The sequence below is a fragment of the Zooshikella ganghwensis genome (assembly GCF_018263875.1).
Lineage (GTDB): Bacteria > Pseudomonadota > Gammaproteobacteria > Pseudomonadales > Zooshikellaceae > Zooshikella > Zooshikella ganghwensis.
In genome coordinates, this window is the sequence record NZ_JAEVHG010000007.1 from 1 (window position 1) to 115,343 (window position 115,343).

Below are 115,343 nucleotides of genomic sequence, written 5' to 3' on the forward strand. Positions count from 1 at the left end.
GATGAGAGTGTTATAAATAATATCACATTTTCTCAGTCAAATCGTTGGTATTATTGGCGAACCGATGCCTATCCCATTCCTCGTCGAGAAATAGAAACATCAAGTGCTAATATGCATATGATTCCTGTCAATGAGTTTGTTGAAGATGCGTTAAAATCAGTCAAAAAAGGGGACATTATTCAGTTAGTAGGCAGTTTGGTGAATGTAGATGCTAATGATGGTTGGCGATGGAGAAGCTCCATGACTCGAACGGATACGGGAGGAGGGTCATGTGAGTTAATTTGGGTGGAGAATTTTAGTATAGTAACGCCATAATATTTTTTAAATAAATTTATAATAAAATGGTTGACTTTATAATACACTTGTTTTACAGTGCTTATATTGATGGGTCCTTCCTACAGAATTATTACCGATCGCTACACAACCCCCCACGCTAGACGCATAAAATTTCCACCCCTATACACCGCACCAGCAGTTAACTTTTAGTCTATAAAAATAGAGTTTTTTACCCATTTCTTCTGAGGCATAAATCCGTTTTATCTGAGGTCTGGCTTAAGCTGATTATTAGCTGTAAACCTTTACTTATTTGAACATGAATTGTGTCAGGAGAGGGTAGGGTAAGTCTAAATGTACAGAAATCCAACACGTGATATCAACAGCTCAATCAACCAGTGGATATAATATTGCTGGGTTAAATGATAACTTTATTATTATGCTAGGCATCGAGTGCTCAAGGATGGAGGCCCTATGGAGTTAGGGACGTAAAATAGCCCACAGATGCGGGCTATAAAAAGCAAATTAAATTATCGTGTAAATATTTTTTCCCAGAATCGGTTCTCTATAGATATTTTAAATCGGTTTTCTATATCTCTATCTTGAGTATTAACTAATAAGTTACGATGAGCACTTAAAGGCTTTAGATAATAATCTATATCTATTTTCTGGTTAGTTGATAATTGATAGTTTATTTCACTTTTAATGCATTTAAATAAGCACTTAACTACAGATTTTCGAAGTAAAATTATTTCATTAAGAAACTCATTTATAGAGTTGTACGTTACTAGCAGTTTTGCTCCGTCCCCTATCTGGTAGCTAACATACACTCTATTGCATAAGTCACTCCAAATAAAAAAGCGGCAATCAAGCTCTTTAAACTTATCATCGCATTCAAGTAAAATTGACTCATCAGGAAATACTAAGTGTGATCCTAAATCAATGTTTTTTATTTCCTGGCATTTTTCAGTAAGCTCTCTCACATCAGCGGATTTAAGCTTCTCAGATATTTTATCATCAACTTGCAAAAATGCAGCATCTAAGAAATAAGTAGAGTACTCAATTAAAGTACAAATATTAACGTATATTTTTTTATGCTTTGGATGCATATTGCTAATCCTTGCATACCAAAAATAGAACTGTCTTGAGATAAAAACGTCGCTGTTATCCAGTTTAAATAATTGTTTCATTTAACGACCTTTACGTCTCAGTTGTAATTTTTTTACTCTAGCATTTTTTATGTCTTATTGTTGAACAGTGGTATTCAAGCCAAGCGGATCAATTGAGTTGATGGGATTCCCTTCTACATAAGCAAAGGTATTCAACCCACCATGAAGCCCAATCGGATCACTTCGATGCAGTTTTCTGTTAAAGAGCGACCACCTCGATGCACTTTGATGGCTTCGAGGTGTGTTGTTGTTAAGTGTATCAGCGGCTAAGGAAAACGCATGCCCTGTGGTCGGTTAGTAAGGGAGTGAGGGCCAGTGAAGTCGGGTAAAAAAAAGCCCGCGAGTGCAGGCTTAGCGAGCTAAAAAAATAGACTTCAATCAAGTGACATAACAAATATGGTACCTGATGTCTGTAATTATAAACAAAAAGTCACCGTCCCTAGAATCGAGATTTCTTGCAACACAAACCATATAATTAGGCAAAGCTCAGTGATTCACAAACTTCTTTAAAATCCTTTGAGCTTTCTATTTCTACACATGTATCAGGTTCCGACTTTAGTAGTTCTATAAGTTGTTTTTTGAGATCAGCAAGTTCAATCCTTCCAGATTCTTGAGTATCAAACTCTACATGTGCAATTCTATTTTTTTCTGCAACTAAAAAACTAGGCAGAAAATTTGCGTTACTAATAATGGTCGTATTAGTTATCTCATATTGATTCAAATTGCTATCAATAATTACTGCACCTGTCATTTTTCCTTGTCGTGCCCACTGCTCCCCACAAGTTGTTAGTGACTTGTAATTTGCATGTACAATTGCACCAAATTTATTTTTAAGGATAACTGGATAAATCATTTAATCATCAATCGTTTCAGCAGCAAAACCAACTAATATGCTCAATTCAGCGGCAATTAACCACTCAGGAGTACCGTATAACCACTTCTGAAAAATATTGTACTCTGCAAGTCTATTAGCTAAATCATGACCATGCATTCTTTTATGAGATGATCTAGCCATTGCTCTTAAATTCCATGGGTGGTTCTTAATCCAATCCGGAACGAACTTACCAATTCTACCATTTTAATGAATCATCCAATGATGTAGTTGTGTTCCAAGCCCTTTTTACTCTGGAGCTAAAGCTTCCCCAGTTCTTACTACTTGAAAACCAACTTTTTCCTCTCTTAGAGTGTGTAAATATACCTGAAGCCCAACCACCACCAAATGCACCAAGTGCGCCAGAAAAGCCAACATCGACCCAATCAATGCAGTCCCACTTACCACCATTAGTTGCTAATTGAATTGCAACATCAGTACTTGCACCCGTTGTAGCTCCAAATGCTGCAGCACATGCCGCCGCATTCTTTGGGTTCTGACACATTTGCAGAGTCGTGAATAAGCCTAGTGGATCGACATACCCTACAGGATTTCCTTCAACGTACGCATAGGTATTCAACCCACCTGCAAGGCCAATGGGATCACTTTCGATGTATCGTCCAGTACTTGGATCGTAATCCCGAAAATAGTTGTAAAAGAGCTACTCTCAGTATCATAGTATTGCCCAGGGAAGCGCAGATTTAATGTAACGGCTTGCCCATCACCATCGGGGTTCTCAGCTACCTTACCCACACTATACGCATCACTGTGCCAAGCCCAGCTTAAGTATTGGTGGCACGATGTGGTGTATTTGAAATTATTCAGGGAGTTATGTTCAATAGGTCTATAGAATCATGCCGCTCAATAAAAGTTATCGCAAAAGGTTAATTTCTTTGTCTGCCTCTTTCTGCAATCCTAGCTCTGTAATAGCCTTTTAAATCGGGCATTATATCCTCAATATCCCAAATTGCTTCCATTAGCTCTCCAAGAGCATTACCAATTGCCCTTCGAGCAAAGTTAACGTTTTTCCCTGAACTTACCTGTTTAATATCTTCGACACTATTATTCATTGTATGGGCTATTTCTACTATAGAGTCGATTATTTTCTTGTATGATTCTTTGCTTAACAGTGGTTGTTCACTCATTGTTATTCCTTAACAGTTGGTTAAGTTATTGATACATGAATTAACGCACTCGTTTATATAGTCACCCATCAGTTTATTAATAGAAGTTGTAGTGGCAACTATTAAAGTATCGCTAGGTAAAGAAACATCAAAGTGAGGTGGAATATTACATCACTCTGACGTATAACACCCAGCTAAAAAACTAACTAATTTATATAAATCAAGTAGTTAAATTTGTTTTTTTAATATTTAATCTAGTATTGAGTATGTGATGTGGTTAAAATATATTTAAGTATTATACGTCATAGTGACGTTTAGATTGGTTCGATTAGGAGTATTTAGAAAAGTATGGAATCAGATGCTGTAAAATGGATTGCTGGATTTTGGCGAAGGATCGGAGCACTAATAATAGATTCTCTGATACTTGGTGCCTTTGGCTTTCTGTTAAGTTTATTCTTAAAAGAGTACTTTTATAACCTAGGCGATTCTGGCGTTTTGGTTGGTTTAGTGGTAGGCCTCGTTTATTTTGGTTTGTTGAATAGCTCAGTATGCGGCGGTCAAACACTAGGTAAACGCGCAGTAAAAATTAAAGTAGTCAGCAAGTCGAACCAGCTCATTTCATTACCAAAATCATTGATTAGATATCTTGTTTTTTCGATCCCGTTTTCACTAAATGGCGTTGCATTTGGGGATGAAAACTCTCCCGCATGGATTATGTACGTCCTATCATTATTTGTTTTTGGAGGAATGCTTTCGATAATCTATTTGTACATATTTAATCGCAACACCAGGCAAAGCTTACACGATTTAGTAGTTGGCTCTTATGTAGTAAGGTGTGAAACATATTATGCGAAACCACCGAAAGTATGGGGAGTACACTTATTAGTGGTCGGGATTCTATTATTTGCTTCCTTAATGCTCCCTCTATCAACTGAAAGTATGGTTGAAAATGAGCCATTTGCAGAACTCTTAGAGGTGAAAAATTCACTTGAGAACATCGACAACATAATAAGTGTCGGCGTTAAACAAGGAACCTCTACGATCTCAGTGATGGGTGAGGAAACAAGGACAGTCAAATACATTAGCGTCCAAGCTGTTATCGCAAACAGCGAAGTCTATAATGTAGATGTGGCAAGGGATTTAGCTTTAAAGGTGGTTGGCCGTTATCCTAAAGCTATAGAAAATGATGTAATTCAAGTGACTCTAACCCATGGGTATAGCATAGGTATTTGGTCTGAATGGAGAAATCATAGTCATACTTTCAGAACTTCAGAGTTTGAGTGATTTATTAATCTAATCGGGTAAGCGCTAGAGGTTACAATGAATATCCACGGTTACGCCGATGAAGGTCAGGAACCAGACGAAATTGTACCTGCTGAATTAGCGGAAATAACTCTCGTCGCTACTCCCGAAGAGCTGCGGCGTATTGCGAAATTCCTAGAGAACTGTGCAAATGGGATGGAGGCTCGTGGCACGTCATGGGAACATGAGCATCTTTCCGATAAAGATGAATCCTTCAAGGACTCACCACATTTTGTTGTGTTCAATCCGGAATACGGGCAATGACCTCTCAAGTGGGTCAAGCACGCTCCCGTTGGTCGCTGGGACTGCCAAAAAGCGGCGGTCCCTTACCCATATCGTTAGAGCTACCGCAACATGAAGATAATCGGAGTCGTCATAGCTAGCTTGGTCTTTCTTGGTATTAGCTATTCAGTAGGCTACAGCAAAGGAGGACATGACTTTGCTTTAATGGATCATGTCTTAATGGGCAAGCTTGCTCGCATGGAAATGTTACGGTGTAAGGAGCAGGAAGACCCTGGAGCTTGCTACCAATGGAACCAAGAAAATATCACAAATCACTCTTTAGTTTTCTACAACCAGTACAGTCAGGAGTTGTCGTTTCTAGCTCCGGTTATTTTTAAAGATAACCACCAAGCCTATATTGAGGCCGTGGCATTCTTGGCTGAGGATATAAATAATAATGGCGCTGAGTCTAGTTGCATCTATTTAGCAACACTTGGCGAAAATGCGGTTAACCAATGTAAGAGCGAAGCAATTGAATTTATCAAGTTGGCAGAGTCCAGCTCTAACAAATAAAGGCACAGGAAGCCAAAACCGCCACTTCGCTTTGGTTTTGCCACCTGTGCTTTAGGCGTTATATGTCAGCCAGATCCTGAATGTTTGAGTGTTTAAATTTTAGATTAGAGCGTGTGAATGCAAGATGAAATGTCCAGTCTGTCAGTATAAGTTCAGATTAGAACCCATCTATGACTTAGATGGATATATGCTAGGGATAGATTGTCCAGAATGTGGCGTAGCCTTGCAGAGGGAAAATCCTAAGAAATACAACTGGATATTTTTTCTAAAGGCTGTGGTTCATTCTGTGTTAGTTTTTGTAGTAGCGTTTTTGTATGACCAGATGCAATCTAAGCTAGTTCTCGGAGTATTTCTGACTGCTATTGTTACTTCGATAATATTCGTTTGCTTTAGGATTATTAAAGGGAGCAAATTAAGGGTGCAAAAGAAGCCATACCAAACGTTGTGAGGCTATTCTATCACTGGTCAGAATTAGTGTGCCACTACACGACTCCTTGCCATTCACTAGTAGTTCGCCTTTAATCGTTTAAGATTGATTAAAAGGTGATCTTCCTATAGGGGACTTTCACCCCATGAACTCAATGCCCATGCCGGGCGTACACAAGTGGTTCAATTTGACGCCTGGTAGCGCAAATTAACCAGGGGTTAACTGTCAGAACAAATATGGACATCGAGAAAATAAAATTACTTAGAAAGTACATACCACGTCTTAGCTTATCTGAAGCAAAGAAAGCTTTATCTGAATCTAATGGTAATACATTAGCCGCATTGAAATCATCAATATCGCAACAAGAGCTTTCGGAATTAAAGAACAGTGTGCTTTCAAAAATCGTAGTTTCTAAAGCCGCAGGTACTGGAAGGGGCATGCCTTCGCAAGAAGAAGCAGCTGTTCTTCAATTTTTACAAGGTGGTTATAGTGCTACAAACTAGCCGCAAACAGTTAACAAGCAAAGGCAGCATCATCCTATGGGCTGGACGCGCTAACTCACGCCGCTTAGCTGAGCATTAAAAGTCACTAGGAATATGCAATGAAGGGTGTTGTTACATATCTGGAGAATCTCAGTTCAGACGAAATCCGTTTAGTCATGGATGATGTTAATTCTCACACAGATAAATCAAGTGAGTGGTTTAAGACAGTGCTCTTTACTCACAATGATTACCAAGCTAAAGAATTGTTTGAACTAAATTTAAGCCAAGAGCAATTCGCCCATATAGGCGAAAATTTGGTAATAAGGCTATTAGCTCTGAATGGAAAACTGAAATAGTGTCAACTTTTAACAAGTCGTGTAACTCGGACAATTTGAAACTTTGCTTGAGAAGCAGCAAAGCTACAAATTTCCGGTTCACTCAGCGTTATGTGTAAATAAATATGAAGAGTGCACTAACCATATTTTTAGCTCTATTATTAATTTCATGTAAAGTAGGTACAGAAGTATTTATTGACATTGCAGAAACATATACTGTTTCTATTAACGAGAGCGGAAAGCACACAAAGAAATATACAATAAATCCTGGAAGCGAAAAGCACGCGAAATTAGTAGCATGGCTTAAGCAAAATAATTCTGATTGGGACCCTACACCAGCTTCATATGTACCAGGGCTTGTTGTCGAAGGAACTGGTTTTTCTCTTAACTTTATGAGAACTGGTGTAATTTTAAATTGCAAGGAAGGTCAGTTTACTAAATCAGTGAAGTTAGAAGATTATGAATATTTACTTCAATAGACACATAACAAGCGGTTCAAGTACGACACGCGAAAAGGGACGTGCGTCTTGACCTAAAGATAACGGTATTGAGTTTACAAATGGAAAGTCTGAGCATGATCCTGTTGGAACCAGGGCTAACTTTCTTGAAGGTGGTGCTCCTCAGCCGCTTACGCTCTCAAAATGAGCAATTGAGTATATCAATGAAAACCGTCCATAGTTCAGCGCCTAACAAGGCCATTAAACTCGCTCCCTTTGGTCGCCGGACGCTAGCAAGTCCGCGCATTGTGGTGGAGTTAAGTTTTCTATGAGCTGCATACTACGAATATCAGGTGAAAATTTTGATGTTGACCTTTGTGTAGAGGGCAAAGACGTAGAATTTTCAAATATCTACAGAAAGGGAGATCCAAGATATCCCGCATCAAAACCAAATGGGCCTAAACTAGAACATTCAGGCTTAAGCGTTGAGGTTAGTTCTGCAGACTTCAGTGACATGAATCAACAGTTAGAAGATGCTATTGATTTTCTTAATAAATCTTCGGGTTTAATTCGAGAATTAGTTGAGTTTAAAGGTGTTGAATACGCATTGCTTGATTTTGGCGTAGAAACTAAGCCTCCATTTTGGGCTTCATATACATTTCCGCCAGAGTTGGCTTACTTGGCCGGCCAATTAGGTTTGGGGCTTTGTGTATCTACCTATCCAGTCGATGAAGATGAAGAAACTTAACAAGGCAAATCAATCTGACTGCATACACTCCGCTTCACTTCTGCAGCAGTTGTTTGCGGCGTTAAGTGTATGAATATGTTTACGAACGAAGAGAAAAGCTACATTGAGGGAATGGATTTATCACGCTTACCTGAACATGCTCCTCATGTGGTCATTGCATTAGGGCAGCACAATAAAGGAAATCCAGTAACAACAAGGTGCCCTTACTGTAACTCACCAATTACAATTGAACTCAAAGGCAATCCACCAACTGCGTGGGTACATGGCTGTTCTTGTGGTAAGTGTAATGGTTCTTTTAGGGGGCTTTAAAATATGTTCACTGCAAAACACTTAACAAGCTAAGTCAGCATCGGCCTAAATTTCAAGTAAAACTAAGTCTTATTCGCCCTAAATAAGATTATGGTTCACGTCGACCAAGCCAATTTTACCCATTTTTCCATTTAACACTTCAGTTTTATGAGCCACAACTAGGTAGGGGGGTGTTGCTCGTTCGTACTAATATAAGGCTGAAGTGTTATGAACCAATAGGAGATAGAGAGTATTTGAAGTGTCCACAAAGTGAGCTGATAGTTACGCCAGATGAAACAGTTTAAGGTTGAATTTTAATCAGTCTTATTAAGCTATTGCTAAAGTAATTTGTTGTGGGATGCTAAGCGCAACTGGTCAGTCATAAGCTAGGCTGACTTCTCAAGTGAATATCTAAATAGACGACAATAGACTTCTAATTTATAAGTATATAATGTTGTAACTAATTGATTTTATTGGTCGTCAAATGCAGTAATTGAACTGTCACTTTTTCCTATAAAATCTATATATTTCAATAGCTTAGTTAACTCCGCCCCTCAACATGGGGTTGTGGGGGTCGGAGGTTCGAATCCTCTCACTCTGGCCATTTTTAAGCTGGAAATTCAATGAGTTGCGGGATTCTTATCTTTAATAATTATTCTCATTTAAGTGAATTTAAGTATATAGAACGCGAATTATCCCTTCTTTTTATACACAATTGTTGTATTTAAAATTTGAGCTGATTAGTTTTTTAAGTTTGCTATTCTGTCGTGTATCATCTTTCTTAACGTAATGTCCTGTACTTAGGGGTTTGACTTAGTAAGCACGCACTTACAACAACTAGAGCGTCTCGAAAAACTGTTTTTTGTTTGTACTTTGGCATTAGCGTGATCTTTTAAATTAGGCATCTTGCAAAACAAGCTTAAGCCTCTGAAGCTAAAAAAGCATGGTCGAAAACCGAAAAGTTTATTTCGTCTAGGTCTTGATTATTTACACAGTGTATTAGTAGAAGGAAGTGCTCACCTATCAGGATTTCGGTACTCCCTGAAAGTTTTGTCCTTTACATAGCAGTTGAATATAGATCACTGTACTTTATCTCTTGGTTGGGAGAAGTGTAAAGTCAATCAGCTAGCATTCTCTAATGCTAATTGAACTTATTATCCGAAACTGCGGAATATGAATCAGTTGATGGATTGCGAAAATCCCTGAAAAAGGATTTGCATTTTTATAATGAGGAATGTCCACATTAATCATTTAATAGTGCAATGCCGAAAGAATTTTTTTCAGGCTTTAGCGGCATAGCTTTTTTTATATAAGTATATATTGATTTTGGAAAAGAATGTCTTGTTCTTGGGGCCACTTCAAGTCAAGTTTTGCGTGAATTATCAGTCAAATATACAGTTTAAGTAGGTATTCAAATATTACTTAAAGTCGTAACCTACGAAACTGAAGTATCCTGTTGAAATAAAAATAGTTTTTATATTTGGCACTTATTTAGCTACGTGAGTAGTGACTTTTTTCTTGCGCTGAATAGGTTAACTCTCATGAAAAAATTACTTCTTAAAACGGCTATTTTAACGGCTTCTCTTGCTTCGATGAACGCAGCTTTTGCTGTACCTGTCTTTTTTGGAGGAACAGGGCATTATTATGAATATATTTCAACTTCATCAACATGGGCAACAGCGCGAACTGCGGCATTAGGGATGACTCACTTGGGTATGCCTGGCTACTTAGCGACAGTTACATCGGCTCCAGAAAATATCTTTTTGACTACTTTAGCAAGAACAGGTTGGCTAGGTGGTTCAGATATGGTATCTGAAGGTGCTTGGCTGTGGATGGATGGGCCAGAAGCTGGGACACAGTTTTGGTCTGGTGGTCCAGGAGGAAGTACCACTACTTTTGCAAGCTGGGGAGGTGGTGAACCTAATAATTTAGGTAATGAAGATTTCCTTGAACTCTCTGGTGGTAGTTGGAATGATTTGCCAAGTAGAAGTAGGCTTGGATACTTTGTTGAATATGACGCTCCTATCATAACACCTCAACCGGATCCAATTCCTGTTCCTACAACTGCAGCTTTGTTTGGACTTGGTCTATTGGGTATCGCTGGTTTAAGAAAACGAAAGCAAAAATAAATAATATGTGATTTTTTTCCTCTTCCGATAACCCGTTGAGCTAACCTTGTTGCTCTTCGGGTTTTTTAATGTTCACCAAAAAATAGGTGATTAAATTGATTTGTTAGTTAGTTTATTTATTAAGCATGGAGTCCTATCCTTTATCTACAGAAATTTGTCTAACATAATATGATTTTTTTTGGCTGCTGGCTTTACTATCCAGTTATAGGTAGTGTCAATCTGTTTTAACGATGTAAAAATTGTCTTTAATGATTTCTAGGTTTTGTTATCTTCACTCCTCACCCCAATCACCTATTAATATAGGCTCATGGGGCTTCGTCACTCGATGGCCGCACCTAAAAACCATTGGTATTGGGTATATGTGCTTAATTAATTTGTGAATAATTTTTTTGAATTGTTGGATATTTTTATAACAAGTTGTTGAATTAATGTTATTAAAAAAATAACTTGTTGATATATATTGTTATAAAATGTTGGCCTGTTTTTTGTAATGCTCAGTTTGTGAGAGTTGTTATGGAAAAATTAATTATTGTTGAGGTGGACGGTCAATATGATTTCATTTAAAAAAAGCAGGAAGTTATGTTTAGCTGGGCTGATGACATTACTAACGACTAATGTGATGGCTGCGAAAGTAGACTTATCTAGTTGGGTTGTAAATAATCATCCAGGTCCGGGAGGTTCAAACTGGGTTGTTTCTGGAGCAGATAATGATACGGTACTGCAAACAACAAATGGTAATCCTACAGTATTTTTTGACCCTACAGGTAATGCACAGGGTACATCTTTAAGTGGAGAAATTACTGTTGAGACAACTGGGGATGATGACTTTATTGGATTTGTATTAGGTTATGATCCTGATGAAATAAACAGTGCAGTCAGTGACTTTATTTTAGTCGATTGGAAGCAGGGTACCCAGGGCTTTTTTGGAGGGACAGCATTTGAGGGTTTAGCAATTTCACATGTTACTATGCCTGGGGAAGAAGCGTTTTGGGGGCATGATACATTACCTCCAGGGGTAACAGAAATTGCTCGTGCTAATAATTTAGGTGCTACAGGTTGGGCCGATAATCAGACTTACAACTTTGATATTATTTTTACTTCTTTATTGATTGAAGTAAAGGTGGATGATGTGCTTGAATTCTCGATTACACCTGGAGATGCAGGTTTAGCTGAGTTTGATAATGGTGCTTTTGGTTTCTACAATTATTCTCAAGGTAATGTTCGTTATGCGGGTATTACTGAAGATGTTGTTCCCGATCCCGATCCCGATCCCACGCCGGTTCCTGTTCCTTCAAGCTTGGCTATTTTTCTTCTTGGACTACTTGGTGCAGGAGTTGCGCGTAGAAAGTAAAAGAATCATACAGTAGTTGGTTAGTAGCCCGCTGAGTTTTGTCTACGCTCAACTGGCTACTACCTGTTACTCAATATAATGATCATAAAACTGGCTATAAAATATTTTGTTAGGGTCATATTGCTCTTTGAGTGCTTTAAAGTGTTTCCAACCAGGATAAATTGAAGTAAATTGTTTTTTGGTGGGGAATCGTTGATAGGTTAGGTAATAGGTACCATGATATTTTTGGGCTAAGGTAACTAATTGCTGAGTCCATGCCTGAGCTTTTAACAATCCTTCTTCATTGGTTTCAATGTTAATAAATAGCACAATGGCAATCATATTATTATTCGCATAGTTAAGCGTCGTTTCCTGATTTTTCTTTAAATAGCGTAGTGTCATACTTAGTAAATTTACATGTTGTGATGTTAGCTCCTGTCTTATGTCATCCATAAAGTCAATAAAGTGTGTAGTAGGTATAAAGTACTCTTGTAATATATCTGAGTCATTGGGGGAGTGGTAGGCTAAGAACTTGATGGGAGGACGCATGGCATTATTTCTTGATATATGCGTTTTTTGGCTAGGAACATCAACAATTTTTTTTTGTAAATGCCAGCGTAGTTTTTTACCTGAGGAACTATGCCTGGATAAGTCAAATAAGTATTTATTTCGCGTTATATTTTTTTCATGATTAAGCTCGTTAGTCATTGGGGCATTATTTGTAAGCGCGTAATTGATGGCATAGCATTCTTTGAGAAACGTTTTACCCTTCACAAAGGAACATCGCCCATAATGAAGCGCTATATTGTTGTCATTTAACGTTTTCTGTAAGAGTGGCCAGTAGGCTGAGTAATCAATTTGGGTTACACTCTTTTCGAGAAGGGTGTTGTGTGTGAGGGATAGTTCAGCTTCCAAAACAACAGCAAGTGACCCATATCCTCCTATGATACTACTAAATAACTCCGGTGATGAATGTTTGCTAATTACCATAGTCTCACCATTAGCAAGCATGATACGTAGTTTATTGATGGTTTCAATCAATGGTCCGTAGTTTGGATCTCTGCCATGAACATTAGCACTGATTGAGCCGCCAATAGAGAAAATATTTGATGATTGCATTACTTTTACAGAAAGGCCATGAGGGTTTACTTTTTGTTGTATATCATCCCATGTTGTGCCACTTTGTACTGTAATAGTACGTTCTTTAGGAGAAAAGTCAGTGATTTGATTAAAGTGTGACATATCCAAGACTAGTGCATTTGGGTAAGTAATATGTCCACCTTGACTATGTCGAGTTCCAGATATAACTACTTTTAACTTGTGAGTATTCGCAAATTTCAAAGCTTCTGCTACATCATGCTCTGATTTAACGTGGATTATTTTCGTAACAGTTGTACGATTTAAGTGACTTATATCATCCCATGTGGCTGCCTGGTTTCCATGACAAAATGTATAGAAAATTACAAGTAATAGTGCGGAAAGTTTAATACACATAAGGATTGTTTGATATGAAGTAAGTGATCATTACCTTAAGTGTTTTATTCTGCTTATACAACTTAATAATTTACAAAGCTTCGCAGATAAAGCTAAGTAGTTATGTATGATACTGCAAGTATTACCCAGAGCGCTTTAATGATTTATCTCACTCTGGGTGCTAAACATCACATCATTTGTATTTAAAACCGCTAAAAATCAATAGTGTGGTGATGTAGTGCCAATGGCATTTGTCAGTGTAAACTCAATATCTCCTGATAAGCCTAATGACGCACGATCATAGTAGAGTTTGATACCATTAGGTATGTGGGCTTCGCAGTAATCTGGTACTTGTCGGAAGATGGTTACTTGTAGTGGATGTTGTGCATTTTTATCTTTCCTGATATCAATTTTAAAGTCACTTTTTGATGTACAACCGCCAGAAGCGACATGTAAAACAAGTGATTTAGGTTGTATATCAACCCCCATTAATACTTCTTTAACGCCCTCTGCTAATGTTGCTGTTGAAAGTGTTAACGTGGCAAGCAGAGTAGTGATAGTATGCAGCTTCATGTCTTCCTCCATGATCTTATATATTGCGTAATGTATTTAACCCAACAGTATATTTCACAAGAATGAGCTGAGTTTGCTCATAATAATTATTGCAATGTAACTCATTCCTTTTATTTAGAGAATCATTTTATTTGTTTTTCAGGTTGTTTCCTAGCTTAAATTGATTAGCTTATAACTGTCTTAGACAGTAACGACGAATGTTTTTGACGAATAATAAGTGGTAGGAAGCTAAGTAATATTAATAATGATCCTGGTTCAGATATTTTTGTTGTGCTGAACTGAATTTCACGTACTTGAAATCGATGTGGAAGTTGAGATTCTACAGGGTAAAGCCTTATCCGGTTGAAAGGACCTACTTGTTTTGAATAGGCAATGTCATGTGTTGCTACAGATGTCGGGGACGTTAATGCTTCTTCAAAAGCAACCAGTGATTTGGTATTAAAAAAAGCAAGGTTAAATTTTGTTAAGCTATCGTCATTAACTGCATAGTCATTATAGATCCGGATAAAATCACTGGAATATAAAGCATCAAACTTAAACTCAATGTAAGCATTATTAGTGTAGGGGTTAACGTATACTTGATTTCGAGTATCACCATCACTTAGCCTCGCAGCTGAACCATAGATAAAGCTCATACCACTTGTGGTTACTGTATCTGCAGTTATAACGCCAGCCTGAGCAATGTTGTTAGATAATCCAAAGATGCAAAGGGTCAACAGTGTGCGGTACAGAGAGTTCATAGATGTCCTTATTTATACCCTTCGCGAATCAATTTTAGGGTGTGTTGTCATCGCTCTTGTCCAAGGATGGTGGGAATGCAGTTTATGCATAATGACATGGATGTCATATAGTAGAGCAATGCAGGCGCTATTGCCGAGGAGCATTTAACTGCCACCCCTAAAAATCCTTCACTGTGGGTATATATGTAGGTGATGAAAGATTGAATTAGAAAGTACGACAGTAGCAAGAGGAGAGAAGTGAGTAAATTGGACTTTAGTCTTATACGAAGGGTTCAAGAGTTGTTCATTACGTGAATATTTAGGAGCCTACAATGGCTGGTTGACCCTCAGTAAAACTCAAAGAATTGACATTAAACAACTCAATGTGTCTATTGTATGTGCAGTTGCTGGAATCTTCATTTCATCTTCTGGCTGATACTTTCCTGTGCGGACTAAACAGCCTCCTAAGCCTGCATTAATTGCCCCTATAACGTCACATTCGACGTCATCACCTATCATGAGACATTCATTAGGAGAGCAAGAAGTTGAGCGAACCGCTTGAGTAAAAAAAGTATAACTTGGTTTGCCCATAATAATAGCTTGTGTGTTTGCTGCCCATTCCAAAGCATGAATAAAAGCGCCTGAATCTAACATTAAACCTTGCTTATCTTTAAAATATTTGTTTTTACCTATGCCGATCAATAGAGAGCCTTCCATACACAGTTGAAACGCTTTATTAATAGACTGATAGTTTAGCTGGTCTCGAGCATCTCCTAAAAGCACACAGTTTGGCTGATGCTGGTCAAGGTCTTGAAAATCTTCTTTTAATGCATCGTGAATAAGACAGAAGGGCCTAAGATTATTTGTTTCGATGTAGTGTTTGGCAGCCACTGGTGCAGTGAATAACTCCTGACTGTCAATGATAAATCCCATGCTGTGTAGCTTGTTAATAATCGCTTGATGATTTTGGGTGGCAGTATTAGTTACAAAGCGGAGCATTAAGCCAGCGGAACGGAGTTGTTCAAGGGTCGCAGCAGCGCCAGAAACTGGCTCATCACCTACATATAACACACCACTTAAGTCAATGAGTAAAGCTTTATAGGTGGAGTTCATGCCTATTCACCATAGGTTATATATAAGGGGAGCACACTTTTTACCTTATTATTAAGGCTAGCTGTTATTGATGAGGTGTGCAAAAAGCGATCAGGACATATGGCTACGATGCACTCAAAGTGTACTTTGCTATCTATACTATAAATATCTGGTTCGAAATGGGTATAAGAAAGGAATAGTTAACTTTTGAGTTTGCTCTGGTGGTTGACACTTTTATGGTTATGCCAAGATACATGTTTTTTCACTTGCTGTTTTCTCTATCAGCACTCCAAGCAAGTGATCAAGAGCAGGTTGTATTGGCGAATGGTGAATGGTTACCCTATTTATCTAAAAGCCTTAAGCATTATGGGGTTGGGTCGCATATTGTCACAGAATCATTTGCTGAGGAGGGAATAGCTGTAAAATATGTTTTTTTGCCTTGGAAGCGTGCTTATGAAAGTAGTAAAAAGGGAAAATATCATGGCACATTAATTTGGAGCCCTTCTGATGAGCGAAAACAACTTTTTTTATTTAGTGACTCGGTTGTTGATGGAACCTCTGTTTTGTTTAAGAGGAAAAGTCATCAGTTCAAATGGCAAACCTATGAGGATTTAACAGATTATAGAATAGGTGGTATATTGGGTTATTCATACCAATTAGAAGATAATCCAAATATAAGGATAATTCGTATTCCTAGTGAAATAGAAGCATTTAAAATGTTGGCTAAACAACATATTGATATTTTTCCGTCGGATTTAGATGTAGGTTATGCAACTCTTCATAAAAGCCTGTCTGAAGATGTTGTTAGTGTTATTGATCATCATTTAAAACCTTATAATGTGACTTCATATCACTTAATTATTAGTAAAAAGGTAAAAAATGCTCAGGCGTTAATTGATAAGTTTAATAAGGGGCTTAGTAAACTTAAGATGGATGGTCGCTATGATCGGTTTTTTCAAGATTCTCGTTTGGGAAGATATCAAATTCGTGAAGTCGAGCCTAGTAAATCAGAGTAAGTGTTACTTAGAATTAAAGATATTTTTTAATGATACTGTTCTATAGGCATGTCGATAATAAACTAATAGCTGGTTTTTAAGGCCGCTTTTCTAAAATGCTGCTTAAAGAATAATGATACAGTTTTTGATAGAATCTGGTTTTGCCTATTTTTATGACTGCTTTATTAATACGTTCAATATCATCAATGGGAACACTTGCTTTGCTGAACATGAAATGGATAGGATCATCATTTACGGAGTAATCTAGAAAAATAAACTTTCCATCGAGCCCCATTTTTTTAACTCTAGACTCAAGAAATGTTTTATCATGTAATACAGCATCAATACGACCATACTGCAGCATTCTTAGTCGTGTAGAGTCGTCCGTTGTCGTAAACAGAGTCTCTGCAAATGTGGCATCGTTTTCTTTCAACTGTTCAAACTCTTTGCCATAAAAAGCGCCTAAGTGAACAGCTACTCGCATTTGTTGTTTAGCAATATCTTTAAGACTTTTAATGCGCCATTTGTTTTTATCTTCTACCTTTATCATCAGACGCATCTGTTCAAATCGGTAGGGGACTGAGAAATTAGCAAAACTCCTGCGTTCTTCTGTAATAGATGCTAATGAAATCATATCTAGCCTACCATAACGTATTTCATGAATTGATCGCTTCCATGGCAAATAGACAAATTTATATTGACAGTGAGCTTCAGAAAATACTTTATCTATGAGTTGAATATCGAGTCCTGTAGGTACTTCAGAGATATCACCTTCCATAAAAGGTTCAAATGGCATCCAACCAATACTAATTTCATCTTTTATACACTGGTTTTTTTCTTGAGCGTATGTTCTTGAAAAAACAAATAAGAGCAAGCATAGGCAATATATAATTTGTTTATAAATTATGTGTAACGCCATGGTACTCTCTCTTTAGAACCATCTCTTAAATATTGATAACTGCTAATTTTACTTCATTTTAAGGTGACGAGTCGTCAAACTACTAGTGCAAGTTTAGAGGGTTATCTACTGCTATGCACTAGATGGTTAATCACATTGAGTGATTGATGCTATGCGTCTTTGGCATGTTGTAGTGGTTGCACCTTTGCCTGAGCTGAGAGACTGATGGTATTAAGTGCTTCAATAACAGAGTTGACACAATCTTCACGAACCTGAAAGAACGGCGATAAGTCAATGGATTGCATGAACTTAGCGCTTTGATCATGCAAAGATTTATCTTTAATGAGTGCTAAGGCTTTATTGATATAATCCGTAATAGACGAAGCTCTTAAGCAAGAAGGTGCATTAACGTGATTAAAAAAATCACTATCTGTCTTTTCAAAAAAGTCTCCTGTAGGACAATCCATGATGAGTTTAGGTACACCGACCATTGATAAGTCTATGTTGGTGTTAACACCGCCAAATGGAAAGGTACCAAGGGCGAGGTCGCAATTCGCTAAGTCTTGTAAATATTGGGCATAAGGCTTATGAGTATGAATGATAGTAGGGCCTATTTGGTCAAGTGAAAAATGGCCAAGGTTGTCGCCAAAGGCTGAACGGGTTTGAAGAATAAAATAGTGAAACTCAATTGCAATATTAGAACGCTGCTTAATTGACTGACAAGCGGCTAAAAATGAGGGAGACAGCTTAGGTAAACTACTGTTGATGGCAATGCGAAAGATACCATCATGTTGCTCTTTTTTGGGGATTTTATCGGGTAAATCAGGGCGTCGGGTAAAACCTTGTTGTGGAAAGTTAACGGGTATAACGGTTTCCTGACAATAAGGTGCAAATCCATTTTCTTGCTGATCAATACCAAGGGGTAAAATATAATCGATGTTGTCGCTGAATGAGGCATGAGGGTGCCCCAAAAACATGACTTGCACGGGGGCTAGTCTCAAATTTGCGAAAAATACAGCCCACCGACTCATTCCAAGTGATGGATAAATAATCATATCTGCCTGTAGATTGATAATTTTTTCAAGGTCACTGTTAATGGTAGGAACATCATCATCAAGGTAAATAACCTGATGACCATCCTCCTCTGCCTTGTTATCAATCATGGTTTTATTACATACTAAAATGATTTCATAATGTGTTTTAAGTTTTTGTAATATTGAATGGTAGCAACGATACATTGAGTGGTTTGACTTGTATGTTTCCATTCCCATAATAATTCGTTTGACAGGATGAGCTAATGTAGTGGGTATCTGATTTATTTTTTTTCGAACTTTTTTATTTAATTGGCTGATTACCCAACGTTCACAGAGTTTATTTAGCGCTTTTTTGAGATGATTTTTATCTGGGTGCTGTAAATATGTGCAACCCATCCAAGGATTTGGCAGTAAACCATAAACAACGGGTTCTAAGGGTACTTTTTCGAGCAAGTGGTAAGCGCTGATGAGTTCAGCTCGAGTCTGCTCAACACGGGAGCCAAAGCTACAATTTAAATTATAGAGCAATCCTAAAAAGAAAAACCCTGCTGTTTTTGCGTTGTATTCAAAGAGAAGGTTGTGGTCGATTTTGATATTGCTTTCTAGGGAAAAAAATAGCAACAACTGTTGAAAGTCATCATCGCTTTGTATATTAAGTACATACTGACTATTACAGACTCCTCGAGCGATAAGGATATGATCCATATTTCTATAGGTAGAGGCGCTAAAAATATTACTAACATGGCATTTATAAAATAAAAACGACAGCCGCAGGTCATTACCCATGGAATAGGATGGGTCGCAGGTTAATGCAGTAATAGCTGCTGCGAGCCTGTTGTATAAGGCGAGACGTTGGTTCAAAGTTTTTCGATTATCAAAGGGGATAAAACCAATAAAATAAGCCTGATTGTTAGTAATATCATTGGGGTCGACAAAAATGGTACCAAACTGATTGGAGTTGTCCATAAACCTTAGTAGCTGTATTAGCAGGTTTTCGGCCAGCTGATGGTTACGTTGATAAACCGCAAGCTCAAAATCCGCGAGTCCAAAGTCAATAGTTGGCTTGTTATTTTCTGCCATGATAATCCCCCGTTACTTGTTAACTGATCCATGTATTTTTTATATACGTCAATTTTATTTCACACAAAAATGAGGTGTTGAAACACCTCATTGAAAGCAAAATATTTAGAAGTCCCTTTAATAAATCGTTACTGTAATAACTGTAGTACCTGTTGGGGTTGAGCGTTAGCTTGAGCGAGAACAGAAATACCAGCCTGTTGTAGCACCTGGGTGCGCGACAATTCGGCTGTTTCTGCGGCAAAGTCAGCATCCTTTATGCGAGAGTTGGCGGCAGCCAGGTTTTCTCTAGCAATTTCCTGGTTAGCAATGGTTGACTCAAAACGATTTTGAATAGCCCCTAGGTTTGCACGCTGGATATTGATTGATTGGAGAGCGTTATCGACAGCATCCAATGCACGTAGTGCTCCCTCGACTGTTGAAATATCAATATCTTGCACAAACTGGCCGGTTTCAGCCCCTCCGTAAGTACCTGCCGATAAACCGTGATTAGACAGTCCGTTATTGGTATTAGAGGTTAAAGTAATAGGATTAGCAGATGCTAACCTGATGGATGATTCATATACGCCTGCTACGGCAATGCCTGTAGATGGACTGGTTAAGGTATTGAAGGCAACATCAATATTACGGCCATCTTCTGCCAGCAGTTGGACACCTGCCGTAGTGCTACCTGTATCAACTGCTGTGACCCCAGTTTGGCCAGCAATGGCATTGATGGCATTAACCACGGCAATCCGGCTTTCTTCTGCATCTGTAGATGTGGAGAAGTCAGCTGTGGCAACACCATTGATGACGACGTTGCCCGTTAAGGCTGCCGGGGTCATAGCTGCACCATTCACTAAGTTTTGATTAGCAGTGGCGGTAACACCTGTCTGCTCACTCACTTTGTTTATAGCGGCAGCTTTGGTAATGGCGCTGGTATCTTTGCTGGTTGAAGAGGCAGTATCGTCTAAGATATTGCCTGCGGGAACAGGGACGCCATTGATAACAATATTACCATCACTTAATGCATTGCCTGAGTCAGCTAAGGATGACAGAAATGCACCTGAACCACTGTACTCACCAACCGCAAGGCCGACATTTTGGTTAAGCTGTCCATCGGGTCCTTGATCAATTTTTATAGCGGTACCATCCCGAGAGATTAAGGTAAAGCCGCCTGCAACCGTACCTGCTAGTTCTTCTGCTGCAGTAGGAGTAGCACCCGCAGCAACGTTACCCGTAGGTAGTCCTGTGGCTGCTGCTGTTAGCCCACCTGCTGCGTAAACTAAAGTGATATTTCGGCCATCTTCCGCTTCTAGCGTGATACCCGACTGGTCATCACCCGTATTAACGGCGGTAACACCTGTTTGCGCTGAATTTGCATTGATGGCTGCAACTACGGCGTCACGGTTCCCTTCAGAAGAAATACTGGTATTAACGGCTAGTGGGATACGTACGCCATTGAGGAATATGTTTCCGGTTTGATCAGCCACAGTTTGTGCAGTACCTGCCACAGTATTTGTAAGTACTTCTGCAGTAACGCCAGTTTCGTCAGACTCGCCATTTATTGCGCTGACTTTAGAAATTGCGCTGGCACTCTTATTGGTCAGTGAAGCAGTATCATCGGTAGCTTTTGAGCTTGGAATACTGACGCCATTGATAATAAGATCCCCCTGTACCAGCGCATTGGCGGTCCCTCTTGCACTGACTCCAACATTCTGTGCTGCTCCCAGCTCATCGACCCGAGCACCTTCTATACTGAACGTGACACTTTCGCCTTCATTAGCCCCTATCTGGAAAGTGACTTGGGTAAATGTGCCATCGAGTAATTTAGTGCCGTTGAAGCTGGTTTGGTCTGAAATACGCGCAATTTCCTTTTTAAGCTGTTGCACCTCGGCATTTAACGCATCGCGGTCGAAGGCATTATTGGTGGCATTGGCTGATTGTAAGGCAAGGTCACGAATACGTAACAAGTTGTCTTTCATCGCGCCCAGAGCACCCTCGGCTGTCTGTGAGAGTGACACACCGTCACCCGCATTTCGAATGGCTACGGATAAGCCTTGAACTTGTGCATCAAATCGAGTTGAAATGGCAAGTCCGGCGGCATCATCTTTAGCACTGTTGATACGAAGTCCTGAAGATAAACGTTGCAGCGCAACGGCATTATCAGTTTGCGACCTATTCAAATTTCGCTGAGCATTCAGCGAAGGAATATTGGTATTAATTATTTGAGGCATGGCTTTTCTCCACCTTAATACCAGCCGGTCTGCTTCCCTTGTATCAAAAGTGCGGGTTACGCCGGCAACTTGGCAACAAGTTGAAATTTGCGTTGCCTCTGGAGGGGCAATGCTTATGCCAATATGAAAAAAAACTGTAAAAACAAAAGCATAAATATTTAACAAAAATACCATTTAAGTGTTGCTTGACAGCAAACCGGCAACCCCTCACGTAACAAGGCAAACTATTGCCGCTGGTACGATGCTTCTTGCCGATCGTTTCGTGGGATAGAAAAGGGGGGGATAGCAAAAAGTGGGAGGGAAATGCTGGTGTTTGTTTATAAAAACAAAGATGTGGGCAGTAGAGACCAAGAATGGTCTTCTACTGCCGGAGGTATAAATTAATTCATGGGTTGGCGAAAATAAATTGTTTAGTGGCCAAGTGTGGAGGTTTCAATAAAAAATACAGCACTAACTTTGTAATAAACTTAACACTTGTTGTGGTTGGGCGTTGGCTTGGGCTAATACCGATATTCCAGCCTGTTGTAACACTGTAGTTCGACTTAGCTCTGCAGTTTCTTCTGCGAAATCAGCATCTTTTATCCGAGAGTTGGCAGCACTCAAATTTTCTTGCGCAATGGCTTGGTTAGCGATGGTTGATTCAAACCGATTTTGAATAGCCCCTAATTTAGCACGCTGTAAATTAATGGCTTGTAGTGCATTATCAATAGCGTCTAACGCTGTGAGAGCGCCTTCTACTGTTGAAATATCGATATCCTCGATGAACTGTCCTGTTTCGGCACCACCAAAGGTGCCAGCAGTGAGTCCCTGGTTGGTTAAGCCATTGGTAGTATTTGAGGTTAAAGTAAAGGAGCCTGCGGATGATATTTGGATTGAGGATTCATAAGTATCAGCAGCAGCAATCCCTGTTGCCGCACTGGTCAGTGTTGAAAAGCTAATGTCAATATTTCGTCCATCTTCTGCTAAAAGTTGTACTCCACCTGTTGTACTACCAGTATCAATGGCAATAACGCCAGTCTGACCAGAAATTGCATTAATAGCTGCAATAACGGCTAGACGGCTTTCCTCTGCGTCTGCTGTGGTACTAAAAGTGGATGTAGTCACGCCATTGATTGTAATATTCCCGGTAAGGGCTGCAGGCGTCATTGCCGCTCCGTTCACTAAATTTGGATTGGCTTTGGCGGTCACTCCGGTCTGCTCGCTGACTTTATTAATAGCCGCTGCTTTGGTGATTGCACTGGTGGATTTACTGGTCGAGGAGGAAGTATCGTCTAACACATTACCTGCGGGAATTGGTACTCCATTAATCACAATATCTCCGGTATTTAAAGCATTTCCAGCATCAGCCAGCGATGATACAAAGGCTTGGCTGCCACTGTAGGTGCCGACAGCTAACCCTACATTGGCATTAAGTTGGCCATCTGTTCCTTGTTCAATTTTAATATTACTGTTATCACGGCTAATCAGGGTAAATCCACCAGAGGTGGTGCCATTTAACTCTTCTGCTGCAGTGGGCGGTGCGCCTGCTGCGACGTTTCCTGTTGGTAGCCCTGTTGCTGCAGCGGTTAAATTGTCAGTACCGCCCCTGCCAAAGACGAGGGTGATATTTCTGCCATCTTCTGCTTCTAAGGTAATACCCGATGCATCAATACCAGTATTGATGGCGGTAACACCGGTTTGTCCAGAATAGGCATTGATCGCGGCCACAACCGCATCGCGATTAGCATCTGAGGCTAAGTCATCATCGACTGCAAGGGGTATTCTTACGCCATTAAGAAAAATATTACCTGACTGATCAGCTACCACTTGGTTTGTGCCTGCTACTGTATTTGTCAGTACTTCTGCTGTTATACCTGTTTCATCAGAATGACTGTTTATCGCGGAAACTTTTGCTATGGCACTAGCACTTTTATTGGCGACAGAAGCAGTATCATCGCTGGCTTTAGAGCTGGTGATGGTGACCCCATTAATAATTAAATCACCCTGAGTAATGGCATTGGTGGTGCCTCTTGCACTCACCCCAACGGTTTGTGCTGCACCCAACTCATCGACGCGGGCGCCATCAATCCCAAAGCTAACTGTTTCCCCTTCATTGGCACCAATTTGAAATGTAACATCTTTAAATGTGCCATCAAGTAGCTTGGTACCGTTAAAATTAGTTTGGTCTGATAAGCGTTGTACTTCCGCTTTCAACTGTTGTACTTCTGCATTTAATGCTTCACGATCTAGTGCACTGTTAGAGGCATTGGCAGCTTGTAGAGCAAGGTCACGGATGCGCAGTAAATTGTCTTGCATTGCCCCAAGAGCACCTTCGGCAGTTTGTGCTAATGAAACGCCGTCACCTGCATTACGAATGGCAACGCCTAGTCCAGTAATTTGGGCATCAAAACGAGTTGCTATTGCTAGCCCTGCGGCATCATCCTTGGCACTATTAATTCTCAAGCCAGAAGATAAACGTTGTAAGGCAACGGCATATTGGCTTTGAGAGCGGTTTAAATTGCGTTGAGCATTCAACGAGGGAATATTACTATTTATAACCTGTGGCATGTTCCTTGTCTCCTGCCTTAATGGTGCCGAGTGGTAGGCTCTACAACATTGACGACATCCCTTAATTAAAAATTGAGACTGCTTTTGGGCTAATAGCCAAATAGCAACTCTTATGCCATTGGATAAAAAGCTACTGTTTTCAAAATAATACGAAGCTTGATGTGTTTTTTATCATTAGTGGCGGCAAAAAAATGCCGAGAAACAGACGAAGAAATAATTACATTAAAAATTATTGTCAGCTAAATGATGGTTATACGACAGTGAATATTAATAAAAAAAAGTAAGGAAAAAAACTAAAGAAAATCAGTGTGTGGTCGTTATTAGAAATACAACGGAACATTAGCTCTCCCCAAAGGTAGTATTTGAGGTGTGTTGGTAAAGGGAGTAACTGACTAAGTAAGGAGCGATCACATGCCTCAGGTCATTAATACCAACCTTGCCTCACTCAGTGCACAACGTTATTTAGATATTTCTCAGTCGGCTAAAGAACAAGCTATGCAGCGCTTGTCGTCTGGTTTGAGAATTAATAGTGCGAAGGATGATGCTGCAGGGTTAGCAATTTCTACTCGTTTTACCTCGCAAATACGTGGTACGACAGTTGCGATACAAAACGCAAATAATGGTATTTCCTTAGCGCAAACAGCAGAAGGAGCATTAAATTCCATCGCCAGTAACTTACAGCGTGTGAGAGAGCTTGCTTTGCAATCAGCCAACGGCAGTAATACAGATATTGACCGTGATGCATTAAATCAAGAGGTACAGCAGTTGGTTGCTGAAATTCAAAGTGTGGCAGATAAAACCAACTTTAATGGTAAAAACCTCTTGGATGGCTCTTTTTCAAATGCCTTATTTCAAACAGGGGCCAACTTAGGTGATACCATTTCGGTAAGCATTGAAAGAACTAGCACAGATTCACTAGGTACAGCCCTTGAAGCAGGCATTTCTTCTACCTTAACGGGTAATAGTCAGCTCAATGCGGGTGATTTGGTTATTAACGGTATTGCTGTTGGTGCCTCTTCAGGTTCTGATGATACATCATCCACAAACTACCAAGAACGTGGTGCAATTGCTAAAGCGGCAGCAATTAATAAAATATCTGAACAAACAGGTGTCATTGCCAAAGTCAATGCAGCGACTATTGCAGGTGGTACGTACGCCAATACGGATGATAAAACCGGGCAAATCACCATTAATGGTGTGACAATTGATTTAGTCACTGATAATGCTTTAAGCACCGAGGCCAATTTAGAAGCGGTGGTTACAGCAATTAATGAAAAGTCAGGTCAAACAGGTGTTGTTGCATCATTTGATGGAAACGCAACGACTGGAATTACAATGGTTGCTGAAGATGGGAGAAATGTCGATATTCAAAATGTGTCAGGAAATGCCTCTGCTGACTTTGGTTTAGCAACAGGAAATACGACTTACTTTGGTACCTTTACATTAATTTCACAAGATGGTGAAGATATTAATATCGATTCAACCACAGGTAATATTGATAATGCCGGGTTAGAGGTAGGTTCTTTTAGCGGAGTTAATGGTGGTTCTGTTGGTGATAATGTTACAAGTACAGCACTTTCGATTGGTGATTTAGTCATTAATGGTGTAGCAGTGGGTGCTTCATTAACATCATTTGATTCATCATCAACGACAGGTAATGCTGCAAGTGCTATCGCTAAAGCAGCGGCTATTAATGCGGTGAGTGAAAAATCAGGTGTTACTGCAAAAGCAAATGCCACCATTGTTACGGGAGGTACGATTACTACAGGTACTGCCCAGAGTGGTAATGTGGTGATTAATGGTGTCGATATCCAAATCGCTTATGGTGCAAATGACTCTGCGAGTGATATTCAAAACACGATTATAAATGCAGTTAACTCAAAGTCAGGACAGACTGGTGTTAAAGCAGAAGCCTTTGGAAGTACTTTCCGGTTGACCGCTGATGATGGCAGAAATATTGATGTAAGCGCGATAAACACTGTTGCAAATGCTGGCTTTTCCGTGGCAACCACTTATAGTTCAGTGTCACTGACTTCAGCAGGGCAGTTTACGCTCACCTCAAATACAGGTTCGATCAGCCGGGCAGGTTTCCAAATAGGTACATTTGGAGGTCAAGAAGCAGGACAGTTGTTGGATGATTTAGATATATCCACCTTGAGTGGCGCAAATGATGCGTTAATATCCATTGACAATGCAATCAGTAAAGTCTCTGAGCAAATTTCTGCACTGGGTGCCTTACAAAACCGCTTTTTATCAACAGTCAGTAATTTATCGGTTAATAGTGAAAACTTATCTGCTGCAAACTCACGTATTTTAGATGCTGACTTTGCCGCTGAAACCGCTGAAATGAGTCGTGCTACAGTACTACAGCAAGCAGGTATTTCGGTGTTGGCGCAAGCTAATGCTCAACCCCAACAGGTGTTGTCTTTACTGCAATAGTAGATTAATCCTCATAGCAAAGAGGGTGTCGCAAAAAGTCAGGAGCGAAGCGCAGTAGGTTTGCGATACCCTCCAAGAGGGAAGTGGAAAACGGTTTTTAGTGTATTAATAATCAGCCCAGACCTCTTGGTGGTTTGGGCTTGATAATACAAAGAGGAAACTATCATGGGAGGTATAACGCCAATAGGTTCTCCTGTGGTTACACCGACTGTTGATGATACTAAAAGGCAGCCGTCGTTAAACACGACAAATAAGACTCAACAGGGGGAGCAACCACATTCAGAAAATATTGTGCCACAGCGCCTTAACCAACCTACAGCAATTAATGAGCAGCGAGTTGCTGAAGCTGTTGAACAATTAAATGATTTTGTGTCAGCGATGCAAAGGGATATTTTTTTCAAAATTGATGATGAAGCCGGGAGAGTGGTTATTTCGGTGGTTGATCGAGCGTCTGAGGAAATAATTCGACAGATTCCTGAGGAGATTGCATTACGTTTAGCAAAAAATCTTAAAGAGCATGGCGATTTAATATTAATTAAACAGCAAGCCTAGCAGTTTGGATAGGTTTTAGTATGATTAAAATATTATATTTTTATATTAACTATCTGTATTTGCTTGTACGTCGAAAAAGAAAAAAAAATAGCCGCCCAATGGCGACTATTTAAAAAGCTTAACTAAGAAAAGACAAATTTGATTTATTTGTCTTAAGCTTATTTTATGCTTTTTTACGACGGATACGAGTTAAGCCTAAAAGACCTAGACCCATCAATGCTAAAGCTGAAGGAGTAGGTACTGTGCCTTTAGCGTGAAGTAAGTCGTTACCACATTCCATTGTGTAATGTAGCCAGAAATCAGTTCCTTCACCTAAGAAGCTTAAGTCAAAACCGTTAGCATAATAGTGAGAAGCTTGACCAACTTCTGCATCACCTTCAAAACCTGTTTGAGCATCAGTCAACAGATCAAGAGTGAAAGAGCCTGTAGTTACTTGCTGACCACCACCTGCATAAGCCCATGGGTTAGAGAATTGGTGGTTGTTCAAAGTAGTTGTCAACGTTTCTGAGTTAGCATCTAATTTGAATACAGTGTAAGTTAACTGATTCCAGTCGATATCAAGCACATAGTCATAACCAAAAGTATCTTTTACTTGTTGACCAGGACCGTAAGCACCTGTGTTTGATGAAAAATCACCATCTAGATCAATAAAGATATCTCCAGATGCATAACCACCATGACCGTTTTGTAAGTTAAAACCACTTACAAGGCCAACCTGGTAGTTGTTGCTTTTGACAAAAGCTTCAGTATCAAATAGTTGAGTACCAGACTGGCCAACTTCAACTTCCTGGTCTTCTTGCTTGCCGTACCAGTTGTTATATGAACCTGATTGAGAATTACCATCATAAATAGTCAGGTCAGCACCTAAAGGTGAAGCCATAACTTGTGAAGACACTGCAACAACTGTTGTAGCAAACAATGCAGCTAATTTATTCATTTAGAATCTCCCTATAACGCCTTTGGCGCGTAATAAAAACTCTGTGAGTTACTTCAAAAGACAATATGCTTGCGAGCGATGGGTATAAGCATATGTTGTGCCATATTTAAAAAAAATAATAAAAACAATGAGTTATATTTGTTTTTTAGGGTTGTGAAAAAACGATGTAAAAAAAAGTTAATGTGATAAAGTTCTGAAAAAATAGTGACTTACTTATATTTTTTGAGAAAAGACCATGCTTTTGTTCACGATTAATTTAATGAAAATCAAAAAATTAAAAGTACGTCTCACTTATATTTTGTTGTTTTTCAAAAAAAGGTGTTTATTCCAAATAAGCAAGAAAACTTAAAGTGTAAAAAAAGCTAACAGTTGTTGCTTTAAGGGTGAAACTAAGGAACTCACCTATTAAATACGGCCTTCGCAGGTACATGCTGGTTGATGAAAAAAATATTGTGAATTAGTTAAAGTTTTTTTGTGGTATGTCGCTAACAGAAGTAGACAGGTTATCGCCATGAGTTCGGTGCGCAAGTTCGGATGAAGGGATGGCCTGATGAGATGGCTTGTTGGATGAAGTAGTGAGCAGGAGTTTGAGACATGCCACAAATAATTAATACCAATATCGCCTCGCTGAATGCCCAGCGTAACCTGGATAGATCACAGTCTGCGCAGGATACCGCATTACAGCGGCTCTCATCTGGTTTGCGTATTAATAGCGCACGAGATGATGCTGCGGGCCTGGCGATTTCGACTCGTTTTGAATCACAAATCCGCGGTACCAATGTCGCAATTCGTAACTCAAATGATGGAATCTCGCTGGCTCAAACAGCAGAGGGTGCACTAAGTTCTGTTACCACAAACTTACAACGTATTCGTGACTTGGCACTGCAATCCTCTAACGGTAGTAACACTGAAATAGACCGGGAAGCATTGAACGAGGAGGTTCAACAGCTCATTTCAGAAATTGAAAATGTGGCTGAAAAAACCAACTTTAACGGTAAAAAGCTATTAGATGGTTCGTTTGATAATACGATTTTCCAAACGGGTGCTAATTTAGGAGATACGATTGGCGTCAGTATCGCTAAAGTATCTACTGATAGCTTGGGTTCATCACTTGAAGCAGGAATATCCTCCAATGACCTGAATGCTGCAGCTCTTGCTGCCGGGGATTTAGTCATTAATGGCATTGCTGTTGGTGCTTCATCGGGTGTTGATGACACTTCTTCAACTGGTTCGCAGGATCAAAGTGCGATTGCCAAAGCAGCAGCAGTCAATAAAGTTTCTGATCAAACAGGTGTTATCGCTCGGGTTGATGCTAACTCTGTCGCTGGAAGCTCATATACCAGTGCAGACCAGGATGGCAACATTGTTATCAATGGGGTTAGCATTAATATTTCAGGGGATGCTGATTTGACAGCTCAAGCTAACCTAGAAGGTATTGTCAACTCGATAAATGAAAAGTCTGGACAAACAGGCGTTGTTGCTGCCTTTGATGGAAATGCATCAACAGGTATTACCTTAACTGCTGATGATGGCCGAAATATTGTGCTGGCTGATGGCTCTGGTAATACCGCAGCTCAGTTAGGTTTAGGTGCAGCAGGTACGTATATAGGTACCTATACGCTAATATCGCAAGATGGATCGGATATTACCGTCGATACGACAACTGGAAACATCGATAATGCAGGTTTTGAAGTCGGTACTTTCAGTGGCGTAAATGGTGGAGCTGTAGGAAATAATGTCACAAATGCTGCTCTTGTTACAGGTGACCTTGTATTGAATGGAGTAGCTGTAGGGCCAACTCAGGCTTCTTTTGATACAGCGTCAACTACAAATAATAATGCCTCAGCAATATCAAAGGCTGTCGCGATTAACAAAGTCAGTGACCAGACGGGTATTACTGCCGTGGCAAATACTACGGTTGTTACCGGTGGTACTATTACTACAGGTGCTGCGCAAAGTGGTAACGTAGTGATTAATGGTATCAGTATTGCCATATCTTACGGAGCTGCTGATACTACCAGTGATATTCAGAATACGATTATCTCTGCTGTAAATACCAAATCTGGGCAGACAGGTGTTAAAGCTGAAGCGTTTGGTAGTACGTTCCGCCTGTTAGCTGAAGATGGACGTAATATCGATGTGAGTGCAATTAATACCGTAACCAATGCAGGATTCACCGTTGCGACTACCCTGAGTTCGGTTAGCCTCTTCTCTGCAGGTCAATTTAGTATTTCATCTGATACAGGTGCTATTGCTAGAGCTGGATTCCAAGTAGGTACTTTCGGTGGACAGGAAGTTGGCCAGCTGGTGAAAGATATTGATATCACCACTGTTGAGGGCGCTAACGAGGCACTGGTTTCCGTAGACAATGCCTTACAACAAATATCCAAACAACAGGCGGAATTGGGTGCGATCCAAAACCGTTTCCTTTCAACCATTAATAACCTGTCAATCAGCAGTGAGAACCTGTCAGCAGCTAACTCACGAATTCGTGATGCAGACTTTGCGGCAGAAACTGCAGAGCTAAGTCGAGCACAGGTGCTCCAACAGGCAGGTATTTCAGTCTTGGCACAAGCCAATGCAAGGCCGCAGCAGGTTCTGGCGCTCCTGCAGTAACAGGACGCCAGTGAAGAGGGATGAACCACACCCAGGTCAGCAATGGCCTGGGTTTAGGTGCTGGTTCAAAAGGATAAATGAGGTGCACTATGAATGACCTCAAAGTGTCAACGCCCGTTGTGAGTACACGAGAGCTTGATGCGAATAAAAGCAAGCCATTACCGCCTGCTGATCAGCAAGGAGAAGTGGCTGTTAGCCAACCCACTGCGGCTACAGGTCAAACTTCACAAGCAAAGGCTGTGCAAGAAGTATCATCAGCCATCGAAGATCAACAACTGGATAAGCAGGAAACATTGCGTGAGCAGGTTGAGCAAGCCGTGGCTCAGCTCAATGACTATGTGCAAACTGTACAGCGGGACTTATTGTTTAAACTCGACACTGATAGTGGTGAAACTGTTATTTCGGTTATTGATCGAAATACCGATGAGGTGGTTCGACAAATTCCTGATGAGGTTGCATTACGTCTGGCACGAGATTTGAAAGATTCTGCATCATTTGAACTACTTAACACGAAGGTATGAGGCTAAGGTACTGATGTTAGGCATATTAGAAACGTTTTACATTAAACTGATAAAACAGGTAAAGATTTGCCGCTCCTTGCCGTTACTATAATTGATGAAAGGATAATCAATTTCGTGTTGAGTCGTTTAGATTTAAGTAACAACACTATGTGTAGTCGCGTGATGCAGCAATTCCAGAAAGGAATGATCTTATGGCCAGCATTAGCTCGGTAGGTTTTGGTTCCGGCTTATTTAGCTCAGACCTTATAGACCAGTTGGTTGAGGTTGAACGTGAGCCTACTGTAAAGCGCTTGGATTTACGTGAAGCAGAAATTAATACCCAGTTATCAGACTTTGGCCGTATTCAAAGTGCCCTGATAAACCTGCGTCTTTCTGCGCGTGTACTAAGTAATCCTGATGCGCTAGGTACCCTAAAAGCAACATCAACAGCCAGTAATTTTTCAGCAACAGTTGATGATTCTTCTGCGATAACAGGGACCTATAGTGTTGAAGTCACAGCATTAGCTCAAGCACACTCCATTGCCACAGGTGTCTTTGTTGACAAAGAGACTACGCTAGGAACTGGCACACTTAATATTACTGCTGGCGGTACTTCTGCAGCGATAACCATTGATAATGGCAATAACACCTTAGAAGGTGTGCGTGATGCGATAAATGCTGAATCAAGTCTTAACGTATCTGCCAGCGTGATTGACACAGGGAGTGGTTATCAGCTGGTATTGGCTGCGACAGAGACTGGGCTGGATAATGCCATTGAAGTGACAGTCACCGATGATGATGGTAATAACACCGATACCTCTGGCTTATCTCAATTAGCATTCAATGGTAGCGCCCAAAACTTAACGGAAACAGTCGCAGCATTAGATAGTAGCGTCAAAATTAACGGTATTACCTTGACGCGTAGTAGTAATGTAATTGATGACGCTATTACGGGGGTGACACTCAACCTTTCAGGTAAAAATGCGGGTTCACCTGCAACGTTAAAGCTTGAGCTTGATAGTGATGGTATTACTGATCGAGTTCAGGATTTTGTCGATAAGTACAATGAACTGCAAACCCTGGTTAACGAAGTCACAGCCTTTGATACCTCAACAAATCAAGCAGGAAGCCTGTTAGGTGATGCTTCTCTTCGTAATATAATGTCGCAAACCCGGAACTTACTGGGAAGTGTGGTTGGTGGACTCGAAAGTGCAGGCGTGCGGACGCTCTCTGAAGTGGGTATTACCACGAAAGCCAGTACAGGCGAATCATCAACAGATGGCGGAACATTGATTTTTGATGCAACCACGTTTAAGCAAAAGCTAGCATCATCCCGTGATGACATTATGGCTATTTTTGCTGAGCAGGGGCGTACCAGTGATAGTCAAGTTAAGTTTCTTGCTTCCACTGATCTAACAAAGGCAGGCAGCTACAGTATTAATGTGACACAGCTTGCGACTCGTGGCGCACTTACGGGCAGTCTAGGTTTAGTAGCCCCCGTGACCATTGATGATAATAACAATACATTCAAGATTAAGGTCAATGGTGTTGAGTCTGCGGATATCACCCTTACCAATGGCAGCTATACACTAGATCAGTTGACAACTGAAATTGCCACACAAATTAATGCTGATAGTAATTTAAAAGGCGCAAATGCCACCGTTAATGTCAGTGTTGATGGCAGTAACCAATTACAAATCACTTCAACAACATATGGCAGTAGCTCTTCTGTTGAAATAACACAAATTGACACTAACACTACGGCTACCTTAGGCCTTTCTGTCGTTGCAGGTACTGCAGGGGTGGATGTTGCTGGAACTATCAATGGCAAGACAGCAACGGGGGTTGGTCAAACCCTGAAAGCTGCAACAGGCGATGATAGTACAGGCATTCAGGTACAAATTACGGGTGGGGCTACCGGTGATCGAGGAACGGTGACTTTTATCGAAGGGGTTGCAGAGCAGTTAGTCAGCTTGGTTACCAATTTTGTTTCAGTAGATGGTGCGTTAACCACAAAAACCGATGGTCTTAATACCACCTTGCAGCAAATTAGTAACGAACGAGTAAAACTGGATGAGCGATTGGAAAGCTTTCGGGAAAGAATCACCAAGCAATTTATAGCTGCAGATATTTTGGTGACAAAATTACAGTCCACCCAGGATTATATTAAGCAGCAATTGGATGCTTTAAATGGTGTTAACAAAAATAATTAAGCGTAAGCAATAATAAAAAGATATGTTTTTAAAACATAGCGATGAAAAAAAACGATTATTTCAGCAACAGGCATAGGATGTAGCAATGAATGCAATGAATCAACTTCAGCAATACCAGTCAGTTAATCGAGAGACAGGGGTTATTGATGCTGACCCGCATAAGCTAATTCAAATGTTATATGACGGATTACTTGAGCGGTTAGCAACAGCCCGTGGCTTTATCTTGCGTCAGGAGTTTGAAGCTAAAAATGTATTTATTAATAAATCAATTGAAATCCTGGAAGGTTTGCGCTCATTTTTAAATCATGATCAGGGAGGTGAGCTAGCGGCTAATCTGGATAATTTATATCAGTACATGGAGTTGCAGTTATTTGAGGCCAATGCCAATAATGATGCCAGCAGAGTGGATGAAGTGATCAAACTTATTAAAGTCATTAAAGATGGCTGGGATGAGATACGTACTGAAGTGACTAAGCCTTAATGATAAGGGGTTTATCCAAACCTTTGCTTGGTTGGTTCTAAAGGCTTCATATTGAATAATACACGCGGTTAAGGTGAATGGTTATGACAAGCTCTGGTCGAGGTAGCTTGGGGGTTGCACAATTAGAGCAACTACAAAGTGATTTGCAGAATGCGTTATTAAACCAAGACTGGTCGAGTGTAACGGACTTAGATGAACGCTGCAGACATATTGTGGGCACTGCAATGCAGCAAGGGGCGCCAGCAGATTTATTAGTTGCTTTGGGCAAGCTGCTGAGTACCTATCAACATGTTATCAATGCTTGTGCTGCGCAGAAGGAGTCATTAGGCGCAGAACTTCATCGTTTACAACGTCACCAGCAAGGCGTTGCAATTTATCAGCAAATGCAATAATTCCCTAGTACTGTACTCGTATTGTAATAGTTTCTTAGCATAACAATAGCTTCATACACAGGGGCTTAGTCTTGCTTAACAAATTACCCAAACAGGCACCTTGTGATGTCTTTTAAACACACCGTATCAGTACATTTTTGTGCAGTTGCTTTCTGATTATTGAGTAATTGCTACCTGCCTGAAATTGAATTTCTTCTCCGCTAGATAATATATTGGGTCATTTGACCGGCGCTTTTTTATTGTCTTTACTCACTCATACTGAGTCAAAAAACCAGCACTTTTTTAAGACAACAACGATTAAGTTAGTAACCTGCCCAGAAATTGTCTTGTTGCTAATGTGAGTTACTTAAGTGTTGTCACCATTGCCCCAGTTGGCATCGAATTGACTACTCATTTTTTGAGAGTATGTGTAGAGAGCAACGCGCATGTGGCAAGATGCGAAGATACTGTTAGTCGATAATGAACAGCACCGTCGTGATGAGCTGAAAGTCATACTTGAGTTTTTGGGCGAGGAAGTCCTGTTACTTGAGGATCGTCAGTGGCAAAAAGCGGTGGTTGATATTGATGCAATGAAGGAAGTTGCGGCCATTTTTCTGGGGGAAATCACTCAGCAAATCACCACAATCATTCAGCAGATTCATGACTGGGAGCCTTCAGTCCCTATTCTGTTAATGGGAGACCAAGTATTGCCTGACGATATGGATATCGATCATCGCCTGCAAGTGATTGCCAAAGTTGATTTTCCACCTACCTATAACAAGTTGCTTGATTCTCTGCATCGTGCCCAGGTGTTTCGTGAGCACTTTAATAAGAGTCGCGCTCGTGGACAACAGCGTGAGTTACAGCTTTTTCGTAGTTTGGTTGGTACCAGTCGCCAAGTACAAAAAGTACGGGAGATGATGGCCCAGGTAGCAGATAAGGATGTGAGTGTATTGATTACAGGTGAATCTGGCACTGGTAAGGAGGTAGTTGCGCGTAACCTGCATTATAACTCCCATCGTCGGGCTGGGCCTTTTGTGCCAGTCAATTGTGGTGCTATTCCCAGTGAACTGCTGGAAAGTGAGTTGTTTGGGCATGAAAAGGGAGCATTTACGGGAGCGATCTCGACGCGTATTGGTCGCTTTGAACTCGCGCAGGGTGGCACACTCTTTTTGGATGAAATTGGCGATATGCCGCTACAAATGCAGGTGAAGTTATTACGGGTTTTGCAAGAAAAAGTGTTTGAGCGTGTAGGCGGGACTAAGCCAATACAGGCTGATGTTAGGATCATTGCCGCAACCCATAAACACTTGGAGGACATGATTCAAGAGGGAACATTTAGAGAAGACTTGTATTACCGGCTTAATGTTTTCCCCATTGAAATGCCACCTCTTCGGGAAAGGGTTGAAGATATTCCGCTTTTACTGAATGAATTGATTTCACGAATGGAAAATGAAAAACGAGGGTCGATTCGTTTTAATTCCGCCGCGATTATGTCGCTGTGCCGTCACGACTGGCACGGCAATATTCGAGAGCTGGCCAATCTAGTTGAGCGGTTAGCCATTATGTATCCTTATGGTGTTATTGGCGTTCAAGAGCTACCGAAAAAGTTTCGCCACCTTGCACCACAAGATGAGAGCAATGCAGATATTGCTGCGATGTTTCCAGAGACAAGTATTACGCATGGTGGCTTGGTTGGCGTGAACTCACCTGCATTGTTACCGGTTAATGGATTAGATCTGAAAGATTATCTCAGTAATTTGGAATGCTCACTCATCAAGCAAGCTTTGGATGATAGCCAGGGGGTGGTCGCGAGAGCCGCCGAAAGGCTCCATATCCGTCGAACAACGCTTGTCGAAAAGATGCGTAAATATGGTCTTAATCGCAAAGAGTCCTTTTCTGCGAATAGTTAATCAGTAACCTGCCTAAGTCTGTAAATTGACGCGCTCGCCAATCAACTTTCTAAACTATTGAATTATCAGACTATTTTGGCTTGGCCTGGTCCTTGCTTTACCTGTTAAAAAGTTTAACTAGATCACATTGCTGTAGTGTTGGTTTATCTAAAAGACCACTAAGTATTTGTGAATCAAGGCGCTCGTAAGAGTACCTGTCAAGGAGTTGAGCCTATGACGGGCAGAGTCGAGAGACAACGTCAAGCTACACATTATAAAGCTGTTTCTTCAGGCGCCATGTCAATGGCTGAAGTTGCTAAAGCTGAGTCCAGCGCATTTGCGGCTGCCTTGCAAGATGTGCAGTCATCTGTTGATGATAAAACAGGTCTGGAAAAGGCATTTTCGTTGTTTAACCAAATGTCTGAGCAGCTTTCAGAATCTTACCGTCAATTAGCTGGCAGAGTTCAAGCGCTCAAAAGCGAACTGGCTGATGTAGGAGAACAGCGACTGCAGGAGCTGGCTGAAAAGGAACGTCTAGCCAACCGGCTGGAGCATTTGCTGAATTTGCTGCCAGGTGGGGTCATTGTATTGGATGGACATGGTGTCATTCAGCAGTGCAATCCAGCTGCAATCGAGCTTTTGGATGAGCCACTTCTGGGGGAACGCTGGTTGACAGTGATCAACCGATGCTTTGCTCCAAGAGACGATGATGGCCATGAAATCTCACTGAAAAATGGTAAGCGCGTCAGTATTGCAACTCGCTCATTAGAGTTAGAGCCAGGCCAGCTTATTCTCCTCACTGACTTAACCGAAACCCGGTGCTTACAGCAGCAGCTCAGTCATCATGAGCGGCTGTCAGCACTAGGTAAAATGGTAGCGTCCTTAGCACACCAGATTCGTACACCGCTCTCTACCGCCATGCTTTATGCGGGTCACTTACAAAATCCAGCACTCCCCCGAGAGAAACACTGTGCATTTGCCAACAAATTGATGTCCAGGCTGACTCACCTTGAGCGTCAAGTGAGTGACATGCTGGTATTTGCTAAAGGTGAATTAGTCCTGGCTGACACGATAGCCATTAAAGCGTTTTGGCAGGAGCTTCAGCAAGCGGTAGAGAGTGCTATGGGGGTTAGACAGGTTAGCACTGGTCAGGTCAACCTCCGTTGGCGGTATCAGCTGGAGCAGACTTTTTTAATACGCTGTAACAAAGATGCGCTGATAGGTGCGTTGATGAACTTAGTCAATAATGCTTTGGAATCAGGCAAAAAGGGCCTCACGCTGGTGATTTCCTGCAGCCTTTATCAGCATTATCTAAGGCTGACGGTGGTGGATAATGGGCCAGGGATGAGCGCCAAAACCTTGGCACAAACTCAGGAGCCGTTTTTTACGACCAAACCCCATGGTACAGGACTGGGAATAGCAGTTGTCCAGGCCGTTACCAAAGCGCATCAGGGAGAGTTTGCGATGCATAGTCGTGAAGGCCAAGGCACTGTCTGCCAATTACTCCTGCCATTAAATGTAGCTGCAATATCTGCTGACCAATCTGAGGAGGAGGCAGCATGGCCAAGATAACCATTCTTATCGTAGAAGATGACCCTGATTTACGTGAGGCGTTAGCCGATACCTTGGCGCTGACCGATTTTAGTTACTTACTCGCGGAAGATGGGCAACAAGCTATCCAGCTACTGCAGAGTAAATCCATCGATATGGTGGTTTCTGATGTCAATATGCCTGAGGTAGATGGCTACCAGCTATTACAGTGGGTTCGCCAACATGCACCACAGCTTCCGGTGCTGTTAATGACTGCCTATGGATCAGTGAGTCAGGCGGTTGAGGCAATGAAGCAGGGGGCCGTCGATTACTTGGTAAAACCGTTTGAACCTGATGCACTGTTGGCAGAAATTCGGCGGGTATTGCAAGGTACACCGAAAAAGAGTTGCGATGAACCAGTTGCTGAGGAGGAAAGTAGCCGTCAACTTTTGCTGCTGGCAAGAAAAGTTGCTGCCACAGATTCTACTGTCCTGATAACAGGTGAAAGTGGAACAGGTAAGGAAGTGCTGGCGCAGTATATCCATCGCCATTCCCCCAGAAATGAACAACCCTTTGTGGCAATCAACTGCGCTGCTATTCCTGAAAATATGCTGGAAGCTACCTTGTTTGGTCATGAAAAAGGTGCTTTTACAGGGGCTTACAGTAGTTCTCCAGGAAAGTTTGAACTGGCCAATAATGGGACACTGTTACTGGATGAAATCACTGAAATGCCACTCAGTTTGCAGGCCAAGTTACTGCGAGTTCTTCAAGAACGGGAGGTGGAAAGGGTTGGTGGGCGTAAAACGATTCGACTGGATGTGCGCATTATCGCGACAACCAACCGAGAAATGCTGAGCTATGTGCAGCGGGGTGAGTTTAGGGAAGACTTATATTATCGGTTGTGTGTTTTTCCGCTGATGTGGCAGCCGTTGCGAGCTCGCCCAAATGATATTGTGCCGCTTGCTGAGCGCTTATTAGCGGTTCACTGTCGTAAGTTAAAACACCCCATCGTCAAGCTGAGTAATGAAGCGAAAAAAACACTCTTAAAGCATGCTTGGCCTGGTAACGTCAGGGAACTTGATAATGCCATTCAACGTGCCCTGATCCTCCAGCAAGGAAATCTTATTCGTCCAGCTGACTTATGTCTTGCTCCATCACACGCGGTAGGACAGTCACCTGTGTTACAGACGATGGCTCCTGCACTAACAGAAACAGCAATGCAGGAAACCATGTCTATTGAATCTAAGATGCCACCGGTTATCGCTTCGAGTAAGGTAGCAAGCGCTGCTGGTAGCCCTTTATTCCAGGATGGGGAGAGTTCTGTTGCTGGTGGTCTGGAAAGTGATATCGAGCGGGCTATTGATACAGGACCACTGGGAGAAGACCTTAAGCAGCGTGAATATGAGTTGATCATTGACGCACTCCGGGCTGAGGGGGGACGCCGCAAAGAGACTGCACTTAAGCTGGGCATAAGCCCAAGAACACTGCGTTATAAGCTTGCCAAGATGCGCGAACAAGGTATTGATATTGAAACCATGATTGCCTAGCGGACTAAGAGGCTGGATTGATGAGCGATAATGTAACCCTCAATCGAATGATGCTTGATATGCGTGCAATGCAGCTGGAAAGCCAAATCAAGCCTGCTGTAGAGCAAATACTTCCGGCTCAGCACGATTTAAATGTTGAGCAAAAAGAAACACCCCATTTTGCTACTTTATTTAAGCAAGCCATTGACTCTGTTAATGAGTTGAGACAGGAGTCCAGTGACTTAAAGACACGTTATCAGTTTAGTGATCCTGAAGTGAGCTTATCTGATGTGATGATTGCAGGCCAAAAAGCCAGTGTAGCTTTTGACGCCATGGTGGAAGTGCGTAATAAATTAGTGCAGGCCTACGAAGAAATTATGAAGATGCCTGTTTAGGTTATGCATGAGTTTAGGAAGACAGGAGTAGGCAGGCAATGGCTGATCCATTAACTGAACCTGGTAGCCCTGGGACTAAGGCTGAGGGCGTAGCCGCTATGCCCATGGCTCGAACGGGTAATCCATTCTTTGATGTACTCAATGACCTGTCAATTTCCCGGCAAGTCCTCTTCTTAGTTGGGCTTGCGGCTAGTGTTGCTATTGGCTTTGGTATTGTTTTATGGTCTCAAGAGCCTGATTTTCAGCCGATTTATGGTTCTTTGGAAGGCTACGATGCAGCTCAAGTACTGAATGTACTTGAGACCAGTGACATTCGCTATAAAGTTGAACCAAAAAGCGGCGCTATCTTGGTGCCTGCTGAACATGTTGCAGAGGCACGACTCAAACTTGCAGCTTCTGGCATCAAAAGCGATAGCACGGTAGGGCTGGAAGTACTGGATAGGGAGCAGGAGCTAGGTACCAGTCAGTTTTTGGAAAATGCGCGTTACCGCCGTGGACTGGAAGGTGAGCTGGCAAGAACCATTGCCAGTATGCGGGCGGTGAAGTCAGCACGTGTTCATCTCGCGATCCCTCGGCGTACGGTTTTTGTGCGTGATCGCCGTAAGCCAAGCGCTTCGGTTTTTCTTGACTTAAATCCCATGAGAGAACTAAAGCTTGATCAGGTCAACGCCATTCGTAACCTGGTGGCGTCCAGTGTACCTGATATGGCAGCCATTGATGTCACCGTAGTGGATCAGCTGGGTACATTGTTATCGGTTGAAGAAACCAAAGATGAAACTGAGCTAAAAATTGCCAATCAGCAACTGGCCTATACGGTTCGTGTTGAGGAAAAACTGACACAACGAGTGCACAATATTTTAGAACCCATTTTAGGTAAAAATAACTATCAGGCTGAAGTATCAACGGATATTGACTTTAATAATATTGAGCAAGCGGTAGAGCAGTTTAATCCTGATGCACCTGCTGTACGTAGCGAACAATTGCTCGATGAGGTCCAGGGTGCTAAGTCGGCTGCCAGTGGTGTGCCAGGAGCGCTATCAAATCAACCTCCAGGTGAAGTTACGGTGCCTGAGCAAGTAGGCGCTGAAAACCAGGCTACAGACGCGGAAAATGCGGCTAAAGCCGTCAACTCCCGCTCGAAAAAAACGAGAAATTATGAGCTGGACAAAACCGTCAGCTACACCCGCTTTCAGCAAGGTCAGATTCGGCGCTTGACGGTTGCTGTTGTGGTGAATGATCGTGCAACAGTGAATCCTGACTCCGGTGAAGAGACACACTCTCCCTGGGGACAAGCTGATCTTGATCGTTTCTCTCAGCTGGTCAAGGATGCCGTGGGATTCGATGTCACTCGGGGCGATAGTGTTAATGTGGTTAACGCATCTTTTGTTCCTACGCCAGAAGAAGTCATTCCACCGGTTAACTTTTGGACAGAACCCTGGTTTTGGGAGGTGGTCAAACAAGTACTGGCAGGCATATTTATTATCGTGCTGTTGTTTGGCGTAATCAGGCCTATGGTCATGAGCTTATTTGGCAAGAAAAAAGACAAAGATGACGAGCTGGCTGCTTTGGGAGGACCAGAAGGTGGGGCTTTTGGTGAATTATCTGGTGCAGAAATTTCACAGGACCAGGTCAGTTTGTCCGGTGGTGGCAGTATGCTACTGCCAGGCCCTCATGAAGGTTATGAGCAGCAGCTTAATGCCGTCAAAGGCTTGGTGGCTGAAGACCCAGGTCGGGTTGCGCAAGTGATTAAACAATGGATAACTGAAGATGGCTGAGGCACAAACAACACCAGCACCTGCGCCACCACCTAGTCCCGGCGCCACTGAAGAAACCGCATTGGCTGCCAGAATGACCGGTGTCCAACGCTCGGCTATTTTTCTTTTGAGTCTTGGCGAGTCTGAAGCAGCAGAAGTATTACGCCATATGGGCCCTAAAGAAGTACAGCGAGTTGGGGCAGCAATGGCTGCAATGGATAACGTGAATCGCAGTCAGGTGACATCTGTTCTGAAGTTTTTTATTGAGATAGTGCGCAATGAAACGGGCTTAGGTGTTGGGGCGGATGGCTATATTCGTAAGATGCTGACCCAGGCCTTAGGTGAAGATAAAGCCAGTGGCTTAATTGACCGTATTTTATTGGGTGGCAACACAACAGGGCTGGATACTTTGAAATGGATGGAACCAAGAGCGGTGGCTGATGTGATTCGCTATGAACATCCACAGATTCAGGCGATTGTAGTTGCTTACTTGGACCCCGATCAGTCAGCAGAGATTCTTAGTTATTTTGATCCGAAAGTACGGTTAGACATTATGCTACGGGTGGCAGGCTTAACCACGGTTCAGCCTGCGGCATTACAAGAGCTGAATGATATTTTAGAGCGCCAGTTTTCGGGCAGTGGCACCACCAAGACCACGGCAATGGGTGGAGTGAAGCGTGTTGCGGACATCATGAACTATGTAGAAGGTTCAATAGAAGCACCACTCATGGAGTCAATTAAGCAGGTGGATGAAGACCTGGGTACTCAAATTGAAGACTTGATGTTTGTCTTTGATAATTTAGGTGATGTCGATGACCGGGGCATTCAGGCATTACTCAGAGAAGTCTCTTCAGATGTTTTGATCATTGCGCTTAAAGGTGCGGATGAGACGGTTAAGGAAAAAATCTTTAAGAATATGTCGAAGCGGGCTGCTGAGTTACTCAGAGATGACTTAGAAGCTAAAGGTCCGGTTCGAATCAGTGAAGTAGAAACCGCACAAAAAGAAATTCTGACTATTGCTCGGCGCATGGCTGAAGCTGGAGAGATCGCCTTAGGCAAAGGTGGTGAGGAAATGGTTTAGGGGATAGGCCTTGAAAAATGCCAAAATCGCAAGAAACTAGCATTATCCGAGGTGAGGCAGCTAAAGCCTTTGAAAAGCTGGGATTACCCAGTTTGGCTGGAGCCAAGCACCTGGTTCGTAGCCAGTCTCAAAATGATAGTAAAGGGCAGCACTATATCCCTAAGGAATCCGTGAAGTATGTTCCTCGTTCCCCAACTTCGTCAGCAAAACCTTCACCAGCGCCAACCACTGAGAGTCTATCACCTGCTGCGAGGGCACAGCCTGCTAGCCCTGCACACTCACCTCATCATGAGCGGAGAGCTGAGCCTCCCAACACCGAGCATGATGACGTTAAAGTGGCTGGCAGCGAAACGCCGGCCTTTTCAGCCAGTGCGCCTGTGGCAATGAGTGGAGGAGGTGGGCATTCAGCCTTAACTGTTGAAGCACTGCTTGATGCACTGGATAAAGCGCGAGAGAAGGGTTATCAAGATGGCTTTGCGCTGGGTCAGCAGGAAGGTAAAACGGCAGGCATTGCTGAAGGACAAAAGCAAGGTTATGAGGAAGGGTATCAAAAGGGTATTCAGGAAGGACAACAAGCAGGGCGACAAGCGATTCAAGGTGAGCTGCAGCAAATAGAGCAGCAGCTTGCTTCAGTATTAGACGGGTTATTTCAACCTTTAGCCGAGCAGGATGAACAGCTGACCAAGGCACTGGTAGATATGGTTATGCAAATTGCCCGCAACGTCATTCATCGTGAACTTCATGCAGACTCAAGCCAAATAACCACGTTGGTTAAAGAAGCCATGCGTATGTTGCCCGCAGGCAGTCAATCCGTTCGAGTTTATCTGCACCCTCAGGATTTAGGTTATATCCGTGATTTACAGCAGCAGCTCCAGGCAACGTGGCAGTTATTGCCAGATGAGCAACTGTTACCTGGTGGCTGTCGTGTCGAAACCAGTCATAGCATTGTTGATGCAAGTGTAGCTTCGCGTTTAGCGCACTATGTAGATGCTTTAGCTGAGCAACATTTGCATGTTCATGCTGTCAGCCTTGAGCAAATGCATCATCAAGCACCTTCAGACAAGGTGCCATCAGCGTCTTCAAGCACGACAGAAAGTGCAAAATCTACTTCTTCTGAGCAGGTGCAAACTTCTGCTCCTGATAAGACCAATTCAGCTTTAGCCAACAAGGGTAGCCTCGATGATGCTCAAACGTCTGGCACTGACTGATCGGTTGCATCGCTATCAAACAGCACTCAACAGTTGTCCTGTTATACAAGTGGAAGGTCGCTTAACGCGGGTGGTTGGCTTGACCTTGGAGGCTGTGGGCTGCCGAATGGCACTGGGGCAACGTTGTCAGGTCATTACCGATAGCCAGCAAAAAATTGAAGCGGAGGTGATGGGGTTTGATGAGGATAAAATCTACCTGATGCCTTTAATGGCCACTCAAAGTATCCACCCTGGCGCACGTGTTCTGCCTTTAGAAGGGGAAAGCCTTATTCCCGTTGGGTTTAATTTATTAGGCCGGGTATTAAATGGACTGGGCAAGCCCCTTGACAGTAAAGGTCCTCTTAAACCAGATGATTATGTTGGGTTAACGGGACACCCTATTAATCCTCTGCAGAGGTTTCCTATCAAAGAGCCACTGGATGTCGGTATCAGGGCAATCAATGCGCTATTAACAGTGGGCAATGGCCAGCGCTTGGGACTTTTTGCTGGGAGTGGTGTAGGTAAAAGTGTGTTGCTGGGCATGATGACACGTCTAACCAGTGCCGATATTACCGTGGTAGGTTTAGTGGGCGAGCGGGGACGTGAGGTTAAAGAGTTTATTGAGCACACGTTAGGTGAAGAAGGTTTAAAACGTTCCGTAGTGATTGCCGCACCTGCTGATGATTCGCCCGTGCTTCGCTTGCGAGCAGCTGTGGTATGTACCCGTATTGCGGAATATTTTCGTGATCAGGGAAAGCGTGTGTTGCTACTTATGGATTCATTAACCCGTTATGCACAAGCTCAACGGGAAATTGCGTTGGCCATTGGTGAGCCACCGGCGACCAAAGGCTATCCACCCTCAGTCTTTGCCAAAATCCCGCAGTTAGTAGAGCGTGCGGGTACTGATGAAGCGGGGCAAGGCTCTATAACGGCCTTTTATACAGTGCTAACTGAAGGTGATGATCAGCAGGAACCAATAGCCGATGCCTCTCGGGCCATTCTGGATGGGCATGTGGTGCTGTCTCGAAAGCTTGCTGAGTCAGGCCACTATCCTGCCATTGATATTGAAGCATCGATCAGCCGTGCGATGCCGCAAATTGTTGATGAAAATCACATTGAAATGGCCCAGCAGTTTAAAAAAATCTATTCGGTTTATCAAAAAAATCGTGATTTAATTTCAATTGGTGCTTATCAACAAGGTAGTGATCCGGCCACGGATGAGGCTATTCGATTGAACCCAGCAATGATGCAGTTTTTACAGCAAGGGTTGCGTGAAAGTGAGTCTCTGGCCACCAGTGTTGAACGCTTACAAGCCTTAATAGCAGAGCGTCAATCATAGTCTATAGCTGATGATCTGATTGTAATGGTTGTTTGTTATAGTGCGTTGTCTTGCGGCTCACCCGAAGTAGATCATTTGCGTTAAGGGTTATGTCATGGAAATGAAACGCTCGGACCGTCTCTCGACGGTGCTTCGTGTCGCAGAGGTCAAAGAGGCTAAAGTCGCTAAACAATTTGGCCGATTGCAAGAACAACTGTTGTATGAGCAAAAAAAGCTTGAGCAGCTGTTAAATTATGAAACTGAGTATCAGGAAAATGCGAAGCCTGCTGCAGGCCGTCCAGTGACGGTTCGCCGGCTACAGCAAATGAGTCAGTTTCTGACACAGCTGACTCAGGCTGTACACCAGCAGCAACAACAGGTGGATAATATTAATAAACACTGTGAGTCGTTGCGTGATGTATGGGTTGAGGCTCATCAGCATACTCAAACGATGCAACAGTTGCTGGATCGTTATCGTCAAGAAGAACAACGACAGGAAGAAAAGCAAGAGCAGCAGGATGCTGATGAAGTAAATACTCAGCAGTTTATTCGTGGCAAGCAAGGACAGTAGCTGCACCTGTGCTTTTAATAATTAAAGGCTATGCTTTATTGAAAGTATTTTATTAGCCATCGTTTGGGAAAGGAGCAAGGGGGAATTCATGGCCGTAACTGCCATACAGTCCGAGGATGGATCTGAGCTCACCATTCGCATTCAGGGACGATTTGACTTTAGTGAACATCAATCTTTTCGGGATGCATACGAGCGCACAGATAAGTTACCTAATCAGTACACCATTGATCTTAATGAAACCACTTACCTGGATAGTTCTGCCTTAGGTATGCTGCTCTTGTTGCGTGATCATGCCGGAGGTGACACTGCTAATATCCGTATTGTTAACTGCAAACCGGATGTAAAAAAGATCTTGCTCATCTCGAACTTCGAACAGCTATTCACCATTCAGTAAAAAATGATGTGATGCATTATGGAGTTGGCTGAGGGTTCTATCAAAATTCTGGTTGCTGATGACTCAGAAACTGATCGGATGATTTTACGATCACTGGTGCTAAAGCAGGGTCATCGGGTTGTTACTGCAGAAGATGGTCAGCAGGCGGTTGAGCTATTCATTCTAGAGCGCCCTCAGCTGGTTTTGCTTGATGTGTTAATGCCTGTTATGAGTGGCTACGAAGCTGCCCGGCAAATCAAGCAGCTGGCGGGAGAAGAGCTGGTTCCTGTCATCTTTCTTACTTCATTAAAAGATGCTCAATCCCTTGCAGAATGTTTGGATGCAGGGGGTGATGATTTTTTATCTAAGCCTTATAGCCCCCTTATTTTACAGGCAAAAATCAATGCGTTTAATCGGATGCGTATGATGCATCATACGCTTCAGGTGCAGCGGGATAAAATTGCTGGCCACAATAAACGCTTATTGCAGGAGCAGGCTTTTGCTAAAGAAATTTTTGATAAAGTCGCTCATTCTGGATGTTTAAATGCACACAATCTGCAGCATTTACAGTCACCGTATGCCATGTTCAATGGCGATGTGTTAATTGCCGCGCGCAAACCTTCAGGTGGAATGCTGGTATTTCTGGGTGATTTTGCGGGTCATGGTTTACCTGCTGCGATTGGTGCTATGCCGTTGGCTGAAATTTTTTACCATATGGTTGCCAAAGGTTTTTCAATGCCTGAAATACTCAGTGAAGTAAACAGCAAGATGAAACAGGTGTTGCCTGTCAGTGGGTTTTGCTGTGGTGGTATGGTGGATATAGACTTTGACAGTAAAGTGATGAAGGTGTGGATTGGGGGGCTTCCTGACTGCTATTTGTATCGTACTAAAACTAAAACGCTAGATGTATTAACTTCAAAATGGTTGCCTTTAGGGATTTTATCTGCAGATAAATTTGATACAGGTTATGAAATCATTGAGGTTGATTATGATGATCGGCTTTATTTGTGGTCGGATGGGGTGATTGAGGCTCAGGATGATCAGCAACACTTTTTCGGTGAAGAGCGTCTGAAAGCCGTTTTTACCAATAATGAAGAGCCTGATCAGCTTTTTAATGAGATTAAAGAGTCTGTTTTTAGCTTTATTGGTGAGCCGACAGATGACCTGTCCATGATTGAGATCAGTATGGTCCCTCGGGATAGCTTTAGTGATAAGCCTGTTCCCGTTGAAGCAAGCACCATTCGCGGGGCAAGGAACTGGTCTGCCTCTTTTGAGTTTCGTCCTGAAACACTGCAAAGCTATAACCCAATACCGTTAATTCTGCACTGCCTAATGCAAGTGCCAGGGGTAAATTTGCACAGTGGTCGGTTGTATACCATTTTGGCGGAGCTTTACTCCAATGCCCTTGAGCATGGTGTGCTGGGTATGGACTCATCGCTAAAAGCGTCGCTTCATGGCTTTACCCAATATTATGCAGAGCGTGAGCATCGACTTCAGCAGTTGAAAGAAGGTTTTATTCGTTTTTGGTTGGAACATAAAATTGAGCCTCAGGGTGGGGTATTAGTCATTACTGTGGCTGATAGTGGGCCAGGATTTAATTATCAGAAAATGATGAATCGAATCACTGAAGACACTAATTACCATGGCCGAGGGGTAAATTTATTGCGCTCTTTTTGTCGGCGAGTGGAATACTCTGAGGTAGGTAATCAAGTCACCATTGAATATGCTTGGAATAATGAGTTGGATAGTGCTCACAAAGGGCATCACTAAAGCATATGACGTAAGGAAACACTATGGAACATATTGATTTGGCTGCACTGCAGGAATTACAGGAAGTCATGGAAGATGAATATAACCAGTTGGTGGAAACGTTTATCCGTGATAGTGAGCAACGAATAGCCGCAATGGATGAAGCATTAGCTGAACATGATGCGGAGCAGATGAGGGAATTGGCTCATAGCCTAAAAGGTAGCTGTTTAAATATGTTCATTACCCCGCTTGCACATCTGGCCAGGGAGATTGAAAACCTCGCAAGAGAGCGTCAGCTCGAGCCTATTTCGCCACTCATTTTAGGGTTGCAGCAAGAATTTAAAACCGTCTCAAGACTCTTAAAGGAAACGCTCACAGATTAATGCTGCTGGGCATAAAGTTTGCTCACTTTATGGCTAAGTGCAGTCAGGATCCCTACATTAATTTGGGTTGAGACATAGCTATGAGTGAGCAAATAAGTATTTTTAAGCTGGGGGACTCTGAATCTAAGAGTAAAGCCTCGCAAGGACCCCAGAAAGTTCAGGAAAATAAAAATACGAGTGAATCAGAACAAGATAAATTTAAGCAGGTTTATCATGATAAAAGCAGTACTGCACAGGGTAGTTCTGAAGAAAAAACGCTTCATAATCAACTCGAGCACCAGAGAAAAGATACGTCTCAGACTGGTGAACATAGTCCAACGCTAGAGAGTGATATCCTCGGAGAGGTTATTGATTCAAGCTTGTTATTCATTCCCCTCGCTATGCAAGCAGCTGCCGGTCGGCAAGTGACTGCCGGTGCTAATCATCAGGCGACCGTTTTACCTTCAACACCAAGTTCCTTTAATTTATCTTCGGTAGGTCAGGGTTTTGCAATAACTGGGCAGGTGCTGCAGCAGAATAGTAGCCAGGCTTTAGCTTCGCCTACGTTACAACAGGTACCTCTGATGGCAGAGGATAAGCAGCTGCTTATGCAGCTAAGAGACAAAATGAATGGAAGACCGCCAGCTTTGGGTCAAGGTTCGCTAAGTTTAGAGCAAGGCTGGGACTCGACTAATTTAAAACTGTTTGCAGGCCAGGAGCAGCAACACACTAAAGATGATGGTTTAGCAAAACATTCCCTTAACCCGCTTCAGCAGGCAATGTTTAATCGAGTAGGTAACAGTTCGACAGCGGATTTTTCTCAGCTAATTCAAGGATTGTCGGATGGTTTGATGGCAAATCATGGTGAAGCAAAAGCCCTCAGCGCAGCGTCCAGTGCAGGAGCAACTGGTCTGTCCATATTAAATCAAAGCCCTGTAAGCTCTTTATCGAGTGGTACAGGAACAGGGCAAGCTGTTTTATCTGGCACGGGCAGTAGCCAGGATATGTTACTAAGTACATTGGTAGCCCCTTCATTAAGAGCACCTGAATGGGGGCAAGCATTTCGCGAACAGGTCAGCTGGCTGACAGGACAAGGTGTTCAAATGGCCCACCTACAATTAGATCCTCCCGATCTTGGGCCGGTAGAAGTCAAAGTCAATATTCAGCATGACCAGGCGAATATCACTTTTACCAGCCATCATGCACCCGTCAGAGATGCGATTGAACAGCAACTGGCACGCCTTCGTGACCAGCTTATGCAACAAGGGTTTACGGATGTTAATGTGGATGTATCAGGGCAAGATCATCAAGATCGTCGAGAAGCAATGAAGCAGCATGACGGTGAAGTGGACGGCGATTGGTCAAGGTTATCGACAGCTGAAGAAAATATGGAGCTGCAAGGAGTTACTCAGCCAATTATTGGTGGCCGAATAGGGGGGGTAGATTTTTATGCCTAAATGCTTTTATTTAGCAAAAGGTATTTTTTCCAGTCACTGAGCATCATACTACAAATTATGTTTTTCTAATGTAGTTGATTTTGGTGGTGTTGCGAAAATACTGAAATTACTGCCATAGGCTTTGCTAACGCTTCTAAATATCTTTATCAGGTTTTGTTCATTATTAAGTGAATGAATATTTATTCGCTAACTTGTGGTATGACTGACTTGTCATCACCTTAGTGCTTTTTATACGATAGGTAGTGTCAAACCATGTTCAGCAGTCGTTGAACATGGTTTTTTGTTTTTTCACCAGCAAAAGCTTAACTTTGTACTTTAATTATCAGTAATTGTTTTCTTTGTTTGAGGCATACCCTTCGCCAAGGGTATAAACAACACGCAAACGCAGGGGCTGTAAATGACCAAACACATTGGCATTTTAACAAGTGGTGGAGATTGTCCTGGTCTAAACGCTGCAATTCGTGGAGTGGTTAAGGCGGGCCAGTATGGCTATGGTATGGAGTTTATCGGGTTTAAAGATGGTTTTCGAGGCATAGCACTGGATAGAACCATTGAGCTGAATGATCAAGTCCTCTCAGGGATTTTGACGGATGGAGGGACTATTTTAGGTACCAGCCGCGATAAACCACATAAGATGCCCATTGGTAACAAAGTCATCGATATGACAGAGACCATTGTTGAAAACTACCATCGAAATCACTTAGATGGACTAGTTTGTATCGGTGGTGGAGGAACCCAAAAAAATGCTCTGCGCTTAAAACAAGCTGGACTCAATGTGATTACACTGCCAAAAACCATTGATAATGATGTCGCAATAACCGATGTGACCTTTGGTTTTGATACAGCGTTAGGTATTGCTACGCAGGCCATAGATCGTTTACATACCACCGCTACCAGTCACCACCGGGTTATTGTGGTCGAAATTATGGGGCATAATGCTGGCTGGTTAGCGTTAGGGGCGGGCATTGCCGGAGGGGCTGATGTCATCTTATTACCCGAGTTACCTTATCGACTAGAAGTAGTGGCGGAAGCCATTAAGCGCCGGGTTCGCTCCAGTAAACGGTTTAGTATTATTGCCTATGCTGAGGGGGCATTAACCGTTGAAGAAGCTCAGCGTTTAACGGCCTTGGAGCAGCAGCGCAGTACTATCGAGGATAAGGCTGAGAGAAAAGCGCTAAAGCAGCAAATTAAAGCCATTGCCAATCAACATGCCGATCATAGCCTGTGGCTGACAGAGCAGGTAGAAAAGCTCACAGGACAAGAATCAAGGTTGACCATATTAGGCCATTTGCAACGGGGCGGAACACCTTCTGCCGGTGACCGTTTACTGGCAACACATTTAGGTGCAACGGCTGCTCAATTAATTCAACAAAACCAGTTTGGTGTAATGGTTGCGGTTAATGGAGAGTCATTAGTACCTGTTCCTCTCGAGCAGGTTGTTTTGGAAAAGAAACGTGTACCTGAAAATCACTCCTGGGTACAAACAGCAAAAGAAATGGGTATTTGCTTGGGTATTTAGTGCCTGATACGTTTTGTTAATGAACAATACACTATGTAATATTATCTATTTAATGTTATCCAACTGTTGTATTTCCCTTTATTTTGAGTGTTTGCAATAGATAAAAATATTTTTCTGATATGCAATATGTTGCTTTAGCTCAGTATTAATGAGTTTTAAAGTTGTCGCTAACGATGCGATAGATATAATTGCGGCTATCGACAGAAATCAGCCACATACGTATCGAAAACTTGAACCATTGTTCCTTAGAGTCCGTTAGAAGTTTTTTCCGTCTGATGCTAAAAAGACAATTATCATTAAAAAAAGACTATCAAGTTCTTTCGTGCCAATCAGACTACCGTTTCATAAGTATTAGTTATATAAGTGTTTGGAGGTCCTTTACGTATGTCTAAATTTATTGGCGTTCTCACCAGTGGCGGTGACTGTCCTGGATTAAATGCGGCTATTCGTGGTTTGGTTCGGGCGGGCCAAAATCAATATGACATGCAATTTGTCGGTTTTCTGGACGGTTTTCGTGGTATGGCACAAGACCGGACTTTAGAGTTAAACAGAAAAACACTTTCTGGCATTCTCGTTGATGGCGGAACTATCTTGGGTACAAGTCGTGATACACCTGCGCGTACCAGAGAAATGACCGATGAAATTGTTGCTACCTATAATCGTCACCACCTTGATGCACTGGTTTGCCTGGGTGGCGATGGTACTCATAAAAATGCAATGCGTTTAAAAGAAGCTGGCTTGAATGTGGTCACCATGCCTAAAACGATCGACAATGACATTGCATGCACAGACGTAACATTTGGTTTTAATACAGCCCTGGGTATTGCCACTGAAGCTATTGACCGTTTGCACTCTACTGCAACCAGTCACCACCGGGTAATGGTTGTAGAAATCATGGGTAACTCTGCGGGTTGGTTGACCTTGGGTGCAGGTATTGCGGGTGGTGCGGATGTTATTCTGCTGCCAGAAATACCCTACGATGTGAACATGATCTCTGCGGCCATTAAACGCCGTGCTCGCGCTGGTAAGCGTTTTAGTATCGTTGCTGTTGCTGAAGGTGCGATTACTAAAGAAGACGCAAAAGTTGTAGCAGAGCTTAAAAAGCAGCTGGCTGCGACAGAAGGTGAGCAAGAGCGAGATCAACTGGAAGAAAAGATTCGCCGTTTAGAAGGTGCGCGAGTTGGTCATAGTGTGAAACTGACTCAAGAAATCGAGGAAATTACGGGCCAAGAATCTCGCTTAACAATTTTAGGTCACTTGCAGCGTGGTGGAACGCCTTCTTCTTTCGACCGTTTATTAGCAACTCGTTTAGGAACAGCTTGTGCCAGAATGATTCATGAAGAAAAGTTCGGCAACATGGTTGCAGTGAAAGGGCAAGAAATTGTTCCTGTGGCAATTGAAGAAGTTGCAAATACGACAAACCGTGTGCCTGTTGACCATGCTTGGGTTGAAACCGCTCGCTTAGTAGGTACCAGCTTTGGTGATCAGTAACATTGTGTTTTAGGTCTGTGTTTGGACTTGCTTTAGATGACTCAATGATTGAGTGGTACTAGAGTTGATCTAGCATAGAACTGCTTTAGAAATATCAAAAAAAGCGCTGAGCATTTTGCCAGCGCTTTTTGTATATTAAGCCAACCTTTTTCAGTGGGGGAAGTTTTTTTCAGGTTGAATTAAGCAAGAACTCACGTATTCTGAAGCCAGTTTTTAACGTTGATTATTACGGATGATACTCAACAGGTTATGTGCTTACTACAGTAAGTGCAACACAGGGTTAATTATACCCTTCACGAATCATTTTTAGGGTTTGTTGCCAGCGCTCTTCGCCCCAGTCACTTATTAATATAACCGCCCAGCAGCGCTGTTATATCAATTAAAGTGGCTACCGCAAGTTTCACAGCAGTAAACTTGCCCAGGGGATTCATCGCTTGACAGCCGCCCCTAAAAAACCTTCGTTTTGGGTATATTAAGTAATCCCTCATTTAGTTTGCACTTTTCCAGCATTATTAATTCGAGGAGCACCCTAATGGAATGGATTCTACTGTTAATTATTTTGTCATTTTTGCTTCGCCCCAAAGACAGGGGAAAACCTTATAATCAATATTTTTCTTTACTAAATCAGCAGCTCCAAAAGAAAGCAGGAGGACAACCTTCTCAGCTGGTCGACTTGGATACCGTCGATAGTAATCTTGAGTCTGTTCAACAGCGGCTAAATGGGAAAACCAAACTCCGTTTAGTCGTAAAGTCTATTCCTTGTTTACCTCTGATTAATTACCTGATGGAGCGAACAGGTAGTCGTCGATTGATGGTTTTCCATCGGCCTTTTTTGTCTTTTTTGCATCGGTATTATCATGATGTAGATTTTTTATTGGGTAAGCCATTACCCATTGCGGCTATCATGAAGTTTTGGCATACCTGTGATGATGACCAAAAGCATCGTCTCCACCAAATTCAGTGGTTAATCGATAGTCCTGAGCGACTAAGGCAATACCTGCGTTTTGCACGGCAGCAAAACATCAAGTTAAACATAAATGTGGAAGTGGATATTGGCTTGCATCGCGGTGGCGTAAGTTCTGCTGCTGAGCTTTCAGTATTGCTGGGGCTTATTGCTGATCACCCACGTTATCTTAACTTCAGTGGTTTAATGGGATATGAGGCCCACATAGCGAAGTTGCCCTCATTACCTTGGCGAAAACAGCAACAGCTATTAAGAGCAAGGGATGAAGTCGCTAAGCGTTTTACGCAACTCGTTAGCTTTATACAGCAGCAGTTTCCTAACTTATGGCATGACCAGCTGACGTTAAATGGTGCGGGTAGTCAAACTTATATGCTGTACCAAAATATATCGTTATTTAATGATATAAGTGTTGGTTCAGCCTTGCTCATGCCTAAGGACTTTGAGCGGCCCTGGTTGCGTGGCCATCAGGCTGCCTACTTTATTGCAACACCGGTATTAAAAAAACTGAATCAGTTTGAGCTACCCTTTTTAGAGAAGCTGTCTAAAACCATTGGCTGGTGGAACCCTAACTGGCGACAGGCGCTGTTTATTTATGGGGGATTTTGGAAAGCGATACCTGAAGCACCAGGAGGGTTGAGCCTGAATCGTCTTTATGGACGAAGCTCTAATCAGGAAATTCTGACAAGTTCTTCTCGAACTGCTTTGACCATGGATGATTTTGTTTTTTTTCGTCCTCAACAAAGTGAAGCAGTAATGTTGGAATTTGAGGACTTGCTGATTGTCAGGCGGGGACAAATTGTAGAAAAATGGCCTGTATTATCACGAAGTATTAGCGAAGTGAATCATGGGTGAGACTGAAATTTGGGACTTTCCCAAACCTTTTGTCATGTCAATTTTAGTGCAAGCCGATGCAATTGATCACTATGGACATGTCAATAATGCTGTATATGTTAACTGGTTGCAGGAAGTCGCATGGCGTCAAATTGCTGCAGAAGGGATTAGCCTTCATGACTATCAACAGTGGCAGTGTGCAATGGTTGTTAAGCAGCACTGTTTGGATTATTTACTGCCCGCTTATCTTGGGGATCATCTACAGCTTGCGACGTGGATTACTCGTTGCGACGAACGTTGGGCATTGCAGCGAACATTTCAATTAGTGCGCACCAAAGATAAGGAAACAATCCTGCGTGCTGTCAGTACCTATAACTGTGTAACACTTCAAGGTAAGCCGCGCCGCTTTCCTGCAGGTTTACTCGCTACCTATCAACGGCTTACAGGTGATACATGTTGAGTCGTAGCGGGTTCCACCAACCTATCGTCTATGGGGCTATTTTAGTTGTTGGTGTATTAGGTATGTTGGCAGCTGCCGGGCTTTGGTACCAGGCAAGGGTTGCAGAACAATTGTTTAAACAGCGGCAACTGCACTATTCACCTGTCCTTTTTGCGGCACAGCAATTTCCATTAGGTGACTTTGTGATTGAGTGGAATACGGCACAAGGTGGGGGACTGTCTGTCTTTGATCCTAAGCATAAAAAAGTATTATGGCAGAATCAGCCTGGATTGGGGTTTGTGACACTCAAAGCCATTCCAAAAATGCTTCAGGAAAATCAGCTGCCCGTTGTTGCTCAGACATGTCAGCAGCAGTTTATTTACGGGTTTGCTCGGCGGAAAAAACAACTACAGGTGATGGGTAAAGTGTTTTGTCCAAATGGCCAGTACTATGACTATAACTTGCTGTTTAAGGCCATTAATCGACAACAAGTCGATCTGCAGTTGATGTTTAGTAGTGCTGATGTTACTGCGCTTACATTAAATACAGCCATTGACAGTAATGAAAAAATAATTGGCTATACCCAGGACGAGGCACCAACTGAAGCACATAGTGACGCGATGAAAATCGCATCGGACCACCCTAAACAAACATTACCTTATTGGCTATCCACTAAAAATAGGGGAATGGTTTTGAAAGCTAAATTGCAGGGAGCATTTGACCTAAAAGAGCCTCAGCAGATCGTTGCAAGTGGACCTGGCAGCGAGTTGTATGTTCATACATTTAATGCATCCACCAAGGAACAACTGTGGCAGTATCTGCAACCCCTTCATCAACGTTAATAGCTTATTGATATTCTATGCGCTGGGTTTACTTTTGAGCCTGCGTTATACTTGGCGGCATGTCGCTAAATAAATAAAAGCTGGCTTAATGAAGTATCTTCTGCTCGGTTTATTAAAAATTTATCGTTGGTTGATTAGTCCACTGCTTGGTAATAACTGTCGGTTTTACCCAAGTTGTTCCCACTATGCTGAGCAGGCATTACTTCAACATGGCCTTGGCTATGGTCTCTGGTTGACACTTCGCCGTTTGCTCCGTTGCCATCCCTGGCATCCCGGAGGTTATGATCCGGTACCTGAAGATGAGGTAGAATCAGCGATCGTTGACAGTGAAAAAAGCTTGCCCCGTACAGAACGTTTAAAATCTGAGGGACTTAATAAAAATTGCTGTTTAAAACAGCGGGCGAAATAGCTTTCATCTTTAAACCCTACCAAATCACTAATTTCAGCGATGGTTAAATTAGATTGCTGAAGGAGTTCTTTTGCTGCTGATAAGCGCAGCTTTCGTAGATAGCCTGTGGGTGTCTGATTAGTGGCTTGCCGAAAACGTCGGTTAAAGGTGCGTAGACTGACTTGTAACTGGCTGGCTAGCACTGACCATATTACGTCTTGCTGATAGTGTTGCTGAAGCCATAGCTGTGCCTGCAGTACTGTTTCATCAGAGTAGTTTCGGTTATCTGTAAATGAGTAGTGAACCGACTCAAAAGAGCGTCGAATTTCCTGAGAAAACTGCTGCTCAACTCGGGTTGCAATGGATTGTCCACAAACGACCCCGACAAAGTGGATCATGAGGTCAGCCATAGAGTTCACACTGCCAGCACAGTAGATGCGTCCCGCCTGGGTGATGAGGTGATGTTGCTGTAATTGAACTTTGGGGTAGTGCTTTTGAAAACTGTCAAAGTAAAACCAGTGAGTAGTAGCAGGTTTGTTATCAAGTAGTCCAGCTTCTGCAATAAGGCTTACGCCGGTACCCGCTGCACACAGCGTTGCTCCTTGGTGATACTGCTTGGTGAGCCATTGGATCAGTGGTTGTAGCTTTCTTAGGCTTCGCTGGGGGTTTCTCCAAAGGCCGGGAATAACTATGCAATCTGTTTTATCAATAAGTTCAATACTGGTTTGAGGGGTGATGGTTAAGCCGCCAGTGATGGTAATAGGAGCAACTGCCTGGCCAGCCAAAGTGACTTTGAACAGGTTTTGTCGATGATGGCTGGCAACAAGATTAGCATTAGCTGCATGAAGTATTTCCATCGGTAGCGTAATACTTGTCCCCAGCATATGAGGCAGCGCTAATACGGTAATGTGGGTTGACATGGTTGAACCTGACGCATAATGCAGTGGTGGACAATAGGCTTTGATAAAGTACTGTATGTGGCTGGCGATATAGTCCGATAATTTGGCCAAAAAATCCAGATCGCTTTAGGTAACTGCTTTTACACTAATGCTAAGTTGTACATTGAGTTTTATACCTTGGGCACCTCTAAAAATGTTCTCTTTCCGTGATAGCTGTGATACTCCGTAAGCTCAGGTCATCATGTGTGTTTTATGCATTTTGGTTTTAGATCAAATACTGTCTAGCTATCACGAAAATATTACTATTTAAAGAGGTACCCCCCTTAGTGATGAGCTGTTGATTTAAGGAGAGTGCTTTGTCCAGACTTCCAGTGATTATTGGCATGGGGGGGATAAACCCCGCTGGCCGCACGTCTATGCATCATGGCTATCGTCGTTTGGTTCTGGATGCGCTGTCTGCTGATTCACAACAAACGACTCTTGCCAGTCTTGCTCAGCTGATGAATTTATCAGCAGATGCGTTAGATCGTCAGTTTATAGAGTCTCACACCCTTATACGTAAGCTGGAGTCAAACTTATTCGATCCTAGCGCGATATCGCACCATCAAAAGCTAGGTTTGCTGGCAGGTAGTATTATTCAAGTCAAAACGCGTCAGTTACCTAACCCTTTACCCAGCCATTGGCGCGTAGTTAAAGAAGAGGGTGGAGTCAGTCATGTCGCGCTAGAGTCTGCTGAAACACTTTTACAACCTGCTTTCCGGCAAGCAATAGTCAATAGTGCTGGACAGTTGCCGATGGGTTTTGACCCAGCAAACCTTTACCCTTCCAGGAATCATCCCCGAGGCTTGCAGCTTTCTATCTATGGGGCTTCTGATGCTATTCATTCGTTGGGTTTTGACTGGGAAAACATTGGCCGCTTTTTAGCGCCAGACCAAATTGCAGTCTATGCGGGCAGTAGTATGAGCCAGCTAGATTACAATGGTAATGGCGGGATGATGCAGGCTCGGTTATTGGGCAAACGAGTGACTTCAAAACAGTGCCCACTGGGTTTTGCAGAAATGCCTGCTGACTTTATTAATGCCTATGTAGTCGGGAGTTTGGGGGGGACTGGAACCAACATGGGGGCTTGTGCGACGCTGCTGTACAACCTCAGCCAGGGTATTGATGCCATTCGTAGTGGTAAGCATCGGTTAGTGATAGTGGGTAACGCTGAAGCGCCATTGCTGCCAGAAGTATTTGATGGTTACGCTACGATGGGGGCGCTGGCGACTGATCAAGGTTTAAATCAGCTGGACGGGCTGGCAACCGATGCACCTGTTAATCATCGTCGCGCGTGTCGCCCTTTTGGTCATAACTGTGGTTTTACACTGGCAGAATCAGCACAGTTTTTTGTGTTATGTGATGATGAGTTAGCCGTTGAATTAGGCGCGACTATTTATGGTGCAATTGGTGATATTTTTGTAAATGCCGATGGTTATAAAAAATCAATTTCGGGTCCCGGTGCAGGTAACTATTTAACTATGGCAAAAGCTGTGGCTTGTGCGCGGTCTATTTTGGGTGGATCTGCGCTACCTAAAAGCTATGTGTTAGCACATGGAACAGGCACACCGCAAAACCGCATCACTGAGTCTCATATATTAAGTGAAACAGCAAAAACCTTTGGTATTACACAGTGGCCAGTTACCGCGATTAAGTCGTATGTTGGGCACTCTTTGGGTGTGGCTGCAGGTGACCAGCTGGCTGTAGCACTTGGGGTTTGGGCTGAAGGTATTATTCCTGGTATTACTACGATTAATCAGGTTGCAGATGATGTTTATCAGGATAATCTACAGATTTTATTGGATCATTTACAGGTGCCAGTTGATGATCTGGATGTTGCCTTTATCAATGCAAAAGGGTTTGGCGGTAATAATGCATCGGCAGCCGTATTAGCACCTCATGTGGTCACTAATATGCTCCAAAAGAAACATGGACAGTCTACAATGACGGCATATTGGCAACGAAATGAGCAGGTACAAGCGGCTACTTCAGACTACGATAATGCGTGTATTTCAGGTAACCGATCACCAATATACCGTTTTGGTGAAGGCGTTATTGAGGGTAATGAGCTTGGCTATACAGCTACTGCTGTCAGTGTTCCAGGTTATGAAAAAACAGTTGACTTAAACCTGCAAAACCCATATCCCGATATGGTGTAAACAGCTCAGGATAGTGGGGGGAGCGCGCGACGTTTTCCCTCCAAAAGTTGTAGTAGAAGCTTAGGAACTTTTTTAGTGCGCATGGAAATCGACAATTAATCTAAGGCATTGATGGTAATGGCCACTAAACAATCTATTTTTGGAATATTATCTTTTTCGCTTGCAATTTTAGTGATTGTGAGTGGTGTTGTTTTTCTTGGTTGGGTGGGGGCGTCAAGTACAGATCTTGGCTCTGACATACGAGAGGCTAATTATCTGGGAGCCGTAATACTTGCAGGTATACTGCTAAATTTAGTCGCACTGGTATTAGGTATCATTGGTTTAACAAAGCACCAATACAAGAAGTCACTTGCGGTATGGGGCATTATTATTAGTGGTTGCTCGGCACTTTTAATATCCTTGTTGATTAGCTAGTTTGCCTGGTGATTTTTGTCCATAGCGAAGAAAGTCAATGGGAAATTCTTTGCCAATAACGCGTTTGATCCAGTGAGGGACAGATAATTCATGTTCACTGTTACCGGTTGCTAAATATAGTTCTGTAAATCCTCGTTCATGGAGTTCTTCGGCAATTTCCAATCCATTCTTATCACTATTTAATAAGTGCACATCAATAAAAACAGGTGTATCTGGAGGGATGTTGGCTACTGTGTTTTGTAGTTGTTGATAGGAAGCATAAGCAACACCTTTCAGGTTATATTGGCTGGCATTAATTTCCCAACAGGTCCGAATTAAAGAGTCATCCTCAATTTGTACAAAATCAGGGTGAAAATAAAGCGGAATAGTGTGTGGCTGCTGTTCTGCGCCTTGTGCTATTGGACTCCTGGTATCAGGTACCGGTATCGTTGTGAGAGATGAGTTAATAACAGGTGTTGTATTGGTAGTTTTAGACTGGTAAATGGTATCAAGCAACTTGAGAAGGTGAGTGCGTGTCATGGGTTTGGGTATGGATAAATCTGCCCCTGTTTCTGATATCTTTTTTTGCAGCTCAAGGGCATAACGATTTGAGTGAATACAAAGTATAGTCGCTGGATAACGTGTTTTTAAAATAGGTGCAGCGTTAAGGCCGCTCATGTAATTATTGCCAAAGTCAATATCCAGAATAATGATATCGCATTGGTGAAGGATGGACTCATGGCGTAGAGCTTGCTCTGTAGTATCAAATACATCAATAGTGATATGTTGACTAAGATTACGTGAGGAGCTGATATATTCTTTAATATAGTCTCGATAGACTGGCTCATCATCAATAATCACGATACGAATAGAATGGTTCTGGTTTAATTTTTTGCATAATTCTTGTTCAATGTATTTATCATCATGTTGGTTAGGCGTATGAGTTTGAGTGTTTTCTGAAAGCTTAATCGCATGATGGGAATAGTAATCTTTGCTTGAACAAAGTAGTTTTTCCATGGTTTGTATTGCAAGCTCATCACTCGCAGGTAAGGTAAAGGTAAATTCAGTACCTGTTTCTTTTGTTGAATGTACATTAATCTGCCCGCCATGGGCTTCAACGATTTTTTTAGTAATGGCTAGTCCTAAGCCAGTGCCATTGTTTTTATTGAGAGAGAAAAAAGGATCAAATATTTTTGAAAAAAACTCTCTGGGGACGTAGCTATTACTATTGCCAATGGTGATTTCGACCCAACCTTTATCGATTTCTTTTGATAAAAACCATATATGTCCTGTTCCCTTCATATGCTCACATGCGTTAGAAATAATATTGCTAAGGACTCGAATAATTCGGTTGGGGTCTATATTCAGCTTGTGTGAATGCTGTAAATTATAGGTAAGCTCAATATTTAAATTATTATTGTATCGAAATTGTTCAATGAGTGTTTGATGTAATATTTTTTTGAGATCAGTTTTCTTCTGGGTCAGTGGTGATTGTGGATTGCCAATCTCCATAATATCGTGAATCATACTATTTACGTTATCAAGCGCTGCATGTATGGGAGTAATGCTCTTTTTTAAAATAGACTTGATTTCATAAATATTATCGATACTGGATATCAGCTCAATCACTGTATTGAGTAATGTAAAAGGTTTACGAACATCATGGGCAAGCATTTGAGTGGTTTGTACCATGGTGTGGTAGCTTCTGGCTTTTGCTATTTTTCTATTGGCTTTATTTAAGTTAGCTTGAAACTCAAGAAGTTTGTCGTAAACAATGTTGTATTCCAGTACATTAAACGTTGTTGTTTTTTTTATATGCAAACCGTCAAAAGTATTTACCAGTTTGTTTATATCATGAATGACGTATTTTTTATAAAAAAATAGAATGCCATTAATATTAACCAGGAAAGTAATGATGATCGTAATGCAAAGCCAAAAAACACTATTTGAGCCAATTTCTAAAGGTAAAGCGATTTCTTTTGCAACATAAGAAATTGTTTTCTGGTCGTATACAATAGGGTTAATGCCAATAAACGTATTAGTTTTTTCGTTGTGACAAGTCGTAGGTTGATGAGGATTGATTTGACAGTGCGCTCTGTCTATAAGCCAGTTTTCGACAACTTTTTTATTGCCAATCGCTAAACCTGTTAAGTTGGAGTGAGCAAGAATATTGAATTTTATAAATTCAAGTGCCTGATAATTATTGGAGATGACTTGGAGAATAATTTCTTCTTTAGTGTTATTATCAAGAAAGTTAACAAAGTTGGCAGCTCGGTTGATGACTTCCTGCTTTTGCAGCTTTAATCCTATAATAATAGCAAAGGTAATCAGTGCTGTTTGAATAATAATTAATGATAAGAAAAAAACAACACTAATCCAAACGATAGATTTTTTTTGTGACGACTTACTCACTGAGTCTGTACCCACCTGGTGTCACTTTCATGGTAAATAGCTTGTGATAGGTTAAATTACCCTCTGTGCTGAATTCAACACCTGTTACTCCTTGATAACTGATTCCCGTGAATGGGTTACTTTGGGAGGAGGGAGTCTTGTTGACAAAATAACGATTAAAAATACGTGCTGCGTCGTAAGCCAACAGAGAAATAACCATTGGCTCTTTGCGATAGGTCAAACGATACTGATCAATGACTGCTTGGAATTTAGGGTCTGGATCGAAGTAAGTGTTTTGGCGGGTAAAGTAGGCTGTAATGCTTTTATCTTTAAGACGATCAAAGAATGGCTGAAACTTGCTGGATCCCCAGCTGACAGTGCCAATGTAGGTTGTTTGGTGCTTTGGGTAATTCTGCTGAATATAATTTACAATTTTAGCGGATAAGCTGGATCTTGTCAGTAGAATGACTAAATCGGGTTTATGCTCTTTTTCAAATAATGGGATAATATTTTCAATCGTGGGATTAATTTCAGTAATACTAATGTCTGTAAATGACTGTTTATTTGCAATGAGCTGGGCTTTAAAGGCTTTTTGATAATCTCTCATTCTCGATTTGTCAATAGAGGTGATGAGTAATATGTTGTTAAATGCATGTTGGCTATTAAGATTATTAAGAATGTGCTGGACGTTGTCTACAATGGGGCGCTGCATTGAGAAAATATAAGGTTTGTTTATTTCTGTAGTGATGGGGGTATAAAGAGAGATAAGTGGAATTTTGTGTTTTTCGAATAAATCTCTTACTGGGATAATATCGTTGGCGCTGTCAAAGCCAATAATTCCGTCACAATCAGAAGAAATCATTTTCTTTGTAGCTTTAATGCTTCCTAAGGGGGATGGATTAAAAAAATGGACCTCTAGGGCTGTACGGTTGTCTTTTTCTTGCATAAGCCCTAGTTTAGCGCCATTTATAAATGCTTCACCATAAGCAGGGCTGGTTTTTACTGAGGTACCTGTCAGGCATAGTTTTTTGGGTGCAGAACGTGAAGCTTCAGTGTTTGAAAGAGGATCAGTAATCGCAATTGATTGTGGAGTATTTATCAGGTTAGCAAGTAATAGGGTAAAAGCCTGCAACGATAATACGCTATGCTTTTTAGTTAAGCTCTTATTCTTGTTATGGACTGCCGTTGATTGTTGTTGCGTGGTTAACTTGGTTATGAATGACATTAAGCGTCTCATCATACTTTTATCCTTTTTATTATCCTGTAAATAGTATCCCTTGTATACGATAACTATTTTTTATTTTGATGAGATTTAAACATGTTTAGTATACTCTTCATGAATCAATTTTTGGGTATAGTATTCATAAACTTGTCTAAAAAATCCTGGCTGTTTAGGTTTTTAGTAAATGTCTTAAGCTGAATTGCACTTTTTTGAATAGTATCTACGGCAAGAAGGATATCATGTATTGCCGGTTTATTCTTGGCTACTTCATGATCAGTTACCGTGCCAGGTGTAGTTAGCTTTTGAATGAGTATCACGAGTACTTCACTGAGAGAGCTGATAGGGGTTGTGATATTGATAAGCTCATGTTTAATAAAGCGAAGTAGCTGTAGAGACGTTTCCTGTTGTATTTTTTGTAGTTGAGGAGGAATAGGGGTTATTGATAAAGTCTGGTGCTTATTAGGCGCAGGTTGAGCAATATGAGAATTCGAAGGCTCTAGTATAGCCTGTAATGGTAATGTGGTTTGGCTATTGGTTAAGGATACTAAGGTATTGTCACCCGGTTTTATGGCAGTGGCCACTTGGCTTATTGACGATTGCTGGTTAATAAGACTGGTATGATGAAGAAGAAAATTCGCGTATCTATTGAGTGGTGTTAATGTATTATTGTCGTTTATGGTGAAAATAGCAGTAGTAAAATTTTTAAGCTTAGGCTGATCAGGCTCTTGCTTTTTAAAAGAAAAAAAGCGGGATATAAATGGTGCTGTCTTCGCTTTATTTTTCAATGATGTATGAATGGGGTGGTGTTGACGTGAACGTAATTGATCAATAATACCGAGTGTCTGTGCAACGATAAGGAGAGATAACGTTAAAAGTAATACAGGAGATGATACCTGGATAAATAACACAATAATAATGAAAGTACATACTGCAAGAGAAACGTGTTGTGCAAGCACTAGTCGGCTAAATCTAAACAAACCCATTTTTTTCTCTTCTGTGTAAGCAACGGTTATGCTTATGCTCCTTGAAGTAAATAAACAGTTAAGGAAAGAATGCTATCCATTGCTCGATGAATCATATTTACGGTATAACCCTTTCCTTGCGATAAGCCACTCATAATGAAGGCAAAACACTAAGCCAGAGTTTAATTGGGCCACTGCTAAAGTGGTATATACCCTTAGCGAAGGGTATATATAAAATGTGACAAGATTGTAACTGTAACCTTACTAAACATCAACCTGACACAATTAACTTGTCGTATGCTTAATTAGAAGCTTGACTAAGTCTTCATCATGCCAGGGCTGCTCAAAATAATGCTAAAAAACACAGTGGGTAATATTTTCAGCAAGCGCTCTGAGAATATCTGTACGTGTGATTAATCCGACTAGCTTATTATTCTCAACAACGGGGTATACTTTGGGTTTATGGGCTATCATTTGCTGAGCTAAATTAATAATATCTTCTTTGGGAGAAACAGTAAGGACATCTGTTCGCATGACATCATTGACAATCGCATTTTGGTCACAAAAATAAGATGATTGCAGTACCTGTTTGATGCAATCCTGTTCTGACACAAAACCTATTACCTCCTTGTCTTCATTAATTACTGGAAGGCCGCTTAGGTGGTCGCGCATCAAGCGATCAAGTACAACTTTTAAAGGTGTACCACAGGTGAAGGGTAAGTGGTGTGCTGTCATGTAATCTTTGACTAAAATGGGTAATTGCTTGGTTGCGGTACTTTGTGCAGTTTTAGCCATGATTTATTACCTAGATAATACGTTTAAACGTCAGTTCATATTTTCAGTGTAGATCATTTAAGTGCAGGACCTGTATAACGCTACAGATCCATTTTATTGGTTGTTATATCAAAGAGTTTGTTACCAGAAGATTTATGCTCCTGGGCCACAGTCCAGGCAGTGTTTAATCATTGCTGGACCAAGATGTAATTTACTATTCAGATCACGAAGTGCAGTGCGCACTCCTTCCTCAATAACCGGGTGATAGAAGGGCATTTCCAGTATTTGAGCTACCGTTAAGCGCTGTTGAATCGACCAGGCAAGTAGGTGAGCTAGATGCTCTGCACGAGGGCCGATTATTTCTGCACCAAGTAAGATGCCCGTGCCATTTTCGCCATAGACATGCAGGCTACCCTTATTAATACCCATCACGCGACTACGGCCCTGGTCAGTAAAAGATACTTTGCCTGTCGCGAAACAGCCACATTGGCCATGAGTCTCCTGCAGTTGCTGATAAGACCTGCCGACTACTGCAATTTGAGGGTTTGAAAATACGACGCCAATAGTTGTCCGACGTTGCCCTGCTCGAATATCAGGATAGCGACCAGCATTATCTCCCGCTATTCGGCCTTCATCCGCCGCCTCATGGAGTAATGGAATATCATTGTTAGCATCACCAGCAATAAAGATAGGTTGGTCATCACACTGTAGAGTGAACCGGTCAAAGATAGGAATCCCCAGATTGTTCAGTCTTACCTCTGTATTTTCCAATCCAATCTGGTCTACATTGGGGCGACGGCCTGTGGCGGCAAGTACATAATCAAAATGCTCTGTGTGCTCATGTCCTTGGGCATCTTTGAAAGAAATGACAACCTGGTTATTGACTCGCTTCATGTGGGTCACATTGGCATCGGCATCAATGGCAAGTTCTTCAGCCAATAACTGATTAGCTTCAGTCAGTAATTCTGGATCAGTGAGTGGCCCAATCGCGCCACCTAAGCCAAATACCTGGACCGTGACCCCTAGACGATGAAGTGCTTGGCCAAGCTCTAAGCCAATAACGCCAGTCCCAAATACCGCGACGGAAGTGGGTAAATCATCCCAGTTAAATACATCATCATTAATAATTAAGCGGTCACCTAGTTCAGCGAAGCTTGCAGGATAGGACGGGCGAGACCCTGTTGCGATAACGATGCGTTTGGCGGTAATTTTTGTGTGGTCGTCAACCAATAAGGTTTCTTTATTTATAAAGCGAGCGTGGCCTTTAATTTTATCCGTAGCAGGAATGGCCTCCACAGACTCCAGTACAAAGCCTACAAAGCGATCTCGTTCCCGCTTAACTCTTGCCATAACTTCTCGGCCATTTATTGCAACGGGACCTTGTGTGTAAACCCCAAACTGTTCCGTATGACTTGCATGGTGAACAGCCTCAGCGGCAGCAATTAATAATTTGCTTGGCATACAGCCCACACGTGCGCAGGTTGTACCATAAGCACCCGATTCAATGAGTACAACACTGTCAGTATGTGCTTTGGCTGCTCGATAGGCACCGAGGCCTGCTGTTCCTGATCCGATAATCGCAACATCTACTGATATTTCATTACTCATGGTGTTCTTACTCTTGATGTGAGGCATACACTACAGTATGGGTATGTTCTGTTTCTGTGGCCTGAAAACTCAGGCCATATTGTCTTTCGATCCTAATCATTAACCATTTAAGCGTCAGCCAGGAATTCAGCCAGTTGATCTGCCCCACCAATATGCTGGCCTTTGAGAAAAACCTGAGGCACAGTGTTTTCACCGGTAACCGCCTTTAACCCACGTTGACTTACCGCTTGTTGTACAATTATTTCCTCATAGGCTAAATCACGTTCGTTAAGCATGGCTTTGGCACGAGCACAATGAGGGCAGCCAGCCTTGGTGAAAAGGGTATAGTACGCAGGCTCTTGTGCTTGCGGGCATATATAATTGAGCATGGTATCGGCATCTGAGACTTCAAAGGGGTCACCAGGCTTTTCTGGCTCAATAAACATTTTTTCGATAACGCCATCATTAACCACCATGGCATACCGCCAGCTTCGTTTACCAAATCCCAAGTCGCTTTTATCCACTAGCATTCCGACGGCTTCTGTTAAAGCACCATTACCATCAGGTAGCATTTTAACGTGTTGTAGTTTTTGGTCTTGCTGCCAGGCATTCATGACAAAAGTATCATTCACAGATACACATAATATGTCGTCAACACCATTAGCAAAGAAGACAGGTGCAAGCTCGTCATAACGAGGTAAATGACTGGATGAGCAAGTGGGGGTGAATGCTCCAGGCAAACCAAATACGATAACACGCTTATTTCGAAATAAGTCATTTGTTGTCAGTGTTTGCCATTCATTATTTGCGCGGACCTGAATACTGATATTGGGGATTGTTAAGCCTTCTTGATTGTTTAACATGGGTTTTCCTCAGCTATAAACTGGATTAATAAAAGGTTGTTACCAATCGTTGATCTGATGGTTTAAGTATGAAGCCTTTGGTGGGATAAATTAAATTGATTTATTTAAATTTGGTCATAGTAGAAAGCTATAACGAGTGAGGGGTGGTAATTAACAAGGCTAATCAGTCGTTCAGACGCTAGAAAGGCAGTCAGCTATGCTTGTAATTGTTAACAAAAGAAATTAAGTATGATGCTATTGCATGGATGGAAACAAAAAGTACAACAATGCGGTGAAACGATTTGTCCTTTTTGCGGCTCTTGTTGGGTTGACTGCTGGTGTTATTGCAGCATTAAAATGGACAGCAAAGACACCTGAGCGTCGTGAACAGCTACCGATTATTACCCAAATTAAAGTCCAGCAAGTGCTTAAACAAGCATTGTCTTCTGTCATAGAACTCTATGGTGTGCTGGAGTCCCCCTATGAAACAGAACTGACAGCACCAGTGACTGCATTTGTTAAAGCCACGCAGGTTCGTGAAGGTGATCGTGTTAACCCGGGGGATCATTTAGTGCAGTTAGATGATCGTGATTTGCAATTACTCTTAAAACAGCGGCAGGCTGAGGTGGCAGATATTGAGGCGCGTATTACTGCAGAGCAGCAACGCTATCAAGCGGATCTTCAACGATTAAAGGATGAGCAAACCTTGTTAGCCATTGCTGAGCGCGGTGTCGCTCGGCAGCAGTCGTTACGTGGTAAAAATGCCGCTTCAGAGACCCAGCTTGATGAGGCTCGTCGACAGTTTGCGCAGCAAGCGTTGAATATAACAAATATACGTTTTCAGATTGCCGATCATCCACACCGTCTCTTACAGTTGAATGCACAACTACAACGTGCTGTAGCGCTGCAAATGCAAGTAGAACTGGACATAGAGCGATCAATTGTGCGCTCACCTTACCGGGCAAAAATTGTCTCTTTACATACTGCGCCAGGTGCCAGGGTATTAACTGGTGAATCATTGGTCACGCTTTACGATGCTGAAACTATAGAGGTACGAGCGCAATTACCATCGCGCTATCTGCCTGATATTCAAGAGGCAATGGATCGCCAGCAAACCATCACAGGTAAGTTGGTGCTGGATAATCAGTCACTGCCTATTACTTTGATACGGTTAGCACATGCTGTAAGGCAAGGGCGCGGGGGCTTAGATGCATTTTTTAAGATAGAAGGTACATCACAAAGGCTTGCTATTGGCCGACCTGTGTCGTTATTAATTAATTTACCTCCTCAAGATGATGTTACCGCACTCCCGCCGCAAGCGATTTATAACGATAATATGGTTTATCGCGTAAAGCAGGGGGTTTTACAGGGAGTGCCAGTCAGGTTACTGGGTAGAAATACGTCAGTTGAAGGAAAGTCCAGAGTGCTTATTCATAGTGATGCTTTACAGGTTGGCGATCAGGTGATGATAACTCATTTACCTGATGCCGTTTCTGGACTTAAAGTACGGGTGATTAAAAGCAATCTATCAGATGAACAGACTCCTTAAATCTACTCAGTTGTCACTTCTTGACTTTCATTGGGTGTCCCATCAGGGGATACGGCTAACTTTAACCATAACTCTTCCCTTTGTAGCGGTGTTCTTGCGGGTAAGAGTGGATTTTCAAGAACAAAAAGCTGCCGTTCACTAAGGCGAGCTTGTTCGATTGCTTTTTGATGAAACTGATTAAAGATGGCATCAAAGCTACCATTTTTGATCATTTTTTCTAAACCGGAGGTTATTCTTTTGGCAAGCCTGTCATTTTCTCTGGCAACAAAAAAATAATAAGGCCAAGGGTAATATAGAAGTAATTTTTCTTCAATTTTAATACGAGGAAAACGTCCTTTATGGGCGCGATATTCGTTAAATACTTCATTAATACCTCGGGGAAATAAGGCAATTTTATCTGTGGCTACGAGTTGAAATAATGATTCATAGGTTGGACTGGTGGCCACTGTGAATTGATTATGTTTATAGATAGCAACATCTCCCCAGCCCTTAACCTGGCCCACGGTAAATTCACGGAGCTGATCTAAGGACTCTACATCGTGGAGTTTTTCTTGAGTGTTTTCGGTGACTAAAATGAGTCGATAGCCGAGAATCCCTTTACGTAAAGGTATTCTGATAGGTGTCAATTTGCTTTCTTTTTCTTCTGAGGATGATGTCCATATGACTGTTAAAATATTGGTACCTGCGGCAAGCAGCTCTATAGACTTGGTTTCAGAAACAACTTGCTTAGCGGCGTGTAAAGTGTAGTCACCAAAAGTCTGAGTGGTTTCATCCATAGCCTTACGCAGTAGTGTAATAAGGTCTAAATAACGGGTATCTTTGTGAGATTGGGCGCGAGGATGGATGACAATATCACTGGCCATGCTGGTCAGGGAAAACAGCATAGCAATGAAGATTGATAAGCTAGTTTTTGACATATCATTCTTCCTTGAGAGAAGATGAAGGCGGTTAATCGAGTCTATCCAGTTTCTTCGTTTTCTATAATGCTAGTAAGCATAGTTGATCGGGTAAAGAGTACCTAATGCGAATACCGAGCGGTTTGTTATGGGTTAAACACATCATCATTGTATGGTGCTGTTTATATATGAATGCTTGTGATAACGCTCAACAAGATAAGCCAGCTACCACTACCACAGACAAAAATGATAAAAAGATAGAAGGTCAATCATCTGAAAAACGTGAGAGTGAATTTACCCTTCATGAAAATACAGCTTTTCAACAAGTTCCACTAGAGGTTTTATCTAACGTTGCAAGTTATGATCAACCACGTATCCAATTTTTGTGGATTCCCCCGCATGAGAAAAATCGCCGACAGTTAACGCTTTGGTCAATTAAACTGGATGGTTCTGATTTACGACAAGTGGCGACAGCTGAAGAGTTATATGGCGATTATCGACACTCCGTTGTGGTTTCATCAAAACCCGTTCGATCGCCGAATAATCGTTATATAGTCTATACGTTTATCAGTGATAAAAAACGAATTGTATTATTGGACTTAGCTACTAGGGCGCGAAAAGTAATCGATGAGGGAGTGGCTTCTGCCCATTTTACGTGGTATCCGGATAGCCAGCGGGTGATGATCAATAGAGCCTACGAAACAAAAGTATTCTCACTTAAAACAGAGTCATTATCTATTGTGGCGCATCAGAAAAATGCGGGGTTGTATTTAATTAATGAGGGTAAGCATTTTTTTGCAATAAAAAAAGGAAAGTACATTGTTTATGATTTACTTTTCAATGAAGTAAAGTCTGGCAGCTTTGATTATTTACCCCAATCGTTATTACATTTGAATAGTGTTTCAGAAGACGGTCGTTACCTGGCATTTGGCTATGATTTGCTTGACCTTGAAACTAAACAACATTTGACCACGTTAAGTGATTCACCTATCTTGGGAATTCATGAAAACTGGATTTTTATTTCAAGAAATGGTTTTCAACGGATTAATATTAATACCCAAAAAATTGAACAGGTTTTTACGGCACCAGCAGGAGGGTCAGGGCGAAAAGGGGTGACGCTTTATAATCTATAAAACAGGCCCTAGTTCATCTAATGGGGATTTTCGTTTGAAGAGTGTCGCTGCCTCATCACCTTCATTTCTGGAACCATTGTTGTCTTATCTTTTCTGTAAGCCCTATCTTATCTATGTGTCGTTTCCCTTGATCAAAAATATTGAGCAGCTGCTTAACAGAGGAACTTTCTTTTTTACCTACAACAAATTCAGTGGCATATCCAAAGTAAGGTGATTTTTTAAAGTCTCCTTTAATATTTTCTTTTGCAATTATATAATCCCAGTTTTTTTCATATCCAGCAAAACCATCAACTCGGTTTACTAAGAGTACTTTGAAACCTTGAGATATTTTTTTTACGTTAATCTTTTTGAAATAATTTGACTCATTAAAAGTATCACCATAATTGTAGTCTTTTTTTACAGCAATAGTCATTCCTTTAAGGCTCTGAATACCATTCCAGTTAAGAGCTTTCTCTTGTAGTGTATATATTAGTAAGTTAGCTTTATTTATATATTCAGTTGAATATCTGAATATCTTTTTTCTTGAGTTGTTTTTGCCGGTAGGAAATAGTAGTTCTACTTTACCTGTTTTTACAAAGTCTAATGCTCTCGACCATGGTAGTATATAGAGTTCTATAGTATAGCCCATATGGTGATAGCTTTCTCTTACGATATCCCAAGAGTAACCTTTAAGATTTTTTGAATTCTTTCCTGGCTGGATCACTTCAACTGCAAATTTTTGACTGAAACAAAATGGTTCATAATCGTTGAGTGTTGCTATTTTTACTACCTTATCCCCAGCTTTAGCCGTTAAAACTAAAGAGCACAATCCGAGAAGTAATATTAGCTTCATATTAAAGTCTAACGTTAAACTATTATTAACGACTATTTAGCAATCTTCTGAGATTACACTCCATTTATTTTAATAGAGTAGCTTAAACGAAGATGTTAAACACTAAGCTACAGGGGCAAAACCATAAGTTTTTGCTAAAATGCTCAGCTAGTCCATCACTTTTGCCTGGGACTAGGAGTATGTGACAGGTGAATGGTATCGCTTTCCTGTAGTGCATACTTGTTCGGGTGCTTTAATTATTCCTAACGGGAAGATCAGATACTATTTCACAAAATCAGCTGCCAAATACAGTGAAACTCAGTCCAACATAAATACCATAGAATATTAACAGTAGGCCCCCTTCCAACCGGTTTAGATGACGTCCTGTAAATAAGAATAATATCAGAAGCAAAGCGGCACCGAGCATTGCCCACTGGTCAAACTGTAAGATCCTCTCCGGAACAGGGAGAGGCTGGAGGAGGGCTGATACACCAAGAATTCCTAATAAATTGAAGATATTGCTACCGAGTATGTTGCCGACTACTACATCAGCATGTCGCCGGATTGCAGCAATGACTGATATTGAAAGCTCGGGAAGTGATGTGCCAACAGCTACTAACGTCAAGCCAATTACTGCTTGGGAAACTCCATAGGATTGGGCAACGCCCACAGCCCCAGTCAGTAATACTTGAGATCCTACGATCAGTAGTATTAGCCCGATAACCACAGAGACTACAGTCCATAACAGCGACCTGGGCACTATGGAAAGTTCTTCCGCTTCAGCTTTGTGAAGTTCTGCTGAAGGTATGGAGCTGGAACGTTCGGTCATGTAGGCCCACGTCAGGTAAACTAGTAAAGCTAGCAGTAAAATTGCTGCATCCATTCGCTGTAGGGCGCTTCCACCCACTAATACCAAAAACAGTATACTCGCTGCTACAACTGTTGTGGCATCCCTAAACAGTGCTAATGGTTTGACGGCAAGCGGTGTGATTAATGCGCATATTCCAAGTATTAGAAAAATATTACTGATATTACTACCAACGACGTTGCCAATAGCGATATCAGGTCGGCCACTTACAGCAGCATCAATAGAGACAACTAATTCTGGAGCAGATGTGCCAAAGCCCACGATAACGAGACCGCTAAGCAAAGGAGAAACGCCCAAGCGCTTCGCAGCAGCCAATGAGCCTCGTATCAATGCTTCGCCACCAGCAGTAAGCAAGGCTACACCCAGAAGTAATAACAGGAAATTCAACATGGTTAAAAGTTTCCCTGAGAAAAAATTGGAATCATCAAGAAACACATAACTGAAGGCCTGATATTTTTATAATCTGCACAACTGAGTTCAAAGCTGGATTGCAAAAAAAGGAACTCTAGGTTTGAGTTTCATAAATTTGTGTAAACCTACTATTTGTGTATACCATACAAAAAGTATGGTATTTATAAGGTGTAAGTCTCCTGTAGGGAGATTACTGTATAATCAATTTTAAACGAATAAACGTTAACTACCAATGAATAGTAAAGGCATATCAATCTTGCAAGCTGATCAGCAAGAACATTATGTGAGGGATAAATAATGGAGGCTAGATGATGTAGGTGACAAAGCCAAGTCCTTTAACCAATACCTCCTTACCACAATACATCGTGTTAAGTTTTGGTAGCGCTTGTCATTTTTATCGGTGAAAAGAATGGAATTAACTGAAAAGCTTGCAAAGAGATTAGCTGAAAAATGGAAAGAAAAACCTATGGTAGTTGCTGTCTGTGGAGCAGCGGATTTGGGTAAGAGTTATCAATCTGGTAAACTGGTAGAGGCGTTGCGCAAACTGGGGCTAAGTGCTGAGGTTCTCAGGTTAGACTCCTATTTAATGGCGAGACAGAAAAGAATAGCAAAGAAAATAAGTGGGTATCAGCCAGAGGCACATAACTTAGATGAAATAGAAGCTGATTTGAAAGGGTTTTTCGCAGGTAAATCCATAGAGAAAGCTGAATATGATCACTCAGTTGGAATGTCAGTAGGGCCAAAACAGGTCATTACTTTATGCTCAGTGCTTGTTATCGAAGGCTTACATGCTATGCATGAAAAGCTGCTGCCTTATATCAGTTATTCCATATTTTTAAGTGCCTCTGAAGAACTTTTGATGGAAATAAGACACGAGGCGGATATTATCAAGAGAAAGCAATCAGAACAATTTTCAAGAATTAATCTTCATACAGAATTAGAAAATTATAAGAAATATGTTGATCCATATAGAAGTAAAGCAGATATCGTTTTAACTCTGAAGGCAAAGTGGTATTACACAATGTGTTGAAAATGACAGTCCAATTATTTTTCAGTTTATATGATATTCCCCTTTGTAGGTAATCAATCAAACTTAGCTTGAGACATGGCCAACATCCTGGATGGCCATGTAGTTCAACATGTTTTTTATTAGGGCCTGTGTGTCGAATGACTACACGGCATTCGTTGTACCTTGCTAGGCTAAAAATGTGCCTTGTTAGGCGAAAAAATAGTCTACGGCAGTGGTGATTCAGACAGTGTTAACAGGCCCTAGTATTGTTTATGGTTTTAGTGTTGGCATTTCTGTAGCTGCATTTAAGTCAAGATAAATGGGTTTACTACCTGAGTTTAACTTAAAGTCTTTGAAACGAACTGTCCATGTTCCAAGACTATCGTAAGTCGCTATATGTAACTCTTTTGCAATAGGATCACGAACTACCCACCATTGAGTATAATCGCCAGTGGCTTCATTTTGATTCGTTTTACATACACCTGGTGCAACGACTACACCAGCTATAATATTGATTGCATAGGCTAGTAACTTTTTCGGAAACTGACTGTTATCTTTAAGCCAGTCAATACCAAAGTTTAAACTTTGTACGGTACGAAGAAAGCGATCGGCTGGTAAAGGTGATGAACTAAGCCCAATAGTCCCGCTGCCATTTCCTGCCGCCTTAACGTGCATTCCAATAATGGGCTTGCCCTCTTTATTGGGTTCGATATTAGTGATGTTTAAGTAATTTTGTAAGTTTGTACAATGCCAATCATAAAAAGGCGCATTTGTTAAAACACCTAAATCAGTATTATCAGTAATTTCTAGCTTTCCGTTTCTAAATTCCAGCAATAAACTATTCCCTTGCCTATCATGAAATTGAAAATGAAGAGGCATAAGGTTTACAGTACTGTTAGCATTGAGCTGTAGTGGGTCCCAGATATAGAGTTTTGTTCCATCTTTTATTGGTTTTCCTTGGCTGATTTTTTCTAAGTCTGCTTTTAAGTCAGGTATATTTTTATATTGACTTAAAGCCCAGCAGCAGATATCCATCATTGAAAGTAGTGAATAATCATCACTAGGCACATTATCTAATTGAGGGTATTCAGAGCCAGGCAACCATAGTGCTGCGGCTGTAAGCCCTTCAGTATTAAGGCCATCAGATACTTTGCTGGGTAAATCTAATACAGAGTCAAATACTTTACCTAATACATTTTTTCCTGCGCTAATTCCTACGCCTATATAAGCGTATTTTGACACCCATTTATAACCTGGTAGCCTTTTGGCAAGTGGTAAATCCTGGCTACCAACAGCATGTAGTTTAGTCTCTTCAGGAATTGCTGCTACTGTCCAGTCAAAATTATACTCGAAGTCCATGGTTCGACCAGAAAAAGGAAAGTCTTTTAACTGGGGTGAAAGTTGTGATGGTAAGATAAATTCAGTGCACATATTTCCAATATCCTTATCAGTATTATTACAAGTATTTTTTAATTGCAGTTGAATATTAGCACATTTGTCTTGAATTATGTCATAGAGGCTAGGTATTACTGGTAAGAGTGACTTAAAATAGTCTTTTAGACAAAAATTATTAAATGAATGGGCTAAGTAAATAACGACTCTATACTACGCTTCCTAGCTGGAAAATGGGCCAATATAAGCCAGCAAGCACAAAACATAAAATCAAGAAAGATAGCACAAGGTTAAAAACTACAACTGTGAAGAGTTTCCTTTGTTTTTTTATGCATAGGAACGATTGATAAATAATAATATGCAAGGTATTACACCTATTAATATAAAAATACTATAAAAACGATAAGTATCCATTACAAACAAGGTAAATGACGGTAGTTCAGAACCAAAAAGCATCGAAGACTTCTTTGAATTGAGGTACGATTATATAAATCACAAAGTATAGTATTCCAGATACAAAGGTTAATCCTATTGACAGAGATGGGTTCGTGGTGTTTGAACTCTTTTTTAAGGTGAGTGTGTCAAGGTTATCCCGTATTTATGTGCAGTGGATTGTTGAAGCTCTAAGGTGAATACTTCTTTAAACGATTGTTGTATTTTTAAGTATAAGTCTTCATCAATAATTAAATCTAAACGATTAGAGTATAGTTTGGTAAGATAATCAAAAACAATATGATTCTTAACAGGTAAAGCATATTTAGTTTTCACTTGTAGGGAAGAGTAATTTAACTTGGTATTTCTCTGCCAGAGTTTGTTGGAATTTGGGTGTAAAAACCTGCTTCATAGCGTTATTGAGTTGGTTGAACAGGCGCTCGTCAGTTTGAGCACTCAGTGCCATGTAGTAACCATGCTCAAACATAAAGATGGCGGGTTCTACTTTTGAAAAATCAAGTTGTAGATTTTTTATCCTAATGGGGAGACTTTCTTCATTACCAATAATAAGGTCGACACGATCATTAAAAAGCTTCTTGATATTGATTTCTTCTGAGACAGATAGGTCTAGGTGTTTTTCATCTTCAAATCCACGCGCGTTTAGGAACTGGTGGGTAACATCATCGCGCATTATTGCTGTTTTAAAGTTTTTTGCATCATCTATTGTTGTAAGCGAAATATCTTTTCTGTGTTTTAATTTATAAAGATAAAACTTTTTGCCAGGTAAAATGGGTCCTAACCATTGAAATAGTGATTCTCGCTCTGGGGTCCGAACGATAGTGTAAATCAGTACATTTTCATTTTTGAGTGCAAGGTCGTAAGCTCTCGCCCATGGATAAAGGCGAATTGTATAATTAATGTTAGCTTTTTCTAGCACGTTTCTAACTATTTCTGTTGAGTAACCAGTAATTAAATCATTTTTCTTATAATTGTAAGGTGGCCATTCTTCAGTAACGACTAATAGCTCTTTAGCATGGAGTGATAGTGTCAGAAAAAGCGCTATCAACCCTGTCAAGTAAGCGGTCATAAGTTGTAGTCCAACCAAAGTTCTTTGTTATGGGAATAACTGTTATGAAGAGTATAGAGGAGAGAGGTATATCCCGCTCTTTACATGTATACAGCAAATGTTTTGAAAAGTGTATTGTTTCAATAAATTAACATTTGATGAAACTTTGGTGGCAGCCCATAGGAAGGTAATTCGCGGCTTATAGTTATGGGCAAAAATTATGTTACAAGCTATACCCAAAACGAAGGGTTTTTATGTGCGCTATGGATAGCACACATAAAAATGGTTCGTGAAGGGTATATAAGCAGTATTGCTAGCAAATTGACTGTGCAAATCATGAAACCAAAAACTGTCAAATCTCTGACAGTCAGTGCGTGCTATGCTTAAAAAAGATGCTTGTGTTATTGAGAGAAATCTTTAAAACGGTTGGCACTTTTTTTGCCGCTAAATAGGCTTCTGACAGAGTTACCAAGCTTGATTATAGAGTGGAAACTCATAATGAACTTATTTAGACAGCGTATTAGCAACTTTTCACTATGCTTATTGATAGTAATGAAACAGTCATTATCAATAAGCTACTAAGGGAATGACGTAAAAATGGCAGATCAGGATGAGGCAGAAAATCCAGAAGCTGAAGTAGATAATGAAGCGTCTGGTGGGAAAAAAAAGAAGTTAATTATTTTTATCATTGTGGTGGTTGTCGTTTTAGGCAGCGCGACAGGGATCACCCTGTTTATGTTGATGGGAAATGGTGAAACCGCAGGGGAGGAGGAAGCCTCTGAAGATTCCAAAAAAGCGGTCAAGCCTCCCGCTATTTACTTTGCCATGGAACCGCCATTTACCGTTGATTTTCAGGTAGGTGGTCGACAACGTTATGCTCAACTGTCAATCACCGTAATGGGGAGGGATCCTGAGGCCATGGAGGCAGTAAAGCAACATGAGCCTTTAATTAGAAATAATTTGGTGATGTTAATTGCCAGTGAGGATTTTCAAACGTTACAGACTGCTGAAGGCAAGGAGATGTTAAAGACGAAGGCTACGGAATCAATACAGCAGGTGTTGCAACAGGAGATTGGTAAGCCAGGGATTGAGACCATACTATTTACTGGTTTTGTCATGCAGTAGTAAGCGTTAAATGAGGACTGCACCATGCAAGATTTACTCTCTCAAGACGAAATTGATGCGCTCCTCCATGGGGTAGACGATGGTGACATCGATACTGAAACTGATGAGGCACCTGATGGCATAAAGTCTTATGACTTGACTAGCCAGGATCGTATTGTGCGTGGGCGAATGCCCACCTTAGAAATGATCAATGAACGTTTTGCTCGTTACACCCGTATCAGTATGTTCAACATGCTACGCCGGAGTGCAGATGTTTCTGTGGGTGGTGTACAAGTGATGAAGTTTGGCGAGTATGTTCATACCCTTTATGTGCCTACCAGTTTAAATCTGGTGAAAATGAAACCTTTACGGGGGACGGCATTATTTATTTTAGATGCCAAGCTGGTGTTTAAGCTGGTGGATAATTTTTTTGGGGGGGAGGGCCTGCATGCCAAGATTGAAGGGCGTGAGTTTACGCCTACAGAAAACCGTGTTGTACAAATAGTTCTTCGGCAGGTTTTTATAGACTTAAAGGAAGCCTGGGGACCCGTGATGAAGGTTGATTTTGAGTATATAAACTCAGAAGTTAACCCGGCATTGGCGAATATAGTCAGTCCCTCCGAAGTTATTGTGGTGAGTACTTTTCACATTGAACTGGACGGAGGAGGGGGTGACATGCATGTCACCTTACCTTACTCAATGATTGAACCCATCCGAGAGTTACTGGATGCTGGGGTGCAAAGTGATGTGGATGATCGAGATGAGCGGTGGGTCAAAGCCTTAAGGGAAGAAATATTGGGCGTTAATGTTAAGGTCAACTCCAACATTGTGAAAACCCAAATGCGTTTGCGCGATATTCTTGAGCTGGAAGAAGGCGATATTATTCCCTTTGAAATGCCTAAGCACTTTATTCTGTCTGCGAATGATATTCCTGTGTTTAAGACACGGTTGGGGGCTACTAAAGAAAAGCTAGCAATGCAGGTACTCAGCGCAATTGAACGACCAAAGTATTAGGGAAAGACATTAAATAATCCTTCGTGAAGGGTATAACAACGTTTTGCACGGTTAAAAATAAAACAAGGTTGCTTGAAAACATTGCAGTCGACTTACAGGAGTTAAAGGATGGCAGATGATCCTGATAATACAGAAGAACAGCCTGAAACTGACGTAGAAAATACTGGCGAGGCAGAGCAGGAAGATTCTGATACGCAAGCAACGGCTATGTCAGAAGAAACCCCTGAAGCCGATGAGACGGTTGACCAAGATGACAATGGTGAGGAAAGTGCTGGGAGTGATGAACAAGCATTAGCGGATGAATGGGCTGCTGCCTTGGCGGAGTCGGAAGATAAAGGCAGTCAGGAAGATATTGATGAATTATTCCAAACCACGGCTTCGCCGATGGATATGGATGAACTGGAGGATATTGCTGAGCCTACTGAAATTCGTAGTCTAGAGGAAGGACCCAATTTAGATGTTATTTTGGATATACCCGTCACTATCAGTATGGAAGTAGGGGGAACGGATATTACCATCCGTAACTTACTGCAACTCAACCAAGGTTCAGTTATTGAGCTGGATCGATTAGCAGGGGAGCCACTGGATGTGAAGGTGAATGGAACACTTATTGCTCATGGAGAAGTAGTGGTGGTTAATGAAAAGTTTGGTATACGTTTAACGGATGTAATTAGTCCTACGGAGCGGATAAAAAAATTACGTTAGGTTTTATTATACACACTACACTTGACGTTTAGGTATAACCGATTCTATTCGTTTAACTAAGAGAATATTGAGCATGCGTCGTCGTAGTTTTTTTTATTTAATGTGTTGTACTTACTCGTCAGGCATTTGGGCTGCGCCCACAACACCACCCACAGCCTGGGGAATGTTGATTCAAGTTATACTGGCGTTAACGGTAGTGTTGTTAGTGATCTTTGCAGCTGCCTGGGTGGTTAAACGTACTGGGGCCATCAAACCGATGACTAGCCCGGTCATCAAAAATCTCGCTGTCATGTCTGTTGGTAGCAAAGAACGGTTAGTGTTAGTGCAGATAGGCGATAAACAAATTTTATTGGGTATCTCGCCTGCCGGCATGAATACGATTCATGTATTTGATCAACCAATCGTCACCACGAAACAAGAAGCGAATAATGATTTCTCAAAGCGCTTAATGGAAATGATTAAGCAGCGACATTGAGTTAATTATTACTAAATAAAATAGCTGATAATGTATAAAAACACCTCTTGTGTTAGGTGTTGTGAGTGTTTTTTTTAAATTAAATAATTAGCATTTATTAAGCAAAGAGGACACATGAGTCCACTGAGCCGAATAGTAAGTAACTTACCTTACAATACACTGCTAGTGATATTGTTGTTAGTGATTGTACCCTATGCCAGTGCGGCTCCCCCTACCACAATTCCAATTTTAACTGTAACTGATACGCCTGCTGGACAAGAGTATTCTGTGACAATTCAAGTGTTGGCACTAATGACATTGCTGTCTTTTTTGCCAGCTATTGTGATTATGATGACATCATTTGCGCGCATCATTATTGTTTTTTCAATATTACGACAGGCGCTGGGTTTACAACAAACACCCTCAAATCAAATATTATTGGGTATGGCACTGTTCTTAACGTTTTTTATTATGTCTCCCGTATTAAATAAGGTAAATGAACAAGCAGTACAACCCTACTTAGCTGAAAAAGTTCCTGCGCAAGACGCTTTAAAAATTGCTGTAGGACCCTTTCGGGAGTTTATGTTAGCCCAGACGCGAGAAACGGACCTTAATTTATTTGTACGTATTGCTGACGTTGGAGATATTCAGTCAGTCGATGATGTGCCACTTAATATATTGATTCCTGCTTTTGTAACCAGTGAATTAAAAACAGCCTTTCAAATAGGGTTTTTATTATTTATTCCTTTTTTAATTATTGACTTAGTGGTGGCTAGTGTCTTAATGGCAATGGGGATGATGATGTTATCACCGTTAATTGTGTCATTGCCCTTTAAAATTATGTTATTTGTGATGGTTGATGGATGGGCCATGATTGTGGGGACATTAGCGACGAGTTTTGGCGTAACCTAGTGGTCTTGCGCATAAGCTATTTTACGCATAAACCGCTCGCCGTTGAGATATTGTCGTTGTCGGTAAAGCAAGGCATTTAGAGGAATCAAAAATGACACCCGAAGTGGTAATTGATATTTTTCGAGATGCTTTGTTTCTTATTGTGCAAATGGTGGCGGTTATTGTAACGCCTAGCTTAATCATTGGTTTGATTGTCAGTACGTTACAGGCAGCGACTCAAATTAACGAACAGACATTAAGCTTCTTACCAAGGTTATTGGTGACACTACTGACCATTATGGTCACAGGACCTTGGTTACTAGGTCAGCTAATGGATTTTTTTAACAACCTTATGTTGAATATTCCAGGGCTCATTGGTTAACCCTATGTTGCAAGTGCCTGCTGAGGATATTAGTACCTGGATTACCCCTTTTCTCTGGCCACTATTTCGCATCAGCTCATTATTTATGGTAATGCCTATCATTGGTGCGCAAATGGTGCCTGCCCGTGTGCGTTTAGCGATGGCCTTAGCGGTTACTATCATGTTAATGCCTATGCTACCTGATATGCCGAAAGTTGATCCTTTTTCCTTAAGTGCTTGGCTGATTAACCTGCAGCAGGTGTTGATTGGTACGTTAATGGGATTTGCATTGCAGGTTTTTTTTCATTTGTTTGCTATGGCAGGTCAAATGATTGCTATGCAGATGGGGTTGGGCTTTGCGTCGATGAATGACCCGGCTAATGGGGTTACCGTCACTGTACTGGGGCAGTTTTATTTGGTGATGACGACTTTGCTGTTTTTAGCGGTTAATGGCCATCTTGTGGTTATTGAAGTGTTAGTTGAAAGCTTTCATACACTGCCAGTCAGTGAAGGGTTTTTGTTACCGGAAGGGAGTATCGAGCGATTGGTGCTTTGGTTCAGTTGGATTTTTTCCAGTGCAATGTTAATTGCCATACCAGGTATGACTGCATTACTGATTGTTAATTTAACCTTTGGGGTGATGACGAAGGCTGCGCCCCAGCTGAATATTTTTTCATTGGGATTTCCAATGGCATTAATGTTTGGCCTGTTTATTGTTTGGATAACGGTGACGGGGTTTTTAGATCAATATTTAACGTTTAGTGAGCAGGCATTACTTTTTTTAAGAGACTTAGTGACTCAGTAGCATAATGTACGCTGAGGTGTTCAATCGTGGATTAATCACGGAATAGCCTATGGCTGAGGAAAAAGATTCCAGTCAGGAAAAAACCGAGGAACCGACCCAGAAACGACTGCAAGATGCTAAAAAAGAAGGTCAGGTTCCTCGCTCAAAAGAACTAAGCACTATGGCGCTTTTACTCATCGCTTCAGTGAGTTTGGTGCTGTCAGCAGGATTTTTGGCGCGTCACCTAATTATGATTATGCGGCTGAACTTTAATATAGAACGAGAAAAAATATTTGATACCGCTACGATGCTGCAGTTCTTAGGTGCTTCGCTGAATGATGCTATTTTTGCGATTTTTCCGTTAATTTTAGCGTTGATGTTAGCAGGTATTTTGGCTCCAATTTTACTTGGTGGCTGGGTTTTCAGTGGCAAACTCATTCAGCCTAAGTTGAATCGTATCAGTCCACTAGCTGGCTTAAAGCGCATGTTCTCTGCTCGGTCTTTAGTTGAGTTGTTGAAGGCGATTGCCAAAGTAGTGGTTGTAGCCTGCTTTGCAATAGGGATATTACTGTGGGAGCAGAATCAAATATTGCAGCTAGGTCGAGCATCTATTGATAACGCCATTATTTCCAGTTTATGGCTGATTGGTTGGGCAGCTATTTTACTGAGTATCAGCTTGGTACTGATTGCGGCCATAGATGTGCCGTTTCAAATCTGGGATACCCGTAAAAAACTAAAAATGACCAAACAAGAACTCCGGGATGAGTTCAAAGATACTGAAGGTAAGCCTGAAGTTAAAAGCCGTATCCGGCAATTGCAACGGGAGATGGCAGAGCGTCGAATGATGGCCGAAGTGCCAAAAGCCGATGTGGTGATCACTAACCCGGAGCACTATTCAGTAGCACTCAAGTATGACCCTGATAAAGCAGATGCACCCTATGTTATTGCTAAAGGCGTCGATTTTATTGCACTAAAAATCAGAGAAATTGCTGTGGCTTCTGAGGTGCCTATTCTAGAAGCTCCACCACTTAGCCGGGCTATTTACCATAGTACTGAGCTAAACCAACAGATACCCAGTGGTTTATACATTGCGGTTGCCCAGGTGTTGGCTTACGTGTATCAGCTCAAGCAAAAACGTACTGGTCAGAAGCCGCGCCCCCCAAAAGATTACCCTATACCTGAAGAGTTTCGTCGCGACAATTAAATGGCAGTGAGATTGCGTGTTCAAAGAAGCTAAACCAATTTTTTTGCACAGATTTTCCTCAAGGCTTAGAGCGGAAGGGAGCTTTTCCTAAGATACAAAGGTGGGAAAGGTTTTTGCAAATGCTTTGAAAGCTGATAAGGCACAGGTTGATGATCAACATTCCTTAATGACAGGGAGCAGGCTGAGTGGCAGACCGTTCTATGGTAGTGAATACGCTAAAAGGCCTTGGTCAAGGTAACTTAGGGGTGCCCGTGTTATTAATGGCGATCTTAGCCATGATGACGCTTCCCGTCCCGCCTTTTCTACTGGATGTTCTATTCACCTTTAACATTACTCTGGCACTGGTTGTTTTGCTGGTGTGTGTTTATAGTCTGCGGCCGCTGGATTTTGCGGTCTTTCCCACTATTTTGCTGGTAGCAACATTATTACGGCTGGCGCTGAATGTGGCGTCAACCCGTGTCGTTTTATTGCGAGGGCACACGGGAGGGGATGCTGCAGGTAAAGTCATTGAAGCATTTGGTGAAGTGGTTATTGGCGGCAACTATGTGGTGGGGCTGGTGGTTTTCGTTATTCTCATCATTATCAACTTTGTGGTAGTGACGAAGGGCGCAGGCCGAATATCTGAAGTATCTGCGCGGTTTACCTTGGATGCGATGCCTGGGAAGCAGATGGCGATTGATGCCGACTTAAATGCCGGCCTGATCAATCAGGATCAGGCTCGTTCTAGACGTGCAGAAGTAGGGCAAGAGGCTGACTTTTATGGCTCCATGGATGGTGCCAGCAAGTTTGTGCGGGGCGATGCAGTGGCAGGGTTGTTAATTCTAGCCATCAATATCATTGGCGGGTTATCCATTGGTATGGCTCAGCATCAGCTACCCTTTCAAACCGCATTGCAGAATTACTCTCTACTGACTATTGGTGATGGTCTGGTAGCGCAAATTCCCTCTTTGCTACTCTCCACCGCAGCAGCGATTATGGTGACCCGTGTTTCTGATGCCAAGGATATGGGGCATCAGGTACGTCAGCAGATGTTCTCATCACCCAAAGCCATCGGCGTTGCAGCAGCAATATTAATGGTGATGGGGTCTATTCCCGGTATGCCACATGTTGCATTTTTGGGGTTGGGGGGACTAGCGGCAATGGGAGCCTGGTTGATTTACCATCGTCAAAAAATCAGCGCTACGACAACAGCCGAACCCAGCAAAGCCGTACAGCCTGCAGCGGGTGGCCAGGTTGTGCCGACCGGGGCTGCCGCCCAAGCAGGACCTGCACCTATCGAAACCAAGGAGTTAGGCTGGGATGATGTCACACCAGTTGATATGGTTGGACTGGAAGTGGGCTATCGATTAATACCCCTGGTGGATAAAGCGCAGGGTGGCGAATTACTCAGTCGGATCAAAGGCGTTCGCAAAAAGCTCTCTCAGGAGCTGGGGTTTCTCCTTCCTTCAGTCCATATCCGTGACAACCTTGATTTATTACCCAATGTGTATCGGATTACCTTAATGGGGGTGACCATCAGTGAGGCCGAGGTTCATCCTGAGCGGGAGCTGGCAATTAACCCAGGACAGGTATTTGGCTCTTTGGAAGGAATTGCTGCCAAAGATCCGGCATTTGGTCTTGATGCCGTGTGGATTGAGCCAGGGCTAAAAGATCAGGCTCAAACGTTAGGCTACACCGTTGTTGATGCGTCAACTGTGGTGGCCACTCACCTAAACCAAGTGCTGTTTAAACATGCCCATGAATTGATAGGTCATGATGAGGTGCAACGGTTGCTGGAGCTATTGGGGCGTCAATCACCGAAACTGGCTGAAGAGCTACCCAGTAAAGTTTCGCATAGTACTTTACTCAAAGTGTTGCAAAGCTTACTGATTGAGCGCATTCCGGTAAGGGATATTCGCACCATCGCAGAAGCGCTGGCTGAAATAGGGGCAAAGAGTCAAGATCCCGCCACTTTAACTGCTTCAGTGCGAACGGCACTAGCGCGCTCCATTGTGCAAAGTATTGTAGGTACATCAGATAAGATTCCCGTCATCACACTTGAGCCTCAGTTGGAACAAATGTTGCTGCAATCTGCTCAGCAGGCTAAGCAATCTGGAATGAGTGTGGAAGATGGCTTTGTCATTGAGCCTAGTTTGGCTGAACGTTTACAGCGCTCACTGCAAGAGGCAGTGTCCCGGCAGGAAATGGCAGGTCAGCCGGCAGTGCTGCTGGTAGCGGGACCGATTCGGCCTATGTTAGCCAGGTTCGCTCGATTTGGTATACCCAGCCTGCATGTATTGGCTTATCAAGAGATTCCAGACAATAAAGAAGTGACTATTGTCGCCAGTGTGGGCCAGCATGAGTAGTTGTTGGCAGTAACTGAGATAAGGCACGGCATAGGAAGAGCTTATGAATATTAAACGCTACTTTGCTGCGGATATGCGCCAAGCACTTAAGCTGGTTAAACAGGAGTTAGGTGCTGATGCCACCATTCTTGAACAACGGCGGGTAGCGGGTGGGGTTGAACTCGTCGTTGCCAGGGATGCACCAACAATTCCCTCGCAGGCTTCAGCTGCATCTCGCCACCGTTCAGATACCCAGAAAAAAGACTCAACAGCCGCATATAAGCAAAATCATGCCTTCGCTCAGGACGATGAGTTTCACTGGCAAGGACATCAGGTTAATCAGCAAATGCAGTCAGAGCCGTTGGCTAGGCGGCAAGCACCTCAACAATCCCTTGTCGATTTAGCGCATTACAAACAAGAGAGCCGTTTGCGGGATACCAAAAAAAACAAAACGGTACCGACTAAATCGCATAAGCTCAACACTCCGCAAACGAAGGCAAGGCCTAGCACCAATGCTTATCAGGATGTACAAAGCCATAAATCTCAACAGGATAAACCTTATCAAGAAATTCAGTGGCAGCAAAAACAAGCCTTAGGTGATTCCCAAAAACAACAACATGAGCAAGTAGGTGATACAGCACCTGGGCTGCTGACCAATTTACAGCAAGAGTTGCATGGTATGAGGATGTTGCTACAGCAGCAGATGGGGCAAAAAGCCTGGGGCGATTTTTGTCAGCTTAACCCCGTTGCCGCAATGGTCTGGCGGCGCCTAGTGGGGATGGGCCTGTCACCACAGCGAAGCCATGCGATTGTGCAAAACATTCCAGCCGATAGTGCTGTAAAAGTGGCATGGCGACATGTATTGGGCCAGCTTAGCCGTTTGCTGAATACCACTAAGCGAGATTTAGTCGACAGTGGAGGAGTTTTTGCACTGCTTGGGACCACTGGCAGTGGTAAAACCACCACCGTGGGCAAACTGGCTGCTCGTTATGCCTTGCAGCATGGCACCGAGTCACTGGGGTTGATTACCTTAGATACTTTCCGTATAGGCGCCTGTGATCAGTTAAAAACCCTTGGCCGCATTTTAAATGTGCCAATCCGTGTGGTGAATGATTTGTCAGGCTTACAACAGGCATTGGACGCCTTTCGTAGTAAATCATTGATTTTAATTGATACGGCGGGTCTGCATCCGCAGGATGATAATTTGCAGCTACAATTAAATTTACTTGATCAAGTACGGCCAATGGTTCGGAATTTTCTGGTGTTGGCTACTACCAGCCAACGTGCAGTACTTGAGCAAGCAATCGATACTTACTCGACAGCACAAACAGTGGGTACGATTCTGACGAAAGTGGATGAAACACATAATCTAGGCGAGTCTTTGGATATGGTGATGGCTGCCCAGCTTGCGGTTTCTTATTATGCCGATGGACAGCGTATTCCTGAAGATATTGCCCTAGCGCGCAGTCATACGTTGTTGAGTCGAGCGGTAGCAATATCGGGAGCACTGGCTGAAGATGATGCCGCATGGCTTGTACAACAGGAATGGACTATAGCAGGACACTCACTGTTTAATGAGTGTGCTGTTGGGTAATTACAAATTATTATGTTTGTTGTCTGAGTAAACAACACGATGGGAATTAAACATCCAGTTCAGGTACTCGCTGTAACCGGAGGTAAAGGAGGTGTAGGCAAGACCAATGTGGCGCTTAACCTGAGTATTGCTCTGGCAGAAATGGGGCGTCGCGTCATGCTGCTTGATGCTGATTTGGGGCTCGCTAATATTGATGTCTTGCTGGGCTTGTCACCAAAACACACCATCGCGGACGTGTTGGCAGGTAAGTGTGAGTTACGGGATATTCTTTTACACGGGCCTGGCGGTATAAAAATTATCCCCGCATCCTCCGGAACACAGGCGATGACACAGCTATCCTTGCAGCAGCATGCAGGGTTAATTAGTGCCTTCAGTGATCTTAATGACCAACTGGATGTGTTAATGATTGATACCGCTGCGGGGATTTCCAGCTCAGTGGTTAGCTTTGTAATTGCCAGCCAAGAAGTGCTGATCGTTGTCACCAATGAGCCAACCTCCATTACTGATGCCTATGCGCTGATTAAGTTGCTCCATCGAGATCACCAGGTCATGCGTTATCGGGTTATTGCCAATATGGTGCGAAGTCAGCAGGAGGGTCAGCAACTTTTTAATAAGCTGACCAATGTCACCGAGCGCTTTTTGGATGTCACCATGCAGTATTTAGGGGCTATTCCTTTTGATGACGCCTTACGTAAAGCGGTGCAGCGGCAACGCCCCTTATTGGAGTGTTATCCTCGGGCAAAAGCGGCAATAGCGATACGAGCGCTGGCGCAGAAGATTGATAACTTTCCCTTACCAGCCTCACCTCGAGGGCATTTGGAATTTTTTGTGGAAACCTTGGTGTCCTGTGAAGTCGGACGTTGTTGATGAAATCAATGCAAGGTGTTGGACTATATTCCCAGGTAAGTGGGCAGCAAGGACAGCAACTTGTCCAGCGTTATGCCGGACTTGTTAAACGAATCGCCTTACATACTGCTGCCCGACTTCCTGCCAGCGTACAGTTGGATGACCTGATTCAAGCAGGAATGATCGGGCTGCTAGAGGCTGCGCGAAAATATGATGCGAGTAAAGGGGCCTCATTTGAAACCTATGCCACCATTCGTATCCGAGGCAGTATTGTCGATGAAATCCGCAAAGGGGATTGGGTGCCGCGCTCTGTGCATCGAAATAGTCGACGAATTGCTGAGGCTATTCAACAGATCGAAGCAAAGTATGGCCGTGACGCCAAGGATCAGGAAATAGCAGAAGCACTTTCCCTTTCACTGGATGACTACTATGCCATGTTGAGTGATTTATCAGGTAGTCGATTGTTTTCATTTGAGGAGCTGACCGCGGCTGGGGATACATCACAAGCATCATTAGCCAGCGAACACACAAGCGATAAACCACCAGATGAACTCCAGCAGAAAAAACTGCGGCATGATTTAGCGCAGGCAATACAAATGTTGCCAGAAAGAGAGCAACTGGTGCTGGCACTTTATTACGATGAAGAGCTAAACCTTAAAGAAATTGGGCAGGTGTTAGGGGTAAGTGAGTCTCGAGTGAGTCAAATTCATTCACAAGCCGCTATGCGACTTCGTGCTCGGTTAGCTGACTGGCAGCCCGAATAATCTCAGTCTTTAATAAAATCATAATCTTTATGTTCTAACACCATTCAACCACAGTAGATGTAGTCTAAGACACGTCAGGTTAATACAAAAAAAATTGATTGAGTATTATTGAATAATTATCCCAGTCTTTTAAAGGTCATGATTTAGTCCTTGTTTCTGGCTATAAAGTGTTATTGCGTAATGAAAATGTTTTGAACACTTTCTAAACATAAATCGAATAAACTGGCATGCCAATAATCACCTACTAGACTTGTAGTAGATGTAAAAAGGCAGCATCTGTGCATCATGAGGGAGGTCGCCTTGGATAAAAATATGAAGATCCTTATTGTGGATGACTTTTCCACCATGAGGCGAATCATTAAAAACCTACTGCGAGACTTGGGGTTTACCAACACGGCAGAAGCGGATGACGGTCAAACAGCACTTCCAATGTTGAAAAGTGGTGGCTTTGATTTTTTAGTGACGGACTGGAATATGCCGGGTATGACGGGAATTGACTTATTAAAAGCCGTTCGTGCTGATCCTAAGCTCGCTTCTTTACCGGTTTTAATGGTAACGGCTGAAGCAAAACGAGACCAAATTGTTGAGGCTGCACAAGCTGGCGTTAATGGCTATGTAGTCAAGCCTTTTACTGCTCAAGTATTGAAAGAAAAAATTGAAAAAATATTTGAGCGTGTGGAAGCGGGTGGTTAAGAGGCTGATATGTCGTTATTAGATAAATACACTGAAGGGCTCACACCAGCAGAGCTTGAAAAAGACTTAAAAAGCCGCGCCCACCAAATGGTGGAGTATTTGGAAAAAGGTAATTTAAAAGATGCCATTCAGGTAATTCACGAAATTAATGAGGTACGCGATAAAAGTCTTTATAAAGAGATTGGCCGTTTAACCAGAGCCTTGCATGAAGCGATTATGAACTTTCATTTGGAAGCAGGCTTTTCTGGAGAAGATAAAGAACAAATTTCCAGCATGGCGGACGCCTCTGAGCGTTTAAACTATGTCACCAAAATGACTGAAAAAGCGGCGAATCGCACCATGGATCTGGTGGATGCCAGTGTACCTATTGCGGGTGATATTGCTGAACAATCGAAAAATTTGCGTGAAAGCTGGCAAAAGTTACGTAAGCGACAGATGAAGCCTACGGAATTTCGCGAGTTGTACCAACATATTGAAGTGTTTTTAGACTCCACTGAAGGAAAAGCAAATACACTGTATAGCAATTTAAACGAAATTATTTTGGCTCAGGACTTTCAGGACTTAACGGGCCAGGTCATTAAAAAAGTCGTGGATTTGGTAGCTGAAGTTGAAGAAAGCCTGGTTAATTTAGTGCGTATGGCAGGACAGCTCGATACGATAACAGGCATTGAACATCGCTTTGAGACGAAGGAAAAAGATAAAACCGTTGCCGAAGGGCCTCAGATGCGTGCAGAAGAACGTACTGATGTGGTATCAGGTCAGGATGAGGTTGATGACCTATTATCCAGCTTGGGGTTCTAGGGGAGTTATTTCATGAGTTTTGATGCTGATGAAGAGATTCTACAAGACTTTCTTGTCGAAGCTGGGGAAATCTTGGAGCTGTTATCTGAGCAGTTAGTTGATCTTGAAAACCGTCCAGATGATAAAGATTTACTGAATGCAATCTTCAGAGGCTTTCACACGGTTAAAGGTGGGGCAGGTTTTCTCCAGCTCAATGCGCTGGTTGAATGCTGTCATGTTGCTGAGAATGTGTTTGATACATTACGGAATGGGCAGCGCGCTGTAACGCCCGAACTGATGGATGTTGTTCTGCAAGCGTTAGACAAAGTGAATGAAATGTTTAGTCAGGTTCGCGACCGACAGGAACCTGAGGCTGCGGACAGGGAGCTCATTGAAGCCCTGACCAGGTTTGCTGCGCCAGAGGGTGCCGCTGAAGAGGCTGAGGCACCAGAACCTGCGGTTGAAGAACCAACTCCCACACCTCCAGAACAAGCTGCAGAGCCTGCGGCTGAGAAACCACCAGCAGCTGCTAAACCCAGTGGAGATGAAGCTAAAGGGTCAGAAGACGAAATCACGGATGAAGAGTTTGAGCAGCTGCTTGATGCCATTGCTGATCAGGATAAAGAAGAGCAGGCAAAAGGGGAGGCCCCAAAAGCAGAGGTTTCAGCACCACCTCCTGCCGGAGGTGTCACAGGCAGTGACACGGATGAAATAACCGATGATGAGTTTGAGGCTTTACTCGATCAGTTACATGGGAAAAAAACCGTTGGTGGAACTGCTGAAGAGGCAACACCTGCGGAACCCAGTGCAGAAGCCCCAAAAGCGGCTGAGCCTGCAGAAGCTGTTAAAAAAGAGCCTGAAAAAAAACAGGTCAAGCCACCTGCTGGGGATGAAATTACCGATGATGAATTCGAATCTCTGTTAGATGAGCTGCATGGTAAAGGGCAGTTTCATGGGGCTAAGGCAGAAGAGCCGCCAGCACAACCACCTGCAGGTGAACAGGTACCTGAGGCTGACTTTGATGAACTGTTAAAAGAGTTAAAGCACAGTGCTCAAGGTGGTGCACCAAGTAAACCTGCAGCACCGGCCAAACCCACACCACAAAAACCAGCCCCTGCACCAGCGGCTGCCAAACCTGCAGTAGCACCCAAACCACCCGTTAAGGATGCGAATCCCCCAGCTGAAACCACTGTGCGTGTCGATACCGCTCGCTTGGATGACATCATGAATATGGTGGGCGAGCTAGTACTGGTTCGTAACCGGCTAGTTCGGCTGGGCGATCGAAGTAGTGATGAGGCTCTGTCAAAAGCGGTATCCAATTTGGATGTGGTTACTGCAGACTTACAGCTATCTGTCATGAAAACGCGGATGCAGCCTATTAAAAAAGTATTTGGGCGTTTTCCACGGGTGGTGCGTGATTTAGCAAGAAGCTTAAAAAAAGAAATCAATTTACAGATGGAAGGGGAAGAAACAGATCTGGATAAAAACCTGGTTGAAGCGTTGGCGGACCCTTTAGTGCACTTGGTGCGTAATGCTGTGGACCATGGGATTGAAAGCCCTCAGGAGCGAGAACAAGGCGGTAAAAACCGCCAAGGTAATGTCATGTTGGCGGCTCAGCAGGAAGGTGATCATATCCTGCTTTCTATTGCTGACGATGGGGCGGGTATGGATCCAGACAGGCTAAGAGCTAAAGCTGTGGAGCGGGGATTGTATGACCAGGATACGGCTGATCGGCTGTCTGATACGGAATGCTTTAATCTGATTTTTATGCCCGGTTTTTCCACTAAACAGGAAATTTCAGATGTTTCTGGACGTGGTGTGGGCATGGATGTGGTTAAGACAAAAATTTCCCAGCTCAATGGCACCATCAACATTGAGTCTGAAAAAGGCAAGGGTTCACGCATCATTATTAAAGTACCGTTGACGTTGGCGATTATGCCGACATTGATGGTGGTACTGGAAAAACAGGCATTTGCTTTACCATTGGTGAGTGTCAATGAAATTTTTCACCTGGATTTATCACGTACTAATGTGGTGGATGGGCAGGAAGTTGTGATTGTTCGTGATAAGGCATTGCCTTTATTCCATTTAAAACGCTGGTTGGTGGCAGGCCATAATGATTCAAAGCCAGTGGATGAATCCCATGTTGTGATTGTGTCGGTAGGTACGCAACGGGTAGGTTTTGTTGTTGATCAGCTGATTGGGCAAGAAGAAGTCGTGATCAAGCCGCTTGGTGCCTTATTGCAAGGCACGCCGGGTATGTCAGGAGCGACGATTACCGGTGATGGCCGAATTGCCTTGATTCTCGATGTGCCTAGCTTGCTGAAACGATACGCACGAAAACAGTCTTCTGTTGTCGGTTAAGGTCTGGCCAGGTGATTAATTATCAGCAAAGACACCGGTTTATAACCATTACTTGCAAAGAGTAATCACCGTACTTGCTGTAAAGGGGATGCAGATTACACGTATATTAACGTATTTATGGGTGCTTACTAAGCGGGAGATGCCTGGTGGCAATAAAGGTATTAATAGTAGATGACTCGGGTTTTTTTCGGCGGCGGTTGACTGAATTATTGAGTAGTGATCCATTGCTTGAGGTGGTGGGCACTGCGCAAAATGGTCGAGAAGCGATTGAGAAGACTAAGGAGCTAAGTCCTGACGTCATTACCATGGACTATGAGATGCCAGTCATGGATGGTATTTCGGCCCTAAAGCAAATCATGGCAACGAAACCAACGCCTGTTTTAATGTTTTCTTCGCTCACACACGAAGGGGCAAAAGTGACACTGGATGCGCTAGAAGCAGGAGCTGTTGACTTCTTACCCAAAAGCTTTGAGGACATTTCCCGCAACCCAGCCAAGTTAAAAAAAGTACTTACTGACCAAGTCAAGGCAGTTGCAAGAAGTCGCTATCGGACAACAGCACGAAAAGCTGAACCTGCAGCTAAGCCTGCAGCACGACCTGTTACCTCGGCGCCTGAAAAGCCAACTGTTCAGGTTTATAGCCGGGGTGTGGCTAAGCACCGGTTATTAATCTTAGGCACATCTACTGGCGGGCCGGTTGCTTTACAAACCATTCTTACCTCATTACCCAGTAATTTTCCGGTGCCTATTTTGTTGGTCCAACACATGCCTGGCACATTTACCAATGCATTTGCAGAGCGCTTAAACCGGATATGCCAGGTTCGTGTCAGTGAGGCTAAGGACAATGACCCTTTGAAGCCAGGTCACGCATTGCTTGCGCCAGGAGGCAAACAATTAATGGTAGATGCTCGACAAGGAGGCATTGTGCGTGTGATAGAGGGCGACGCCAGGATGAACTATAAGCCAAGCGTTGATGTAACCTTTGGTTCTGCTGCGAAAGCATTTAGCAATAAAGTGTTAGCAGTCGTGCTGACCGGCATGGGGGCTGATGGCCGTGATGGTGCTAAAATGCTCAAGTCTGCTGGCTCACATGTTTGGGCACAAAACCAAGAGAGCTGTGTTATCTACGGCATGCCGATGGCGGTGGTTAATGCTGGGCTGGCTGATGAAGTCATTCACCTCAATGAAATTCCCCGGCGGCTTGTTGAGGCTATTTGAGCATGGATGTGCTCAGCTTAGTTGGCCTGGTTCTAGGCTTGCTGGCCATTGTTGGCGGTAACTTTCTTGAAGGCGGACATATCAGTGCGCTGTTGAATGGCCCTGCGGCGGTGATTGTTATCGGTGGCACAATAGGTGCTGCATTTGTACAGTCTTCTGGTCGAAACTTTAAGCGAGCGCTAGCGATTATCCAATGGGTTGTCGTGCCACCTGTGCTGGATATTGAAGGGGGTATCGCTAAAGTGGTCGGCTGGAGCCTGAAAGCCCGTAAGGAAGGGCTTTTGGGCCTTGAGTCTATTGCGGATATTGAGTCTGATCACTTTGCTCGAAAAGGTCTACAACTGCTCGTTGATGGTAATGAACCTGAAGCGTTGCGCAATATCCTTGAAGTTGAGTTGTATGTGGCTGAAGCTCGTGATTTACAAGCAGCTAAAGTGTTTGAGGCCATGGGTGGGTATGCACCAACCATTGGTATTATTGGTGCTGTCATGGGGCTTATTCATGTGATGGGCAACTTGGCAGACCCCTCGGAACTTGGGGCTGGAATTGCGACTGCGTTTGTGGCGACGATTTATGGGGTAGGGATGGCTAACTTGTTATTGCTACCCATGGCCAATAAGCTGAAGACCTATGTTCATCGGCAGTCACAGTACCGAGAAATGTTAGTGGAAGGCTTATTGGCCATTGCTGAAGGTGAAAACCCCCGTTCAATAGAGCTAAAACTGCAAGGCTTTATCAACTGATGTTTTTCACAATGTGTTGTCAGGCATTTCTGCTTTTACCACACCCACCTTGGGGCAGGTGAGTTGACAACATTCTTCCCTCTCTCCTATCTAATAACTAATAGCTTATTTTTTCTTGCATAAAGGGGATCGTCTGACCTGGAGACTGGTCAACTTTGAACGTGGCTCTCTAAACACAAGGTGATGACAATGGCTCGGCGTAGAATGATTGAAGAGCATGAAAACTTAGAGCGTTGGATGGTGTCGTATGCGGACTTTATTACCTTGCTTTTCGCTTTTTTTGTCGTGATGTATTCAATATCGTCGGTGAATGAAGGGAAATATAAGCTGTTATCAGAAACCCTAGATGGTGTCTTTAATGAGCCTGCGCGAAGTTTAAAACCCATTCAAATAGGCGAGTTGACACCTCGTCAACCAAAAGAACCCGAAGCTGTTGTGAAAGAACCAAACCAGCATGACATGGCGATTGATGATATTAATAAACCACAGGAGCCGGAAAAAGACCCTTTGGTTGAAATTGAAAGTCAAGTGAACGATCGATTTCAGGATCTCATCAGTAATGATTTACTTTCAGTGGCTGGCAACGAGCTTTGGGTCGAAATTGAAATGAAATCCAGCCTGTTATTTCCCAGTGGTGATTCGATACCAAACAATCAAGCCTTTAAGGTGTTGGAAAAAGTGGCAGATATATTACGCCACTATAAAAACCCAATCCATGTTGAAGGATTTACCGATAATATGCCCATTAATACCAACCAATTTCCAACAAACTGGGAGTTATCGGCGGCACGTTCTGCAGCCATTGTCCGGTTGCTGGCGAGCTATGGCGTTGACCCCCGGCAATTGGCTGCCGTTGGTTATGGCCAGTTCCAACCGATTACCACCAACAGTACACCAGAGGGCAGGAGTCAAAATCGGCGGGTGGTCTTGGTTATTTCCAAAAATTTGGACATCAGGCGAAGTATTCACGCTGCAGGTGCTACGCCTTAATCATGAATAAATGAGGTGTTAAACGCAGAGTAAGCACATTATTTTAAAAGCAATTTCAATGAGCATGTGCTAACTATTAATTTAAAACTCTTTTGGCTTAATTGTTGCTGTTTAAGGCAATAATAATTCAGTCGTCACATGGCGGGAAATTAAAGCGCTGGGGGATGTGTGAGAATCTGGACTATTTCAAATCAAAAAGGAGGCGTAGGAAAAACGACGACCGTTGTTGCCTTGGGAGGTTTATTAGCCCAGCAAAATTACCGCGTATTGTTGTTAGACCTGGACCCGCATGCATCCCTTACCTGTTATTTTAAGTATGATCCTGATCAGCTGGAACATAGTTTATTTGATTTATTTAGTCATCAAGGCAAAGTGCCTGACTACCTTCCTGGTCAGTTGGTTGTTGATACTGGGTTTCATAATTTGATGCTACTGCCTGCAACCACATCACTTGCAGTGTTAGACCGTCAAATAACCAATCAGGGTGGCTATGGTTTGGTGATATCTCGGGCCTTGATTCACTTGTGGGACCAGTTTGATTATGCATTACTGGATACGCCTCCACAGTTGGGGGTGCTGATGGTAAATGCCTTAGCCGCTAGCCAACGCTTACTGCTACCTGTGCAAACCGAGTTTCTTGCACTAAAAGGCTTAGAGCGAATGTTGCATACCATGCGCATGGTGTGTCAGTCGCAGAAAAAAGCGTTACCTTTTTTAGTTATTCCCACTTTATTTGATCGCCGGACACAAGCCTCTGTACAAAGTTTATTAGCATTGCGCAAACAACATATGGATCATATTTGGCAGTCATATATTCCTGTAGATACGCGTCTGCGTGATGCAAGCCAGGCGGGTATTCCTCCTTCAGTTTTTGACAAAAACTCACGGAGTGTAAAAGCCTATGGTCACTTATTGAAAGACTTATTGGCCATGCAGCAGCGAGCTACACCATTAAGGACCCAGGCGAAATGAGCCAGGAGAGAAACACCCAGAACCCATCCAAATCGATGGATGTAGTTAAGGATTATTTGGATCATTTATTACAGGAAGTCAGTTGGGGGGAAGGGCTTGTTGAACTTGAAACAAAGCATGACACTGAGTCACTCATAAAGCTTGAACCTCAAATAGAGACAGGGGATGCTTGTGTTCCGGAGGAGCTGAAAACCTCTGAAGAGAAGGCTGTTCCCGTAGTACCTGAAAAAGCTGTGCAAGCGCAGGAAAATCAAACGCTTGACTGTTTGTTATTTAGTGTGGGTGGATTGCGACTGGCTGTTCCTCTGACCGAGTTGGGTACTGTGCTGTCAGTCCGCGACTATCCGTTAACAACGCTGGTAGGTAAGCCTTCTTGGTTTTTAGGTATTATTCATTACCAGCAGCAGACATTCAACGTGATTGATACTGCACAATGTATAATGCCTGAGCGTTATAAGGTTGATGCGCAAAAGGCTTTTCACTACTTGTTAGTGATTGAAAACTCATCATGGGTGTTGGCCGTTGATAATGTTCATGAATCTATTTTGCTCTCCAAGCATGAAATTCGCTGGCGAAAGCAGAAGGGTAAGCGCCCCTGGTTAGCAGGTACGGTCATTGCCAAAATGTGTGCACTATTAAATATCAAAGCACTGGCCTTACAACTCAATAGTCAAGTCTATTCCAATTCATAATACTGTGTGACGATCGTTAATTTTTTATGGAAGCATGACGATCACTCGTACAGCATAGTTGTTGTAGGTCCTTTCAAAAACAACTGCTTATAGTTTGAACTAACCACTTTGATGACCATGTATTATAGTTAATTTACTTAATATGTTTAATGGCGACGCAAGATGAAAACTTTGGCCTTGCGTAAATTAAAAAGTGACTTTTATGGAATTAAAAAGTGACTTTGATTGAGCCCCAAAGAGACTTTTGTGGAGCAAAAAAGTGAGTAGTGCCATGACGACACATTCAACCCATGCTAATCAAAGTGCTGAAGATCCTATTCTTCAGTGGGTGACGTTTCGCTTAGCAAACGAAACCTACGGTATTAATGTAATGCAAGTTCAAGAAGTACTTAGGTACACTGAAATAGCGCCTGTACCAGGGGCACCGCCGTTTGTCCTTGGCATAATTAATTTACGGGGTAATGTGGTGACGGTGATTGATACCCGTTTACGTTTTGGGCTTGCACCTGGTGAAGTGACTGATAATACACGAATTGTGATTATTGAGGCTGAAAAGCAGGTAGTGGGTATTATGGTTGATAGTGTGGCAGAGGTGGTTTATTTACGTCAATCTGAAATAGAAACAGCACCTAATGTTGGTAATGAAGAAAGTGCTAAGTTCATACAAGGGGTGTGCAATAAAAATGGGGAGCTGTTAATTCTGGTTGAGTTGGATAAGCTACTCAGTGATGATGAGTGGGCTGAGATTTCTGACTTTTAGCGGCTTACCCATCGCTAAGGGTATTAATAATGGATTGGTTATGGCCGCTGATAGGGATTGCTTTTGTTATTCTCGTGTTACAGTTGAGTATGATGTTTGCTGTTTATCGTTGGCGTTTACAACAGCAGCAAAGTGAACAGCAATTACAGCGTTTACAGGAAGACCTAAAAGCTGTAGCGGCTGGAGCTATTGGCGTTGGCAAACACTTACAGGATGTTGAAGCTAAATTGTATCTCCTGGTGGATAAACAGGAAATTCTTGAACAGCGTGATTTAGGTAGCCTGCCTTATAATCAAGCCAGTAAATTACTCGAAATGGGCGCTTCAACTCAAGAGGTTGCATCGAGCTGCGGACTGACTCAGGCAGAAGTAGAGTTATTGGCAAGGTTTCACCCCGTTAATTAATATTTAGTCATCCCTTCAAGTATTTTTTCAATCATGCATTTTCAGGTTTATCGGTATCTGGTGTCCAACCCGGGGGATATTTATTTTGCAACCGATAGGCTAAGGCAATGATTTCTGCAATCGTAATATACAGTAGTTTTGGTATTTCTTCGCCTAAGTCAAGAGTGGCTAAAAGCTTTGTTAACTCCGCATTTTCATACAGTGGTATACCGGCTTCGCGAGCAATAGCAATAATTTGTTCAGCAATGGCATCGTGTCCCTTGGCAGTGAGTTTAGGGGCTGTTTCGCCATCATAGAAAAGTGCAATAGCTTGTTTAGTGGTTGGTGGTGTTTGTTTCATTTTACGTTGTTATGTCTACGAGCTGATGTTGGATAGAAATTTTTTGTTGCGGGGGAACCCCTGGAGCAACATTCAAAGCCTGGACTTCTATTCCTTGTTTCATTAAACGTTTTTTAAAGTCATCAAGCTGAGCAGTCAGCTTATTTAATACCTGGCTATGTTCTGCCCAAAATGTGGCTGATAATTTTCGCTCAAGCAATGTTAGCTGGACATAGAGTGTGCCAATTGGATCAATGTCTAAGGCTAAAAATAAATCCCATTTGGGCGTCTTGGTTCCATTTTTTCCTTGTTGTTCACGTTGCTCTAGATGGATATGGGCATGATCCAGCTGTTGGTTATGATAAATAGGCAATTCAAAGTTCCAGCTATTTAACAATGTTGGATCTTGACCAACAGTATGCTGTTGATGAAGTGACATGAGCTGACTTGAGTGTATTCTCAGAAGAGCGCCTTGCAGCATTTTAAATAATTGGTCGATGTTGAATGTGTTGAATTCTTTACGGGGGGGGAGCCAGGGTAACAGGTAAGCAAGTGTAGGTTGATAGGGAGATGAGTGTGACAGCATCGACGAGGCCGAAAGTAGATTGCTGGCAAGGTGTGGGTAGTGATTCACCAGTTGCTGTGCTGTGCGTAATAAAAGTGCTTTCAGGTCATGGCTTAATGAAGGCGATAAGAGTGGTAAATAGGATGAATATTGTGAAAGTGGTGTATTCAATAATTTTTGCTCCATAAATAGACCACTTTGTTGAAGCCATTGAGTCAGTTGCTCTGGTTGCTGTAATTGAGCTGCACTAGGCAAACGTTGTAATAACTGATTGATAGCTTGTTGCACTGTCGTTGGCAATTGCGCGAAGGATGTTGCTGCTTTAGCTTGAGGTAAATCCACCTTACTTTGTTGTAAATAGTAATAAGCCTGTGTTAAGGGCATTGAAGTACGCAGTGCTGTTTGTAAATTATTACTTAATAAAGCTTGATACCAAGGACCCAATGCAGTTAATTGGGTATGAATACGCCCTTCACGATATTGCAATAAGAGCTGACTATAAAGTTTTAAAGGCTGTTCTGAGTTAAGCCAGAGCTGTTGCTGATTGGCAAGCTGTATTAATGAATAATAACGGCCGCCTTGCCCTAGTGGCAGGGAGTGGTTTGCTACCCAGCTTTCTTTCGTTGTCGTAGCGATCACTTTAGCTGTCAGTGCAGTATTTTGACTGGTTTGTAATGACTGAACGAGTTGCTGAAAAAGTTCATCCTGAACAACTTTTACGGGTTGTTGACCAGGCGCTTTGAGTATCAGACCAAGGATATGTCCAGGTAAATAATTAAAAGCGGATGTTAATTTAAACGGCTTTCCTGCTACTTCAAGGGTGATTAGGTAATTTGCAGGTTCACTGATGGGGATGGCACCTCTAGGTATTGACGGTAATGTGTCAGGATCAGTCAATGAAGATGATTGGAAAAGGGGAATAGAAGCAAGCACGCGGGCTGATATTGTACTTGGGGAGGATGCTGCAGTCTGTGTGGCTAATAAAGTACGGAGCTGAGCAATTTGTTCTTCATTTAACTGCAATTTAGCTGTAGCGCTGATGTTGGATATTGGTCGAGGTGTAGGTGGGTCAACGGGCGAACCAGCATCAATCATTAGCGGGTATCCTTAAAGTAGTTTCTTACCAGTATAGTTGTTAACAGCCTTCGTTGCGTAAAGTACCCTTTTAGTCAGTGTGATTTTGGTAAAAGCGTAAGATAAGATTGCCATTTGTAAGACAGTAGCAGGATAATTGTGTATAAAAATTCAAACCATTGCCAACCAACTTATTAAATTAAAAAGTATTAAATCACTCTCTTATAAAGAGAGGTGCTGTTAGATAGCGTAAAAAACCTTTATTTTTGGTGTAGTAAAGAGTGACTGAGCAAGTTTTGCTGATAATCAAAAAATAGAGAAAATAAGCATTGATGAAACAAATAAGGTGTTGCGTGCTGAATTGTAATAAATTATGATCACATAAAGCTACAAAGCAATTATTTATAATTTGGCTAGCGTAATAAATATAATCGTTTACTGATAAATAAGCTACGAATTTAATAAGTGAATTTTATTCATTCTCCAGATATCCTCTATGGTGTTAACAAGGTAGTTAAGAATAGAGTGATGTTTTGTGTGTTTTTACTCATAACAACGGGTCTTAGGGGGATACCAATAAAGGTCTATTGACTTCATTGGAAAGGATAAAAGCTGAATCCTGAGGGCTGTATGTTACTTAGGTATACCCACAACGAAGGATATAGTAAGTAACTTACACTTCTGTGGACGAGTGTCGAAACTACTTTTAAATGAAGACTTGAACGTTAGTATAGCTTTGCATGACAAAGTAGATAGTATGAGTAGTTATACGGCAAAAGCTGTATATGAGCAGTAAAAAACTCAAGGGATTGGACCATATTGGTTTGGTAACACTCATTAAAAAAATAAATACTCTGCTCAATGGAGGAAACATGAACAAAATTACTCGCGCTATTATTGCAGGACTTGGGGGCGCCTTATTGAGTTCTGCGGTATCCGCGGCACCATTACTCTCATCAACTAGCTTACCACTTACGGGTGATGATTTAATCCAAGCATCTAATTACTTTACGTCTGAAGCTGAACTCCAGCAGTTTGCAAAATTCGTTAAAGGTTTAGATGTTTTTCCTGACCATAAAAACCCAACCTCCATCGCACAGATGGAAAATAAACAAATTAAAAAGCAATACTATATTCCACCTTATTTTCAAGCCCCTAGAGATCAACAAGTAGCAGGTGCCGTTGAGATAGCTGATTATGCATTAAAGCTAATGGCTGGTGTACAGACAACGGCAAGATCATTTAACTTTAACCTTGTTGAATATACTGCCCGCCAACAAGAAATCCAACGTTACGAAAAGTCACTCATAGCGTTTGAGAAAATGTATGAAAAAGCTATAGAAAACAGTGAAATATCTAAAGCTGAAATTATTAAGCAAGCTATTGTAGAGTTAAAACAACAAATTGCGGGCTTAAAAGATCAGCAACAACAAGGCCAGCAACAAGGGCAACAAGGTCTGGAGGAAATGTACGATACATTACGCCAGGAAGTTGCTAATCAGGTAAGGATGGATTTGGCGATGCTTGGTGTACAAGCAACGTCAGAAGAGCTGAGCTTATTTAACAGTAATGAGTCGCAAAAAATTCTGCAAGCGATGACATCCATGATGGCTAGAGCTAATGCCGAAGGTCAGTTTGGGGTTCAGCAAGGTGTCTTTACTCAGGGGTATAACCAAAAAGAAATGGAGTATATCCGGGTATACCGTTTAATTCGGAATGATGTAAAAGTATCAGCATTGTCAACAACAGCTGTATACGCTAAAGCCGCTGCGTTAACCTCTCGTGTAGATGCCTCAGAAGATGATCCTCTGACCAACAGCAGTGGAGTGGCAAATGCCCCCCGTTTTTATCTAGCGGTGAATGGTGGCTCTAATGGTCGTTGTGGTAACACACGCAGCTGTAATGTCGTTATTGACTTAACCAGTCAAGGTGCATATTCAGCTTTGGCTAAGACGGGAGCGAAAATTTTCCCCGTTGTTTTTGAAGCGGATGTTAAATTCAAGCAACCCGACTTTGATGGTACTTTAACATGTGACTTTAAAACAGGTTGGCAAGCAGAAGGACGCGCTGATGTTAAAGATGGTGGCGTTATTTATGATGGCGACGTTTATAACCGCATAAAATACTCGTCACTTGAAGATGGTGGATGTGATTATCAAATTCGCCAGGGCGATAAAGACTCTGCTGCTTTTCATACCATCAACTATTTGTATAAAAACTACATGCAGTTGAAAAATCAACGTGCCATTAAATCAAAAGAGGAAAAAGACCGCTATCAGCAGTATGTAACCAGTGAAGTACAGCGCCATGCCAACATGTCTCAACAGGATAATGGCTGGGAGTGGTATTCGTTAACTACTTGGACGCGCGCATTTGGTCGTGGTTGGGGAACTGCTGTTAGCTTCGTAGTTGGTGCCGCAAGAAACTTCTATTGGCATACACGTATTGAAGATACGTCTAATTATGACCGGGTGAAATTTTCAACCACTATAAAAGAGTTTAATACAGTACAAAACGTTCGTTTTACATTTGATGCAAACCCAACACTATGCTGGAAGTCTGAAGGTTTTGGTAATAAGTTTTTGTCTGCCTGTCCTTCTGCTGAGTATGATGATAAAGCTGATACTGATTTAGGTAGGACACAGCAAACCTGTCAGGATCAAAGCTTTACCACTGACTGTACTGATCAGATTGAGCAAAATGAGCAAAATCAAACAACAGATGAAAATGGTGTGATTCAGGATCCTTGGGCATAAGCAGCAATAAAAAGGGGGAGGATTCCCCCTTTTTTAATTTTGTATTATATACCCTTCGCTGAGGGGATATGTACTCCTTTAATTAAAGGGTACGTTTGACCTTATTATGGGAAAGGCTAGTGCTTGTTAAGACAGCGCTTTTATGCTGAGGGATTAGTAAAACATGAAAATTTATCGAGTTATCGGACTCATTGTCAGTTATCTATTGGTGTTAATGAACAGCGGTTGGAGCTATGGACAGACTGAAACTGATACGCACTATGAGTTTTGGAATCGGCCGGTAGAAATTTCTAGAAATCCGGATGTGCTTTACTTTCCACCTAAAGTTGCTGTGACGCTTGTCGATCAAAATAAGCAACCTGTTCAAATCAGCCACCGACTTTATCAACTTTTATCATCTAATCTGGAAGATTATTTTCCAGGCGTTGTGGTAGATGATTTTGTTGATAACTATTGGGATATTAAAGTTCAACCGCAGGTCGGCGAAAATAATTCGATTTTTCTGCCTTATTTTATGCAAATGACTGTTGCATGTATGAAAAGCTTAACAGTTTTAGATGATGCCTTTGAGCTAGAAAAAGCCATTATTGACAGTGACGAGTATGTAGCTAATGCGGGTGATGTTGAGCAGGTAATTAAAGCACTACTCGGGAAATACCAACCTATTGCTAATAAAATGTTGCAGGCCTATAAAAAGGATCGTTGTGAGCTAAGCAATAATAATTACAGAATGGCACCTGTTGTCCAAGAGCGGCTGATGCTCGTGCTGGAAAAAGTACTCAAAGGTAAAAATGATTTCAGAGTGTCATCCGCTGATTTATTTGTTTTTTCGAAAACGTTCGAATCCCTTTACTTTGGTAGTCAGGGTTTATGGGTGAGAAAGTCATTGAATCTTCTGAAAGAAACACTTACCTCCACGTTGGGTAAATTTACGAGTATCGCTAATATTTCTGCTTTTGAAAAAGAGCATGATAGCTTTTGGCAGTTTTTACGTGAAACTTCATTGGTGGATCAGGAAATTAAAAATATTACTGATTATTGTGTCGTGAATACTGACGATTTATTTCAACCATTTAGTTTTACTGATTGTAAAGCGCAGTCTCCATTAATGTTGATCAAGCTGACGCTTGGTAATCAGTCGTCTTTAGTTGTTGGAGTAGAACAACCATGAGTGTGAAAAAAAAGTATGCTTTATTAAGTGTTGTTGTTATTGCGGCAGGAGCTACTATATGGCTCTTGCCTGGTCAGGAGGACGAGGCTCACTCTCAACCATCTAGTTTACAAAGTGTTAAGTCTCAGCCTTCGCCATCATCTAATGAACAAGGGGCGATGATAGCGTCGCCATCAGCCAATAATCACCAAGTGCAAGAACTGGATGAAATCGCTAAAAATGCGCTACAAGCGCCACAATCTGACGTATTAAATGATGAGGTCGAAGAAAGTATTGCTGAGTCTCCACAGGATTTAATTCCTGAAGCGGTAAGACAGGCACGGGAAGAAAAAGTAAGACTAGCCTTGAATACTGTCCGGCAACGTACTGCCCAGATAACCCGAGAGGATATTGTTGCCGAGCAGCAACAACTTAAGGCGGTGCGTGACAAGCTTGAAAATATTGAAGTTAAGCCACCACAAATTGCTGAGTTTACTGATGAGGCGGGGATTAAATGGAATAAATTAACTTATGCAAATGGTGAAGTTAAATATGAGCTAGTATCATTTCCTGAGTAGTCTATCCAGCCGTAAAAAAACTGTAGTAAATGTCTGGAGCGGGATGAATGTAATAGGATAAGTTTTTAAGAGATAAGGAAGTATGAATAAACTCATTGTTCGCAGTATTATATTACTTATTTGCACTTTTAGTGTGTGTGCTTTTTCGGCCCCAATATCATTGCCAGGACGACTACCATTATCGGGAGAAGATCTCGATATTGCGAGTGATCAATATCGAGGTGCATTATTACAGCAGTTTCAGGAATTTATTTTAGGCTTAACGGTTTTTCCTGACCATGCTAACCCTACCAGCATTGATGCCCTAAATGATCTTTCAACAGATAAAACATATTATTTATTGCCCTATTATCAACCTACAGATAAATACCCTGTTGCAGGTGTTCAGGAAGTTGCTGATAACGCATTGAAGGTGATTGCTTCCCTTCAAGATTTAGTCACTTCTGCGGATGTGGCCTTAGTGTATTATGAACAAATCACAAAAGAACGTGTATCTATCGAGTCTTTGCGTCAGCATGTAAAGGTGCAAATGACGCGAGCGCAACGAGAGGGTAATCATACAGCACTGGCTTACTTAAAGCAGGTTGATCAGAATTTGGCAGAGCAAGATCTTGTATTAGCCAATAAGCTTGTTGAGTTGCACGCAAAGGGTGAGCAAGGCTTGAGTGAGTTAACGGTGGCTTTGCGTAAGGAGCTGGTTCAAGAAATAGTCAAGTCCATGGCATCCTTAAGTTATCGGGTAACAGCTGATGAGCAAGCTATGTTGTTTAGTGATCAGGTTAAACAACAGGTTGAAGGTATTCTGACGGTTACTGCAAAAGCGGTACATGCTATGGACTTTGGGGTGAGGCAAGGACTACTGTTGAGTGGTTATACCCAGCAGGAAATGGCTTTTTTGGATTATTATTATCAATTACGTCCTGATATACGCTTAGTTGATATCCAACCACAACAGTTGCATGTTTCTATGGCGGGTATGTCAGTTAATCAACCTCGTGATGACAACCCTATAGTTGATAATAATGCGATCGTATCCGCACCTAGGTTATATAAAGGTGTCAATATTCAACAAAATGGCAAGTGTGGGAAGTATAAGCAGTGTAATGTCATGATTGATTTTACCTATATTGGTGCAATGATGGCAAAAACTGCCCAATGGGGTGTTATGGCGCTTCCGGTGGTGCTAACAGCTGATGTAAAAGTACAGCCACCTCAGTTAAAAGGATCAATGCACTGTCAATTGGATAAACAGTGGTTTAATTCAGGACGCACAGCAACTCGTGACCAATACGCAATTTATTATGACGATGCTTTTAGTGGCTTGTTTAATACAGCACAAAAACCATGTCGATGGAATGTAAGACAGGGTGAGCATGATGCAACTCGTTTTTACACCACACAGGCTTTTATGAAGTATTATCAGCAGCAAGGCATTCAGCGGGTTTTAAAGTCTAATACTGAACAGCAGCAGTATGGAGACTATATTCAACAAGAACTGGATTATTGGCAGGCAAGAGAGCCGTCAGTAGTAGATTGGCGTTGGAAAAACTTTTTAAGCTGGAAAGATTTTTACGCAAACGACTGGCATACTAACGTAAAAAGTATTATTCAAAAACAGCGGAACAGCTTTTGGCAGTTGACTATTGATCTCAATGATTCCATCAAGTTTGAGGAAAGAGTCGATACGAGTGAATCTGAAATTCATCAGTTTATTTTGGACGCTATGCCGAATTTCTGTTGGAAGTCTTCCATGGGGCAAACACAGTTCTTATCTGCTTGTCCGAAGCGAGGTAACTATCAAGCCAGAGCGGATCATGATGTGGGTAAAAGCATAAAACTGTGCGAAGGGAATCCTTTTTCGCTGAACTGTCTGGATATGATTGAACGCATTAATAGACAACTGGAAACAGATGACCAAGGTGTAATTCGCGAACCGGTGACTAGCTTTATGTTGTGGGAACACTAGTTTGTATAATTATGCTAAAATTATATACTACAATTGTATTATTTTTTCAGTGAAGTTGTAATGTGCAGTATTGTCAAAAGGGTTAGTAATGAGTTTAGCGGTGGATGATAATTACACTATACATCAATCGTTGTATAAAGCGGCAGTTGACTTGGCAGAACAGCGCTATCCTGATGGGTGGGCTGGAGCAGCAGCACTTCGAACTAATAGTGGTAAAATTTTAACAAGTATTTCACCTGCGATTAAACAAGAAGGTTTAGGGCTTTGTATGGAGGTGGGTGCGATTTGCGAGGCCCATAAGCTTAATGAGGAGGTTACTCATAGTTTATGTGTGTCTAGGTCAGATAACCAAACTTCATTTGTTATTCTTTCGCCATGTGGAATTTGCCAGGAACGATTATTTCACTGGGGTTATGATGTACAAGTGGCAGTGACTAATGCGGAGAATCAGCTAATATTTAAGCCGCTTAAAGCACTAATGCCTCATCACTGGTATCAGGCTTTTGAGTAAAGGATTAATAGGTATATTTATTTAAGTTACACCCTCAGGTGTAACTTAAATAAAGGAAGAGGGTTGCTACTGGAGGTTTTCTTTCAAAATCGCTAAGTTCTCTTTAGCGGCATCTCTAACATCATAGTTTGTATCTTGCAGACGCTTTCTAAGGGCGATTTCCAATACATTAATGAGCTCATTGCCGATGAAGTCACAGGCTGCCTCGCGGGTTTTGGCGGATGGTGATAGTAGGCAGCGCTGAAGTCTAAAAATTTGTTCATTTGGAAAGGCATAACAGCAGTACATTTCTGCTAAAGCAGAAACGTCTTCATTGCCACTCTTGGTTAACTGCTGAACTTTATGTAGAGGAAGTAGAAATCGTTGTTGGTTAATGCATTCACTGAGTGCAATAGCTTGAAACTCTGGCTGATTGGAGTCTAGTGCGGCAAGTAGTAAATCTTGATCTTCAGGTAATAGCTTTTGGCGTGATAAGCCATGGCGTAAGGCCGCACACTGTTGTTCCAGGTTACCGCAAGCAATTTGCTGTTTTAGCCATATTTGGCCATTGGGGACATACTCACTGATGATAAATCCAAGCTCATCATAGAATAACTGAAGGTCTTCAGGCTCAACCCAATCAGGTGCTGGATGCCACCAGGCTAGTAACTGCTCACTAGAAGCGGTTTCTAAGGGTTCCCAATACATGATCTGTTACACCTCAATTCACTACAGTGCTGATTAAGCAACTCATTTCTTCGGGTATGACTTGCTTGTTACTAATACTTTACTTTTACTTTCTGGCCTGAGAAATTGCCTTACGTTTGTTAGACATTCTCTAATTTGCTTCGCGGTAGAACATCTGTTGCGAATAGTTTTTCGAAAATGTCTTTTATTACCAGATACTTACTATTTGATTGTTGTTACCCTGAAGTTTACTTTGGGCAGATTAAAATAAGTACTGGTTGAAACGTATTGTTTGACGGCTGTCCTAAATTAGCTTTGCAATAGATATTGCAAGTCAATCTTCCTGAACAATGGTTTAACAGGCTTTGTTCTAAACGTTGCTATTCTATCTTTGATTGTGGTACAGGCCAATAAAAAAAATTAATTTCTAGCCTATATCTATTATTACAGTGTCCATAAATATTCAGCAATGCCATGTGAATAGTGGATGTTGCTTTTGTAAGCCAGTGCTCAATTAATTAATGAGCTATTTATGATATTGAGCTTTGTATTACCTTATTTAGCACTTTACCCTTGTAATACAGTGATATATCAATGTTGTTAGTAAATGCCAAATAAACAAAAGATTCAGATCAGATAGTTATTAAAAGCAAGAATAATCCTTAATTGCAATAAGATATTCCTTTTTGTCAATAGCAAAATACCGGTTAATGTGAATTCATTTTTTATAGTATGAGCCATTAGTAGCTTGAGTGATGCTCGGGCTTATCTGTAACTCCATGCTTTTATTGTGTTTTTTTGAATTTGGAGTGAGTGTAGTGAGGCAAAAGAATTATTTTTTGGATGAATATTATTGCTGATAATTATTGTTGTTTTTTATTGATAATATTTTCTTCAATTTGAGAAAAGGTTTCTAAAGGTCGAGGTCACTGAGATTATTGGGGCAATGTAAAAAAAAGAATCACTGGCTATTAGTCACTAGTGGATCTGAGACAAAGTCTGCCAGAAATCGTAGGGGCTAATTTGTGTACCCTCAAAACAGACTGTGCCTTCATGGTTGATGAGAAAAAATGCAGGGGTATGAGATAACTGTAAGTGACTGGCAACATGGTTATGTTTATCAGCTAAAAAAATAATGGGAATATTTTCTTTAAAGCACAGTTGCTCATAGGTTTGGTTTTGATTGGGTGGCTGTAAATCATTGTAAGTGGTAATGACGATTAATGGGTGTAGCGCTTTTCCCCAGTGTTTATAAAGAGTGCGGTAACATTTCATCAGAGTATTGTAGGTTGGGTTAGGCCGTTTACTTGCGAGTAAGCAAACAGGTAAAAGCTGATGATGCTCCATCTGCTGCAGGAGGGCATGAAGTTCAAGGTTGAGTTTAGGGAGTGCCTGGTTCGGTAAGTTAGCATTGACTGGTAGATTAAAACTGACAGGAAAAGGTCGGTTTAGCCAGCGAACCACAGCAATGGGTTCAATACGCGCTTCCATTGTTACTGTCTGCATGATGCGGGTGATTTTACCCTGGCTGAAAAAGTCAGCACATTGCAACCATTTTAACCAGTCTTGCCAGTGTCCACACTGTTTTGACCAAAATGCAAGATATAAACTAGCGACACTCATAAAGGCACTACTGTAGATATTAATGCAGTGTTTTACATACTGGTCTATCAGTCGTACCCCTTTGGCTAACTGTTCCTTTTCAAAAAGCGCAGCCCCTCGGAACAGGTGAGTTGCATTAAAGCGTTGCTCCATTTTAAGCCAGCGAAGGAAAGAGCGAATAACTAACGGCCGGTAGTAGTAATCGCAGCAAAGCAGTAAATTATCCCACTCACGGCGATTCCAAAGGATGAACAAATCCTGCCAGTCAAATAATCCTTGCTGCCAATGGTTAACGATAGCAGTGCTGGTTTTTTCACAATGAAAGCCCAAGGGTGTGCTGGGGGCACTGATTTCCATCGTGGCGTTGGATTGCCGAGAGTAGAGCCAGTAATGGATGTGTGAAGACTGATAGCTTTCTTCTAGAAGATCAACCTCACTGGCAGGCTGATGGTTGACTTGCCAGATTAAATCCCCAGGCTGAAGGTTAAGCTGGCAGGCTGGAGAGTTTGACGCAATCCGCTTGATTTCTAAAGCCTGTGTTGAGTCGATGCACGTGGACTCTCGGTGAATACTTTGTGTTATTGGACCTACAGACGTGTTTATCACTACCACATTACTTCACCCAAAAATAGCAGGTATTGTATTAGGTATAGCTAATAATGTGGGTGGCGTTAAGTACTAAGGCTTGAAATGACGGAGCAAGGAAAAGAATATCTTAGAGCATGTTATTGAATAATTTCTTCAGCATCCTCAATAACATCGTCCAGAATATCTTCTAGCTCACTATAGTCAAAGGGATAACTAATTTCTTCGCTCCAGCTTTGTAAAAGTTGTGTAAAGTATTGACGAGGACCTAAGTTGACTTGCTGCTGTTGCCAATCTGTCAGCTGCTCTGGCTGCTCTTTCAGGGATTCTAGTTCAAGGTAAACCTGACTATCCACTTTTTGCCACCATCGCTTTCCCTCCAGGACAAACACTAAATCAAAACTAATCGAAGCTTCAGGCTGAATGGCGCCACGAGCAAAATGTGGTTGAAACTTGGCAATGTAGGTATCAATCAGCTCAATAGCATTATCTGTGACACCCGACATTAGCCATTGAAGACAAGCTTGATTTTCTTGTTCATCGTATCTTTCTTCCTTGATAGATAGTGCTGGATGTCGGTTACACCATTCCTGTAACCAAGCTAAACCATCTGGTTGAACGTTTGTGATCAGGGTGCATGCCATCATGCTACTCATTGTATTAAACCTTTGACTGTTTTTTTCTGGGTAGAGCAAGGTAATGCTGTGATAGTGGAGATAATGCTTTTAGTTTGGGTGAATGTTCAAAATTCGCAACTATTTCACTTAAATCAACCGTCACAGATAAATCTGATGAGGAGCATGACAGCTATGATGCCAAGGACATAGCCGTTTAAGTCTAGTTAAGTCACAGTGACGTAGCCCATTAGCCCTGTTTTCATATGATCAATCACATGGCAGTGAAACATCCATCGGCCAGGGTTATCTGCCACAAATGCAATCTGGGCGCTTTCGTTTTTACCAAGTAATACGGTATCGGTCTGATACGGTATTATTTTTCGTTTGTCAGACGTTAATACAGTAAAGCTATGGCCATGCAAGTGAATAGGGTGGTGGTATTGGGTAATGTTTTTGAGTGTAAAAATGTAGCTTTTGCCGCGCTCAAGTGTGACCAGTGGTGCGGGAATACTATCTTTACTCATGCCTTCCCAAGCACGTTTATTGATCGTCCAGAAGGTATGCTTGCCTTTTTTTTGTTGAGCTGTGGGCGTTAAAGCTCCAGCCCACTCAAAAATAAAGTTTACTTTTTCTGCATTTTCCAAGTCTGGTTCAGGAATAGGGTTCATTGGTAGTGATGGTACGCTGTGCTGACCCTCAGATAATGTACTGGGCAGAGGTGTTTTGCTGACTTGTGACGAGACAGTTGAGTGCAGGCTCAGGAGCGGGTAGTGTTCACCGTGCCACACTTCCCAGGAGGTGCCTTTACTGGGAGCAATAAAGCCTAAATCTAATCGCATACCTGGACCCATCGGATGTTCTGTAAGAGGGCGAGGAGTTGCTAGTGGACAACCATCTATTGCCAGGATATAGGCTTGAGCATTGGGAATATGCAGTCGGTAGGTAAGCGTATTATCGACGTTTAGCAGGCGTAACCGTACCCACTCTCCTGCAGGTACGTCGAAAGTGGGTTGGTGTAAACCGTTGACCGTGGGCCAACGACCGGGTGTGCCCATGCGTGCAGCATAACGAGGAATGGATAAGCGCTTAATTTGTCCTTGTTGATCAATATGCCAGTTTTTTAGTACACAGGTGATATCTTCTGCAAAAGCTTGAGCTTGTCGCTCTCGAACAATGAAGGCGCCTACTAAGCCTCGACCCAGCTGTTCGGTGCTGTTCATATGCGGGTGGTACCAAAATGTGCCAGCATCGGGTGGTGTAAATTCGTAAATAAAGCTGCCACCAGGAGGAATGGGCGGTTGGCTCAGAAAAGGAACACCATCCATAGCAATGGGAATGCGAAGGCCATGCCAGTGAATGGTCGTTGGTTCATTTAACTTATTAATAAACTTGATGCGAATGGGTTGGTCTTGTTGAGCATACAGCACTGGTGCGGGAAACTGCCCGTTAAATCCCCATGCAGCAGTGGTGGCTTCTGCAATGAGATTAATCTCAGCCGGTTCAGCTGTCAGTATATAGTCATAATGAGGGGAAGAGTCATCAGCCCAAAGCTGAACAGGTAGCTGGCTCATCAGGCTGGTGGCTATGGTTGACTTAATAAATTGACGACGGGATATAGACATCGAAGGCATTCCTAATAAAGAACGTCTTAAGGGAATAGAAGAAAAGTGGAAGCACAAGGTGTGAAGCAGTAAATGGTATTGAAAAACAATATCAATCTCAAACAGCAACTTTCATCAACAAACGACGCATTGCATGAATACCTGAGTTCATATCCAACATGCTCATGGGGGTGGTGTTAACCTGCTGAATAATACGGAGCAGGGTTTGCTCGCCAATCAAAGGTTGTTCCTCTAAATAGCCTGCTAGCATATGCACTAAATCATTCATAGAGCCAAGTACACGTCGGCTGCAGGTTTTAGTAAAGACGCACTTTTCATTATGCTGTAAGTAATTTGTAAGCGTGACAGAGTTGAAGCCTTCAAATAAGAGGTTGTGTTTTAAGCTCTCTCTAAAAGCGCTGGTGATGTCTCGAACAGTTTGTTTTTTAATTTTTAGCAGTGCGTGACTATACAGGGTTGTTTCATGGGTGAAGAATAAGCAATAGCTGCCACGTATGGAGACAATATTGCAGTACCATGCTCCTAAGTACCCTAGTGTTTGAGGTGGAGCAATATCACTGGTTGTCAGTCCAGCTGCTTTGATGACTTTTTGGGTACAGCGTAAAACCAACATAGGCATTCACTAAATAGTATGAGTGATGTAAAAGAAGTGTAACGAATTTGGATACCTTAAGCCTAGCAGTGATTAATAGCCTTGGCGCTAGCAGAACTAGGCTTGGTTACATAATCATTAACGGTATACAATACGGCCGAACTCATCGGGGTGCAAACGTGTGGTTGCGTCACTATTGATCTATCACACTCGCTGAGAGATACCCGTAGAACCTGATCCAGTTAAAACTGGCGTAGGAAGTTGAGTGCTGTCCTAAGATTAAGTGCCATGATTAGTTGGCTTTTCGGCAGTCTCTCCAGCTTATCCCCCAGACTAACTGGATTCTCATAGTTAGGCATTCTTACTAGAAATCAAATTTGCTAAATGGTGATGATCCATAGCAGATGGATGGGGAATTTTTTGATGTTGTTTATCAAGCATCTAGTGAAAAAGGTTGCACAGTTTTTGCTTTTAAAGCACAAATTCAACGCTATGCCACCTATAGCGAGTCTATGCTTGGTGTTATGTGCCATAGTGCCAGGACAGGCTAGTGCTTCTGAGTCACCAGAGCCGATTTTGACTGTATTTACCTATGAATCCTTTATCAGTGAGTGGGGGCCTGGCCCAAAATTAAAAGCAGCCTTTGATAAACAGTGTCAATGTAAGCTGAACTGGCTCAGCAGCACTGATGGTGTCGGGTTACTGAATCGGCTGCGCCTAGAAGGAGAGCGCCTTCCTGCGGATATTGTTTTAGGGTTAGATCAACACTTATTAGTGGCAGCCAAGCAACTTAAGTTATTTGCACCTCACCAGCAGTCATTACCACCACTGACATTACCAGAGCCCTGGCAGGATAAGGTGTTTGTGCCATATGACTATGGTTATTTTGCATTTATTTATGACACACGTAAGTTAAAGAATCCCCCGCAGTCGCTAGCGGAGTTGGTTAAACGGGATGATATTCAGGTGATTTATCAGGACCCACGGACCAGCACTCCTGGGCAGGGTCTTTTGCTGTGGATGCAACAGGTGTTTGGTGCTCAAGCAACGCAAGCATGGCAGCAATTGGCTAGTCACACTGTCACCGTTACCAAAGGTTGGAGTGAGGCTTATGGCATGTTCTTAAAAGGCGAAGCAGATATGGTGCTGAGCTATACGACATCGCCAGCCTACCACCAAGAAGTTGAAAAGGTGACACACTATCAGGCAGCTGCATTCAATGAAGGACATACGCTGCAAGTAGAAGTGGCTGCCCAGTTGGCCCAAAGCAAACACCCTGAGCTGGCGCGTCAGTTTCTGGCCTTTTTACTCTCACCCAATGCTCAGCGCATTATTGCTACTCATAACTGGATGTTACCTGTGCGCGCGATAAAACAACTGCCACCGGCTTTTGGCCAGTTGATTACGCCGCGTAAGTCTCTGGAAATGCCTCTAGAAACAATAGCAAAACAGCGTAAGCAGTGGCTTCGTCAGTGGCGCCGTGCGGTAAGTCAGTGAGTCGTTTATTCCGTTGTATTCCAGGTATCATTGCCACGAGCTGTGTTTGGCTTAGCTTAAGCTGGGGACTGTTTAATGTCGGTAAATATGCTTTTACTGATATTGAGTGGTCACTCTTCAATGACCCTTGGCTGCAGCAAGTCTTGCTATTTTCAATTAAGCAGGCAGGACTATCTGCTTTGCTTAGTGTGGGAGGGGCCATACTCCTGGCATTAGCCATTGCTCGCCAAGTGTTTTGGGGGCGGCAGTGGCTGTTAGTGTTGCTGCAAATTTGTTTTGCGCTGCCAGTTATCGTCGTTATTTTAGGCGTGGTGCAAGTTTATGGTCGTAGTGGCTGGCTTAATAGTGTATTGGGCACTGAATTTTCCATTTATGGATTAGCAGGCATATTGTTATGCCATGTGTTTTTTAATCTGCCATTGGCAACACGTGTTCTGGTTTCTCACTTAGAGTCCATACCTGAGAGTTATTATGCTCAGGCAGCCCAGATGGAGCTGAATGGTTGGTGGCGCTGGCGGTGGCTTGAGTGGCCATTGATACGCACTCAAGTGATTGGTTTGAGCTTGCTCGTATTTTTATTGTGCTTTAATAGCTTTACTATTGTTTTGGCTTTAGGCGGCGGGCCAAAGTCAACAA

104 protein-coding genes, 4 pseudogenes and 1 riboswitch (1 of these 109 running past the window's edge) are annotated in these 115,343 nt (G+C 42.2%); of the genes and pseudogenes, 74 read left to right on the plus strand and 34 right to left on the minus strand.

The window, feature by feature from the left end:
• Window positions 1-315 (plus strand): annotated as a pseudogene (locus KHS79_RS11630) (hypothetical protein); the annotation flags it as partial.
• Window positions 316-803: 488 nt separating this feature from the next.
• Here the strand turns inward: KHS79_RS11630 and KHS79_RS11635 are convergent.
• From KHS79_RS11635 to KHS79_RS11660, 6 genes and pseudogenes are all read right to left on the minus strand, one after another.
• Window positions 804-1,463 carry a hypothetical protein gene (locus KHS79_RS11635; RefSeq protein WP_212719105.1) on the minus strand — a complete coding sequence of 220 codons (660 nt, stop codon included), beginning with the start codon at window positions 1,461-1,463 and terminating at the stop codon, window positions 804-806.
• Window positions 1,464-1,517: 54 nt separating this feature from the next.
• Window positions 1,518-1,634: an RHS repeat-associated core domain-containing protein gene (locus KHS79_RS26355; protein ID WP_212719386.1), complete on the minus strand. Its 117-nt coding sequence runs from the start codon at window positions 1,632-1,634 to the stop codon at window positions 1,518-1,520.
• A 283-nt stretch (window positions 1,635-1,917) separates the two neighbouring features.
• Entirely contained in the window at window positions 1,918-2,295 is a 378-nt protein-coding gene (locus KHS79_RS11645; protein ID WP_212719107.1) for a hypothetical protein, read from the minus strand.
• Window positions 2,296-2,457 (minus strand): hypothetical protein, encoded by a 162-nt coding sequence (locus KHS79_RS11650; RefSeq protein WP_212719109.1) that lies wholly within the window; start codon window positions 2,455-2,457, stop codon window positions 2,296-2,298. It abuts the gene before it with no gap.
• Between the two features lie 55 nt (window positions 2,458-2,512).
• Window positions 2,513-2,962: pseudogene (locus tag KHS79_RS26275) on the minus strand (RHS repeat-associated core domain-containing protein); the annotation flags it as partial.
• A gap of 235 nt (window positions 2,963-3,197) precedes the next feature.
• Window positions 3,198-3,458: a hypothetical protein gene (locus tag KHS79_RS11660; protein ID WP_212719111.1), complete on the minus strand. Its 261-nt coding sequence runs from the start codon at window positions 3,456-3,458 to the stop codon at window positions 3,198-3,200.
• 327 nt (window positions 3,459-3,785) lie between these two features.
• On the opposite strand from KHS79_RS11660, the gene KHS79_RS11665 reads away from it, so the two are divergent.
• The 12 genes and pseudogenes from KHS79_RS11665 (at window position 3,786) to KHS79_RS11715 (ending at window position 11,731) form a co-directional block, all read left to right on the plus strand.
• Window positions 3,786-4,721: an RDD family protein gene (locus tag KHS79_RS11665; protein ID WP_212719113.1), complete on the plus strand. Its 936-nt coding sequence runs from the start codon at window positions 3,786-3,788 to the stop codon at window positions 4,719-4,721.
• Window positions 4,722-4,757: 36 nt separating this feature from the next.
• Window positions 4,758-5,003 (plus strand): Imm32 family immunity protein, encoded by a 246-nt coding sequence (locus KHS79_RS11670; RefSeq protein WP_212719115.1) that lies wholly within the window; start codon window positions 4,758-4,760, stop codon window positions 5,001-5,003.
• A gap of 90 nt (window positions 5,004-5,093) precedes the next feature.
• The gene (locus KHS79_RS11675; protein ID WP_212719116.1) at window positions 5,094-5,534 is read left to right on the plus strand and encodes a hypothetical protein; all 441 of its coding nucleotides are present in this window, start codon (window positions 5,094-5,096) and stop codon (window positions 5,532-5,534) included.
• A gap of 187 nt (window positions 5,535-5,721) precedes the next feature.
• On the plus strand, window positions 5,722-5,982 hold the full coding sequence (locus tag KHS79_RS26360; protein WP_407704226.1) for a DUF983 domain-containing protein: 261 nt from the start codon (window positions 5,722-5,724) through the stop codon (window positions 5,980-5,982).
• Between the two features lie 215 nt (window positions 5,983-6,197).
• The gene (locus KHS79_RS11685) at window positions 6,198-6,464 is read left to right on the plus strand and encodes a hypothetical protein (protein ID WP_212719120.1); all 267 of its coding nucleotides are present in this window, start codon (window positions 6,198-6,200) and stop codon (window positions 6,462-6,464) included.
• Window positions 6,465-6,562: 98 nt separating this feature from the next.
• A complete protein-coding gene (locus KHS79_RS11690; protein ID WP_212719121.1) occupies window positions 6,563-6,799 on the plus strand; it encodes a hypothetical protein in 237 nt (78 codons plus the stop codon).
• A 104-nt stretch (window positions 6,800-6,903) separates the two neighbouring features.
• Window positions 6,904-7,257, plus strand: a complete 354-nt coding sequence (locus KHS79_RS11695; protein ID WP_212719123.1) for a hypothetical protein — start codon at window positions 6,904-6,906, stop codon at window positions 7,255-7,257.
• Between the two features lie 286 nt (window positions 7,258-7,543).
• Complete coding sequence (locus tag KHS79_RS11700; RefSeq protein ID WP_212719125.1) at window positions 7,544-7,963, plus strand: hypothetical protein; 420 nt, start codon at window positions 7,544-7,546, stop codon at window positions 7,961-7,963.
• A 69-nt stretch (window positions 7,964-8,032) separates the two neighbouring features.
• Complete coding sequence (locus KHS79_RS11705; protein ID WP_212719127.1) at window positions 8,033-8,272, plus strand: hypothetical protein; 240 nt, start codon at window positions 8,033-8,035, stop codon at window positions 8,270-8,272.
• A 783-nt stretch (window positions 8,273-9,055) separates the two neighbouring features.
• Window positions 9,056-9,316 (plus strand): annotated as a pseudogene (locus KHS79_RS26425) (IS4 family transposase); the annotation flags it as partial.
• 476 nt (window positions 9,317-9,792) lie between these two features.
• Window positions 9,793-10,380 (plus strand): PEP-CTERM sorting domain-containing protein, encoded by a 588-nt coding sequence (locus KHS79_RS11710; protein WP_212719130.1) that lies wholly within the window; start codon window positions 9,793-9,795, stop codon window positions 10,378-10,380.
• A 595-nt stretch (window positions 10,381-10,975) separates the two neighbouring features.
• Window positions 10,976-11,731, plus strand: a complete 756-nt coding sequence (locus tag KHS79_RS11715; protein WP_212719133.1) for a PEP-CTERM sorting domain-containing protein — start codon at window positions 10,976-10,978, stop codon at window positions 11,729-11,731.
• A gap of 66 nt (window positions 11,732-11,797) precedes the next feature.
• On the opposite strand, the gene KHS79_RS11720 is transcribed toward KHS79_RS11715, so the two are convergent.
• The 4 genes from KHS79_RS11720 to KHS79_RS11735 form a co-directional block, all read right to left on the minus strand.
• Window positions 11,798-13,204: an FAD-binding oxidoreductase gene (locus KHS79_RS11720; protein ID WP_212719136.1), complete on the minus strand. Its 1,407-nt coding sequence runs from the start codon at window positions 13,202-13,204 to the stop codon at window positions 11,798-11,800.
• Window positions 13,205-13,402: 198 nt separating this feature from the next.
• Window positions 13,403-13,756 carry a hypothetical protein gene (locus KHS79_RS11725; protein WP_212719139.1) on the minus strand — a complete coding sequence of 118 codons (354 nt, stop codon included), beginning with the start codon at window positions 13,754-13,756 and terminating at the stop codon, window positions 13,403-13,405.
• 164 nt (window positions 13,757-13,920) lie between these two features.
• Window positions 13,921-14,496, minus strand: coding sequence for a hypothetical protein (locus KHS79_RS11730; protein WP_094786867.1), 576 nt, complete (start codon window positions 14,494-14,496; stop codon window positions 13,921-13,923).
• A 336-nt stretch (window positions 14,497-14,832) separates the two neighbouring features.
• A complete protein-coding gene (locus KHS79_RS11735; RefSeq protein ID WP_212719142.1) occupies window positions 14,833-15,588 on the minus strand; it encodes a TIGR01458 family HAD-type hydrolase in 756 nt (251 codons plus the stop codon).
• Between the two features lie 215 nt (window positions 15,589-15,803).
• On the opposite strand from KHS79_RS11735, the gene KHS79_RS11740 reads away from it, so the two are divergent.
• Window positions 15,804-16,583, plus strand: coding sequence for a substrate-binding periplasmic protein (locus tag KHS79_RS11740; protein WP_212719144.1), 780 nt, complete (start codon window positions 15,804-15,806; stop codon window positions 16,581-16,583).
• Between the two features lie 76 nt (window positions 16,584-16,659).
• On the opposite strand, the gene KHS79_RS11745 is transcribed toward KHS79_RS11740, so the two are convergent.
• The 4 genes from KHS79_RS11745 to KHS79_RS11760 all read right to left on the minus strand — a co-directional run bounded on the left by KHS79_RS11745 (window position 16,660) and on the right by KHS79_RS11760 (window position 24,334).
• On the minus strand, window positions 16,660-17,481 hold the full coding sequence (locus KHS79_RS11745; RefSeq protein ID WP_212719147.1) for a substrate-binding periplasmic protein: 822 nt from the start codon (window positions 17,479-17,481) through the stop codon (window positions 16,660-16,662).
• Between the two features lie 149 nt (window positions 17,482-17,630).
• A complete protein-coding gene (locus KHS79_RS11750) occupies window positions 17,631-19,574 on the minus strand; it encodes a hypothetical protein (RefSeq protein WP_212719150.1) in 1,944 nt (647 codons plus the stop codon).
• 128 nt (window positions 19,575-19,702) lie between these two features.
• The gene (locus KHS79_RS11755; RefSeq protein ID WP_233468394.1) at window positions 19,703-21,961 is read right to left on the minus strand and encodes a flagellin N-terminal helical domain-containing protein; all 2,259 of its coding nucleotides are present in this window, start codon (window positions 21,959-21,961) and stop codon (window positions 19,703-19,705) included.
• A 276-nt stretch (window positions 21,962-22,237) separates the two neighbouring features.
• On the minus strand, window positions 22,238-24,334 hold the full coding sequence (locus tag KHS79_RS11760; protein ID WP_212719152.1) for a flagellin N-terminal helical domain-containing protein: 2,097 nt from the start codon (window positions 24,332-24,334) through the stop codon (window positions 22,238-22,240).
• 411 nt (window positions 24,335-24,745) lie between these two features.
• Here KHS79_RS11760 and KHS79_RS11765 point away from each other — a divergent pair, with 411 nt between their 5' ends.
• Window positions 24,746-26,773, plus strand: coding sequence for a flagellin N-terminal helical domain-containing protein (locus KHS79_RS11765; protein ID WP_027707625.1), 2,028 nt, complete (start codon window positions 24,746-24,748; stop codon window positions 26,771-26,773).
• Window positions 26,774-26,938: 165 nt separating this feature from the next.
• On the plus strand, window positions 26,939-27,325 hold the full coding sequence (locus KHS79_RS11770) for a flagellar protein FlaG (protein ID WP_212719154.1): 387 nt from the start codon (window positions 26,939-26,941) through the stop codon (window positions 27,323-27,325).
• A gap of 163 nt (window positions 27,326-27,488) precedes the next feature.
• On the opposite strand, the gene KHS79_RS11775 is transcribed toward KHS79_RS11770, so the two are convergent.
• The gene (locus KHS79_RS11775; RefSeq protein ID WP_212719156.1) at window positions 27,489-28,262 is read right to left on the minus strand and encodes a PEP-CTERM sorting domain-containing protein; all 774 of its coding nucleotides are present in this window, start codon (window positions 28,260-28,262) and stop codon (window positions 27,489-27,491) included.
• Window positions 28,263-28,856: 594 nt separating this feature from the next.
• Between KHS79_RS11775 and KHS79_RS11780 the strand changes: the two genes are divergently transcribed.
• From KHS79_RS11780 to yidD, 24 genes and pseudogenes are all read left to right on the plus strand, one after another.
• Window positions 28,857-30,878, plus strand: coding sequence for a flagellin N-terminal helical domain-containing protein (locus tag KHS79_RS11780; protein WP_212719158.1), 2,022 nt, complete (start codon window positions 28,857-28,859; stop codon window positions 30,876-30,878).
• Between the two features lie 89 nt (window positions 30,879-30,967).
• Complete coding sequence (locus KHS79_RS11785; protein ID WP_212719160.1) at window positions 30,968-31,399, plus strand: flagellar protein FlaG; 432 nt, start codon at window positions 30,968-30,970, stop codon at window positions 31,397-31,399.
• A 191-nt stretch (window positions 31,400-31,590) separates the two neighbouring features.
• Window positions 31,591-33,591 (plus strand): flagellar filament capping protein FliD, encoded by a 2,001-nt coding sequence (gene fliD, locus KHS79_RS11790; protein WP_212719162.1) that lies wholly within the window; start codon window positions 31,591-31,593, stop codon window positions 33,589-33,591.
• An 85-nt stretch (window positions 33,592-33,676) separates the two neighbouring features.
• Window positions 33,677-34,072 (plus strand): flagellar export chaperone FliS, encoded by a 396-nt coding sequence (gene fliS / locus KHS79_RS11795; protein ID WP_230400376.1) that lies wholly within the window; start codon window positions 33,677-33,679, stop codon window positions 34,070-34,072.
• A gap of 83 nt (window positions 34,073-34,155) precedes the next feature.
• Window positions 34,156-34,464 carry a hypothetical protein gene (locus tag KHS79_RS11800; RefSeq protein ID WP_027707620.1) on the plus strand — a complete coding sequence of 103 codons (309 nt, stop codon included), beginning with the start codon at window positions 34,156-34,158 and terminating at the stop codon, window positions 34,462-34,464.
• 425 nt (window positions 34,465-34,889) lie between these two features.
• On the plus strand, window positions 34,890-36,356 hold the full coding sequence (locus tag KHS79_RS11805; protein WP_212719164.1) for a sigma-54 dependent transcriptional regulator: 1,467 nt from the start codon (window positions 34,890-34,892) through the stop codon (window positions 36,354-36,356).
• Between the two features lie 213 nt (window positions 36,357-36,569).
• Complete coding sequence (locus tag KHS79_RS11810; protein WP_325167610.1) at window positions 36,570-37,907, plus strand: sensor histidine kinase; 1,338 nt, start codon at window positions 36,570-36,572, stop codon at window positions 37,905-37,907.
• Window positions 37,895-39,412, plus strand: coding sequence for a sigma-54-dependent transcriptional regulator (locus tag KHS79_RS11815; RefSeq protein ID WP_212719167.1), 1,518 nt, complete (start codon window positions 37,895-37,897; stop codon window positions 39,410-39,412). Before KHS79_RS11810 ends, KHS79_RS11815 begins: the two co-directional genes overlap by 13 nt.
• 20 nt (window positions 39,413-39,432) lie before the next feature.
• Entirely contained in the window at window positions 39,433-39,786 is a 354-nt protein-coding gene (fliE, locus tag KHS79_RS11820; RefSeq protein ID WP_094786879.1) for a flagellar hook-basal body complex protein FliE, read from the plus strand.
• 38 nt (window positions 39,787-39,824) lie between these two features.
• Window positions 39,825-41,561 carry a flagellar basal-body MS-ring/collar protein FliF gene (gene fliF, locus KHS79_RS11825; RefSeq protein ID WP_233468395.1) on the plus strand — a complete coding sequence of 579 codons (1,737 nt, stop codon included), beginning with the start codon at window positions 39,825-39,827 and terminating at the stop codon, window positions 41,559-41,561.
• A gap of 73 nt (window positions 41,562-41,634) precedes the next feature.
• On the plus strand, window positions 41,635-42,621 hold the full coding sequence (fliG, locus tag KHS79_RS11830) for a flagellar motor switch protein FliG (RefSeq protein WP_038290550.1): 987 nt from the start codon (window positions 41,635-41,637) through the stop codon (window positions 42,619-42,621).
• A 17-nt stretch (window positions 42,622-42,638) separates the two neighbouring features.
• Window positions 42,639-43,829, plus strand: a complete 1,191-nt coding sequence (locus KHS79_RS11835) for a flagellar assembly protein FliH (protein WP_212719173.1) — start codon at window positions 42,639-42,641, stop codon at window positions 43,827-43,829.
• A complete protein-coding gene (gene fliI / locus KHS79_RS11840; protein WP_233468396.1) occupies window positions 43,801-45,147 on the plus strand; it encodes a flagellar protein export ATPase FliI in 1,347 nt (448 codons plus the stop codon). Before KHS79_RS11835 ends, fliI begins: the two co-directional genes overlap by 29 nt.
• Before the next feature lie 94 nt (window positions 45,148-45,241).
• Entirely contained in the window at window positions 45,242-45,697 is a 456-nt protein-coding gene (fliJ, locus tag KHS79_RS11845; RefSeq protein ID WP_027707612.1) for a flagellar export protein FliJ, read from the plus strand.
• An 88-nt stretch (window positions 45,698-45,785) separates the two neighbouring features.
• Complete coding sequence (locus KHS79_RS11850; RefSeq protein ID WP_027707611.1) at window positions 45,786-46,091, plus strand: STAS domain-containing protein; 306 nt, start codon at window positions 45,786-45,788, stop codon at window positions 46,089-46,091.
• An 18-nt stretch (window positions 46,092-46,109) separates the two neighbouring features.
• Window positions 46,110-47,840: a fused response regulator/phosphatase gene (locus KHS79_RS11855; RefSeq protein ID WP_038290542.1), complete on the plus strand. Its 1,731-nt coding sequence runs from the start codon at window positions 46,110-46,112 to the stop codon at window positions 47,838-47,840.
• 23 nt (window positions 47,841-47,863) lie between these two features.
• Window positions 47,864-48,202, plus strand: a complete 339-nt coding sequence (locus KHS79_RS11860) for an Hpt domain-containing protein (RefSeq protein ID WP_027707609.1) — start codon at window positions 47,864-47,866, stop codon at window positions 48,200-48,202.
• 80 nt (window positions 48,203-48,282) lie between these two features.
• Entirely contained in the window at window positions 48,283-49,638 is a 1,356-nt protein-coding gene (locus tag KHS79_RS11865) for a flagellar hook-length control protein FliK (protein ID WP_212719176.1), read from the plus strand.
• 397 nt (window positions 49,639-50,035) lie between these two features.
• On the plus strand, window positions 50,036-51,157 hold the full coding sequence (locus KHS79_RS11870; protein WP_027707607.1) for a 6-phosphofructokinase: 1,122 nt from the start codon (window positions 50,036-50,038) through the stop codon (window positions 51,155-51,157).
• Window positions 51,158-51,541: 384 nt separating this feature from the next.
• Window positions 51,542-52,648 carry a 6-phosphofructokinase gene (locus tag KHS79_RS11875; RefSeq protein WP_027707606.1) on the plus strand — a complete coding sequence of 369 codons (1,107 nt, stop codon included), beginning with the start codon at window positions 51,542-51,544 and terminating at the stop codon, window positions 52,646-52,648.
• A gap of 532 nt (window positions 52,649-53,180) precedes the next feature.
• On the plus strand, window positions 53,181-54,464 hold the full coding sequence (locus KHS79_RS11880) for an alanine racemase (RefSeq protein ID WP_212719179.1): 1,284 nt from the start codon (window positions 53,181-53,183) through the stop codon (window positions 54,462-54,464).
• A complete protein-coding gene (locus KHS79_RS11885) occupies window positions 54,457-54,903 on the plus strand; it encodes an acyl-CoA thioesterase (protein ID WP_038290538.1) in 447 nt (148 codons plus the stop codon). Before KHS79_RS11880 ends, KHS79_RS11885 begins: the two co-directional genes overlap by 8 nt.
• The gene (locus tag KHS79_RS11890) at window positions 54,897-55,724 is read left to right on the plus strand and encodes a hypothetical protein (protein WP_212719182.1); all 828 of its coding nucleotides are present in this window, start codon (window positions 54,897-54,899) and stop codon (window positions 55,722-55,724) included. Before KHS79_RS11885 ends, KHS79_RS11890 begins: the two co-directional genes overlap by 7 nt.
• 88 nt (window positions 55,725-55,812) lie before the next feature.
• A pseudogene (gene yidD / locus KHS79_RS26430) lies at window positions 55,813-55,956 on the plus strand (membrane protein insertion efficiency factor YidD); the annotation flags it as partial.
• A gap of 47 nt (window positions 55,957-56,003) precedes the next feature.
• On the opposite strand, the gene KHS79_RS11895 reads toward yidD, so the two are convergent.
• Window positions 56,004-57,032, minus strand: coding sequence for a helix-turn-helix domain-containing protein (locus KHS79_RS11895; RefSeq protein ID WP_212719185.1), 1,029 nt, complete (start codon window positions 57,030-57,032; stop codon window positions 56,004-56,006).
• Window positions 57,033-57,367: 335 nt separating this feature from the next.
• Between KHS79_RS11895 and KHS79_RS11900 the strand changes: the two genes are divergently transcribed.
• Both KHS79_RS11900 and KHS79_RS11905 read left to right on the plus strand, forming a co-directional pair.
• Window positions 57,368-59,209, plus strand: coding sequence for a beta-ketoacyl synthase (locus KHS79_RS11900; RefSeq protein WP_212719188.1), 1,842 nt, complete (start codon window positions 57,368-57,370; stop codon window positions 59,207-59,209).
• Window positions 59,210-59,326: 117 nt separating this feature from the next.
• Window positions 59,327-59,623 (plus strand): hypothetical protein, encoded by a 297-nt coding sequence (locus KHS79_RS11905; RefSeq protein ID WP_212719191.1) that lies wholly within the window; start codon window positions 59,327-59,329, stop codon window positions 59,621-59,623.
• Here the strand turns inward: KHS79_RS11905 and KHS79_RS26280 are convergent.
• From KHS79_RS26280 to KHS79_RS11935, 6 genes are all read right to left on the minus strand, one after another.
• A complete protein-coding gene (locus KHS79_RS26280) occupies window positions 59,600-62,014 on the minus strand; it encodes an ATP-binding protein (protein ID WP_212719194.1) in 2,415 nt (804 codons plus the stop codon). The genes KHS79_RS11905 and KHS79_RS26280 overlap by 24 nt on opposite strands.
• Entirely contained in the window at window positions 62,007-63,233 is a 1,227-nt protein-coding gene (locus tag KHS79_RS11915; RefSeq protein WP_212719197.1) for an ABC transporter substrate-binding protein, read from the minus strand. The genes KHS79_RS26280 and KHS79_RS11915 overlap by 8 nt, the downstream gene beginning before the upstream one ends.
• A 101-nt stretch (window positions 63,234-63,334) precedes the next feature.
• Complete coding sequence (locus tag KHS79_RS11920; RefSeq protein WP_212719200.1) at window positions 63,335-64,198, minus strand: hypothetical protein; 864 nt, start codon at window positions 64,196-64,198, stop codon at window positions 63,335-63,337.
• Between the two features lie 333 nt (window positions 64,199-64,531).
• Complete coding sequence (locus tag KHS79_RS11925) at window positions 64,532-64,972, minus strand: CBS domain-containing protein (protein ID WP_051311766.1); 441 nt, start codon at window positions 64,970-64,972, stop codon at window positions 64,532-64,534.
• A gap of 132 nt (window positions 64,973-65,104) precedes the next feature.
• Window positions 65,105-66,559: a dihydrolipoyl dehydrogenase gene (locus KHS79_RS11930; RefSeq protein WP_212719202.1), complete on the minus strand. Its 1,455-nt coding sequence runs from the start codon at window positions 66,557-66,559 to the stop codon at window positions 65,105-65,107.
• Between the two features lie 107 nt (window positions 66,560-66,666).
• Entirely contained in the window at window positions 66,667-67,401 is a 735-nt protein-coding gene (locus tag KHS79_RS11935; RefSeq protein WP_212719205.1) for a glutathione peroxidase, read from the minus strand.
• Window positions 67,402-67,642: 241 nt separating this feature from the next.
• Between KHS79_RS11935 and KHS79_RS11940 the strand changes: the two genes are divergently transcribed.
• On the plus strand, window positions 67,643-68,929 hold the full coding sequence (locus KHS79_RS11940) for an efflux RND transporter periplasmic adaptor subunit (RefSeq protein ID WP_212719207.1): 1,287 nt from the start codon (window positions 67,643-67,645) through the stop codon (window positions 68,927-68,929).
• A 2-nt stretch (window positions 68,930-68,931) separates the two neighbouring features.
• On the opposite strand, the gene KHS79_RS11945 is transcribed toward KHS79_RS11940, so the two are convergent.
• A complete protein-coding gene (locus tag KHS79_RS11945; protein WP_051311764.1) occupies window positions 68,932-69,846 on the minus strand; it encodes a type 2 periplasmic-binding domain-containing protein in 915 nt (304 codons plus the stop codon).
• Between the two features lie 104 nt (window positions 69,847-69,950).
• Between KHS79_RS11945 and KHS79_RS11950 the strand changes: the two genes are divergently transcribed.
• The gene (locus tag KHS79_RS11950; RefSeq protein ID WP_212719209.1) at window positions 69,951-70,958 is read left to right on the plus strand and encodes a TolB family protein; all 1,008 of its coding nucleotides are present in this window, start codon (window positions 69,951-69,953) and stop codon (window positions 70,956-70,958) included.
• Window positions 70,959-71,019: 61 nt separating this feature from the next.
• Here the strand turns inward: KHS79_RS11950 and KHS79_RS11955 are convergent, their stop codons facing one another.
• Window positions 71,020-71,790, minus strand: a complete 771-nt coding sequence (locus tag KHS79_RS11955) for a substrate-binding periplasmic protein (RefSeq protein WP_212719211.1) — start codon at window positions 71,788-71,790, stop codon at window positions 71,020-71,022.
• Between the two features lie 274 nt (window positions 71,791-72,064).
• Window positions 72,065-73,027 (minus strand): calcium/sodium antiporter, encoded by a 963-nt coding sequence (locus KHS79_RS11960; RefSeq protein WP_212719215.1) that lies wholly within the window; start codon window positions 73,025-73,027, stop codon window positions 72,065-72,067.
• A 430-nt stretch (window positions 73,028-73,457) separates the two neighbouring features.
• Between KHS79_RS11960 and KHS79_RS11965 the strand changes: the two genes are divergently transcribed.
• The gene (locus KHS79_RS11965; RefSeq protein ID WP_212719218.1) at window positions 73,458-74,078 is read left to right on the plus strand and encodes a uridine kinase family protein; all 621 of its coding nucleotides are present in this window, start codon (window positions 73,458-73,460) and stop codon (window positions 74,076-74,078) included.
• Between the two features lie 249 nt (window positions 74,079-74,327).
• Here the strand turns inward: KHS79_RS11965 and KHS79_RS11970 are convergent, their stop codons facing one another.
• Together KHS79_RS11970 and KHS79_RS11975 are read right to left on the minus strand one after the other, a co-directional pair.
• A complete protein-coding gene (locus tag KHS79_RS11970) occupies window positions 74,328-75,488 on the minus strand; it encodes a linear amide C-N hydrolase (RefSeq protein ID WP_212719219.1) in 1,161 nt (386 codons plus the stop codon).
• Window positions 75,489-76,206: 718 nt separating this feature from the next.
• Entirely contained in the window at window positions 76,207-76,968 is a 762-nt protein-coding gene (locus KHS79_RS11975) for a substrate-binding periplasmic protein (RefSeq protein WP_051311335.1), read from the minus strand.
• A 576-nt stretch (window positions 76,969-77,544) separates the two neighbouring features.
• On the opposite strand from KHS79_RS11975, the gene KHS79_RS11980 reads away from it, so the two are divergent.
• From KHS79_RS11980 to KHS79_RS12085, 22 genes are all read left to right on the plus strand, one after another.
• The gene (locus KHS79_RS11980) at window positions 77,545-78,072 is read left to right on the plus strand and encodes a flagellar basal body-associated FliL family protein (RefSeq protein WP_094786898.1); all 528 of its coding nucleotides are present in this window, start codon (window positions 77,545-77,547) and stop codon (window positions 78,070-78,072) included.
• A gap of 24 nt (window positions 78,073-78,096) precedes the next feature.
• Complete coding sequence (gene fliM, locus KHS79_RS11985; RefSeq protein WP_027708149.1) at window positions 78,097-79,065, plus strand: flagellar motor switch protein FliM; 969 nt, start codon at window positions 78,097-78,099, stop codon at window positions 79,063-79,065.
• A gap of 108 nt (window positions 79,066-79,173) precedes the next feature.
• A complete protein-coding gene (gene fliN, locus KHS79_RS11990; RefSeq protein ID WP_084611209.1) occupies window positions 79,174-79,770 on the plus strand; it encodes a flagellar motor switch protein FliN in 597 nt (198 codons plus the stop codon).
• 73 nt (window positions 79,771-79,843) lie between these two features.
• Window positions 79,844-80,245 (plus strand): flagellar biosynthetic protein FliO, encoded by a 402-nt coding sequence (fliO, locus tag KHS79_RS11995; protein WP_212719221.1) that lies wholly within the window; start codon window positions 79,844-79,846, stop codon window positions 80,243-80,245.
• Window positions 80,246-80,359: 114 nt separating this feature from the next.
• The gene (gene fliP, locus KHS79_RS12000; protein WP_051311339.1) at window positions 80,360-81,136 is read left to right on the plus strand and encodes a flagellar type III secretion system pore protein FliP; all 777 of its coding nucleotides are present in this window, start codon (window positions 80,360-80,362) and stop codon (window positions 81,134-81,136) included.
• 91 nt (window positions 81,137-81,227) lie between these two features.
• Window positions 81,228-81,497, plus strand: a complete 270-nt coding sequence (gene fliQ, locus KHS79_RS12005) for a flagellar biosynthesis protein FliQ (protein ID WP_027708151.1) — start codon at window positions 81,228-81,230, stop codon at window positions 81,495-81,497.
• Between the two features lie 4 nt (window positions 81,498-81,501).
• Window positions 81,502-82,281, plus strand: coding sequence for a flagellar biosynthetic protein FliR (gene fliR / locus KHS79_RS12010; protein WP_027708152.1), 780 nt, complete (start codon window positions 81,502-81,504; stop codon window positions 82,279-82,281).
• Between the two features lie 49 nt (window positions 82,282-82,330).
• A complete protein-coding gene (gene flhB, locus KHS79_RS12015; protein WP_212719223.1) occupies window positions 82,331-83,464 on the plus strand; it encodes a flagellar biosynthesis protein FlhB in 1,134 nt (377 codons plus the stop codon).
• Window positions 83,465-83,664: 200 nt separating this feature from the next.
• Entirely contained in the window at window positions 83,665-85,809 is a 2,145-nt protein-coding gene (gene flhA / locus KHS79_RS12020) for a flagellar biosynthesis protein FlhA (protein ID WP_094789381.1), read from the plus strand.
• 43 nt (window positions 85,810-85,852) lie between these two features.
• Window positions 85,853-87,382 carry a flagellar biosynthesis protein FlhF gene (flhF, locus tag KHS79_RS12025; RefSeq protein WP_212719226.1) on the plus strand — a complete coding sequence of 510 codons (1,530 nt, stop codon included), beginning with the start codon at window positions 85,853-85,855 and terminating at the stop codon, window positions 87,380-87,382.
• Window positions 87,383-87,421: 39 nt separating this feature from the next.
• Window positions 87,422-88,249 carry a MinD/ParA family protein gene (locus KHS79_RS12030; RefSeq protein WP_027708156.1) on the plus strand — a complete coding sequence of 276 codons (828 nt, stop codon included), beginning with the start codon at window positions 87,422-87,424 and terminating at the stop codon, window positions 88,247-88,249.
• Window positions 88,249-88,992, plus strand: coding sequence for an RNA polymerase sigma factor FliA (locus tag KHS79_RS12035; RefSeq protein ID WP_094786902.1), 744 nt, complete (start codon window positions 88,249-88,251; stop codon window positions 88,990-88,992). The genes KHS79_RS12030 and KHS79_RS12035 overlap by 1 nt, the downstream gene beginning before the upstream one ends.
• Before the next feature lie 312 nt (window positions 88,993-89,304).
• Entirely contained in the window at window positions 89,305-89,685 is a 381-nt protein-coding gene (locus KHS79_RS12040) for a chemotaxis response regulator CheY (RefSeq protein ID WP_456156799.1), read from the plus strand.
• Between the two features lie 9 nt (window positions 89,686-89,694).
• Window positions 89,695-90,486: a protein phosphatase CheZ gene (locus tag KHS79_RS12045; protein WP_212719230.1), complete on the plus strand. Its 792-nt coding sequence runs from the start codon at window positions 89,695-89,697 to the stop codon at window positions 90,484-90,486.
• Window positions 90,487-90,498: 12 nt separating this feature from the next.
• The gene (locus KHS79_RS12050) at window positions 90,499-92,829 is read left to right on the plus strand and encodes a chemotaxis protein CheA (RefSeq protein ID WP_212719233.1); all 2,331 of its coding nucleotides are present in this window, start codon (window positions 90,499-90,501) and stop codon (window positions 92,827-92,829) included.
• Window positions 92,830-92,975: 146 nt separating this feature from the next.
• Window positions 92,976-94,046, plus strand: a complete 1,071-nt coding sequence (locus KHS79_RS12055; protein ID WP_212719236.1) for a protein-glutamate methylesterase/protein-glutamine glutaminase — start codon at window positions 92,976-92,978, stop codon at window positions 94,044-94,046.
• 2 nt (window positions 94,047-94,048) lie between these two features.
• The gene (locus KHS79_RS12060; protein ID WP_212719239.1) at window positions 94,049-94,789 is read left to right on the plus strand and encodes a flagellar motor protein; all 741 of its coding nucleotides are present in this window, start codon (window positions 94,049-94,051) and stop codon (window positions 94,787-94,789) included.
• Between the two features lie 189 nt (window positions 94,790-94,978).
• Window positions 94,979-95,779: a flagellar motor protein MotD gene (gene motD / locus KHS79_RS12065; protein WP_212719242.1), complete on the plus strand. Its 801-nt coding sequence runs from the start codon at window positions 94,979-94,981 to the stop codon at window positions 95,777-95,779.
• A 168-nt stretch (window positions 95,780-95,947) separates the two neighbouring features.
• Complete coding sequence (locus KHS79_RS12070) at window positions 95,948-96,751, plus strand: ParA family protein (RefSeq protein WP_094786905.1); 804 nt, start codon at window positions 95,948-95,950, stop codon at window positions 96,749-96,751.
• Window positions 96,748-97,443, plus strand: coding sequence for a chemotaxis protein CheW (locus KHS79_RS12075; protein ID WP_212719244.1), 696 nt, complete (start codon window positions 96,748-96,750; stop codon window positions 97,441-97,443). The genes KHS79_RS12070 and KHS79_RS12075 overlap by 4 nt, the downstream gene beginning before the upstream one ends.
• A gap of 271 nt (window positions 97,444-97,714) precedes the next feature.
• Window positions 97,715-98,203 (plus strand): chemotaxis protein CheW, encoded by a 489-nt coding sequence (locus KHS79_RS12080; RefSeq protein ID WP_027708164.1) that lies wholly within the window; start codon window positions 97,715-97,717, stop codon window positions 98,201-98,203.
• 29 nt (window positions 98,204-98,232) lie between these two features.
• Window positions 98,233-98,607 (plus strand): DUF2802 domain-containing protein, encoded by a 375-nt coding sequence (locus KHS79_RS12085; RefSeq protein ID WP_212719246.1) that lies wholly within the window; start codon window positions 98,233-98,235, stop codon window positions 98,605-98,607.
• A gap of 31 nt (window positions 98,608-98,638) precedes the next feature.
• Here the strand turns inward: KHS79_RS12085 and KHS79_RS12090 are convergent, their stop codons facing one another.
• Together KHS79_RS12090 and fliK are read right to left on the minus strand one after the other, a co-directional pair.
• Entirely contained in the window at window positions 98,639-98,947 is a 309-nt protein-coding gene (locus tag KHS79_RS12090; protein WP_027708166.1) for an EscU/YscU/HrcU family type III secretion system export apparatus switch protein, read from the minus strand.
• Between the two features lies 1 nt (window position 98,948).
• A complete protein-coding gene (fliK, locus tag KHS79_RS12095; RefSeq protein ID WP_212719248.1) occupies window positions 98,949-100,586 on the minus strand; it encodes a flagellar hook-length control protein FliK in 1,638 nt (545 codons plus the stop codon).
• A gap of 851 nt (window positions 100,587-101,437) precedes the next feature.
• On the opposite strand from fliK, the gene KHS79_RS12100 reads away from it, so the two are divergent.
• The 5 genes from KHS79_RS12100 (at window position 101,438) to KHS79_RS12120 (ending at window position 107,526) form a co-directional block, all read left to right on the plus strand.
• Window positions 101,438-103,321: a hypothetical protein gene (locus KHS79_RS12100; RefSeq protein ID WP_157365435.1), complete on the plus strand. Its 1,884-nt coding sequence runs from the start codon at window positions 101,438-101,440 to the stop codon at window positions 103,319-103,321.
• 163 nt (window positions 103,322-103,484) lie between these two features.
• Window positions 103,485-104,492, plus strand: a complete 1,008-nt coding sequence (locus tag KHS79_RS12105) for a hypothetical protein (protein WP_212719250.1) — start codon at window positions 103,485-103,487, stop codon at window positions 104,490-104,492.
• Window positions 104,489-105,049, plus strand: coding sequence for a hypothetical protein (locus KHS79_RS12110; RefSeq protein ID WP_212719252.1), 561 nt, complete (start codon window positions 104,489-104,491; stop codon window positions 105,047-105,049). Before KHS79_RS12105 ends, KHS79_RS12110 begins: the two co-directional genes overlap by 4 nt.
• Before the next feature lie 82 nt (window positions 105,050-105,131).
• Window positions 105,132-107,015, plus strand: coding sequence for a hypothetical protein (locus KHS79_RS12115; protein ID WP_212719255.1), 1,884 nt, complete (start codon window positions 105,132-105,134; stop codon window positions 107,013-107,015).
• A gap of 88 nt (window positions 107,016-107,103) precedes the next feature.
• Window positions 107,104-107,526, plus strand: coding sequence for a cytidine deaminase (locus KHS79_RS12120; RefSeq protein WP_212719258.1), 423 nt, complete (start codon window positions 107,104-107,106; stop codon window positions 107,524-107,526).
• A gap of 66 nt (window positions 107,527-107,592) precedes the next feature.
• On the opposite strand, the gene KHS79_RS12125 is transcribed toward KHS79_RS12120, so the two are convergent.
• From KHS79_RS12125 to KHS79_RS12145, 5 genes are all read right to left on the minus strand, one after another.
• Window positions 107,593-108,213, minus strand: coding sequence for a hypothetical protein (locus KHS79_RS12125; protein WP_212719263.1), 621 nt, complete (start codon window positions 108,211-108,213; stop codon window positions 107,593-107,595).
• A gap of 957 nt (window positions 108,214-109,170) precedes the next feature.
• Window positions 109,171-110,406, minus strand: a complete 1,236-nt coding sequence (locus tag KHS79_RS12130) for a hypothetical protein (protein WP_212719266.1) — start codon at window positions 110,404-110,406, stop codon at window positions 109,171-109,173.
• A 113-nt stretch (window positions 110,407-110,519) separates the two neighbouring features.
• A complete protein-coding gene (locus KHS79_RS12135; protein ID WP_212719269.1) occupies window positions 110,520-111,035 on the minus strand; it encodes a hypothetical protein in 516 nt (171 codons plus the stop codon).
• Window positions 111,036-111,220: 185 nt separating this feature from the next.
• Window positions 111,221-112,618, minus strand: a complete 1,398-nt coding sequence (locus tag KHS79_RS12140; RefSeq protein ID WP_233468398.1) for a multicopper oxidase family protein — start codon at window positions 112,616-112,618, stop codon at window positions 111,221-111,223.
• A 97-nt stretch (window positions 112,619-112,715) separates the two neighbouring features.
• Window positions 112,716-113,231 carry a DUF6933 domain-containing protein gene (locus KHS79_RS12145; RefSeq protein WP_212719272.1) on the minus strand — a complete coding sequence of 172 codons (516 nt, stop codon included), beginning with the start codon at window positions 113,229-113,231 and terminating at the stop codon, window positions 112,716-112,718.
• A gap of 136 nt (window positions 113,232-113,367) precedes the next feature.
• A riboswitch (TPP riboswitch) is annotated at window positions 113,368-113,488 on the plus strand.
• Window positions 113,489-113,633: 145 nt separating this feature from the next.
• On the opposite strand from KHS79_RS12145, the gene thiB reads away from it, so the two are divergent.
• Window positions 113,634-114,707 (plus strand): thiamine ABC transporter substrate binding subunit, encoded by a 1,074-nt coding sequence (gene thiB, locus KHS79_RS12150; protein WP_233468399.1) that lies wholly within the window; start codon window positions 113,634-113,636, stop codon window positions 114,705-114,707.
• Window positions 114,704-115,343 carry the start of an ABC transporter permease subunit gene (locus tag KHS79_RS12155; protein WP_212719274.1) on the plus strand. It continues 935 nt past the right edge of the window, so 640 of the gene's 1,575 nt are visible here — the first part of the coding sequence; its start codon is at window positions 114,704-114,706; the stop codon falls past the right edge of the window. The genes thiB and KHS79_RS12155 overlap by 4 nt, the downstream gene beginning before the upstream one ends.

Coding starts and splice junctions, on each gene's coding strand:
- KHS79_RS11635 (WP_212719105.1), bottom strand. CDS start 1,463: ATGAAACAATTATTTAAACTGGATAACAGCGACGTTTTTATCTCAAGA.
- KHS79_RS11645 (WP_212719107.1), bottom strand. CDS start 2,295: ATGATTTATCCAGTTATCCTTAAAAATAAATTTGGTGCAATTGTACAT.
- KHS79_RS11650 (WP_212719109.1), bottom strand. CDS start 2,457: ATGGCTAGATCATCTCATAAAAGAATGCATGGTCATGATTTAGCTAAT.
- KHS79_RS11660 (WP_212719111.1), bottom strand. CDS start 3,458: ATGAGTGAACAACCACTGTTAAGCAAAGAATCATACAAGAAAATAATC.
- KHS79_RS11665 (WP_212719113.1), top strand. CDS start 3,786: ATGGAATCAGATGCTGTAAAATGGATTGCTGGATTTTGGCGAAGGATC.
- KHS79_RS11670 (WP_212719115.1), top strand. CDS start 4,758: ATGAATATCCACGGTTACGCCGATGAAGGTCAGGAACCAGACGAAATT.
- KHS79_RS11675 (WP_212719116.1), top strand. CDS start 5,094: ATGAAGATAATCGGAGTCGTCATAGCTAGCTTGGTCTTTCTTGGTATT.
- KHS79_RS26360 (WP_407704226.1), top strand. CDS start 5,722: ATGCTAGGGATAGATTGTCCAGAATGTGGCGTAGCCTTGCAGAGGGAA.
- KHS79_RS11685 (WP_212719120.1), top strand. CDS start 6,198: ATGGACATCGAGAAAATAAAATTACTTAGAAAGTACATACCACGTCTT.
- KHS79_RS11690 (WP_212719121.1), top strand. CDS start 6,563: ATGAAGGGTGTTGTTACATATCTGGAGAATCTCAGTTCAGACGAAATC.
- KHS79_RS11695 (WP_212719123.1), top strand. CDS start 6,904: ATGAAGAGTGCACTAACCATATTTTTAGCTCTATTATTAATTTCATGT.
- KHS79_RS11700 (WP_212719125.1), top strand. CDS start 7,544: ATGAGCTGCATACTACGAATATCAGGTGAAAATTTTGATGTTGACCTT.
- KHS79_RS11705 (WP_212719127.1), top strand. CDS start 8,033: ATGAATATGTTTACGAACGAAGAGAAAAGCTACATTGAGGGAATGGAT.
- KHS79_RS11710 (WP_212719130.1), top strand. CDS start 9,793: ATGAAAAAATTACTTCTTAAAACGGCTATTTTAACGGCTTCTCTTGCT.
- KHS79_RS11715 (WP_212719133.1), top strand. CDS start 10,976: ATGACATTACTAACGACTAATGTGATGGCTGCGAAAGTAGACTTATCT.
- KHS79_RS11720 (WP_212719136.1), bottom strand. CDS start 13,204: ATGTGTATTAAACTTTCCGCACTATTACTTGTAATTTTCTATACATTT.
- KHS79_RS11725 (WP_212719139.1), bottom strand. CDS start 13,756: ATGAAGCTGCATACTATCACTACTCTGCTTGCCACGTTAACACTTTCA.
- KHS79_RS11730 (WP_094786867.1), bottom strand. CDS start 14,496: ATGAACTCTCTGTACCGCACACTGTTGACCCTTTGCATCTTTGGATTA.
- KHS79_RS11735 (WP_212719142.1), bottom strand. CDS start 15,588: ATGAACTCCACCTATAAAGCTTTACTCATTGACTTAAGTGGTGTGTTA.
- KHS79_RS11740 (WP_212719144.1), top strand. CDS start 15,804: ATGGTTATGCCAAGATACATGTTTTTTCACTTGCTGTTTTCTCTATCA.
- KHS79_RS11745 (WP_212719147.1), bottom strand. CDS start 17,481: ATGGCGTTACACATAATTTATAAACAAATTATATATTGCCTATGCTTG.
- KHS79_RS11750 (WP_212719150.1), bottom strand. CDS start 19,574: ATGGCAGAAAATAACAAGCCAACTATTGACTTTGGACTCGCGGATTTT.
- KHS79_RS11755 (WP_233468394.1), bottom strand. CDS start 21,961: ATGGTATTTTTGTTAAATATTTATGCTTTTGTTTTTACAGTTTTTTTT.
- KHS79_RS11760 (WP_212719152.1), bottom strand. CDS start 24,334: ATGCCACAGGTTATAAATAGTAATATTCCCTCGTTGAATGCTCAACGC.
- KHS79_RS11765 (WP_027707625.1), top strand. CDS start 24,746: ATGCCTCAGGTCATTAATACCAACCTTGCCTCACTCAGTGCACAACGT.
- KHS79_RS11770 (WP_212719154.1), top strand. CDS start 26,939: ATGGGAGGTATAACGCCAATAGGTTCTCCTGTGGTTACACCGACTGTT.
- KHS79_RS11775 (WP_212719156.1), bottom strand. CDS start 28,262: ATGAATAAATTAGCTGCATTGTTTGCTACAACAGTTGTTGCAGTGTCT.
- KHS79_RS11780 (WP_212719158.1), top strand. CDS start 28,857: ATGCCACAAATAATTAATACCAATATCGCCTCGCTGAATGCCCAGCGT.
- KHS79_RS11785 (WP_212719160.1), top strand. CDS start 30,968: ATGAATGACCTCAAAGTGTCAACGCCCGTTGTGAGTACACGAGAGCTT.
- fliD (WP_212719162.1), top strand. CDS start 31,591: ATGGCCAGCATTAGCTCGGTAGGTTTTGGTTCCGGCTTATTTAGCTCA.
- fliS (WP_230400376.1), top strand. CDS start 33,677: ATGAATGCAATGAATCAACTTCAGCAATACCAGTCAGTTAATCGAGAG.
- KHS79_RS11800 (WP_027707620.1), top strand. CDS start 34,156: ATGACAAGCTCTGGTCGAGGTAGCTTGGGGGTTGCACAATTAGAGCAA.
- KHS79_RS11805 (WP_212719164.1), top strand. CDS start 34,890: ATGTGGCAAGATGCGAAGATACTGTTAGTCGATAATGAACAGCACCGT.
- KHS79_RS11810 (WP_325167610.1), top strand. CDS start 36,570: ATGACGGGCAGAGTCGAGAGACAACGTCAAGCTACACATTATAAAGCT.
- KHS79_RS11815 (WP_212719167.1), top strand. CDS start 37,895: ATGGCCAAGATAACCATTCTTATCGTAGAAGATGACCCTGATTTACGT.
- fliE (WP_094786879.1), top strand. CDS start 39,433: ATGAGCGATAATGTAACCCTCAATCGAATGATGCTTGATATGCGTGCA.
- fliF (WP_233468395.1), top strand. CDS start 39,825: ATGGCTGATCCATTAACTGAACCTGGTAGCCCTGGGACTAAGGCTGAG.
- fliG (WP_038290550.1), top strand. CDS start 41,635: ATGACCGGTGTCCAACGCTCGGCTATTTTTCTTTTGAGTCTTGGCGAG.
- KHS79_RS11835 (WP_212719173.1), top strand. CDS start 42,639: ATGCCAAAATCGCAAGAAACTAGCATTATCCGAGGTGAGGCAGCTAAA.
- fliI (WP_233468396.1), top strand. CDS start 43,801: ATGATGCTCAAACGTCTGGCACTGACTGATCGGTTGCATCGCTATCAA.
- fliJ (WP_027707612.1), top strand. CDS start 45,242: ATGGAAATGAAACGCTCGGACCGTCTCTCGACGGTGCTTCGTGTCGCA.
- KHS79_RS11850 (WP_027707611.1), top strand. CDS start 45,786: ATGGCCGTAACTGCCATACAGTCCGAGGATGGATCTGAGCTCACCATT.
- KHS79_RS11855 (WP_038290542.1), top strand. CDS start 46,110: ATGGAGTTGGCTGAGGGTTCTATCAAAATTCTGGTTGCTGATGACTCA.
- KHS79_RS11860 (WP_027707609.1), top strand. CDS start 47,864: ATGGAACATATTGATTTGGCTGCACTGCAGGAATTACAGGAAGTCATG.
- KHS79_RS11865 (WP_212719176.1), top strand. CDS start 48,283: ATGAGTGAGCAAATAAGTATTTTTAAGCTGGGGGACTCTGAATCTAAG.
- KHS79_RS11870 (WP_027707607.1), top strand. CDS start 50,036: ATGACCAAACACATTGGCATTTTAACAAGTGGTGGAGATTGTCCTGGT.
- KHS79_RS11875 (WP_027707606.1), top strand. CDS start 51,542: ATGTCTAAATTTATTGGCGTTCTCACCAGTGGCGGTGACTGTCCTGGA.
- KHS79_RS11880 (WP_212719179.1), top strand. CDS start 53,181: ATGGAATGGATTCTACTGTTAATTATTTTGTCATTTTTGCTTCGCCCC.
- KHS79_RS11885 (WP_038290538.1), top strand. CDS start 54,457: ATGGGTGAGACTGAAATTTGGGACTTTCCCAAACCTTTTGTCATGTCA.
- KHS79_RS11890 (WP_212719182.1), top strand. CDS start 54,897: ATGTTGAGTCGTAGCGGGTTCCACCAACCTATCGTCTATGGGGCTATT.
- KHS79_RS11895 (WP_212719185.1), bottom strand. CDS start 57,032: ATGTCAACCCACATTACCGTATTAGCGCTGCCTCATATGCTGGGGACA.
- KHS79_RS11905 (WP_212719191.1), top strand. CDS start 59,327: ATGGCCACTAAACAATCTATTTTTGGAATATTATCTTTTTCGCTTGCA.
- KHS79_RS11915 (WP_212719197.1), bottom strand. CDS start 63,233: ATGATGAGACGCTTAATGTCATTCATAACCAAGTTAACCACGCAACAA.
- KHS79_RS11920 (WP_212719200.1), bottom strand. CDS start 64,198: ATGGGTTTGTTTAGATTTAGCCGACTAGTGCTTGCACAACACGTTTCT.
- KHS79_RS11925 (WP_051311766.1), bottom strand. CDS start 64,972: ATGGCTAAAACTGCACAAAGTACCGCAACCAAGCAATTACCCATTTTA.
- KHS79_RS11930 (WP_212719202.1), bottom strand. CDS start 66,559: ATGAGTAATGAAATATCAGTAGATGTTGCGATTATCGGATCAGGAACA.
- KHS79_RS11935 (WP_212719205.1), bottom strand. CDS start 67,401: ATGTTAAACAATCAAGAAGGCTTAACAATCCCCAATATCAGTATTCAG.
- KHS79_RS11940 (WP_212719207.1), top strand. CDS start 67,643: ATGGATGGAAACAAAAAGTACAACAATGCGGTGAAACGATTTGTCCTT.
- KHS79_RS11945 (WP_051311764.1), bottom strand. CDS start 69,846: ATGTCAAAAACTAGCTTATCAATCTTCATTGCTATGCTGTTTTCCCTG.
- KHS79_RS11950 (WP_212719209.1), top strand. CDS start 69,951: ATGCGAATACCGAGCGGTTTGTTATGGGTTAAACACATCATCATTGTA.
- KHS79_RS11955 (WP_212719211.1), bottom strand. CDS start 71,790: ATGAAGCTAATATTACTTCTCGGATTGTGCTCTTTAGTTTTAACGGCT.
- KHS79_RS11960 (WP_212719215.1), bottom strand. CDS start 73,027: ATGTTGAATTTCCTGTTATTACTTCTGGGTGTAGCCTTGCTTACTGCT.
- KHS79_RS11965 (WP_212719218.1), top strand. CDS start 73,458: ATGGAATTAACTGAAAAGCTTGCAAAGAGATTAGCTGAAAAATGGAAA.
- KHS79_RS11970 (WP_212719219.1), bottom strand. CDS start 75,488: ATGTGCACTGAATTTATCTTACCATCACAACTTTCACCCCAGTTAAAA.
- KHS79_RS11975 (WP_051311335.1), bottom strand. CDS start 76,968: ATGACCGCTTACTTGACAGGGTTGATAGCGCTTTTTCTGACACTATCA.
- KHS79_RS11980 (WP_094786898.1), top strand. CDS start 77,545: ATGGCAGATCAGGATGAGGCAGAAAATCCAGAAGCTGAAGTAGATAAT.
- fliM (WP_027708149.1), top strand. CDS start 78,097: ATGCAAGATTTACTCTCTCAAGACGAAATTGATGCGCTCCTCCATGGG.
- fliN (WP_084611209.1), top strand. CDS start 79,174: ATGGCAGATGATCCTGATAATACAGAAGAACAGCCTGAAACTGACGTA.
- fliO (WP_212719221.1), top strand. CDS start 79,844: ATGCGTCGTCGTAGTTTTTTTTATTTAATGTGTTGTACTTACTCGTCA.
- fliP (WP_051311339.1), top strand. CDS start 80,360: ATGAGTCCACTGAGCCGAATAGTAAGTAACTTACCTTACAATACACTG.
- fliQ (WP_027708151.1), top strand. CDS start 81,228: ATGACACCCGAAGTGGTAATTGATATTTTTCGAGATGCTTTGTTTCTT.
- fliR (WP_027708152.1), top strand. CDS start 81,502: ATGTTGCAAGTGCCTGCTGAGGATATTAGTACCTGGATTACCCCTTTT.
- flhB (WP_212719223.1), top strand. CDS start 82,331: ATGGCTGAGGAAAAAGATTCCAGTCAGGAAAAAACCGAGGAACCGACC.
- flhA (WP_094789381.1), top strand. CDS start 83,665: ATGGTAGTGAATACGCTAAAAGGCCTTGGTCAAGGTAACTTAGGGGTG.
- flhF (WP_212719226.1), top strand. CDS start 85,853: ATGAATATTAAACGCTACTTTGCTGCGGATATGCGCCAAGCACTTAAG.
- KHS79_RS12030 (WP_027708156.1), top strand. CDS start 87,422: ATGGGAATTAAACATCCAGTTCAGGTACTCGCTGTAACCGGAGGTAAA.
- KHS79_RS12035 (WP_094786902.1), top strand. CDS start 88,249: ATGAAATCAATGCAAGGTGTTGGACTATATTCCCAGGTAAGTGGGCAG.
- KHS79_RS12040 (WP_456156799.1), top strand. CDS start 89,305: ATGAAGATCCTTATTGTGGATGACTTTTCCACCATGAGGCGAATCATT.
- KHS79_RS12045 (WP_212719230.1), top strand. CDS start 89,695: ATGTCGTTATTAGATAAATACACTGAAGGGCTCACACCAGCAGAGCTT.
- KHS79_RS12050 (WP_212719233.1), top strand. CDS start 90,499: ATGAGTTTTGATGCTGATGAAGAGATTCTACAAGACTTTCTTGTCGAA.
- KHS79_RS12060 (WP_212719239.1), top strand. CDS start 94,049: ATGGATGTGCTCAGCTTAGTTGGCCTGGTTCTAGGCTTGCTGGCCATT.
- motD (WP_212719242.1), top strand. CDS start 94,979: ATGGCTCGGCGTAGAATGATTGAAGAGCATGAAAACTTAGAGCGTTGG.
- KHS79_RS12075 (WP_212719244.1), top strand. CDS start 96,748: ATGAGCCAGGAGAGAAACACCCAGAACCCATCCAAATCGATGGATGTA.
- KHS79_RS12080 (WP_027708164.1), top strand. CDS start 97,715: ATGACGACACATTCAACCCATGCTAATCAAAGTGCTGAAGATCCTATT.
- KHS79_RS12085 (WP_212719246.1), top strand. CDS start 98,233: ATGGATTGGTTATGGCCGCTGATAGGGATTGCTTTTGTTATTCTCGTG.
- KHS79_RS12090 (WP_027708166.1), bottom strand. CDS start 98,947: ATGAAACAAACACCACCAACCACTAAACAAGCTATTGCACTTTTCTAT.
- fliK (WP_212719248.1), bottom strand. CDS start 100,586: ATGATTGATGCTGGTTCGCCCGTTGACCCACCTACACCTCGACCAATA.
- KHS79_RS12100 (WP_157365435.1), top strand. CDS start 101,438: ATGAACAAAATTACTCGCGCTATTATTGCAGGACTTGGGGGCGCCTTA.
- KHS79_RS12105 (WP_212719250.1), top strand. CDS start 103,485: ATGAAAATTTATCGAGTTATCGGACTCATTGTCAGTTATCTATTGGTG.
- KHS79_RS12110 (WP_212719252.1), top strand. CDS start 104,489: ATGAGTGTGAAAAAAAAGTATGCTTTATTAAGTGTTGTTGTTATTGCG.
- KHS79_RS12115 (WP_212719255.1), top strand. CDS start 105,132: ATGAATAAACTCATTGTTCGCAGTATTATATTACTTATTTGCACTTTT.
- KHS79_RS12120 (WP_212719258.1), top strand. CDS start 107,104: ATGAGTTTAGCGGTGGATGATAATTACACTATACATCAATCGTTGTAT.
- KHS79_RS12125 (WP_212719263.1), bottom strand. CDS start 108,213: ATGTATTGGGAACCCTTAGAAACCGCTTCTAGTGAGCAGTTACTAGCC.
- KHS79_RS12135 (WP_212719269.1), bottom strand. CDS start 111,035: ATGAGTAGCATGATGGCATGCACCCTGATCACAAACGTTCAACCAGAT.
- KHS79_RS12140 (WP_233468398.1), bottom strand. CDS start 112,618: ATGTCTATATCCCGTCGTCAATTTATTAAGTCAACCATAGCCACCAGC.
- KHS79_RS12145 (WP_212719272.1), bottom strand. CDS start 113,231: ATGTTGGTTTTACGCTGTACCCAAAAAGTCATCAAAGCAGCTGGACTG.
- thiB (WP_233468399.1), top strand. CDS start 113,634: ATGTTGTTTATCAAGCATCTAGTGAAAAAGGTTGCACAGTTTTTGCTT.